The sequence below is a fragment of the Streptomyces sp. NPDC087906 genome (assembly GCF_055584925.1).
On sequence record NZ_JBVJLC010000016.1, the window covers coordinates 1 to 110,083 of the forward strand.

At 70.2% G+C, this 110,083-nt stretch carries 111 protein-coding genes, 1 rRNA gene, 2 pseudogenes and 1 riboswitch (1 of these 115 cut by a window edge); of the genes and pseudogenes, 69 read left to right on the plus strand and 45 right to left on the minus strand.

Annotated features, from left to right (window positions below):
* The 9 genes from rrf to ACZ63I_RS31905 all read left to right on the plus strand — a co-directional run.
* Positions 1-88 (plus strand): 5S ribosomal RNA (gene rrf / locus ACZ63I_RS31865); the annotation flags it as partial.
* Positions 89-162: 74 nt separating this feature from the next.
* On the plus strand, positions 163-807 hold the full coding sequence (locus ACZ63I_RS31870) for an HAD family hydrolase (protein ID WP_469342776.1): 645 nt from the start codon (positions 163-165) through the stop codon (positions 805-807).
* Between the two features lie 43 nt (positions 808-850).
* A complete protein-coding gene (locus ACZ63I_RS31875) occupies positions 851-2,083 on the plus strand; it encodes an MFS transporter (protein ID WP_469342777.1) in 1,233 nt (410 codons plus the stop codon).
* Positions 2,052-3,224, plus strand: a complete 1,173-nt coding sequence (locus tag ACZ63I_RS31880) for an acetoin utilization protein AcuC (protein ID WP_469342778.1) — start codon at positions 2,052-2,054, stop codon at positions 3,222-3,224. Before ACZ63I_RS31875 ends, ACZ63I_RS31880 begins: the two co-directional genes overlap by 32 nt.
* 105 nt (positions 3,225-3,329) lie before the next feature.
* A complete protein-coding gene (locus tag ACZ63I_RS31885; RefSeq protein ID WP_469342779.1) occupies positions 3,330-4,145 on the plus strand; it encodes a phosphatase in 816 nt (271 codons plus the stop codon).
* Positions 4,146-4,273: 128 nt separating this feature from the next.
* Positions 4,274-4,486, plus strand: coding sequence for a helix-turn-helix domain-containing protein (locus tag ACZ63I_RS31890; protein WP_014046653.1), 213 nt, complete (start codon positions 4,274-4,276; stop codon positions 4,484-4,486).
* A 122-nt stretch (positions 4,487-4,608) separates the two neighbouring features.
* Positions 4,609-4,707, plus strand: a complete 99-nt coding sequence (locus ACZ63I_RS31895; RefSeq protein ID WP_003948845.1) for a 30S ribosomal protein bS22 — start codon at positions 4,609-4,611, stop codon at positions 4,705-4,707.
* 126 nt (positions 4,708-4,833) lie between these two features.
* Complete coding sequence (locus ACZ63I_RS31900; protein ID WP_469342930.1) at positions 4,834-5,889, plus strand: NAD-dependent epimerase/dehydratase family protein; 1,056 nt, start codon at positions 4,834-4,836, stop codon at positions 5,887-5,889.
* Position 5,890: 1 nt separating this feature from the next.
* Positions 5,891-6,985 carry a lysophospholipid acyltransferase family protein gene (locus ACZ63I_RS31905; protein WP_469342780.1) on the plus strand — a complete coding sequence of 365 codons (1,095 nt, stop codon included), beginning with the start codon at positions 5,891-5,893 and terminating at the stop codon, positions 6,983-6,985.
* A gap of 73 nt (positions 6,986-7,058) precedes the next feature.
* Here ACZ63I_RS31905 and ACZ63I_RS31910 read toward each other — a convergent pair whose 3' ends face one another.
* From ACZ63I_RS31910 to ACZ63I_RS31920, 3 genes are all read right to left on the minus strand, one after another.
* On the minus strand, positions 7,059-8,294 hold the full coding sequence (locus ACZ63I_RS31910) for a DUF5667 domain-containing protein (protein ID WP_469342781.1): 1,236 nt from the start codon (positions 8,292-8,294) through the stop codon (positions 7,059-7,061).
* Between the two features lie 258 nt (positions 8,295-8,552).
* The gene (locus tag ACZ63I_RS31915; protein ID WP_469342783.1) at positions 8,553-9,347 is read right to left on the minus strand and encodes an ECF subfamily RNA polymerase sigma factor, BldN family; all 795 of its coding nucleotides are present in this window, start codon (positions 9,345-9,347) and stop codon (positions 8,553-8,555) included.
* 284 nt (positions 9,348-9,631) lie between these two features.
* A complete protein-coding gene (locus tag ACZ63I_RS31920) occupies positions 9,632-10,603 on the minus strand; it encodes an HAD family hydrolase (protein ID WP_469342784.1) in 972 nt (323 codons plus the stop codon).
* A gap of 152 nt (positions 10,604-10,755) precedes the next feature.
* Between ACZ63I_RS31920 and ACZ63I_RS31925 the strand changes: the two genes are divergently transcribed.
* The 6 genes from ACZ63I_RS31925 (at position 10,756) to hemB (ending at position 17,307) form a co-directional block, all read left to right on the plus strand.
* Positions 10,756-11,037 (plus strand): glutaredoxin family protein, encoded by a 282-nt coding sequence (locus ACZ63I_RS31925; RefSeq protein WP_469342785.1) that lies wholly within the window; start codon positions 10,756-10,758, stop codon positions 11,035-11,037.
* Between the two features lie 284 nt (positions 11,038-11,321).
* On the plus strand, positions 11,322-12,167 hold the full coding sequence (locus tag ACZ63I_RS31930) for a redox-sensing transcriptional repressor Rex (protein WP_469342787.1): 846 nt from the start codon (positions 11,322-11,324) through the stop codon (positions 12,165-12,167).
* On the plus strand, positions 12,164-13,546 hold the full coding sequence (locus tag ACZ63I_RS31935; protein WP_469342788.1) for a glutamyl-tRNA reductase: 1,383 nt from the start codon (positions 12,164-12,166) through the stop codon (positions 13,544-13,546). The genes ACZ63I_RS31930 and ACZ63I_RS31935 overlap by 4 nt, the downstream gene beginning before the upstream one ends.
* 86 nt (positions 13,547-13,632) lie before the next feature.
* On the plus strand, positions 13,633-14,595 hold the full coding sequence (gene hemC, locus ACZ63I_RS31940) for a hydroxymethylbilane synthase (protein WP_469342931.1): 963 nt from the start codon (positions 13,633-13,635) through the stop codon (positions 14,593-14,595).
* On the plus strand, positions 14,592-16,250 hold the full coding sequence (locus ACZ63I_RS31945) for a bifunctional uroporphyrinogen-III C-methyltransferase/uroporphyrinogen-III synthase (RefSeq protein WP_469342789.1): 1,659 nt from the start codon (positions 14,592-14,594) through the stop codon (positions 16,248-16,250). Before hemC ends, ACZ63I_RS31945 begins: the two co-directional genes overlap by 4 nt.
* 61 nt (positions 16,251-16,311) lie before the next feature.
* On the plus strand, positions 16,312-17,307 hold the full coding sequence (gene hemB, locus ACZ63I_RS31950; RefSeq protein WP_469342791.1) for a porphobilinogen synthase: 996 nt from the start codon (positions 16,312-16,314) through the stop codon (positions 17,305-17,307).
* Between the two features lie 13 nt (positions 17,308-17,320).
* Here the strand turns inward: hemB and ACZ63I_RS31955 are convergent, their stop codons facing one another.
* On the minus strand, positions 17,321-18,202 hold the full coding sequence (locus ACZ63I_RS31955) for an aminoglycoside phosphotransferase family protein (protein WP_469342792.1): 882 nt from the start codon (positions 18,200-18,202) through the stop codon (positions 17,321-17,323).
* A gap of 66 nt (positions 18,203-18,268) precedes the next feature.
* Between ACZ63I_RS31955 and ACZ63I_RS31960 the strand changes: the two genes are divergently transcribed.
* The gene (locus ACZ63I_RS31960; protein ID WP_469342793.1) at positions 18,269-19,624 is read left to right on the plus strand and encodes an FAD-binding protein; all 1,356 of its coding nucleotides are present in this window, start codon (positions 18,269-18,271) and stop codon (positions 19,622-19,624) included.
* A 17-nt stretch (positions 19,625-19,641) separates the two neighbouring features.
* Here ACZ63I_RS31960 and ACZ63I_RS31965 read toward each other — a convergent pair whose 3' ends face one another.
* The gene (locus tag ACZ63I_RS31965) at positions 19,642-20,076 is read right to left on the minus strand and encodes a hypothetical protein (RefSeq protein WP_469342794.1); all 435 of its coding nucleotides are present in this window, start codon (positions 20,074-20,076) and stop codon (positions 19,642-19,644) included.
* A gap of 8 nt (positions 20,077-20,084) precedes the next feature.
* Positions 20,085-21,863, minus strand: a complete 1,779-nt coding sequence (argS, locus tag ACZ63I_RS31970) for an arginine--tRNA ligase (protein WP_469342796.1) — start codon at positions 21,861-21,863, stop codon at positions 20,085-20,087.
* Between the two features lie 159 nt (positions 21,864-22,022).
* Here argS and lysS point away from each other — a divergent pair, with 159 nt between their 5' ends.
* Positions 22,023-23,768: a lysine--tRNA ligase gene (gene lysS / locus ACZ63I_RS31975; protein ID WP_469342797.1), complete on the plus strand. Its 1,746-nt coding sequence runs from the start codon at positions 22,023-22,025 to the stop codon at positions 23,766-23,768.
* Between the two features lie 30 nt (positions 23,769-23,798).
* On the opposite strand, the gene ACZ63I_RS31980 is transcribed toward lysS, so the two are convergent.
* The 3 genes from ACZ63I_RS31980 to ACZ63I_RS31990 all read right to left on the minus strand — a co-directional run bounded on the left by ACZ63I_RS31980 (position 23,799) and on the right by ACZ63I_RS31990 (position 27,278).
* Positions 23,799-25,187 (minus strand): DUF2637 domain-containing protein, encoded by a 1,389-nt coding sequence (locus ACZ63I_RS31980; protein ID WP_469342798.1) that lies wholly within the window; start codon positions 25,185-25,187, stop codon positions 23,799-23,801.
* Positions 25,188-25,349: 162 nt separating this feature from the next.
* A complete protein-coding gene (locus ACZ63I_RS31985; RefSeq protein ID WP_469342799.1) occupies positions 25,350-26,222 on the minus strand; it encodes a DUF3558 domain-containing protein in 873 nt (290 codons plus the stop codon).
* A 123-nt stretch (positions 26,223-26,345) separates the two neighbouring features.
* Positions 26,346-27,278, minus strand: a complete 933-nt coding sequence (locus ACZ63I_RS31990; protein WP_469342800.1) for a DUF3558 domain-containing protein — start codon at positions 27,276-27,278, stop codon at positions 26,346-26,348.
* Positions 27,279-27,467: 189 nt separating this feature from the next.
* Between ACZ63I_RS31990 and ACZ63I_RS31995 the strand changes: the two genes are divergently transcribed.
* The gene (locus ACZ63I_RS31995; RefSeq protein WP_469342801.1) at positions 27,468-28,676 is read left to right on the plus strand and encodes an RtcB family protein; all 1,209 of its coding nucleotides are present in this window, start codon (positions 27,468-27,470) and stop codon (positions 28,674-28,676) included.
* A 19-nt stretch (positions 28,677-28,695) separates the two neighbouring features.
* Here the strand turns inward: ACZ63I_RS31995 and ACZ63I_RS32000 are convergent, their stop codons facing one another.
* Both ACZ63I_RS32000 and ACZ63I_RS32005 read right to left on the minus strand, forming a co-directional pair.
* The gene (locus ACZ63I_RS32000) at positions 28,696-29,469 is read right to left on the minus strand and encodes an SDR family NAD(P)-dependent oxidoreductase (protein ID WP_469342803.1); all 774 of its coding nucleotides are present in this window, start codon (positions 29,467-29,469) and stop codon (positions 28,696-28,698) included.
* 78 nt (positions 29,470-29,547) lie between these two features.
* On the minus strand, positions 29,548-29,898 hold the full coding sequence (locus ACZ63I_RS32005; RefSeq protein WP_469342804.1) for a YnfA family protein: 351 nt from the start codon (positions 29,896-29,898) through the stop codon (positions 29,548-29,550).
* 87 nt (positions 29,899-29,985) lie between these two features.
* On the opposite strand from ACZ63I_RS32005, the gene ACZ63I_RS32010 reads away from it, so the two are divergent.
* Positions 29,986-30,507, plus strand: a complete 522-nt coding sequence (locus tag ACZ63I_RS32010) for a hypothetical protein (RefSeq protein ID WP_469342805.1) — start codon at positions 29,986-29,988, stop codon at positions 30,505-30,507.
* Here ACZ63I_RS32010 and ACZ63I_RS32015 read toward each other — a convergent pair.
* Positions 30,501-31,091 carry a GNAT family N-acetyltransferase gene (locus tag ACZ63I_RS32015; protein ID WP_469342807.1) on the minus strand — a complete coding sequence of 197 codons (591 nt, stop codon included), beginning with the start codon at positions 31,089-31,091 and terminating at the stop codon, positions 30,501-30,503. The genes ACZ63I_RS32010 and ACZ63I_RS32015 overlap by 7 nt on opposite strands.
* A 31-nt stretch (positions 31,092-31,122) precedes the next feature.
* Between ACZ63I_RS32015 and ACZ63I_RS32020 the strand changes: the two genes are divergently transcribed.
* Positions 31,123-31,851 carry a hypothetical protein gene (locus ACZ63I_RS32020; RefSeq protein WP_469342808.1) on the plus strand — a complete coding sequence of 243 codons (729 nt, stop codon included), beginning with the start codon at positions 31,123-31,125 and terminating at the stop codon, positions 31,849-31,851.
* Here the strand turns inward: ACZ63I_RS32020 and ACZ63I_RS32025 are convergent.
* Positions 31,839-32,735, minus strand: a complete 897-nt coding sequence (locus ACZ63I_RS32025; RefSeq protein ID WP_469342809.1) for a DUF6597 domain-containing transcriptional factor — start codon at positions 32,733-32,735, stop codon at positions 31,839-31,841. The genes ACZ63I_RS32020 and ACZ63I_RS32025 overlap by 13 nt on opposite strands.
* Positions 32,736-32,798: 63 nt before the next feature.
* On the opposite strand from ACZ63I_RS32025, the gene ACZ63I_RS32030 reads away from it, so the two are divergent.
* The 3 genes from ACZ63I_RS32030 to ACZ63I_RS32040 all read left to right on the plus strand — a co-directional run bounded on the left by ACZ63I_RS32030 (position 32,799) and on the right by ACZ63I_RS32040 (position 34,295).
* A complete protein-coding gene (locus ACZ63I_RS32030) occupies positions 32,799-33,368 on the plus strand; it encodes a TIGR03086 family metal-binding protein (RefSeq protein WP_469342810.1) in 570 nt (189 codons plus the stop codon).
* Positions 33,369-33,468: 100 nt separating this feature from the next.
* Positions 33,469-33,873 carry a DnaJ family domain-containing protein gene (locus tag ACZ63I_RS32035; RefSeq protein ID WP_469342812.1) on the plus strand — a complete coding sequence of 135 codons (405 nt, stop codon included), beginning with the start codon at positions 33,469-33,471 and terminating at the stop codon, positions 33,871-33,873.
* Positions 33,874-34,022: 149 nt separating this feature from the next.
* Entirely contained in the window at positions 34,023-34,295 is a 273-nt protein-coding gene (locus ACZ63I_RS32040; protein WP_469342813.1) for a GlsB/YeaQ/YmgE family stress response membrane protein, read from the plus strand.
* A 73-nt stretch (positions 34,296-34,368) separates the two neighbouring features.
* Here the strand turns inward: ACZ63I_RS32040 and ACZ63I_RS32045 are convergent, their stop codons facing one another.
* Both ACZ63I_RS32045 and ACZ63I_RS32050 read right to left on the minus strand, forming a co-directional pair.
* Positions 34,369-34,953: a histidine phosphatase family protein gene (locus tag ACZ63I_RS32045; RefSeq protein WP_469342814.1), complete on the minus strand. Its 585-nt coding sequence runs from the start codon at positions 34,951-34,953 to the stop codon at positions 34,369-34,371.
* Positions 34,954-34,994: 41 nt separating this feature from the next.
* Positions 34,995-35,630 carry an NAD(P)-dependent oxidoreductase gene (locus tag ACZ63I_RS32050; protein WP_469342815.1) on the minus strand — a complete coding sequence of 212 codons (636 nt, stop codon included), beginning with the start codon at positions 35,628-35,630 and terminating at the stop codon, positions 34,995-34,997.
* Positions 35,631-35,806: 176 nt separating this feature from the next.
* Here ACZ63I_RS32050 and cbiE point away from each other — a divergent pair, with 176 nt between their 5' ends.
* A complete protein-coding gene (gene cbiE, locus ACZ63I_RS32055; protein ID WP_469342816.1) occupies positions 35,807-37,105 on the plus strand; it encodes a precorrin-6y C5,15-methyltransferase (decarboxylating) subunit CbiE in 1,299 nt (432 codons plus the stop codon).
* Complete coding sequence (gene cobM / locus ACZ63I_RS32060) at positions 37,102-37,854, plus strand: precorrin-4 C(11)-methyltransferase (protein WP_469342817.1); 753 nt, start codon at positions 37,102-37,104, stop codon at positions 37,852-37,854. The genes cbiE and cobM overlap by 4 nt, the downstream gene beginning before the upstream one ends.
* A 55-nt stretch (positions 37,855-37,909) precedes the next feature.
* On the opposite strand, the gene ACZ63I_RS32065 is transcribed toward cobM, so the two are convergent.
* The 4 genes from ACZ63I_RS32065 to ACZ63I_RS32080 form a co-directional block, all read right to left on the minus strand.
* Complete coding sequence (locus ACZ63I_RS32065; protein WP_469342819.1) at positions 37,910-38,785, minus strand: Vgb family protein; 876 nt, start codon at positions 38,783-38,785, stop codon at positions 37,910-37,912.
* A 99-nt stretch (positions 38,786-38,884) separates the two neighbouring features.
* Entirely contained in the window at positions 38,885-39,469 is a 585-nt protein-coding gene (locus ACZ63I_RS32070) for a VOC family protein (protein ID WP_469342820.1), read from the minus strand.
* A gap of 10 nt (positions 39,470-39,479) precedes the next feature.
* Complete coding sequence (locus ACZ63I_RS32075) at positions 39,480-39,839, minus strand: DUF1330 domain-containing protein (RefSeq protein ID WP_469342821.1); 360 nt, start codon at positions 39,837-39,839, stop codon at positions 39,480-39,482.
* 388 nt (positions 39,840-40,227) lie between these two features.
* Entirely contained in the window at positions 40,228-40,479 is a 252-nt protein-coding gene (locus tag ACZ63I_RS32080; RefSeq protein WP_469342823.1) for a hypothetical protein, read from the minus strand.
* A 217-nt stretch (positions 40,480-40,696) separates the two neighbouring features.
* Between ACZ63I_RS32080 and ACZ63I_RS32085 the strand changes: the two genes are divergently transcribed.
* The 5 genes from ACZ63I_RS32085 to ACZ63I_RS32105 all read left to right on the plus strand — a co-directional run bounded on the left by ACZ63I_RS32085 (position 40,697) and on the right by ACZ63I_RS32105 (position 42,702).
* A complete protein-coding gene (locus ACZ63I_RS32085) occupies positions 40,697-41,437 on the plus strand; it encodes a helix-turn-helix domain-containing protein (RefSeq protein ID WP_469342825.1) in 741 nt (246 codons plus the stop codon).
* The gene (locus tag ACZ63I_RS32090; RefSeq protein WP_469342826.1) at positions 41,434-41,655 is read left to right on the plus strand and encodes a DUF397 domain-containing protein; all 222 of its coding nucleotides are present in this window, start codon (positions 41,434-41,436) and stop codon (positions 41,653-41,655) included. The genes ACZ63I_RS32085 and ACZ63I_RS32090 overlap by 4 nt, the downstream gene beginning before the upstream one ends.
* 65 nt (positions 41,656-41,720) lie before the next feature.
* Positions 41,721-41,915: a DUF397 domain-containing protein gene (locus ACZ63I_RS32095; protein WP_469342932.1), complete on the plus strand. Its 195-nt coding sequence runs from the start codon at positions 41,721-41,723 to the stop codon at positions 41,913-41,915.
* Between the two features lie 26 nt (positions 41,916-41,941).
* The gene (locus ACZ63I_RS32100) at positions 41,942-42,400 is read left to right on the plus strand and encodes a DUF397 domain-containing protein (RefSeq protein WP_469342827.1); all 459 of its coding nucleotides are present in this window, start codon (positions 41,942-41,944) and stop codon (positions 42,398-42,400) included.
* Entirely contained in the window at positions 42,325-42,702 is a 378-nt protein-coding gene (locus ACZ63I_RS32105; RefSeq protein ID WP_469342828.1) for a nuclear transport factor 2 family protein, read from the plus strand. The genes ACZ63I_RS32100 and ACZ63I_RS32105 overlap by 76 nt, the downstream gene beginning before the upstream one ends.
* A gap of 79 nt (positions 42,703-42,781) precedes the next feature.
* On the opposite strand, the pseudogene ACZ63I_RS32110 reads toward ACZ63I_RS32105, so the two are convergent.
* Positions 42,782-43,207: pseudogene (locus tag ACZ63I_RS32110) on the minus strand (helix-turn-helix domain-containing protein); the annotation flags it as partial.
* 248 nt (positions 43,208-43,455) lie between these two features.
* Here ACZ63I_RS32110 and ACZ63I_RS32115 point away from each other — a divergent pair.
* Entirely contained in the window at positions 43,456-43,911 is a 456-nt protein-coding gene (locus ACZ63I_RS32115) for a hypothetical protein (protein ID WP_469342830.1), read from the plus strand.
* A gap of 70 nt (positions 43,912-43,981) precedes the next feature.
* The gene (locus ACZ63I_RS32120; protein ID WP_469342832.1) at positions 43,982-44,962 is read left to right on the plus strand and encodes a hypothetical protein; all 981 of its coding nucleotides are present in this window, start codon (positions 43,982-43,984) and stop codon (positions 44,960-44,962) included.
* Positions 44,963-44,970: 8 nt separating this feature from the next.
* Here the strand turns inward: ACZ63I_RS32120 and ACZ63I_RS32125 are convergent, their stop codons facing one another.
* The gene (locus ACZ63I_RS32125; protein ID WP_469342833.1) at positions 44,971-46,089 is read right to left on the minus strand and encodes a cobalt-precorrin-5B (C(1))-methyltransferase; all 1,119 of its coding nucleotides are present in this window, start codon (positions 46,087-46,089) and stop codon (positions 44,971-44,973) included.
* A gap of 53 nt (positions 46,090-46,142) precedes the next feature.
* On the opposite strand from ACZ63I_RS32125, the gene ACZ63I_RS32130 reads away from it, so the two are divergent.
* A complete protein-coding gene (locus tag ACZ63I_RS32130) occupies positions 46,143-46,901 on the plus strand; it encodes a cobalt-precorrin-6A reductase (protein ID WP_469342834.1) in 759 nt (252 codons plus the stop codon).
* A gap of 10 nt (positions 46,902-46,911) precedes the next feature.
* Here the strand turns inward: ACZ63I_RS32130 and ACZ63I_RS32135 are convergent, their stop codons facing one another.
* Genes ACZ63I_RS32135 through cobG form a run of 3 tightly spaced genes read right to left on the minus strand, consistent with a single transcriptional unit; the run spans position 46,912 to position 50,542 of the window.
* Entirely contained in the window at positions 46,912-48,540 is a 1,629-nt protein-coding gene (locus ACZ63I_RS32135) for a precorrin-2 C(20)-methyltransferase (RefSeq protein ID WP_469342835.1), read from the minus strand.
* Complete coding sequence (locus tag ACZ63I_RS32140; protein WP_469342837.1) at positions 48,540-49,190, minus strand: precorrin-8X methylmutase; 651 nt, start codon at positions 49,188-49,190, stop codon at positions 48,540-48,542. The genes ACZ63I_RS32135 and ACZ63I_RS32140 overlap by 1 nt, the downstream gene beginning before the upstream one ends.
* Complete coding sequence (gene cobG, locus ACZ63I_RS32145; protein WP_469342838.1) at positions 49,187-50,542, minus strand: precorrin-3B synthase; 1,356 nt, start codon at positions 50,540-50,542, stop codon at positions 49,187-49,189. Before cobG ends, ACZ63I_RS32140 begins: the two co-directional genes overlap by 4 nt.
* Positions 50,543-50,692: 150 nt before the next feature.
* Positions 50,693-50,765, plus strand: a riboswitch (cobalamin riboswitch).
* Positions 50,766-50,819: 54 nt separating this feature from the next.
* Between cobG and cobN the strand changes: the two genes are divergently transcribed.
* From cobN to ACZ63I_RS32165, 4 genes and pseudogenes are all read left to right on the plus strand, one after another.
* Positions 50,820-54,467 (plus strand): cobaltochelatase subunit CobN, encoded by a 3,648-nt coding sequence (cobN, locus tag ACZ63I_RS32150; RefSeq protein WP_469342839.1) that lies wholly within the window; start codon positions 50,820-50,822, stop codon positions 54,465-54,467.
* A gap of 445 nt (positions 54,468-54,912) precedes the next feature.
* Entirely contained in the window at positions 54,913-56,196 is a 1,284-nt protein-coding gene (locus ACZ63I_RS32155) for an alkaline phosphatase (RefSeq protein ID WP_469342840.1), read from the plus strand.
* A 74-nt stretch (positions 56,197-56,270) separates the two neighbouring features.
* Positions 56,271-56,804, plus strand: a pseudogene (locus tag ACZ63I_RS32160) (flavoprotein); the annotation flags it as partial.
* Positions 56,793-57,212: a GNAT family N-acetyltransferase gene (locus tag ACZ63I_RS32165; protein WP_469342933.1), complete on the plus strand. Its 420-nt coding sequence runs from the start codon at positions 56,793-56,795 to the stop codon at positions 57,210-57,212. The pseudogene ACZ63I_RS32160 and the gene ACZ63I_RS32165, both read left to right, overlap by 12 nt.
* A gap of 20 nt (positions 57,213-57,232) precedes the next feature.
* Here ACZ63I_RS32165 and ACZ63I_RS32170 read toward each other — a convergent pair whose 3' ends face one another.
* The 4 genes from ACZ63I_RS32170 to ACZ63I_RS32185 all read right to left on the minus strand — a co-directional run bounded on the left by ACZ63I_RS32170 (position 57,233) and on the right by ACZ63I_RS32185 (position 63,656).
* Entirely contained in the window at positions 57,233-57,880 is a 648-nt protein-coding gene (locus tag ACZ63I_RS32170; RefSeq protein WP_469342842.1) for a hypothetical protein, read from the minus strand.
* Between the two features lie 49 nt (positions 57,881-57,929).
* Positions 57,930-62,024: an NACHT domain-containing protein gene (locus tag ACZ63I_RS32175; protein WP_469342843.1), complete on the minus strand. Its 4,095-nt coding sequence runs from the start codon at positions 62,022-62,024 to the stop codon at positions 57,930-57,932.
* Positions 62,021-63,091, minus strand: a complete 1,071-nt coding sequence (locus tag ACZ63I_RS32180) for a phosphorylase family protein (protein ID WP_469342844.1) — start codon at positions 63,089-63,091, stop codon at positions 62,021-62,023. Before ACZ63I_RS32180 ends, ACZ63I_RS32175 begins: the two co-directional genes overlap by 4 nt.
* A 361-nt stretch (positions 63,092-63,452) precedes the next feature.
* The gene (locus ACZ63I_RS32185) at positions 63,453-63,656 is read right to left on the minus strand and encodes a hypothetical protein (protein ID WP_469342845.1); all 204 of its coding nucleotides are present in this window, start codon (positions 63,654-63,656) and stop codon (positions 63,453-63,455) included.
* Between ACZ63I_RS32185 and ACZ63I_RS32190 the strand changes: the two genes are divergently transcribed.
* Positions 63,639-64,259 carry a cyclase family protein gene (locus ACZ63I_RS32190; RefSeq protein ID WP_469342846.1) on the plus strand — a complete coding sequence of 207 codons (621 nt, stop codon included), beginning with the start codon at positions 63,639-63,641 and terminating at the stop codon, positions 64,257-64,259. The genes ACZ63I_RS32185 and ACZ63I_RS32190 overlap by 18 nt on opposite strands.
* 45 nt (positions 64,260-64,304) lie before the next feature.
* Here the strand turns inward: ACZ63I_RS32190 and ACZ63I_RS32195 are convergent, their stop codons facing one another.
* The 7 genes from ACZ63I_RS32195 to ACZ63I_RS32225 form a co-directional block, all read right to left on the minus strand.
* The gene (locus tag ACZ63I_RS32195; RefSeq protein WP_469342847.1) at positions 64,305-64,745 is read right to left on the minus strand and encodes an NUDIX hydrolase; all 441 of its coding nucleotides are present in this window, start codon (positions 64,743-64,745) and stop codon (positions 64,305-64,307) included.
* A complete protein-coding gene (gene tmk, locus ACZ63I_RS32200; RefSeq protein WP_469342849.1) occupies positions 64,742-65,395 on the minus strand; it encodes a dTMP kinase in 654 nt (217 codons plus the stop codon). The genes ACZ63I_RS32195 and tmk overlap by 4 nt, the downstream gene beginning before the upstream one ends.
* Positions 65,392-66,966, minus strand: a complete 1,575-nt coding sequence (locus ACZ63I_RS32205; RefSeq protein ID WP_469342850.1) for a B12-binding domain-containing radical SAM protein — start codon at positions 66,964-66,966, stop codon at positions 65,392-65,394. Before ACZ63I_RS32205 ends, tmk begins: the two co-directional genes overlap by 4 nt.
* A gap of 12 nt (positions 66,967-66,978) precedes the next feature.
* Positions 66,979-67,887, minus strand: a complete 909-nt coding sequence (locus ACZ63I_RS32210) for a DNA glycosylase family protein (protein WP_469342852.1) — start codon at positions 67,885-67,887, stop codon at positions 66,979-66,981.
* A 158-nt stretch (positions 67,888-68,045) separates the two neighbouring features.
* Positions 68,046-68,513: an arsenate reductase ArsC gene (locus ACZ63I_RS32215; RefSeq protein WP_469342854.1), complete on the minus strand. Its 468-nt coding sequence runs from the start codon at positions 68,511-68,513 to the stop codon at positions 68,046-68,048.
* Positions 68,506-69,597, minus strand: coding sequence for an ACR3 family arsenite efflux transporter (gene arsB / locus ACZ63I_RS32220; protein ID WP_469342855.1), 1,092 nt, complete (start codon positions 69,595-69,597; stop codon positions 68,506-68,508). The genes ACZ63I_RS32215 and arsB overlap by 8 nt, the downstream gene beginning before the upstream one ends.
* Entirely contained in the window at positions 69,594-69,983 is a 390-nt protein-coding gene (locus ACZ63I_RS32225; RefSeq protein WP_469342857.1) for an ArsR/SmtB family transcription factor, read from the minus strand. The genes arsB and ACZ63I_RS32225 overlap by 4 nt, the downstream gene beginning before the upstream one ends.
* A 73-nt stretch (positions 69,984-70,056) precedes the next feature.
* On the opposite strand from ACZ63I_RS32225, the gene ACZ63I_RS32230 reads away from it, so the two are divergent.
* Positions 70,057-70,536: an ArsI/CadI family heavy metal resistance metalloenzyme gene (locus tag ACZ63I_RS32230; protein ID WP_469342859.1), complete on the plus strand. Its 480-nt coding sequence runs from the start codon at positions 70,057-70,059 to the stop codon at positions 70,534-70,536.
* Here ACZ63I_RS32230 and map read toward each other — a convergent pair.
* A complete protein-coding gene (gene map, locus ACZ63I_RS32235) occupies positions 70,457-71,251 on the minus strand; it encodes a type I methionyl aminopeptidase (RefSeq protein ID WP_469342860.1) in 795 nt (264 codons plus the stop codon). The genes ACZ63I_RS32230 and map overlap by 80 nt on opposite strands.
* A gap of 130 nt (positions 71,252-71,381) precedes the next feature.
* On the opposite strand from map, the gene ACZ63I_RS32240 reads away from it, so the two are divergent.
* Positions 71,382-71,648: a helix-turn-helix transcriptional regulator gene (locus ACZ63I_RS32240; RefSeq protein WP_041986034.1), complete on the plus strand. Its 267-nt coding sequence runs from the start codon at positions 71,382-71,384 to the stop codon at positions 71,646-71,648.
* 89 nt (positions 71,649-71,737) lie between these two features.
* A complete protein-coding gene (locus ACZ63I_RS32245) occupies positions 71,738-72,769 on the plus strand; it encodes a zinc-binding alcohol dehydrogenase family protein (RefSeq protein ID WP_469342863.1) in 1,032 nt (343 codons plus the stop codon).
* A gap of 70 nt (positions 72,770-72,839) precedes the next feature.
* Here the strand turns inward: ACZ63I_RS32245 and ACZ63I_RS32250 are convergent, their stop codons facing one another.
* Positions 72,840-73,685 carry an SCO4651 family lipoprotein gene (locus tag ACZ63I_RS32250; RefSeq protein ID WP_469342864.1) on the minus strand — a complete coding sequence of 282 codons (846 nt, stop codon included), beginning with the start codon at positions 73,683-73,685 and terminating at the stop codon, positions 72,840-72,842.
* A gap of 132 nt (positions 73,686-73,817) precedes the next feature.
* Here ACZ63I_RS32250 and ACZ63I_RS32255 point away from each other — a divergent pair, with 132 nt between their 5' ends.
* On the plus strand, positions 73,818-74,171 hold the full coding sequence (locus tag ACZ63I_RS32255; protein WP_469342934.1) for a phosphotransferase: 354 nt from the start codon (positions 73,818-73,820) through the stop codon (positions 74,169-74,171).
* A 51-nt stretch (positions 74,172-74,222) separates the two neighbouring features.
* Here ACZ63I_RS32255 and ACZ63I_RS32260 read toward each other — a convergent pair whose 3' ends face one another.
* Complete coding sequence (locus ACZ63I_RS32260) at positions 74,223-74,795, minus strand: hypothetical protein (RefSeq protein WP_078863475.1); 573 nt, start codon at positions 74,793-74,795, stop codon at positions 74,223-74,225.
* Between the two features lie 116 nt (positions 74,796-74,911).
* Between ACZ63I_RS32260 and hemL the strand changes: the two genes are divergently transcribed.
* The 7 genes from hemL (at position 74,912) to ccsB (ending at position 82,700) form a co-directional block, all read left to right on the plus strand.
* Entirely contained in the window at positions 74,912-76,237 is a 1,326-nt protein-coding gene (hemL, locus tag ACZ63I_RS32265) for a glutamate-1-semialdehyde 2,1-aminomutase (protein WP_469342865.1), read from the plus strand.
* On the plus strand, positions 76,234-76,926 hold the full coding sequence (locus ACZ63I_RS32270) for a histidine phosphatase family protein (RefSeq protein ID WP_469342866.1): 693 nt from the start codon (positions 76,234-76,236) through the stop codon (positions 76,924-76,926). The genes hemL and ACZ63I_RS32270 overlap by 4 nt, the downstream gene beginning before the upstream one ends.
* Before the next feature lie 127 nt (positions 76,927-77,053).
* On the plus strand, positions 77,054-78,304 hold the full coding sequence (locus tag ACZ63I_RS32275; protein ID WP_469342868.1) for a polysaccharide deacetylase family protein: 1,251 nt from the start codon (positions 77,054-77,056) through the stop codon (positions 78,302-78,304).
* A 120-nt stretch (positions 78,305-78,424) separates the two neighbouring features.
* Positions 78,425-79,048 carry a TlpA family protein disulfide reductase gene (locus tag ACZ63I_RS32280; RefSeq protein ID WP_469342869.1) on the plus strand — a complete coding sequence of 208 codons (624 nt, stop codon included), beginning with the start codon at positions 78,425-78,427 and terminating at the stop codon, positions 79,046-79,048.
* A gap of 46 nt (positions 79,049-79,094) precedes the next feature.
* Complete coding sequence (locus tag ACZ63I_RS32285) at positions 79,095-79,817, plus strand: cytochrome c biogenesis CcdA family protein (RefSeq protein WP_469342935.1); 723 nt, start codon at positions 79,095-79,097, stop codon at positions 79,815-79,817.
* Positions 79,818-79,821: 4 nt separating this feature from the next.
* Positions 79,822-81,609: a cytochrome c biogenesis protein ResB gene (gene resB, locus ACZ63I_RS32290; protein ID WP_469342870.1), complete on the plus strand. Its 1,788-nt coding sequence runs from the start codon at positions 79,822-79,824 to the stop codon at positions 81,607-81,609.
* Positions 81,606-82,700, plus strand: coding sequence for a c-type cytochrome biogenesis protein CcsB (gene ccsB / locus ACZ63I_RS32295; RefSeq protein ID WP_469342871.1), 1,095 nt, complete (start codon positions 81,606-81,608; stop codon positions 82,698-82,700). Before resB ends, ccsB begins: the two co-directional genes overlap by 4 nt.
* Before the next feature lie 108 nt (positions 82,701-82,808).
* On the opposite strand, the gene ACZ63I_RS32300 is transcribed toward ccsB, so the two are convergent.
* The 3 genes from ACZ63I_RS32300 to ACZ63I_RS32310 form a co-directional block, all read right to left on the minus strand.
* On the minus strand, positions 82,809-84,236 hold the full coding sequence (locus ACZ63I_RS32300; RefSeq protein WP_469342872.1) for an alkaline phosphatase family protein: 1,428 nt from the start codon (positions 84,234-84,236) through the stop codon (positions 82,809-82,811).
* Between the two features lie 381 nt (positions 84,237-84,617).
* Complete coding sequence (locus ACZ63I_RS32305) at positions 84,618-85,106, minus strand: nucleoside deaminase (protein WP_469342873.1); 489 nt, start codon at positions 85,104-85,106, stop codon at positions 84,618-84,620.
* On the minus strand, positions 85,103-85,393 hold the full coding sequence (locus tag ACZ63I_RS32310; RefSeq protein WP_469342875.1) for a PLD nuclease N-terminal domain-containing protein: 291 nt from the start codon (positions 85,391-85,393) through the stop codon (positions 85,103-85,105). The genes ACZ63I_RS32305 and ACZ63I_RS32310 overlap by 4 nt, the downstream gene beginning before the upstream one ends.
* Positions 85,394-85,490: 97 nt before the next feature.
* Between ACZ63I_RS32310 and ACZ63I_RS32315 the strand changes: the two genes are divergently transcribed.
* Together ACZ63I_RS32315 and mqnP are read left to right on the plus strand one after the other, a co-directional pair.
* Positions 85,491-86,942 (plus strand): menaquinone biosynthesis decarboxylase, encoded by a 1,452-nt coding sequence (locus ACZ63I_RS32315; RefSeq protein ID WP_469342876.1) that lies wholly within the window; start codon positions 85,491-85,493, stop codon positions 86,940-86,942.
* Positions 86,939-87,841 carry a menaquinone biosynthesis prenyltransferase MqnP gene (mqnP, locus tag ACZ63I_RS32320; protein WP_469342877.1) on the plus strand — a complete coding sequence of 301 codons (903 nt, stop codon included), beginning with the start codon at positions 86,939-86,941 and terminating at the stop codon, positions 87,839-87,841. Before ACZ63I_RS32315 ends, mqnP begins: the two co-directional genes overlap by 4 nt.
* A 25-nt stretch (positions 87,842-87,866) precedes the next feature.
* On the opposite strand, the gene ACZ63I_RS32325 is transcribed toward mqnP, so the two are convergent.
* Positions 87,867-88,412 carry a rhomboid family intramembrane serine protease gene (locus tag ACZ63I_RS32325; protein WP_469342936.1) on the minus strand — a complete coding sequence of 182 codons (546 nt, stop codon included), beginning with the start codon at positions 88,410-88,412 and terminating at the stop codon, positions 87,867-87,869.
* A 316-nt stretch (positions 88,413-88,728) separates the two neighbouring features.
* On the opposite strand from ACZ63I_RS32325, the gene ACZ63I_RS32330 reads away from it, so the two are divergent.
* The 9 genes from ACZ63I_RS32330 (at position 88,729) to ACZ63I_RS32370 (ending at position 97,594) form a co-directional block, all read left to right on the plus strand.
* The gene (locus ACZ63I_RS32330) at positions 88,729-89,370 is read left to right on the plus strand and encodes a UbiX family flavin prenyltransferase (RefSeq protein ID WP_469342937.1); all 642 of its coding nucleotides are present in this window, start codon (positions 88,729-88,731) and stop codon (positions 89,368-89,370) included.
* A 75-nt stretch (positions 89,371-89,445) separates the two neighbouring features.
* Positions 89,446-89,901, plus strand: coding sequence for an Lrp/AsnC family transcriptional regulator (locus tag ACZ63I_RS32335; protein ID WP_041985979.1), 456 nt, complete (start codon positions 89,446-89,448; stop codon positions 89,899-89,901).
* A gap of 111 nt (positions 89,902-90,012) precedes the next feature.
* Positions 90,013-91,191, plus strand: a complete 1,179-nt coding sequence (gene mqnE, locus ACZ63I_RS32340) for an aminofutalosine synthase MqnE (RefSeq protein ID WP_469342878.1) — start codon at positions 90,013-90,015, stop codon at positions 91,189-91,191.
* A gap of 14 nt (positions 91,192-91,205) precedes the next feature.
* Positions 91,206-91,736, plus strand: a complete 531-nt coding sequence (locus ACZ63I_RS32345; RefSeq protein ID WP_469342880.1) for a GNAT family N-acetyltransferase — start codon at positions 91,206-91,208, stop codon at positions 91,734-91,736.
* Positions 91,737-91,789: 53 nt separating this feature from the next.
* Positions 91,790-92,086, plus strand: coding sequence for a DUF4229 domain-containing protein (locus ACZ63I_RS32350; RefSeq protein WP_469342881.1), 297 nt, complete (start codon positions 91,790-91,792; stop codon positions 92,084-92,086).
* Between the two features lie 430 nt (positions 92,087-92,516).
* Positions 92,517-93,911 carry a dicarboxylate/amino acid:cation symporter gene (locus ACZ63I_RS32355; RefSeq protein WP_469342882.1) on the plus strand — a complete coding sequence of 465 codons (1,395 nt, stop codon included), beginning with the start codon at positions 92,517-92,519 and terminating at the stop codon, positions 93,909-93,911.
* Positions 93,912-94,028: 117 nt separating this feature from the next.
* Complete coding sequence (locus ACZ63I_RS32360) at positions 94,029-94,826, plus strand: HAD-IIB family hydrolase (protein WP_469342883.1); 798 nt, start codon at positions 94,029-94,031, stop codon at positions 94,824-94,826.
* A gap of 68 nt (positions 94,827-94,894) precedes the next feature.
* Positions 94,895-95,509 carry a TetR/AcrR family transcriptional regulator gene (locus ACZ63I_RS32365; protein WP_469342884.1) on the plus strand — a complete coding sequence of 205 codons (615 nt, stop codon included), beginning with the start codon at positions 94,895-94,897 and terminating at the stop codon, positions 95,507-95,509.
* Between the two features lie 162 nt (positions 95,510-95,671).
* Complete coding sequence (locus ACZ63I_RS32370; protein ID WP_469342885.1) at positions 95,672-97,594, plus strand: AMP-dependent synthetase/ligase; 1,923 nt, start codon at positions 95,672-95,674, stop codon at positions 97,592-97,594.
* A gap of 110 nt (positions 97,595-97,704) precedes the next feature.
* Here ACZ63I_RS32370 and ACZ63I_RS32375 read toward each other — a convergent pair whose 3' ends face one another.
* Complete coding sequence (locus ACZ63I_RS32375) at positions 97,705-97,908, minus strand: cold-shock protein (RefSeq protein ID WP_017948713.1); 204 nt, start codon at positions 97,906-97,908, stop codon at positions 97,705-97,707.
* Positions 97,909-98,293: 385 nt separating this feature from the next.
* Between ACZ63I_RS32375 and ACZ63I_RS32380 the strand changes: the two genes are divergently transcribed.
* The 5 genes from ACZ63I_RS32380 (at position 98,294) to ACZ63I_RS32400 (ending at position 103,669) form a co-directional block, all read left to right on the plus strand.
* A complete protein-coding gene (locus ACZ63I_RS32380; RefSeq protein WP_469342938.1) occupies positions 98,294-99,106 on the plus strand; it encodes a menaquinone biosynthetic enzyme MqnA/MqnD family protein in 813 nt (270 codons plus the stop codon).
* A 115-nt stretch (positions 99,107-99,221) separates the two neighbouring features.
* Positions 99,222-101,090 (plus strand): serine/threonine-protein kinase, encoded by a 1,869-nt coding sequence (locus ACZ63I_RS32385; RefSeq protein WP_469342887.1) that lies wholly within the window; start codon positions 99,222-99,224, stop codon positions 101,088-101,090.
* 79 nt (positions 101,091-101,169) lie between these two features.
* The gene (gene mqnC, locus ACZ63I_RS32390) at positions 101,170-102,384 is read left to right on the plus strand and encodes a cyclic dehypoxanthinyl futalosine synthase (protein ID WP_041985958.1); all 1,215 of its coding nucleotides are present in this window, start codon (positions 101,170-101,172) and stop codon (positions 102,382-102,384) included.
* A gap of 7 nt (positions 102,385-102,391) precedes the next feature.
* A complete protein-coding gene (locus tag ACZ63I_RS32395; RefSeq protein WP_469342889.1) occupies positions 102,392-102,934 on the plus strand; it encodes an imidazolonepropionase-like domain-containing protein in 543 nt (180 codons plus the stop codon).
* A 42-nt stretch (positions 102,935-102,976) separates the two neighbouring features.
* Entirely contained in the window at positions 102,977-103,669 is a 693-nt protein-coding gene (locus ACZ63I_RS32400; protein WP_469342890.1) for a demethylmenaquinone methyltransferase, read from the plus strand.
* Between the two features lie 13 nt (positions 103,670-103,682).
* Here the strand turns inward: ACZ63I_RS32400 and ACZ63I_RS32405 are convergent, their stop codons facing one another.
* Positions 103,683-104,213 carry a GNAT family N-acetyltransferase gene (locus tag ACZ63I_RS32405; protein WP_469342939.1) on the minus strand — a complete coding sequence of 177 codons (531 nt, stop codon included), beginning with the start codon at positions 104,211-104,213 and terminating at the stop codon, positions 103,683-103,685.
* A gap of 107 nt (positions 104,214-104,320) precedes the next feature.
* On the opposite strand from ACZ63I_RS32405, the gene ACZ63I_RS32410 reads away from it, so the two are divergent.
* Complete coding sequence (locus ACZ63I_RS32410) at positions 104,321-105,604, plus strand: geranylgeranyl reductase family protein (RefSeq protein ID WP_469342891.1); 1,284 nt, start codon at positions 104,321-104,323, stop codon at positions 105,602-105,604.
* Between the two features lie 165 nt (positions 105,605-105,769).
* Here the strand turns inward: ACZ63I_RS32410 and ACZ63I_RS32415 are convergent, their stop codons facing one another.
* Positions 105,770-106,444, minus strand: a complete 675-nt coding sequence (locus tag ACZ63I_RS32415; RefSeq protein WP_469342940.1) for an HAD family hydrolase — start codon at positions 106,442-106,444, stop codon at positions 105,770-105,772.
* Positions 106,445-106,550: 106 nt separating this feature from the next.
* Between ACZ63I_RS32415 and ACZ63I_RS32420 the strand changes: the two genes are divergently transcribed.
* The 3 genes from ACZ63I_RS32420 to ACZ63I_RS32430 all read left to right on the plus strand — a co-directional run.
* Positions 106,551-107,762, plus strand: coding sequence for a helix-turn-helix domain-containing protein (locus tag ACZ63I_RS32420; protein WP_469342892.1), 1,212 nt, complete (start codon positions 106,551-106,553; stop codon positions 107,760-107,762).
* 482 nt (positions 107,763-108,244) lie between these two features.
* Positions 108,245-108,814, plus strand: a complete 570-nt coding sequence (locus ACZ63I_RS32425; RefSeq protein ID WP_469342893.1) for an ATP-binding protein — start codon at positions 108,245-108,247, stop codon at positions 108,812-108,814.
* A 375-nt stretch (positions 108,815-109,189) separates the two neighbouring features.
* Positions 109,190-110,083 carry the 5' portion of a radical SAM protein gene (locus ACZ63I_RS32430; RefSeq protein ID WP_469342894.1) on the plus strand. The gene runs 129 nt beyond the window's last position, so only the first 894 of its 1,023 coding nucleotides appear in the window; the start codon lies at positions 109,190-109,192; the stop codon falls past the right edge of the window.

Sequence of the window (110,083 nt, forward strand, 5' to 3'; positions counted from 1 at the left end):
CGGTTACATTCCGAACCCGGAAGCTAAGCCTCATTGCGCCGATGGTACTGCAGGGGGGACCCTGTGGGAGAGTAGGACGCCGCCGAACAATCTTTAGCAAGTCCAGGGAAGCCCCTGCACCCATCGTGGTGCGGGGGCTTTTCTGCGTTTAGGGTCTGACGTATGCGCTATGAGCTCATCATTTTCGACAACGACGGCGTGCTGGTCGACAGCGAACCCATCTCCAACACCATCCTCGCCGGCTATCTCACCGAGCTGGGACACCCCACCTCCTACGAGGACTCCCTCCGGGACTACATGGGCGCCGCGGTGCATCGTGTCCACGACCTCATCGGCGCCCGTACCGGGCGTTCTCTGCCGGACGACTTCGACGACACCCTGCACTCCCGCGTCTTCGCCGCCTTCGAGCGCGAGTTGACGCCGGTCGACGGGGTCGCCGCCGTCCTGGAGAAGCTCGCCGCCGACGGCGTTCCGTACTGCGTGGCCTCGTCAGGGAGCCATGAGCGGATCAGGGTCGGTCATCGTAAGACCGGGCTCGACCGGTGGTTCGACGACCGGGTCGTCTTCAGCGCGCAGGACGTCGGCAGGGGCAAGCCCGAGCCCGATCTCTTCCTTTATGCCGCCGAGCAGATGGGAGTGGCCCCCGAAGTCTGCGCCGTCGTCGAGGATTCGCCGCTCGGTGTGGCCGCCGCCAGGGCCGCCGGGATGGATGTGTACGCGTTCACCGCCATGACGCCCGCCGAGAAGCTGGCCGGGGCCAACGGTTATTTCGCCGGGATGAACGAACTGCTGGGATTGCTGGCCTGATCCATCTACCCATGGGTAGCGCGGCGTCATACGCTTTCCGGCCATGACAGATGTGCGGTTGCGGCACGGTCGGGCCTCCCTTGCGGTGAGCTTCTTCGCCCAGGGTGTGGCCTTCGCCCTCCTCGTCACCCGTATCCCCGCGATCCAGGACCGGTACGGGATATCCGACGGGCTGCTGCCGGTGTTCCTCGCCGCCGTTCCCGTACTCGCCGGCGTCGGGAGCGTCGTCACCGAGAAGCTGGTCGCCACGGTGCGGCCCAGCGTGGTGCTGCGGTGCGCGCAGCCCGTGGTGCTGCTCGCGCTGCTCGGGGTCGGTGCCGGTGATGCGCTGTGGCAGATCGCCGTCGCCCTCGCGGCCTTCGGGCTCGCGGTGGGGGCGCTCGACGCGTCGATGAACATGCTCGGGGTGAGTCTCCAGCGGGCCTACGGCCGCAGCATCATGCTCGGGTTTCATGCCGCGTACAGCCTCGGCGGGATAGCCGGGGCCTCGCTGGCCTGGGTGGGGGCGCACTGGGATCTGTCGCTGCTCGTGTCGTATCTCCCGGTGGTGGTCGTGCTGCTGCCGCTGACGCTGATCGGCAGTCGGTGGTACGCCGATGCGACGCCCGACGCGATCGAGGCGGCCGGCGGTTCGGCCGCCGGTCCGGCCGACAAGCCCGCGACCGGGGGCGGCAAGCCCGTCGTCTTCAAGCTGCTGCTGCCCCTGTGCCTGGTGATGGCCTTCGCCTACATCGGTGACTCCACCGTCTCGAACTGGAGCGCCAAGTACCTCCAGGACATGCTGCACAGCTCCGAGGAGCTGGCGACCGTTCCGTACAACGCCTACATGGTGACCACCCTGCTGGGCCGGGCCGTCGGGGACTTCGGGGTGCGGCGCTTCGGTGCGGTGGCGGTCGTGCGGTGCGGGACGGTGCTCGCCGGTGCCGGGTTCGGGGTGGTCGCCGTCGCCTCGGGGCCCTGGGTGGGGATTCTCGGGTTCACGATGCTGGGTCTTGGGCTGTGTGTGATCGTGCCGCAGACCTTCGCCGCGGCCGGCCGGCTGTTCCCCGCAGCGAGTGACGCGGCGGTGGCGCGGCTCAATATCTTCAACTATGTGGGCTTTCTGGTCGGGTCGCCGCTGGTCGGTGCCCTCGGTGACGCGTGGAGTTACCGGGGCGCGATGCTCGTGCCGATGGTGATGGTTCTGGTGACCCTCGTGTACGCCCGCTCGTTCGGGACGGACTCGGCCGGATACGGTGGCGGGCATGAGCGGCCGCGCACTGTTGATGTGGGATGACGCAGTTTCGGGATACGACTTCGGGCCCAGCCACCCGATGGATCCGGTACGGCTGGGGCTGACCATGGGGTTGGTCCGGGCGTACGGGCTGGACCGGGCGGTGGATGTGGTGGCGGCGCCGACGGCGGGTGATTCGACGCTGCGGCTCGTGCACCACGCCGAGTACGTCGAGGCCGTACGGCGGCTGTCGCTGGACCCGGGGTCCGCCGACGGGTCGTACGGCCTGGGGACGGCGGACGATCCGGCGTTCGCGGGGATGCATGAGGCGTCGGCGCTGATCGCGGGGCAGTCGGTCGGTGCGGCGGAGGCGGTGTGGCGCGGTGAGGCCGCGCACGCGGTGAACTTCGCGGGCGGCCTGCATCATGCGATGCCGGGAGCGGCCTCGGGTTTCTGCATCTACAACGACGCGGCGCTGGCGGTTGCCCGGCTGCTGGAGCTGGGCGCCGAGCGGGTCGCGTACATCGACGTCGACGTGCATCACGGCGACGGGGTCCAGGCGGCGTTCTGGGAGGACCCGCGGGTGCTGACCGTTTCGCTGCACGAGGGTCCGCGCACGCTCTTCCCCGCGACGGGGTGGTCCGAGGAGACCGGGGCCGGCGCGGGTGAGGGGAGCGCGGTGAATGTGCCGCTGCCCGCCGGTACGGGGGACGAGGGCTGGCTGCGGGCGTTCCACGCGGTGGTGCCCGAGCTGCTGGCCGACTTCCGGCCGCAGGTGCTGGTGACCCAGCACGGCGCCGACACGCACTTCGAGGATCCGCTGGCGCATCTCGCGGTGTCGCTGGACGCGCAGCGTGCGGTGCAGGTCGCCTGCCATGACCTGGCGCACGAGTACGCGGACGAGGGCCGCTGGCTGGCGCTGGGCGGTGGCGGTTACGCGGTGGTCGATGTGGTGCCCCGGTCCTGGACGCATCTGGTGGGGATCGCCGCGCACGCGCCGATCGCCCCGGAGTCGGCCGTGCCGGCTTCGTGGCGGGACGAGGTGTACGCGCGGACGCGGCAGCCGGGTCCGGTGCGGATGACGGACGGGCGTACGGCGCGGTGGCAGCCGTGGGACGCGGGGTACGATCCGGCGGACCGGCTGGATCAGGCCGTGCTGGCGACGCGTAAGGCGGTCTTCCCGCTGCGGGGGCTGCTCGCCTGAGCTGCCCGCCCGTCGGGCCGTGGCGGTGCAGGCACGTTACGCCAACTGTGGGGTGTATACCGGGTTTCGGCCCCTCGCGGGGCCCGGTGCGCAAGCATCGGTGGTGTGTTGAGCACCGGAGCGTTGCGCGCGCATCTGCTGGCGGCCAGGCTGGCCGGTCCTGTGGCGACGTCGCGGGAGGAGAGCCTGCGGAGTTATCGGCTCTTCGCCGCCCGTGATCCGCGGGTGACGCTCGGCCTGGACCCCGAGTGGGCCTGGGGGGAGCGGGACTTGCTCAGTCTCATGGCCGACAAGTGCGGGGTCTCCGCCGATCCCGGTCATGTGTCGGGGCAGGACGTGATCGATCCCGAGCGGACGCTCGGCGCGCTGGAGGCGTTCGCCGCGCGGCTGCGGCAGGCGGTGGCAGGGCGGACTCCTGTGCTGTTCGGGACGGGCCATCCGCATCGGCTGCTGGGTTTCTACGCAGGTCTCGCAGACGCTTTGTCGGCGGCGGGATGTGTTGTTCTCACCCCTTCGCAGGGGCGATGTATCGACATAACGACCCGGTTCGGGCTACGCACGTACCGTCTTGACTACGTTCGGGGCGTCGCGTTGGTGCGTGAACCGGGCGTTCGGCGCGCCGGGAGTGAGCCGGGCGCACACACCCATTCGCCGCTGCCCGTACGGGTCGCGCTCGACGGTCTCGCGGAGGCCGGCTGGCCGCTGCCCGAGTTGGTGGTGGGGGACCACGGCTGGGTCTGCGGGGCAGGTCAGCTCGGCATTGAGGCGATCGGCCTCGCGGACACGGATGATCCGGCGCTGTTCGTCGGTGAGGCGGAGGGCCGGGTGTCCGTGGTGGTGCCACTTGATGACGCGGTGCGCTCCGATTACTACCGCCCGCTTACTCGCTATGTACTCAATCGGGCGTGTCTGTCACAGTAATCAGCCGGAGGTTGCTCCTCTTCCCCACTCGTATCACCCGCCCCTAGTCTGGTGTGTGAGCGCACAGCGACGAAGAGTTACCGGAGGGGAAGCCGGTGGCCGTCGGGTGCGGAAGGTACAGGTGGGTCATGGCTGCTGGCAGCGAGAGGCCTCTCAACGAGGTCAAGTTCCTTACCGTGGCGGAGGTCGCCTCGGTGATGCGAGTGTCGAAGATGACCGTGTACCGGTTGGTGCACAGCGGTCATCTGCCGGCGATCCGGGTGGGCAGGTCTTTCCGGGTTCCGGAGCAAGCGGTTCACGAGTACCTCCGCGAGTCCTTTGTGGGGGTTGAGTCGGCCTGAGCTGAGCCGGCGGCATCCCCTCGGATTACGTCCCTCACTCGCTGACGGGTAGGCTAGGCCGACGTAGGTCGTGTGGGCCCAGACGCCCCGCACCGAGTGAAGAGAAGTGAGCGAGGGTAGTCGTGGGCTCTGTTATCAAGAAGCGGCGTAAGCGGATGGCCAAGAAGAAGCACCGCAAGCTGCTCAAGCGCACCCGCGTTCAGCGTCGCAACAAGAAGTAAGCGGCGGCTGTTCGTTCATTCGCGGCCCTCCCACCAGCACGGTGGGAGGGCCGCGGTGTCATCCCCGGGCAATCGTGAACCGCTACGGTGACGCGTAGACGCGGTTCTAGGGGAAGGCAGTTGATCTTGGGCAAGGTCGTGCTCGTGACCGGAGTGGCCCGACAGTTGGGCGGCCGTTTCGTACGGCGCGTGCAACGCGACCCCGGGGTGGAGCGGGTGATCGCGGTCGACGCGGTTCCTCCCGAGCACCATTTGGGCGGGGCGGAATTCGTCAGAGCCGATATCCGCCAGCCGGCCATAGCGAGAGTTCTCGCCGAACACGGTGTCGACACCGTAGTCCATTTGGATGTGACGGGCACGGCGCTGGGCGGTACGGGCAGCCGCGCGTCGGTGAAGGAAAACAACGTCATCGGCACGATGCAGTTGCTCGGCGCCTGCCAGAAATCGCCGACGGTGCGCCGTCTCGTCGTCAAGTCCAGTACGAGCGTGTACGGTTCGGCGCCGCGCGATCCCGCCGTTTTCACCGAGACGATGCCCGCGAAATCGCTGCCGAGCGGCGGTTTCGCGAAGGACGCCGTCGAGGTCGAGGGGTATGTACGCGGATTCGCGCGCCGCAGGCCCGATGTGGCCGTTTGCGTGCTGCGCTTCGCGAACATCCTGGGCCCCGCGGCCGATTATCCGCTCGCCGAGTATCTGTCGCTGCCCGTGCTGCCGACGGTCTTCGGGTACGACCCGCGGCTCCAGTTCGTGCACGAGGACGACGTGATCGACGTGCTGCTGATCGCGGCGGCCGAGGCCAGGCGCGGGACGCTCAACAGCGGGACCTTCAACGTGGCGGGCGAGGGCACGCTGCTGCTGTCGCAGTGCTCGCGGCGGCTGGGCCGGCCCACCGTGCCCGTGCTGCTGCCCGCGGTGACCTGGGTCGGCTCGGCGCTGCGTACGGCGGGGGTGACGGACTTCTCGCCGGAGCAGATCAGGCTGCTGACCCACGGCAGGGTGGTGAGTACGGACCAGATGCGAGAGACACTGGGATTCGTGCCCACGTATTCGACCGCGCAGACCTTCGCCGATTTCGCGCGGAGCCGTGGCGCGGGGCTGCTGCCGCCGCAGACGGTGGCGCGCGCGGTCGACCGGCTGTCCCATTTCGTCAGCTCCCAACTCGTCGGCAAGGAGGGCATCTGACATGGCGGATGCCAAGGTCATCCCTTTCGGTGACGACCCGCGGTCCAGGCGGGGCGCGGCCGGCCGGCCCAAGCAGGCCAAGGACGCGGCCACGAAGCGTTCACAGGGCCGCACACGCAAACCGGGGGGTCTGGTCCCCGTACCGGAGGAAGAGCCGGTCCAGCGGCCCCCGGCGGACGACCAGCCCGGTGCCGAGCAGGCCGGTGCCGAGCCGGGGCCCGGCCTGGCCGCCGCAGCCGAGCCGGAGCCGCGCGACGACAGGTGGGAGCGGCGGCTGGCCGGCGGGCTGGCGTTCCTGCGGCGCCGGGTCACCGGGGATTACGAGGTCGACGAGTTCGGGTACGACAAGGAGCTGACCGACCAGGTCCTGATGTCGCTGATCCGGCCGCTGTACGAGAAGTACTTCCGCGTCGAGGTGAAGGGCATCGAGAACATCCCGGCGGAGGGCGGGGCGCTGGTGGTGGCCAACCACTCGGGGACGCTGCCGTGGGACGGGCTGATGATGCAGGTCGCCGTCCATGACAACCATCCCGCCGAGCGGCATCTGCGGCTGCTGGCCGCCGATCTGGTCTTCATGCTGCCGGTCGTCAACGAGCTGGCGCGCAAGGCCGGGCACACGCTGGCGTGCGCGGAGGACGCGGAGCGCCTTCTGCGGCGCGGCGAGGTCGTCGGGGTGATGCCGGAGGGCTTCAAGGGCATCGGCAAGCCGTTCAGCGAGCGCTACAAGTTGCAGCGGTTCGGCCGGGGCGGGTTCGTGTCGACGGCGCTGCGCGCGGGGGCGCCGATCGTGCCGTGCTCGATCGTCGGGGCCGAGGAGATCTATCCGATGCTCGGCAACGCGAAGACGGTCGCGCGGCTGCTGGGGATCCCGTACTTCCCGCTGACGCCGACGTTTCCGTGGCTGGGGCCGCTCGGGGTGGTGCCGCTGCCGACGAAGTGGACGATCCAGTTCGGTGAGCCGATCCCGACGGACGGCTATCCGCCGGAGGCGGCCGAGGATCCGATGCTGATGTTCAACCTCACGGACCAGGTGCGGGAGCAGATCCAGCACACGCTGTACAAGCTGCTCGTGCAGCGGCGGTCCGTGTTCTTCTGAGGTTTCCCGCTCACGCAGCGCTGAGGCGCGGCGCTCCCTCTCGGGGGCGCCGCGCCTCAGCCGTGCGGTCGTGCTAGTTCGCGTCTTCGGCGTTCAGGCCGAGGCCCGGCAGCAGATCCGGCAGCAGGGGCGGGATCGTGACGTCCGGCGCGGGGTTGCCGTTGTCCTGCTTGTCGGGCGGGGACGACGGCTCGTCGCTGTCCGACGGGGGGTCGAGCAGGCCGCCCGCACCGCCGTCGAGGAGGCCCTTGTCCGGCGTACTGCCGGAGTGCGAGCGGGATCCCGACGGGGAGGGGGTGCCGCTCTCGTGGTGCGGGCCGCCGCTCTCGCTCTTGTGCGGTGAGGAGGGCGAGGGACTGTCCTTGTGGGCGGAGCCGCCGGTGTCCTGGGGGGAGCCGGGGCTGGTGGAGGTGGACCGGTGGCGCTTCTCCGGGGTGGGCGGCAGCAGGGACTGGAGCGGGGCGACCTCTTCGTCTATGGCGTCGAAGACCGAACTGACCTGGTTTCCGACGTCGGTGAGCTGTACGGGCAGCCGGTCGCGTACGCCGTTCCACGCCTGGCGGTGCGAGGCGGAGAACGACGAGAGCGTGGCGATCGGGCCGAGGGAGCCGTCCCGTTCGTACGCCTGGTGGAGCAGCCGGTGGCCTTGCGTGGCGTCGTACCTCATCCCGCTCAGCGCGCGCCGGATCTCGTTGAGCTGCTCGTGGTCGAGCTGGCCAGCGCGGTCGCGTTCGAGGAGCCTGCGGGCTTCGTTGAGGCGGGTCGAGGCGTGGTCGAGGTAGATCCCGCCACGGGCGGAGTCGTCCTCCGCCATGCCGAGCTTGAAGTCCTCCATGCCGCGTTTGAGCCCGTAGAGCGAATCACCCGGCAGTGCGTTGTTGCTTGCCGCCGCCACACCGCCGAACGCGCCGGCTGCCACGCCGACCGTGAGTCCGCCGGCGGCGAGACTCTTCGACCAGCGGGACCGCGGCCGCAGCTTCCGGAGCGGGGAGGCCCGGTGGGCGCCCCTGCCTGCCGTCCGCTGCTCGGGCACCGTGGGGCCCGACGACACACCTCCGCCGATTGTGCCTTCCCGCAGCATGGTCTCCATGGCTGCCACGAGCTGCGCCCGTTGCACCACTTTGACCTCGGGGTCCAGCGTCGGTCTCGGCAGTTCGCCGAGCCCGCTCGCCAGGGCCAACAGCCGCCCCTGTTCGGCCGGTTCGGCCGAATCGGCGGGCTGTTCGGCCGCCGCGCCCTGGACCGTCTGGTCTTCCAGGGCCTGGGCGAAGGCGTTCGCCCGCCGGTGTGACGAAACGTTCGCGATCACTGGCGGCACCTCCTCTCGTCATGACGATCGACTCCCCTGGGGGTCCGGAAGGTTGCACGCCACGAACGCCTCCACACGATTGAGTGAGTGGCTGCGGGCATGGCGTGACCGCAGGGAGCCTGCATCCCGCACAACGAGCGGCGCGGCACTTGGGTTACGCGCGATGGATGATCGGACCAGTGCGTCATCGAGGCGTCACCGACTGTGAGTTGGGTCTTCGGCCGGACAGGGGTCTTGCGGGGTCGAGGGGGGCTTCGGTCAGCGGGCGTCTTCCGGGAGCAGCCGTGCAAGGGTGCGCACGGCCCGGTACTGCAAGGTCTTGATCGCTCCTTCGTTCTTGCCCATGACCCTGGCCGTTTCGGCGACCGAGAGGCCTTGCAAAAAGCGCAGTGTGACGCACTCCTGCTGCTGGGGGTTGAGCTTGCGTACGGCTTCGAGCAGCGCCGCGTTGGAGAGGGACTCCAGGACGGAGTCCTCCGGGCTGCGCGCCACCTCGTTGGCGTCGAGCATTTCGCCCGTGGTCACTTCCAGTCGGAAGCGGCTCGACTTGAAATGGTCGGCGACCAGATTCCGGGCGATGGTGACCAGCCAGGCGCCGAAGTCGCGCCCTTGCCAGGTGAAGGTGGAGATCCGGCGCAGGGCGCGCAGGAACGTCTCGCTGGTGAGGTCTTCCGCGGTCGCCTTTCCGCCCACGCGGTAATAGATGTAGCGGTAGACGGTGTCGCTGTACTGGTCGTACAGCCGGCCGAACGCGTCGGCCTCACCGGCCTGGGCACGCTCGACGAGGTCCATCATGCGCGCGCTGTCGCTGTCGGCGCTGGGCCGGCGAGCGGTGGTCGATGCGGCGGAGCTGCTTCGGCTTCCCCGTCTGCCGACTGCCGCACCGCCGCTCGCCAGGGCATAACAAGGTCCGATAGGGCCGCTCACGGCAGGGGCCGGTGCGGCGAAGGCGGGGACGGCGTACGCGGTGGGGACGAAGCCGCGCAAGTGGTCGAGGACCGTTGCGCGCAGCGTAGCCAGGCCCGAGGCGTCAACCCCGACGTGTGGGTACACGGGACTCCCAGAGGCAGAGCTTCCATCACGTGCAGTGCGGGACCGTTCACTCGTCGTGGCGACGTGTGGGGTCCGGTATGCGTCTGAGGAGAATAACGCTTCGTACAGGCAGCGCTACACCCAGTTGCTCAAATCACCGATTAGGTCGCTTCTGTGCCGTCTGGATAGCGCTTTAAGTCGCACATCGTGATCGCTAATTGATCAGATTGCGTCAAGATCTGTCCGCAGCCGGACCGGTCCGGGGATGTGCCGCGGCTGCTGTCCGCGGGTGTGGCGGATGCCTGTCAGCGGTAGCGGCGGCGCAGCGCCACGGCGGCGGCCGTACCGCCCGCGAGGGCGCCCACTCCGGCCGCCGCGGGGATGCCGACCTTGGCCGCCTTGCGCCCGGTGCGGTAGTCGCGCAGGCGCCAGTCGAGCTGCCGCGCGTGCTTGCGGAGTTTGGTGTCGGGGTTGATCGCGTACGGGTGGCCGACGAGCGAGAGCATCGGGATGTCGTTGTGCGAGTCGCTGTACGCGGCGCAGCGTTCGAGGTCGAACCCCTCGGCGGCGGCGAGTGCCCGTACGGCCTCGGCCTTGGCCGGGCCGTGCAGCGGCTCGCCGACGAGCTTGCCCGTGTAGACGCCGTCGACGGATTCGGCGACGGTGCCCAGCGCGCCGGTCAGGCCGAGCCTGCGGGCGATGATGGTCGCGGTCTCGACGGGCGCGGCCGTGACGAGCCAGACCTGCTGGCCCGCGTCGAGGTGGGCCTGGGCGAGGGCGCGGGTGCCCGGCCAGATGCGGTCGGCCATGTACTCGTCGTAGATCTCCTCGCCGATCGACATCAGCTCGGAGACGCGGTGGCCCTTGACGATGGACAGGGCGCTGTCGCGCGCGTCCTGCATGTGTTCCGGGTCCTCGACGCCGGCCAGCCTGAACCACGCCTGCTGCCAGGCGAACCTGGCCAGCTCGCGGCGCTGGAAGAACTTCCGCTTGTACAGGCCGCGGCCGAAGTGGAAGATCGCGGCGCCCTGCATGACGGTGTTGTCGAGGTCGAAGAAGGCGGCTGCCCGTTCGTCGCCCATGACGGGGAAGTCGGGCGTGTGATCGGGGCCCTTCCCGGCGCCCGGCGCTCCCGGGCCGTGCTGCTCCAGCAGGTCCGGCAGGACCTGGGAGCCTTGCGAGGACTTGCGTGCTGCCTCGGCTGCGGCTTCGCCTGCCAGCACGCTCCGGGGTGTCGCGGAGCGCCTACGGGGGGTGAGCCATCCCAGTGCGGCCATATCGTGAGCATAACGAGTCTGTCTGTCAGTTCTTCACGTGTCGCGGCGCCGGGGGCGTGAACTCTCCACGACCGGTGTGTTAATCGGGAGATCCTGGGGTGGCTGTGGATGACCGGCCGCTTCTCGCGCCGGTCGGGCGGAGAATGGGATCCATGAGTCCTCTGTTGCGGCGTGGTGTGAAGAAGAAGGATGCGGCCGAGCGCGTGGTGACGCTTATCTCCAAACCGGGCTGCCATCTCTGCGACGACGCGCGAGCGGTCGTCGAGGCCGTGTGCGGGGAGACGGGCGCGGTGTGGGAGGAGAAGGACATCTCGCGGGACGAGGCGCTGCACCGGCAGTACTGGGAGCAGATCCCGGTCGTCCTGGTCGACGGCGAGCAGCACACGTTCTGGCGGGTGGACGCGGATCGGCTCCGTCGCGCACTGGGGGCCTGACCGGAAAGGCGGTTACCATCGTGGGCGCTTTGCTGGTGTTTTCTCAGGTCCCGGGGGCGTATTCGTGAGGAGTGTGTACGGCTTTGCCCCCTTCGTGTGTGCAACGGGCTGACGTGGTCGGCGGTTCCGCCGGCGGCCGATCGGGACGCGTGACCCCGGTCACTTTGCTCGGACAAAGCGGACACCATCTTTGTGCACGCGTTCACAAAGACATAGCCTGCATTCGACGGGGCGGTCCTGGGACATACGGCCGCCTGCAGCCCCGCTCATCCCGCAGGAGCACCGTGGCAACTGGCCGAACTCACCGACCGGCGACCCGTAGCCGAGGAATCCCCGAGGCAACCGTCGCCCGGCTTCCGCTGTATCTGCGAGCGCTCACCGGACTTTCGGAGCGTTCGGTCCCCACGGTCTCGTCCGAGGAACTGGCCGCGGCCGCCGGGGTCAACTCCGCGAAGCTGCGCAAGGACTTCTCGTACCTCGGCTCCTACGGCACCCGCGGTGTGGGCTACGACGTCGAGTATCTCGTGTACCAGATCTCGCGTGAGCTGGGCCTCACCCAGGACTGGCCGGTCGTGATCGTCGGTATCGGTAACCTCGGCGCGGCGCTCGCCAACTACGGCGGGTTCGCCTCGCGCGGATTCCGGGTCGCCGCGCTGATAGACGCCGATCCCGCGATGGCAGGCAAGCCGGTCGCCGGGATGCCCGTCCAGCACTCGGACGAGCTGGAGAAGATCATCAGTGACAACGGTGTCTCGATCGGTGTCATCGCCACCCCCGCGGGAGCGGCGCAGGCCGTCTGCGAACGGCTCGTCGCCGCCGGTGTCACGTCCATCCTCAACTTCGCGCCGACCGTCCTGACCGTTCCGGACGGTGTCGACGTGCGCAAGGTCGATCTCTCCATCGAGCTGCAGATCCTCGCCTTCCACGAGCAGCGCAAGGCCGGCGAGGACGCGGCGGCCGAGGCGGCGGAAGCCGCTGCCGCGCCGCCGCCCCCCGTCGTGGAGCCTGTCGCCGAACCCGCCGCCGAGTCCGTCGCGGAGCCCGCTGCCGACGCCTCGGCCGCGCAGGACGGCACCGCCCCCGGCCGGAAGGGACCCGAAGGGGACGTCCCCGCGGTGATGCCGGCATGAGTCTTCTGGTCGTCGGACTGAGCCACCGCAGCGCGCCGGTGAGCGTGCTGGAGCGCGCGTCGCTCGACTCCGACTCTCAGGTGAAACTGCTGCGGGACTCGCTGGCCGCCGAGCCGGCGACGGAGGCGGCCGTCCTCGCCACCTGCAACCGCATCGAGCTGTACGCCGACGTGGACAAGTTCCACGCGGGCGTCGCCGAGCTGTCGACGCTGCTCGCGCAGCACAGCGCCGTCGGCCTCGACGAACTCACTCCTTATCTTTACGTGCACTACGAGGACCGCGCCGTCCACCATCTGCTGTCGGTGGCGTGCGGACTCGACTCGATGGTCGTCGGCGAGGGCCAGATCCTCGGCCAGATCAAGGACGCGCTCGCCCTCGGCCAGGAGCTGCACACCGCGGGGCGGCTGCTCAACGACCTCTTCCAGCAGGCCCTGCGGGTCGGCAAGCGCGCGCACAGCGAGACCGGTATCGACAGGGCGGGACAGTCGCTCGTCACCTTCGGCCTCGAACAGCTCGCGGCCGGCCCGGCCGGCCGCGCCGGCGGCGTCGACGGATGGGCCAAGGGCAAGAGCGCGCTCGTCATCGGCGCGGGCTCGATGTCCTCGCTCGCCGCCGCCACGCTGGCCAGGGCCGGTGTCGCCGAGATCGTCGTCGCCAACCGCACGGCGGCCCGCGCCGAGCGGCTCGTGGAGATCCTCACCGGCCCCGGCGGTACGGGCGTCGCCGCGCGCGCCGTCGACATGGCGGCCGTCGGCGACGAGCTGAAGCGCGCCGACATCGCCGTGTCCTGTACGGGCTCGACCGGTCTCGTGCTGAGCGTCGTCGCCGTCGAGGCCGCGCTGGCGGGACGCACCGACCGTACCGACCGGCTCGCCCTGCTCGACCTGGCCATGCCGCGCGACATCGACGCCGCCGTGCACCGGCTGGGCGGGGTCCGCTTCGTGGACATCGAGTCCCTCGCCGAGGCCTCGGCCGACGCGCCGATGGCGGCCGACGTCGACCAGGTACGCACCATCGTCTCCGACGAGGTGGCCGCCTTCGGGGCGGCTCAGCGCGCCGCGCACATCACTCCGACCGTGGTCGCGCTGCGCGCGATGGCGGCCGACGTGGTGAGCAGCGAGGTCGCGCGGCTCGAAGGCAGGCTGCCGGGGCTCGACGACAGGCAGCGGGCCGAGATCACCAGGACCGTACGCCGCGTCGTCGACAAACTGCTGCACGCGCCCACCGTGCGCGTGAAGCAGCTCGCCAGCGAACCCGGCGGCGCCGGGTACGCGGACGCCCTGCGGGAACTTTTCGACATCGACCCGCAGACGGTCGCGGCCGTCAGCAGGGCCGACCTGAATGACACCACCGACGGTGTAGGCAGAGGGCAGGTATGACCGAGGCACACAGGCCCCTGAGGCCGGACAAGGCCCTGACGCCGGAGAGCACGCCGGGCAGTACGCCCGAGCACAGGCCGGGCAGCATGCCCGACCGCAGGCCACTGCGGCTGGGTACGCGGCGCAGCAAGCTCGCGACGACCCAGTCCGCACTGGTGGCGCGCGCCGTGACCGAGCTGACCGGCAGGCCGGTCGAGCTGGTCGAGATCACCACGTACGGGGACACGTCCCGTGAGCTGCTGGCGCAGATCGGCGGCACCGGCGTCTTCGCCACCGCGCTGCGCGAGGCGGTGCTGCGCGGCGAGGTCGACTTCGCCGTGCACTCCCTGAAGGACCTGCCGACGGCGCAGCCCGACGAGCTGGTGATCGCGGCCGTACCGCCGCGCGCCGACCCGAGGGACGTACTGGTCGCCAGGGACGGGCTGACGTTCGGGCAACTGCCCGACGGCGCCCGGGTCGGTACGGGTTCGGCGCGCAGGTCCGCGCAGCTCAACGCGTACGCGCGCGGCCACGGCCGCCGGATAGAAACCGTGCCGATCAGGGGGAACATCGACACCCGGATCGGATACGTCCACAGCGGGGAGTTCGACGCCGTCGTACTCGCCGCAGCGGGGCTCCACCGGATAGGCATGACCGGTGAGGTGACCGACTTCCTGTCGGCCGACACCGTCCTGCCCGCCCCCGGTCAAGGGGCTCTCGCAGTAGAGTGCGCCGCGGTCAACGTAGATCTCGCCGCTTTGCTCGCCGGACTCGACGACCCGGGCACCCGGGCCGCCGTGACCGCCGAGCGTTCCCTGCTCGCCGCCCTGGAGGCCGGCTGCAGCGCACCTGTGGGTGCTCTGGCCGACCTGCTGGACGACGGACAGGCTGTCAACGAAATGCGCCTGCGGGGAGTCGTCGGGACAACCGACGGTTCGACGCTGGTGCAGCATTCCACCACCGGTCCTGTACCCACGTCGCATGGCGACGCCGTCGCGCTCGGTCGCGAACTCGCGTCCGAGATGCTCGCCAAGGGTGCGGCCGGTCTTATGGGGGAGCGAGCACTTTGAGCGCCACCGCCACTGACCTTCCGGCCTACTCCACATCAGGGCACGTCACCTTCCTCGGTGCCGGACCCGGAGACCCGGGTCTGCTGACACTCCGCGCCGTCGAGGCGCTCGCGGGGGCGGATGTACTGATTGCCGAGCCGGATGTGCTCGATGTAGTACGCAGCCATGCACGGGCGAGTGTGAGCACGCCTGCTCTGACGGTCGTTGACGATGCGTCAACAGCCGCCGGGATCCCCGCGATCAGGGATGCGGCCAATCTTGTCATGGAGGCCGCGCGGGGCGGCAAGCGGGTCGTCCGTGCCGTCACGGGCGACCCCGGTCTCGACGGCGACGCCGGCGCCGAGATGCTTGCCTGCGCGACCGCCGGGATCCCCTTCGAGGTGGTGCCCGGTATCGCGGCGGCGGTCGGCGTGCCGGCCTACGCCGGGGTGCCGCTGCGTGACGCGCAGGGCACGGACGTGCGCTTCGTGGACGCCAGGACCGCCAGCGAGCGCTGCTGGACCGAGGTCGGCGCGAGCGACGGCACGGCCGTCGTCTCCACGACGCTCGACTCCGTCGGCGCGACCGCCGGTGAACTCGTCGCGGCCGGCCGTAAGCCGGACACCCCGATGACCGTCACCGTCGCCGGTACGACGACCCGGCAGCGCACCTGGACCGCCACGCTCGGCACGATCGCGCAGACGCTCAAGCAGGCCAAGGTGCTGCCGTCCCCGGACGGACACCAGCCCGTCATAGCCGTGGTCGGCGAACGCAGTTCGGCCGCCCAGCGTGACCAGCTCGCCTGGTTCGAGTCCAAGCCGCTGTTCGGCTGGAAGGTGCTCGTGCCGCGCACGAAGGAGCAGGCCGCCTCGCTCTCCGACCAGCTCAGGTCGTACGGCGCCGTGCCGCACGAGGTGCCGACCATCGCCGTCGAACCGCCGCGTACGCCCCAGCAGATGGAGCGCGCGGTCAAGGGCCTGGTGACGGGCCGCTACGAGTGGATCGCGTTCACCTCGGTCAACGCGGTCAAGGCCGTGCGGGAGAAGTTCGAGGAGTACGGGCTCGACGCCCGCGCGTTCGCCGGGATCAAGGTCGCCGCCGTCGGCGACCAGACGGCGGCCTCGCTGGTCGACTTCGGCGTCAAGCCGGACCTGGTGCCCAGCGGCGAGCAGTCGGCCGCGGGGCTCCTGGAGGACTGGCCGCCGTACGACCCGGTCTTCGACCCGATCGACCGGGTGTTCCTGCCGCGCGCCGACATCGCGACCGAGACCCTGGTCGCCGGCCTCATCGAGCTGGGCTGGGAGGTGGACGACGTGACGGCGTACCGCACCGTGCGCGCATCGCCGCCGCCGGCCGAGACCCGTGAGGCGATCAAGGGCGGCGGTTTCGACGCCGTGCTCTTCACGTCGTCCTCGACCGTGCGCAACCTGGTCGGGATCGCGGGCAAGCCGCACAACGTGACGGTGATCGCCTGTATCGGCCCGGCGACGGCGAAGACGGCCGAGGAGCACGGGCTGCGGGTCGACGTCCTCTCACCCGAGCCGTCGGTCCACAAGCTGGCCGAGGCGCTCGCCGCGTTCGGCACGCGGCGGCGCGAGTCGGCGCGGGAGGCGGGCGAGACGGTCACGCGGCCGAGCGAGCGCCGTCCGGGCGGCAGGCGGCGGCGCACCACCTGAGCAGGGCTTTCCACGAGGTCCGCGACAAGCATGACCTCGACGACGCAAGAGGCGATGGACGATGACTGAGTACGGATCCTTCCCCGGCGCGCGCCCGCGCAGGCTCAGGGTCAACGCGACGATGCGGCGGATGGTCGCCGAGACGCGGCTGCATCCGGCAGATCTGATCCTGCCCGCCTTCGTACGGGAGGGGCTGGGCGAGCCCGTCGCCATCTCGGCGATGCCCGGGGTCGTCCAGCACTCGCTGGACTCGCTGCGCAAGGCGGCGGCGGACGCGGTCGCGGCCGGCGTCTCGGGGATCATGCTCTACGGCGTCCCTGACGACGACAAGAAGGACGCGGCCGGCACGGCGGGCACGGACCCGCAGGGCATCCTGCAGGTCGCGCTCCGCGCCGTGCGGGCCGAGGTCGGCGACGATCTCGTCGTCATGTCGGACCTGTGCCTGGACGAGTACACCGACCACGGCCACTGCGGCGTGCTGGACGACCGGGGCCGTGTCGACAACGATGCGACGCTGGTGCGGTACGCCGAGATGGCCCGCGTCCAGGCCGAGGCCGGGGCCCATATGGTGGGCACGAGCGGCATGATGGACGGTCAGGTGCGGGCCGCCCGCGAGGCCCTGGACGGCGCGGGCCACGAGGACGTCGCGATCCTCGCGTACGCGGCGAAGTACTCGTCGGCGTTCTACGGCCCGTTCCGCGAGGCCGTCGCCTCGTCGCTGACCGGCGACCGCAAGACGTACCAGCAGGACCCGGCCAACGCCCGCGAGGCGCTGCGCGAGCTGGCGCTCGACCTCGAAGAGGGCGCCGACATGGTGATGGTCAAGCCGGCCCTGCCGTACCTGGACATCGTGGCGCGGGTCGCCGCCGAGTCGGACGTGCCCGTATCGGCGTACCAGATCTCCGGCGAGTACGCGATGGTCGAGGCCGCCGCGGAGAAGGGCTGGATCAACCGCGACGCGGCGATCATGGAGACCCTCACCGGGATCAAGCGGGCCGGCGCGGGCACGATCCTGACGTACTGGGCGACGGAGGTCGCGCAGAAGCTGGGCCGCTGAGTCAGCTCCTGAGTCAGCTCCTGCGGGCCAGGACGCGGGCGAGGGCGCGGCGGCCCACCGGGCCCCAGCCGGGTTTGCCGCCCGGCAGGCCGAGGTCGCCGTTGCGGCCCATCCGGATGAGGAAGAGGCACTTCGCGGCGGCGAGGCCACGGGCGCGGCGGATCAGCGCGTCGTCCGTGTACGGATACGCGTCGAAGAGGCGCCCGGCGGCCCCTTCGGGGAGCAGCACCCACGCCGCCGCGAGATCGACCGCCGGGTCGCCCGCGCACAGGTCGCCGAAGTCGATCACGCCGGCGAGTGTGCCGTCGCGGACCACGACGTTCGCCGGATGAAGGTCGGCGTGCAGCCATAGCGGCGGCCCGTGCCACTCGGGGGCGGTGACGGCCTGCTGCCAGATGTCGCGGACGCCGGGGAACTCGGGGAAGTCGTCGAGCGACGTCAGGAAGCCGCCGGAGAGTGTGGCGAGCGGAACGCCGCGGTCCGCACTGACCGGCGCGTCGGCGGGTGCCTTCTCGTGGAGCGCGCTGAGGAAGTCCGCCAGTGCGTCGGCGGCTGCGTCTTTCGTGAGGGGGGCGCGGTCGGCGGGTTCGCCGTGGACCCAGGTCGTGACGGTCCAGGTCTTGGGGAAGCGTGCGGACGGTTCACCGATCCGTACGGGGGTGGGGACCGGGAGCGGCAGGCGCGGCGCCAGCGTGGGCAGCCAGCGGTACTCGGTGCGCAGAAGGCCGGGCGCGCGCTCGGTGCGTGGCATGCGTACGGCCAACTCGTCGCCGAGCCGCCACAGTTGGTTGTCCCAGCCGCCGGGCACCTCGCGTATGTCCAGCTCTGCGAGGTCCGGGTGCTGGTCGCGCACCAGGGCGCGGACCAGGTTCTCGTCGATGGTGAAGTCGTCCACGGCCCCAGTGAACCAGTGTCCGATTCGTACAAGACGCGGAACGCCGCACTTCCTAACGTGGCCTGCGTGAACGACTTCTCGGGCCCGGTGTTCGGGCCGGACGACCCCGCGTACGACACCGAGCGCGCGGGACTGAACCTCGCGGCCGAGCACCGGCCCGCCTTCGTGGTGGGCGCGGCCTGCGCGGACGATGCGGTTGCCGCCGTACAGGGGGCGGCGGCAACCGGTCGGGCGGTCGGGGTGCTGGCGACCGGGCACGGTCCTGCGGTGGCGGCGGGGGAGGACGGCGTGCTGATCGCCACGCGCCGGATGGACCAGGTGCGGGTCGACCCGGCGCGCCGCACGGCGGTGATCGCCGCCGGGGCCCGATGGCGGCACGTGCTCGCGGCGACGACCCCGTACGGTCTCGCCCCGCTCAACGGATCGAGCCCGAGCGTCGGCGCCGTCGGCTACACGCTCGGCGGCGGCGCGGGTCTGCTGGGACGGCGGTACGGGTACGCGGCGGACCATGTGCGCAGGCTCGAAGTCGTCACCGCGGAGGGCGAGTTGCGGCAGGTGACCGCCGACAGCGATCCCGAACTGTTCTGGGCGCTGCGCGGCGGCAAGGACAACTTCGGTGTGGTCACGGAGATGGAGATCGACCTGTTCCCCGTCGGCCGGCTGTACGGCGGCGGCCTGTACTTCCCCGGCGAAGCGACCGCCGACGTCCTGCACGCGTACGCGCGGTGGACGCGCACGGTGCCGGAGGAGATGGCGTCCTCCGTACTGCTGCTCCGCTACCCGGACATGGACCTGCCGGGGCAACTGGCTCCGCTGCGGGGCCACTTCGTGACGCACGTACGGATCGCGTACTCGGCGGACACCCCGACCCGCACGGCGGACGGCGAACGCCTGATCCGCCCCCTGCGGGCGCTGGGCCCCCGACTGCTCGACACGGTGCGGGACATGCCGTACGCGGACGTCGGAACGATCCACCACGAACCGGTGGACGCGTCCTACGTCAGCTACGACCGCAACCTCCTGCTCCACCACCCGGACGAGACCGGCATCGACACGCTCCTGTCCCTCACAGGCCCGGCGTCGCAGGCCCCCTTCGTAACGGAACTACGCCACTTCGGCGGTGCGTACACCTGCCCGCCGGCGGTCCCCAACGCGGTGGGCGGCCGCGACGCGGCCTTCTCCCTCTTCACGGGAACGGCAGAAGACCCCGCCGCCCTGGCCGCCCGGCAAACCCTGCACCACCAACTGACCCCGTGGTCGACGGGTGCCGCGAACCTCAACTTCCTGGGCGTGCAGGACACGACCCCCGACGGCGTCCGCACCGCGTACACCGAGGAGGACTTCACCCGCCTGCGCCGGACAAAGGCAACCTGGGACCCGAACAACACCTTCCGCCTGAACCACAACATCCCCCCGGCCTGACGCGCGACCGGACAACCTCACCCCTCCGGACCCGCCACCGTCCGGATGTGGTGCCTGAGTTCGTCGGCGATCCGGTCGACGCCGCCCTCCGCCGGAACCCGCCAGTCGGTCTCGATGCCGCGCTCCACGGCGACTTCCGTGCTGAATCGGATCGGCGCGGGGGAGGGCAGGTACGTGTCACGCAGCCAGTGGACGAACTCCGCCGCCTGGGCGGCCGTGTTGTCCGCGAGCAGGATGCAGTCGCGCCCGTACACGGTCGCCGAGCCGTCGTACTCAGCCCCGTCATCCGTCGCCACCCAGAACGACAGGCGTTCTTCCTCCCGGATCCTGGAGCGGGCCTGCGGGAACGCGCGGTGCAGTGCCTCGCCCAGGTCCGGTAGGTCCAGGTGCCAGGCGTGCGGGTCCGAGGCCGGGGCGTACAGCAGGAACGCTGTCGGGGCGTCCGGGTCCATGTCGTGCGTTACAGGCGCTCGGGGGCGCGGATGCCCAGGAGGGTGAGGCCCTGCTTCAGGGTGCGGGCTGTCAGGTCGCAGAGGAACAGGCGGTTTTCCACCTGGGCCGGGGTTTCTGCCTTCAGGACCGGGCACTGTTCGAAGAACGTCGCGTAGTGCGAGGCCAGTTGGTAGAGGTACGCCGTCAGTTTGTGCGGTTCGTACGCGGTGGCGACCTCGGTGAGGGTGGCCGCGAAGGCGTCCAGGTGGAGGCCCAGGGCGCGTTCTGCCGGGGCCAGGGTCAGTTCCGGGTGGGGGGTGGGGGTGGTGGTGCCCGCCTTGCGGAGGATGGAGCGGTTTCGCGCGTACGCGTACTGGAGGTAGACCGACGTGTCGCCCGTCAGCGAGACCATCTGGTCCAGGTCGAACTTGTAGTCCCGGACGGCCGACGTCGACAGGTCCGCGTACTTGACCGCGCCGATGCCCACGTACTGGCCGTTCTCGACGATCTCCCGCTCGTCCAGGCCCGCCCGCTCGGCCTTCTCGCGGACGACTGCCGTCGCCCGCTCCACGGCCTCGTCCAGCAGGTCCTCCAGCCGGACCGTCTCGCCCTCACGGGTCTTGAACGGCTTGCCGTCCTTGCCGAGGACCGTGCCGAACGCGAGCTGGACCGCCTTGACGTCGTCGTTCAGCCAGCCCGCCCTGCGGGCCGTCTCGAAGACCATCTTGAAGTGCAGCGACTGCCGCACGTCCACCACGTAGAGGAGCGTCGAGGCGCCGATGCCCTGGACCCGGTCCCGGATCGCCGACAGGTCCGTCGCCGCGTAGCCGTACCCGCCGTTGGACTTCTTGACGATCAGCGGGACCTTGTTGCCGTCCGGGCCCTTCACGTCGTCGAAGAAGACGCAGAGCGCGCCCTCGGACCGCACCGCGACACCCGACTCCTCCAGGAGCCGGCACGTCTCGTCCAGCATGTCGTTGTACGCGGACTCGCCGACGATGTCGGGGTCGCTGATCTCCATGTCCAGCTTCTTGAAGACCGAGTAGAAGTAGATCTTCGACTCGTCGACGAACTGCTGCCACAGCGCCCTGGTCTCCGGGTCCCCCGACTGCAGGGCCACCACCCGGTCCCGCGCACGGTCCTTGAACGCCTCGTCCGAGTCGAAGACCGCCCGCGACGCCTTGTAGATGCGGTTCAGCGCGGACATCGCGGCTTCGCCGTCGACCTCGTCGCCCTCGTGGTCCAGCTCGTGCGGATGCTCGATCAGGTACTGGATGAGCATCCCGTACTGGGTGCCCCAGTCGCCGATGTGATGCCGCCGGATCACCTTCTCGCCGGTGAACTCCAGGATCTCGACCATCGCCGCGCCGATCACCGCCGACCGCAGATGCCCGACGTGCATCTCCTTCGCCACATTCGGCTGGGCGTAGTCGATGACGGTCGTGCCGGGGTGCTCCGCGTACGGCACGCCCAGCCGGTCGTCGGCCGCGCGGGCGGCCAGCGTCTCGATGATCGCCCGGTCCGCGACCGTGATGTTGAGGAAGCCCGGCCCTGAGACCTCGACCTCCTTGATCAAGCTGGACGGGGAGGTGTCGGGGGAGGTCAGATCCGTTACGACCTTTGTCGCCAGCTCCCTCGGGTTCCCCTTCAGCTTCTTCGCCAGCGCCAGGATGCCGTTGGCCTGGAAATCCGCCCGGTCGCTGCGTCGCAGCAGGACATCCGCGGAACCGGCCTCCGGCAGGGCAGCCGAGAGGGCGTCCGCGATGCGCTGATCGACGGTCGAGGCGAGGGAGGGGACCGAGGCCATGGGCCGGCTTCCATTCCTGTTGAGGGGCGGGGGAATCGTCGGGAAATCGTCTCCCCAGTATCCCATGGGGCATCAACCCGTTTTCGCTCTGTCGGTGGTACCTGGGAGAATGGCCTTCGCCCGTTGCCGAGGCGGCCGAGGCGTACGAGAAAGAAGGACGTGCCGATCGTGGCTCAGAGCACCGAGACCGACTGGGTCTCCCGTTTCGCGGACGATGTCATCGCCGAGTCGGAGCGACGTGCGCCTGGCAAACCGGTCGTCGTCGCCTCCGGAATCTCCCCCTCGGGCCCGGTCCACCTGGGCAACCTCCGCGAGGTCATGACCCCGCACCTCGTCGCGGACGAGATCCGCAGGCGCGGTCACGAGGTCCGGCATCTGATCTCCTGGGACGACTACGACCGCTACCGCAAGGTCCCGGCCGGCGTCGCGGGGGTCGACGAGTCCTGGGCCGAGCACATCGGCAAGCCGCTGACCTCGGTCCCGGCCCCGGCCGGCTCCCCGTACCCGAACTGGGCCGAGCACTTCAAGGCCGCCCTGACCGAGTCCCTGGCCGAGCTGGGTGTCACGTACGACGGCATCAGCCAGACCGCGCAGTACACCGCCGGGGTCTACCGCGAGCAGGTGCTGCACGCGATGCGCCATCGCGGCGACATCGACGCGATCCTCGACCGGTACCGCACCAAGGACAAGCCCAAGCAGGGCGGTCAGGGCAAGCAGCAGCAGAAGAAGCCCGAGGAGGCCGAGCTGGAGGCCGCTGAAGGCTCCGGCGCCGCCGCCGAGGACGACGGCAGCGGCGGCTCCGCCGGCTACTTCCCGTACAAGCCCTACTGCGGGGACTGCGGCAAGGACCTCACCACCGTCACGTCGTACGACGACGAGACGACGGAGCTGACCTACACCTGCGCGGCCTGCGGCTTCGGCGAGACGGTGCTGCTGAGCGAGTTCAACCGCGGCAAGCTGGTCTGGAAGGTCGACTGGCCGATGCGCTGGGCGTACGAGGGCGTGATCTTCGAGCCGTCCGGTGTCGACCACTCCTCGCCCGGCTCCTCGTTCGTCGTCGGCGGCCAGATCGTCCGGGAGATCTTCGACGGCGTGCAGCCGATCGGCCCGATGTACGCCTTCGTCGGGATCTCCGGTATGGCCAAGATGTCGTCCAGCAAGGGCGGTGTGCCCACCCCGGCCGACGCCCTGAAGATCATGGAGGCGCCGCTGCTGCGCTGGCTGTACGCGCGCCGCAGGCCCAACCAGTCCTTCAAGATCGCCTTCGACCAGGAGATCCAGCGGCTGTACGACGAGTGGGACGCCCTGGAGCGCAAGGTCGCCGACGGGTCCGTCCTCCCGGCCGACGCCGCCGCGTACGCCCGCGCCGCGTCCACGGCCGACGGCGAGCTGCCCCGCACGCCGCACCCGCTGCCCTACCGGACGCTCGCATCCGTCGTGGACGTCACGGCGGGGGCCGAGGAGCAGACGCTGCGCATCCTCAGCGAGCTGGACCCCGCGCACCCGCTGGCCTCGCTGGACGAGGCGCGCCCCCGGCTGGACCGCGCGGAGAACTGGATCACGAGCCAGGTGCCCGCCGAGGCCCGGACGATCGTCAGGTCCGAGCCCGACAAGGAGCTGCTCGGCTCGCTGGACGAGCAGGCGCGCGAGGCGCTGCGGCTGCTGCTGGCGGGTCTGGACAGCCACTGGTCGCTGGACGGTCTGACGACGCTCGTCTACGGCGTACCGAAGACGCTCGCGGGCCTGGAGCCCGATGCCAAGCCGACGGCCGAGCTGAAGACCGCGCAGCGGTCGTTCTTCGCGCTGCTCTACCGGCTGCTGGTCGGCAGGGACACCGGGCCCCGGCTGCCCACGCTGCTGCTGGCGGTGGGCGCCGACCGGGTGCGCAAGCTGCTCGGCGCCTGAGGGTTCTTCATGAGTCCGGGTGCGTCGCGGTTACGCGATGTACTCGGACTCGTCGGCGCCTGCGGCGAACTGCGCCTGGTAGCGGTCGCGGTACGCCTTCAGCGGGCCCCTGAGCGTGCTCTCGCTGAGCGGGCCTCCGCTGCGTCCCTTGAAGCCGTAGAGCTCCAGCAAGTACTTGCCGTACTGGCGGGCGTTGGGGAACTCGCCGTGCTCGCTCACGTACTTGTTGAAGGCGGTGTAGTACGCCTCGTCCTTCGACAGGTCGTCGGGCAAGGCCGGGGTGGGCAGTTCGTCGGCTTCCTGCTGCTCCGGTACGGCAGGCTGCTCGTACTGCTCCTCCGACCGCTGGCCCGGCACCCGCAGCGGGCGGCGGCCGTTGCCCTCGGGGCCCTGCGGCTGAGGGATCATCACCGGGGTCGGTTCCAGGCCCTCGACGTACGTCGGGTTGTACGCGCCCTCGTACGCCCCCTCAGGGACCTGCGGCGCCGCGAACCAGGGGCTGCCCTGGTTCCCCTGGGCCGTCAACTCCTGCTCCTGGGGCCACTCTTGTTCCCGGGACCACTCCTGCTCCTGGGCCCAGTCCTGCTGCGGCTGCTGCGGTTGCGGTTGCTGCGGAAGCTGTTGTTGAGTCTGTTGCTGCGGGAGTTGCTGCTGCTGGACCGGCATCTGCGCCTGCCCCTGCGGCAGTTCCGCCACCGCCGGGGCCGCCGGGGCCGCCGGCAGCAGCATCGGGTCGATGCCGGCCGCCGCGAGGCCCGACGGCGCCGTGTCGGCCAGCGGCACCCCGTACTTCGCCAGCCGCAGCGGCATCAGCGACTCGATGGGCGCCTTGCGGCGCCAGTTGCGGCCGAAGCGCGCCTGGAGGCGGGACTGGTAGATGAGCCGGTCCTGTTCGAGCTTGATGACCTGCTCGTACGACCGCAGCTCCCACAGCTTCATCCGGCGCCACAGCTTGAACGTCGGTATGGGCGACAGCACCCAGCGGGTGAGCCGCACGCCCTCCATGTGCTTGTCGGCCGTGATGTCCGCGATCCTGCCGACCGCGTGGCGCGCGGCCTCGACGGCGACGATGAACAGCAGCGGGATCACGGCGTGCATGCCGACGCCCAGCGGGTCCGGCCAGGCGGCGGCGCCGTTGAAGGCGATCGTGGCCGCCGTCAGGACCCAGGCCGCCTGGCGCAGCAGCGGGAACGGGATCCGGATCCAGGTGAGGAGGAGGTCCAGCGACAGCAGGACGCAGATACCCGCGTCGATGCCTATGGGGAAGAAGTACGAGAAGTTCCCGAAGCCTTTTTCCACGGCGAGTTCGCGCACCGCCGCGTACGAACCCGCGAAACCGATCCCGGCGATGATCACCGCACCGGTGATCACCACGCCGATGAGTATGCGGTGCGTGCGTGTGAGCTGCATCGCGGCCACCCGCGATCCCCTCCTCGTACTCGAATCAGGGCTCGACTGCCCGACATCTCGCGGGCACAGCCTGGCACATGTGTGCGGTCGCCGCTTCGCTGGGCGGTGGGCCCGGCCGTACGGGACGGGCCGGGCCCAGTCGAAAGAACCGGAAAAGAGCCGGTCCGGCGGTTACGCGTCGCCGGTGGACGATTTCGGCTTCGGGGAGGGGGACGAGGAAGGCTTCGCGGGCTTCTCCGACGTCGACTTGCCGGGTTCGGGCGAATGCCCAGACCCCGAACCGGAGCCCGAACCGGAGCCCGAACCGGAGTCGGAGTCAGAGCCCGAACCGGACGCGGGGGCGCTCCCCGAGACCGCGGCGACCGCCTCCTTGGCCGCCTTCGCCGCGTCCTTCGACACGTCCGCCACGCTCGGCGACTTCGCGCCCGCGTACCCCGCGCCGTTGTACGTCAGGGTGACCACGACGTTCTCCGTACGGGCCACGACCGTCGCGTACGAGAAGTCCTCGCCGGTCTTCTTCAGGGTGTACGTGACCGTGGACGCCTGGTCGCCGATACCGGCCGCCGGCGCCGTCTTCACGCCCTTGGCGCCGACGGTCCCCTGCGCGTCCGCGATCTCCTCCGCGTAGAACTTGCCCGCGCGCGACGCACCGCTGCCGACCGTCACGTCGGAGTCGTAGCGCATGAGCGAGACGTCCAGCCAGCGGTACTGCGAGCCCTTGACGCCGTTGTCGTCCAGGCCGTTCCACGAGCAGGCGCCGCGAGTGGCGACATCCGTCGACTTGCCCTGCGTACCGGTCTTGGACTTGGCCTTCGGTACGAGCGAGCCGATCGTCTTCGCGCCGACGGTCTTGCACGCGTCGGGCAGCGTCGTGAACTTGGCGGGGGCGACCGACGGGGCCGGCTGGGAGGAAGAAGAGGTCTTGGTCGATCCGTCCGCGTCGCTCTTGTCGTCCGACCCGGACGAGCAGCCGGCGACGACGAGCATCACCGGAACGGCTGCGCAGGCGAGAATGCGGGGGAGTCGCGAAGCTGATCGGCGCATGGTTCCTTCAGTCATTGGTCGTACGGTCCGATCGGCCACGGTAACCGCCCCGGCACGTCCGCGTGCCGGGGAACCGGACTCCGCCGCTCGCGGGCGGCGGACCCGTGCGGGGGCCACGGACCGCTATTCGTTGAACTGCCCGGCGAGCGTTTTGGCCAGTCCCCGCGCCTTTTCCTGCAGTTCTTTGCTGTCGGGGACCTCGCCGATCCGGCCGGGCTGCTCGGTGTAGCCGATCGTCACGATCACGTTGGATGTGCGGAAGACCACGCTCACCTTGCGGGACTGGACGGTCGAACCGCTGCCGCCCAGGACATCGTTCAGGAACGCCACGTCACCGAGACCGTCCAACTGGCGCGGTTCGAGAGCGTCGCTCTCCTCCGACCCGCCGGGCGGGGTGGACGGGGACGGCGAGTCCGGCGCGGAAGCGGAGGCCGATCCGGAGCCCGGCCCGGGGGCTGATGCGGAGGCCGAGCCTGCGACGGCACCCGGGGCCGACCCCGTCAGCGCCGTGCTGCCGCCCGCCGGGCCACCCGTGCTGCCGCCCGTCGCGCCGCCCGCGGGGGGCGTCGTCGAGGCGCTCGCGCCCGGCGCCGGAGAGGTGGTGGGCGACGGCAGATGGGCCGAGTCCTGCTTCTTCGCGTAGATCTCCTGCGCCTGGTCCGCGTCGCTCACCGTCGGGTCGTACGACACCACGCGCTCGACGTCGACCGAGAGCTGGTACGACTCGTCGGGGGAGTCGGACTTCCAGGAGCAGCCGACCCTGCGGTCCGTGTCGTACGTCACGGCCGGGGTGCCCTGGTACGCCTTCTCCTGCTGGTCCTTGGGCAGCGTCGCGATACCGGGCAGCAGCGTCTTCAGCGTCGAGCGCGGCACGGAGCCGCACGGCTCGCGCAGCGTGCGGTACTTGCCGGGCGCCGCCGCCGAGATGGTCGGGCCGCCCGCCTTGGCGTCGGTGGCGGTGCCGTCGGTCCCGTCGCCGGACGTACAGCCGGCGGCGAGTGCCACGAGCAGCACCGCCGCGCCGGGTACGTACGCCTTTCGCGCCTTTCGCTGCACGGTCCCGGGCTCCCTTGCGTGCGGGGGTTCCGCGCGGGGCTCCGCGCGAAAACGGCTTGCCGTCGTACGACAGCCGATGGACACAATGTCTATCGCACGCGATGCCGTCGACGCTGGTCGGCTGTCCCTTTGCGCAGCCATCGTGCCGGTTTTTGCGTTTCAAGAATTTTCGGGGGAATCGAGGAAATCATGTCGTACGTGGAGCTGCCCGGAGCGAAGGTTCCGATCCGTATGTGGGCCGACCCGGCGTCGGTCGAGGACGTCGCGATGCGGCAGTTGGAGAATGTCGCCACGCTGCCCTGGATCAAGGGCCTGGCCGTGATGCCGGACGTCCACTACGGCAAGGGGGCGACGGTCGGTTCCGTCATCGCCATGCACGGCGCGGTCTGCCCCGCAGCGGTGGGCGTCGACATCGGCTGCGGGATGTCCGCGGTCCGTACGTCACTGACGGCGAACGACCTGCCGGGCGACCTGTCCCGGCTCCGCTCCAAGATCGAGCAGGCCATTCCGGTGGGCCGGGGCATGCACGCGGATCCGGTGGATCCCGGCCGGCTGTACGGGCTGCCGGGGGTGGCGGCGGGCTGGGACGGCTTCTGGGACCGGTTCGACGACGTCGCGGACTCGGTCAAGTTCCGTCAGGAGCGGGCCACGAAGCAGATGGGGACGCTGGGCTCGGGGAACCACTTCTGGGAGCTGTGCGTCGACTCGGGCGACCCCGACGGCGCTGTGTGGATCATGCTGCACTCCGGTTCGCGGAACATCGGCAAGGAGCTGGCCGACCACCACATCGGCACGGCGCAGTCCCTGCCGCACAACCAGGGCCTGGTCGACCGCGATCTCGCCGTGTTCGTCGCCGACACCCCGCAGATGGCGGCGTACCGCAACGACCTGTTCTGGGCGCAGGAGTACGCGAAGCACAACCGCGCGATCATGATGGCGCTCTCCCAGGAAGTGATCCGGCGGGAGTTCCGGAAGGCGAAGGTCACCTTCGACGACGTGATCTCCTGCCACCACAACTACGTCAGCGAGGAGCGCTACGACGGGATGGACCTGCTGGTCACCCGCAAGGGCGCCATCCGCGCCGGCTCGGGCGAGTACGGGATCATCCCGGGCTCGATGGGCACGGGCTCGTACATCGTGAAGGGCCTGGGGAACGCGGCGGCGTTCAACTCGGCCTCGCACGGCGCGGGCCGCCGGATGAGCCGGAACGCGGCGAAGCGGCGCTTCTCGACGCGGGACCTGGAGGACCAGACGCGCGGGGTGGAGTGCCGGAAGGACTCGGGTGTGGTGGACGAGATACCGGCCGCCTACAAGCCGATCGAGCAGGTCATCGAGCAGCAGCGCGACCTGGTCGAGGTCGTCGCGAAGCTCAAGCAGGTCGTGTGCGTGAAGGGCTGAGCCGCGTGCCGGGCGCGCTTCAGAGTTCCCGGTGGACCTTGGAGTTGGACGCCTGGGCGCGCGGCCTGACCACCAGCAGGTCGATGTTGACGTGGCTGGGACGGGTCACCGCCCAGGTGACCGTGTCGGCCACGTCGTCGGACGTGAGGGGCTCGGCCACCCCCGCGTAGACCTTCGCCGCCTTCTCCGTGTCGCCGTGGAAGCGGGTGACGGCGAAGCCCTCGGTCCTGACCATGCCGGGGGCGATCTCGATCACCCGCACCGGGGTGCCGACGATCTCAAGCCGCAGCGTCTCGGCGAGGACGTGCGCGCCGTGCTTGGCCGCTACGTAACCGGCGCCGCCCTCGTACGTCGCGAGGCCGGCGGTGGAGGAGATGACGACGACCGTGCCGTCCCCGCTCGCGGTGAGCGCGGGGAGCAGGGCCTGGGTGACGTTGAGCGTGCCGATGACGTTCGTCTCGTACATCTGGCGCCATTCGGCCGGGCTGCCACTGGCCACCGGATCGGCGCCGAGCGCGCCGCCCGCGTTGTTCACGAGCACGTCCACGGACGGGAAGTCGCCGAGGTCGGCGGCGAACGCGTCGACGGCGGCGCGGTCCGTGACGTCGAGTGCGTACGCGGTGGCCTGCCCGCCGCCGTCGGTGATCTCGGCGGCCAGCGCCTCGATACGGTCCTTGCGGCGCGCGGTGACGACGACGTGGTATCCGGCGGTGGCGAGTTGGCGGGCCGTGGCGGCGCCGATACCGCTGCTCGCTCCGGTGACGACGGCGATGCGGGGACCGGCGGCGGTCATGGCGTGCTCCTCGCGCATGGGGGTGATGTGCTGGCTGCGGCTGTGCCGACCAGGATAAACGGGGAGGGCGGCGGGAGTTCAGTGCCCTCGGGGGGCGAACATGATCAGCCCCATGCCGAGCAGGCAGACCACGGCACCACTGATGTCCCAGCGGTCCGGCCGGTAGCCGTCGGCGACCACGCCCCAGAGGATCGAGCCGGCCACGAAGACCCCGCCGTAGGCGGCGAGGATCCGGCCGAACTGGCCGTCCGGCTGGAGGGTGGCGACAAAGCCGTACGCGCCGAGGGCGATGACCCCGGCGCCGATCCAGACCCAGCCGCGGCCGCCGCTGTTGCCGTCACCGCGCACGCCCTGCCAGACGAGCCAGGCGCCGCCGATCTCGAAGAGGGCGGCGACGACGAACAAGGCGGCGGACCGGAGGACGTACATGGGGACAGCGTGCCATGCGGGTGATCGCGGGCGCGCCGGGCTGACGGATGGTCAGGGTTGCGGTGTGATCATCTGTACCCTCCCGCCATGACTCCAATGCGTAAGTCGCTGCTGGTGGTGGTGTCCGCGATGACCCTGGTGGTGCTGGGCGCCGGGGCGGGGGCTGAGGCCGACTCGGGCGCGGGTACGGGGGCCGGTGGCAGCGCGCCCGGGGTCGGCATCGCGCCCGAGGCCGATGTGGCGCACCACGGGCGGGTGTCGCTGTGGAGCGGCGAGCTGGGGGTCCGGGTCGCCTCCGAGAACCACGGCCCTTCGCCGGTCGCCGACGCGACGGTACGGCTGGACTTCTCGGTGCCGCTGGTGCGCGGCCAGGAGCTGCCCGCGAACTGCCTGTGGGCCGGCGACCGGACCGTCCTGTGCCGCACCGGGCGGCTCCGGGCCGTCGGGCGGGGCGGCGAGACCGACATCGCGCTGCGGACCGTGGGCGATCCGGACGAGGCGGTCGTACAGATCGACACGGTGTGGAACGGCGGAGCCAGCGACCGCAACCCCGACAACAACAGGCACCGGGTGCTCGTACCGGCCACGGGTGACGCGTACGCCTACTGAGCGGAGACAACTGATCCGGGGAGAGTGGTGAGGTCGAGGCGCCAGTTGTTGCAGCGCATCGGGTGGCCCACCGGGTACTCGAAGTCCGCCTCCCCCTGGAGCGTGAAACCCGCCTTGCGGCACACCGCGTTCGACGGGGCGTTGTCGACGGACGGGAACGCGTGCAGGAAGCGGTGCTTGCGGGCCGCGCGGGCCTCGTCCACGACCGCCCGCGTCGCGGCCGGGGCGATGCCCTTGCCGTGGTACGCCGTGAGGACGCCCCAGCCCGACTCGTACACCGCCTCGCCGTTCCAGGTCTGCTCCCAGAAGCCGACCGTGCCGACCGGCCGCTCGCCTTCGCCGTTCTCGCCCTCGCCGTTCTCGGGACCGCCGTCCTCGGGGAGCAGCACGACGCGGAACATCCTGCCCTTGCCCGTACGGTCGGCGCTCAGCTCCACATAGCGCCGGTGGCGCTTCAGCACCTGCTCCGCCGTCTCGGGACCGCCGAGATGCGCCATCAGCTCCGGGGCGTTCATTCCGCGCAGCAGGTCGAGATCCCCCTCGGACCATGGATCAAGCCGTACCCGCGGTGCTTTGATCTCCATGTCACGAAACTCTAGGTGGGGGGTCTGACACATGGGCCGAACCGGCTTCCGCTCCGGCGTCTGGACCGTCGGGGCCGTACCGGACGGTGACGTCGCGGCCCTGCCGCTGCGGTTCAGCGACACCGAGGGCGCGTGGAGCGTGCCGGACGGGTACGCCGACGATCTGCGCTGGTGGCTCGAAGGCGGCGACCGCGCACCGTACTTCACGCCGGGTCCGACGGCAGCCGCCCGCCGGTTCGACGCGTTCGCGCGCAGCGGCGGGCCCACCGCTCCGGCGGTCGCCGCCATGAAGGAGGCGAGCGTCGACCTGCTGCGGGACGCGGGCGGCGGGACGGCGGCGCCGGACGCGCGCTTCGTCGTGTCCGTACCCGGCGGCGATCCCGCCATCGCGCTCTACCACGGTCTCGGCGCCGAGGCCGCCGCCCAACTGCCCGGTTCCTTCGGGGACTTCCTGCTGCGGGCCGACGAGGTACGTGGCGTGCTGCCGCACGCGGAGGCCGTTCTCGCGGTCACGGGACCACGGCGTACCGAAGTGCTCGCCAGGATCGACGCCTGGCTGTCGGCCATGTCGGCCGCGCCCGCCGACTTCGACTCCGCCGAGCTGCTGGCGGGCCCGCTGCGCGTCCTGCGCCACGCGGCGGCGACCGGGGCGGGCGCCCTCGGAGTCACCAGCCATGGCACCAGCGACGGTACGAGCGACGACACGAGCGACGACACGAGCGACGACACCAGCGGCGGTACGAGCGGTCAGCGCGCGTAGGCCGTCGGCGGCACCCCGACCGTCGCCGTGAAGTCCCGTACGAGATGGGCCTGGTCGCTGTAGCCGAGTTCGGCCGCCAGCTCGGCCCAGTCCACCTCGGCGCCGCCCGCACCCCCGGGGCCCTGGCCCGACTCGGCACGCTCCAGCGCCTCATGGATGCGGTAGCGCAGGATGACCCACTTGGGGCCCACCCCCACGTACGTCGCGAACAGCCGTTGCAGCGAGCGCGCCGAGATCCCCTCCGTCTCCGCGAGCGACGCCACCCGGCGGACCGTGCGGTCCGTCCTGATCCGGTCGGCCAGCCGCATCGCCAGCGCGACCTGCGGGTCGGGCTCGGCCGGCTCGGCCGGTTCGGCGGGTTCGCCGGGTTCGCCGAGATCAGCTACGCCCAGGAGGTACGTGTCGAGGGCTGCTACGGCGGCGTCGTCGCCCGCCTCGCCCGCCTCGCCCGCCTCGTCACCCGGCGGCGCCAGGATCGTCGCGATGTCCGTCTCCGTCGTCGGCAACGCCTCCGCCACCGGCAGCCGCTGCCCCGTCCACCGCGACACCGGCCACCGCGGCGCGAACGGCCGGAAACCGCCCGGCCTGAACTGCACCCCGCGCACCAGGCCGCGCCCCTCCAGCTTCTGCGTGAACAGGCCGAGGCCGATGCCCGCGACCTCCCCGAACGGCTCCTGCTCCCCGAAGTGCTGGAACACCACGTTCACCGAGGGGTGCGGTACGAGATGGGAGACGTACGGCCGGCTCAGATCCCAGTCGATCAGCCAGTAGTGCTCCAGATACGGCCGCAGCGCCGCTGCGGGCTCGCGGCGGCGGAACCGTACCTGCGCGAAGAGCTCCTGGGCGTCGACGATGCCCCGGGTGTCACGCCGTGGACCAGCCATGGAACCGATCCTATGTCGCGTTTCTTCAATACGCCGGGCTGTCCGCTCCCTAGGCTCGTGCCCATGACCGAGAAGATCAGCGAGCTGCTGCGCTCGGCGGCCGGCCGTACCGTCCCCGTCGTCCGCCGCATCACCGACGACCAGCTCACGGCGCCCACTCCGTGCGGTGAGTACGACGTCCGCGCGCTCGCCGCGCACCTCCTCCAGATCGTGGTCGCCTTCCGGGCGCTCGCCGCCAAGGAGCCGGCCGATCTCGGCTCAGCGCCGCCGCCGCTGACCGGGGACTGGCGCGAGCGGTTCGCGGCCGAGACGGACCGGCTCGTGCTGGCCTGGGAGGCGCCGGGCGCCGAGGACGGCGTCTCGCAGGGGATGGGGCTGCCGTCGCGCACCATCGGCGCGATGGGGCTCGGCGATCTGATGGTCCACGGGTGGGACCTGGCCCGCGCGACGGGACAGCCGTACGAGCTGGATCCGGCGCTCGTGGACGTACTCTGCGCCGAGTACGCGGCGCTGGCACCGACCGCCCGCACGATGGGGGTCTTCGGGGCAGAAGTGCCGGTGCCGGCCGAAGCGGGGCCGTTCGCCGCGCTGCTCGGCTTGACGGGCCGCGACCCGGACTGGGTGGGCCCGTAGCCGGAGAGCCCGATCCGTCGTCCGTCGGGGGCTCCTTCCGCCGCCGCCCCGGTCCGGGTGATGATGGAGGCGTATCTCGCTACGTAGCGGAGGACCGGGGATGACCGAGCGCAAGCCACCGGGCGTGAGCTTCGAGAGCTGGGCGGACCGGCAGATCAGGGAGGCCGAGGAGCGCGGCGCCTTCGCCGACCTGCCGGGCCTCGGCAAGCCGCTGGCCTCGCCGAACGCCCCGTACGACGAGCTGTGGTGGGTCAAGGACAAGATGCGCCGGGAGAACCTCTCCTACCTCCCGCCCACGCTCATGCTGCGCAAGGAGGCGGAGGACGCGCTCGTCGACGCGCGGGCGGCCCGCTCGGAGCGGCAGGTCAGAGAGATCCTGGCGGAGATCAACGAGAAGATCGCCGCGTGCCTGGCGAAACCGCCGCCGGGTCCGGTGCTGGGCATCAGGCCGTACGACGTCGAAGAGGTCGTACGGGACTGGCGGGAGCGCCACCAAGCCTCGTAGCGCGCTCCGTGCCGCGCTCCGTGCCGCGCTCCGCGACGCTCGCCATAACGCGCCCCCGCCGTGCGCCCCCTGCGTGAAACTAGTTTCAGCGGGCACATGTTCGCATGCACGCCACCGCGCGTTGCGGGTGCGGCGAAGAGGGAGCGGACATGGAGATTTCCGGCATCATCGCGGCCATCATCATCGGCATCATCATCGGTGTTCTGGGACGGCTGGTCGTACCGGGCCGTCAGCACATCGGGGTGATCTGGACGATCATCATCGGTATCGTCGCGGCGCTGATCGGCTCCGCCATCGCGAGCGGTATCGGCGTCGCCGACACGGACGGACCCGACTGGATCGAGTGGATCATCCAGATCGTCCTGGCGGCGGTGGGTGTGGCCGCTCTGGACCGGGCGAAGTCCCCGAGCCGCCGCCGCTGACCAGCGGCAGCGCGCGTCAGTCTTGCTCGGTCCCGTCAGCCATCAGCCATCAGCCGTCAGCCATCAGTGATCATCAGCCATCAGAGGACAGCGAACGGCCGCTGAGCAGGTTCCAGCGGCCGTTCCGTCCGCTCAGCTCCGTCGCGGTCAGCGGCCGTACGTCGATCCGCCAGAACGCCGATGCCGGTGCGCCGACGGCCAGGACGACGGCCGCCCGTACGACGTCCGGCTCGGCCACCACGACGACCCGGCCGCCCGTCGGCGTCAGCTCCCGCAGCCACGCGCCGACGCGCTCGTGCAGCGCCGCAAGCGACTCCCCGCCGTGCGGCGCCGCCGCCGGGTCCGCCAGCCACGCGGCCACCGACTCCGGTTCGGCGGCGGCGACTTCGTCCAGGGTGCTGCCCTGCCACCGGCCCACCGCGCACGGCGCGAGCGCGGGGAGTGGTACGGCCACCAGGCCGAGCGCCTCGGCTGTACGGACGCAGCGCGGCGACGGGGATACGCAGACCTCGGCGCGGCCTGCGGCGAAGGAGCCCGCCACGAACGGGCCGGCAGCCGCGACGGCCGCCGCGTCCAACCCGGCGTCGTCCGTGCTGAAGCGCGCCTCGCGCAGCGCCGTCGTCATGGCGGGGGAGATCAGCGTCAGCCGCGTGGTCATCCGCCGTCCCCCGCCCTCCGCCGCCGACAGTCGCTGTCGAGTCAGTTGCTGACGCCGACCGCGTGGCCGACCGTCTCCGGAACCGTAACGAAGTCCAGCATGGCCCGTGCGACATCCGCGCGGCTGATCGCGGAACCCGCCGGGCCCGCCTCGACGGCGTGCCGGTACGTGCCCTTGCCCGGCGCGTTCGTCAGCCGGGGCGGCCTGACCGACGTCCAGTCGAGTCCGCTGTCCCGCAGGGTCCGCTCCATCGTCTCCAGGTCGGTGTAAAGCTCCCTGAGCGCCGCCCACATGACCGGCATGACGAGCTTGTGCGTGAGCCACTGCTGGCCGGCTCCCGTACGGTTCAGCGGCGCCGCGCTGACCACCACCAGACGGCGTACACCGGTCGCGCGCATCGCCTCGACGGCCGCGCGCGCCGAGGCCGAGGCGGGCTTGAGCGGGTCCTTGCGGCCCGCCTGGCCCATCCCCGACAGCACGGCGTCCGCGCCGTCGACCACGTCCCGCAGGGACGCGGCGTCGAGCGCGTCGGCCCGTACGACCTCCAGGTCCGCGTGCTCGACGCCGAGCCGTGCCGGATCCCGTACGGCGGCCGTCACCTTGTGTCCGTCCGCCAGCGCGTGCGTGACGATCTGCCGCCCGACACCACCGGTCGCTCCGAGGACTGTGAGCTTCATGGCGTTGCCCTTCCCGAAAAGAGGCGGGTGAATGCTTCCCGCGTCCAGCTTCTTCGGCACGCCGCGTTTTCCCGAAGCGCTCGTGGGACCACCTTCGCGCGTCGGGCGGCTGACCGGCCCCACGTTAGAGTTCCCAGGTGAGCCGCCCACCGACTACTACTACCGACGCCGACGCCGTGACCGTCGTAGGGATCGGCGCCGACGGCTGGCGCGGACTGTCCGACCCGGCGCGGGCGGCGCTGCGCGGCGCCGACGTACTGATCGGCGGGCCGCGCCAGCTCGACCTGCTCCCCGGGGAGTGCGCGGGCGAACGGGTCCCGTGGCCCTCGCCGCTGCGGCCCGCGGTCCCCGGCCTGCTCGCCGCCCACGCGGGGCGCGCCGTCTGCGTCCTGGCCAGCGGCGATCCGATGTTCTACGGCATCGGCCGCGCCCTGACCGAGACCGTCGGCGCCGCCGCGCTGCGGATCCTGCCGCATCCGTCGTCCGTGTCGTACGCCTGCGCCCGGCTCGGCTGGCCGGTGGAGGACACCGACGTCGTCACCCTGGTCGGCCGGCCCGCCGACCGGCTCACCGCCGCGCTGCACGACGGGCGCCGGGTCCTGGTGCTGAGCGCGGGCGCCGCGACACCCGCCGAGGTGGCGGAGCTGCTGCGGGAGCGCGGTTACGGGCCGAGCCGGCTGCGGGTGCTCGAACAGCTCGGCGGTACGGACGAGCGGTGCGTCGAGGGAACCGCCGCCAACTGGTCGGCGCCCGAGGGCGATCCGCTGAACGTCGTCGCCGTCGAGTGCCGCCGCGACCCGACAGCGCCGCGGCTCGGCGCCGTGCCGGGGCTGCCGGACTCCGCGTACGAGCATGACGGCCAGCTCACCAAGCGCCATGTGCGCGCCGCGACGCTGGCCGCGCTGGCACCCGCGCCCGGCGAGTCGCTGTGGGACGTGGGCGGCGGGTCGGGTTCGATCGCCGTCGAGTGGATGCGTACGCACCCGTCCTGCCGCGCGGTGTCGGTGGAACGCGACCCGGCGCGCGCGGAGCGCATCGGCCGCAACGCGCGGGCGCTCGGCGTCCCCGACCTGCGGGTCGTCACCGGAGCCGCGCCCGCCGCCCTGGCCGAACTGGTCGAACTGCCGCCGCCGGACGCGGTGTTCGTCGGCGGCGGGCTGACGGCGCCGGGTCTGCTGGAGAGCTGCTGGGACGCGCTGCGGGTCGGCGGGCGGCTGGTCGCGAACACCGTGACGCTGGAGTCCGAGGCACTGCTGGCCGACTGGTACCGGCGCCACGGCGGGGAGTTGACGCGGCTCGCCGTCGCCCACGCCGTGCCGGTGGGCGGGTTCACCGGGTGGCGGCAGGCGATGCCGGTCACCCAGTGGGCCGTCACGAAACCCGCTGCCACGAAACCCGCCGTCACGAAATCCCCCGTCACGAAATCCCCCGTCACGAAACGCACGAGCGACACGGCCGTAGGAGACCAACGATGACGGTGTACTTCATCGGCGCGGGCCCCGGCGCCGCCGATCTGATCACGGTGCGCGGCGCCCGCAGGCTCGCCGCGTGCGAGGTGTGCCTGTACGCGGGCAGCCTCGTACCGCGCGAACTGCTCGCCGAATGCCCGCCGGGCGCCCGGCTCGTGGACACCGCGCGGATGGATCTGGACGGTATTACGGCGGAGTTGGCCCGCGCCCACGAGAACGGCCAGGACGTGGCCCGGCTGCACTCCGGCGACCCGTCGGTCTTCAGCGCCGTCGCCGAGCAGATGCGGCGGCTCGACGCGCTCGGCGTCCCGTACGAAGTCGTCCCCGGCGTACCGGCGTTCGCAGCCGCGGCTGCCGCGCTGAAGCGGGAGCTGACCGTGCCGACCGTCGGCCAGACGGTCATCCTGACCCGCGTCGCCCAGCAGGCCACCCCGATGCCGCCCGGCGAGGACCTGGCGACGCTGGGCCGCAGCGGCGCCCTGCTGGTGCTGCACCTCGCGGCCCGTTACGTCGACCGCGTCGTGGCCGAACTCCTCCCGCACTACGGTCCCGACTGCCCGGCGGCGGTGGTGGCGATGGCCAGCCGCCCGGACGAACTGATCCTGCGCGGCACGCTCGCCGACATCGCCGACCAGGTGAAGGCGGCGGGCGTGGTCCGCACGGCGGTGATCCTGGTCGGCCGCACGCTGGCGGCGACGCAGTTCCGCGACAGCCACCTGTACTCGACGGAACGCGACCGGAACCCGGCGGAGTAGCGCGGGCGTACGGGCTTACTCGGCTTCGGGCGTGCGGGCGTGCGGGCGTGCGGGGCTACGGGGCCAGCCGGGCGACCGCGCCCGATTCGAGGGCCGCCCAGAGCGCGCCGTCGGGGCCCACGGTGATGCCGTGCGGCTCGGACCCGGGGGTCGGGAGGTCGTACGGCGTGATCGTGCCCGTCCCGGTGATGTGCCCGATCCGGTTGGCTCCCCACTCCGTGAACCAGCAGTCCCCGGCGCCCGCCGCCACGATCGCGTGGGGCTTGGCCGTACGGTCGGGGAGGGGGAACTCCGTGATCTCGCCGGTCACCGAGATCCTGCCGATCTGACCCGCCGCGATCTCGACGAACCACAGGGCCGTGCCGTCGCTGGTGATGCCCACGGGCGCGGCGCCGGGGGTGGGGAGCGGGTGCATGGCGACGTCGCCGCCGACCGTGATGCGGCCGATGGCGTTCGCCTGGTTCAGGGTGAACCACAGCGCCCCGTCCGGGCCCGCGGTGATGGCCGAAGGAAAGGCCCCGGCGACGGGCAGCGCCAACTCGGTGATCTCCCCGCCGACGGTGATACGGCCGATCCGGTCGGTGCTCATCTCCGTGAACCACAGCGCACCGTCCGGACCTGCGGTGATACCGAAGGGTCCGCTGCCGGGCGTCGGTACGGGGAACGACTCCGCCTCGCCGCCGGTGGTGATGCGGCCGATCCGGTGGTCCCGGGACCGGGTGAACCACAGCGCGCCGTCGGGTCCGGGGGCGATGACCGTGGGGCCGCAGGCCGGTGAGTCCAGGGGGTGTTCCGTCAGCTTGCCGTCGAGGGTGAGACGCGCGATACGGCCGCTGTGCACCAGGGTGAGCCACAGCGCGCCGTCGGGCCCGGCCGTGATGCCGTAAGGCCCGGCGTCCTTGTCCGCCACGGAGATCTCGGACTGCTGCACGGCGACTCCTCGCAGACGCGGGTCATGGGTTGACCCACGCACCCTGTCTGCCGGGGGACGGCATGTGCAATCGCTTTTCTCGGCTCGTGGCTCAGGTGGTCAGGTGGGAAGTTCCGCGCCCGACTGCTCGCGCACCATGTAGTCCGCGTACCAGTCCGGCCAGTTCGCGTCCTCCTCGCCCGTCCGCTTCTCGTGCTCGCCGTGGGCCGCCGCCGCGCGGCGAAGCGAGGCGGCCAGGTCCGGGGTGGAGGTGAATGTCGTTCCGGCGGAGTCGACACGGCCCGGCAGCCGGCTGGTGACTTCCTGGAGCAGCCAGGTGTTGCCGTCCGGGTCGGCGAAGATCGCCAGGGACGAGTAGCTGTTGTGCCCGGGATCGGGGCCCGCCTCCGGTCCGTTCTCGCCGAGGTGGAAGATCTCACCCACGTCGGCACCCGCGGCCAGCAGGTCGTCGCGCGTCGCCGCGACGTCCGAGACGATCAAGTACAGCCGCTGGGCCGACCCGGGCGCGCCTGTCGTGAGGCCCTCACCGAACTGGACCGAGCACCACGAGCCGGGCGGCGTCAACTGGACGACCCACGGGGGAGTTTCGTCCAGCCGCCAGCCGATCTTCTGGTAGAACTCCCGCGCCCGGTCGACGTCCGAGACGGGCAGAGTGACCACTTCCAGCTTCATGTCGGCATGCATCACAGCCTCCTCAGGCAGCGTCCGCCGCCGCGATGGCGGCGCGAACCTGCTGGGCGAACCCGGCGACGGTGAAATCCGGGGCGACGCCCTCGATGAAGACCAAGTCACTGATGGCGCTGTTGATCCGCAGATGCCGGATCGCCCCGTATTCCGGCGAGTCGTACCACTCGCGGGCCGCGTCCATGCTCGGGAACTCCATCAGCACGGCAGAGTCCGGCCACGCGCCTTCGACCACCTCCACAGGCCCTTGAGCCAGCCACCGCCCGCCGAACGGCTTTGCGGTGGCCTCCACTTGATCCAGATACGAGAGCCCCTCCTCGGTGGGAACACCGCCGGGGATACGCAGATGATTGATCAGGTACGCCGTCATGGGACTCCGTCCCTTGCGCGCATAGTGGTGATTTCGCACGTTCCGTCCCAGCGTACTGCGGAACCGCGCCTTCTTCAGAGCGGCCCGCGCGCTCGGCGGCGTCCGCGCTCAAGAACCCGATGTGCGAGGCGAAGCCGGACAAGCTCCGAAACGCATCCGCGAAGAGATGGCCACGTGACCTGAGCGGGGGATTCGGGTGGCTTGGTTCGAAAGGCTTTGAGGGGGGATTACTCGAATCCCGTTGTGGTCGCGCGGAGTTCGGCGAGGAAGGCTTCGCGGTCGTGGTGGGCGGCCAGGAAAAGGCGGATCGTGGAGCGGCGGGTGGGTTTTCTTTTCGGCGTGCGCCGGCGCATCCGAAAGTTTGATCGGATGCGCCGCCCCAGCCGTCTCACGCACCCGGGCCGGTGTCCTCGGGGGTCTTGCTGTCGGGGCACTTCGGGTGGCCGCATTCGCAGGGGGGCCAGTCCAGGGCCGACTTGCGCAGGATCTCCCCTCCCTCGCCCTCGACCCAGGCCCCGGGCGCCTTGCTGACGATGAGGACGCCGTCCTGGCCGAACTCCTCCGTCATCTCCGCCAGCATCCTGCGGGCCTCGCTCGGGCCGCGAACAATGCTGGATTCAGGGGTCTTTGATTCCGCCATGAGTCGGGTACCTTTCACCGGGTCACGTGCTCTTCACGCTTTTCTCTCTCCACCATCGGCCCAACCGCGTACCGTGAGAAGCGTTTTGAGTCCCGAGCCCATCCATGGGAGCTTTGGAGGCAGTCAAATGGCCCGCCCTTCGCGCGAATTAACCCCCGACCTGTCAGCCCGACACTTGTTCGGTGCGAAGATGCGGGTCTTCAGGGAGCGGCACGGAATGACGCTGGAGTCGTTGGCGTCCGTCGTGCACATGAGTAAGAGCCATCTGTCGCGCATCGAGATCGCCGACTATGTGCCACCACCGGGTCTTGCGGCCCAGTTGGACGCCTGTTTCGGGACGGACGGGATCTTCCAGGAGCTGTACGCGCTGGCGCGCAAGGAGATTCATCCGGACAGGTATCGGCGGCGGATGGAGCTTGAGGCCCGCGCTCAGATCATCGAGGAGTTCTCGGGGCACACCGTTCCTGGGCTGGTGCAGACGGAGCCGTATGCGCGGCAACTCTTCCGTGAGACGCATCCGAAGGCCACTCGGGACAAGATCGAGCAGTTGGTGTCCGCACGGATGGGCCGTCAGGAGTTGTTGAAGGTCCATCCCGCCCCCGATCTGTTCATGATCCTTGACGAGGCCGTGATCCGGCGGCCCGTCGGGGGTCCGGCAGCGATGCGTGAGCAGCTCGGTCTTCTGGTGGATCTCTCGGACGGTCCTAACACCACCGTGCAGATCCTCCCGTTTTCCCATGGCGCGCATGCGCTTATGGGGGGTTCCTTGACGCTGCTGACGTTGGACGACAAGCACGTGGTGGCGTACGAGGAGAGCATTGCGACCGGCTCACTGCTCGAAGACCCGGAAAGCGTCAGGACCCGGCGCCGGGCCTACCATCAGATGAGGGCCTACGCCCTGCCGCCCCGCGACTCGGCGGCACTCATCCGATCGGCCATGGAGGCACTACCCACATGAGCACCACCCTGGACCTCTCTCTTGCGGAGTGGGTCAAGTCCACCTACAGCAACGGTGACGGCGGCAACTGTGTGGAGTGGGCGCCGAAGATCGCCGCATCCGGCGTCGTACCCGTACGGGACAGCAAGCGCCCCGCAGGCCCAGTCCTCTTCGTCGACGCTGACGGTTGGGCCGCGTTCGTCCACGCTCTGACCGATGACGGTTTTCCCATAGCTTGAGCCACAACAACGGACGGCCGGAACCTGCCTGGTGCGGGCTCCGGCCGTCCGTTTTCATGGATGGCATGTGGATTAAGTCGAGCTACAGCAACGGCGGTGGTGGCGACTGCGTGGAGTGGGCGCCGAAGATCGCCGCTGTGTCTGGTGTCGTACCCGTACGGGACAGCAAGGTCCCGGCTGGTCCGGTTCTTCGTGTCCGGGCAGAGGGTTGGGCTGCGTTCGTCCACGCTCTGAACGACGTTGGCTTTCCTGCGGCTTGAGCCGCGCACAACGACGGGCGGGCGGTATGTGGATCAAGTCCAGTTATAGCAACGGCGGTGGCGGCAACTGCGTCGAGTGGGCCCCGACCTCCGCCGCCGCCACCGGCCTCGTACCCGTACGCGACAGCAAGCGACCCGAAGGACCCGCGCTTCTCCCCGCGACAGCGAGCTGGGCCGTGTTCAGCACGTGGATCAAGTCCAGTTACAGCAACGGCAACGGTGGCGACTGCGTCGAGTGGTCGCCCGCTTCCGTCGCCGCCACCGGCCTCGTACCCGTACGCGACAGCAAGCGCCCCGGCGGGCCCGTTCTTCTCCTCACGACCGCTAGCTGGTCCGCGTTCGTTCACCGTGGTCGGGAGACGGCTCACGGGACGAGCGCGGTCCGCGAGGCGACTGGTATTACTGGTGCATGCAGGAAGAAACCGCGCGGTCAGCGATCGACACGTTCATCTCCGCGTTCAACGCCTCGGACGACAGCTACGTGACTGCGCTGCTCTCCCAGGCCATAACCTCGGACGTGGTCTTCTGGGGACCGTTGGGCCGCAGTGAGGGGATCGAGGCGGTCGAGCGGTTCGTGCTGGACATCCGGCGCCACCCCGCGGGGACCGGCACGATGGTGCGCTGTTCGGCGGTGGACATGCCGGACGAGTGGGCCCGGTACCAGTGGGTCTTCACGACGCCGGATGGAGGCCCCCGCCTGGCGGGAACGGACGTCGTCCATCTGCGGCGGAGCCTCATCGACCAGGTCATCGTCTTCGCGGGGGAGATCGAGCCGTCCGCCTCCTGAGTCATTCCCCTCTGGCGCCGTCCTTCTCCTGAACCGGCCCCGTTCGGGGCTCCGGGTCTGCCCAGCCGAGATCATCTTCACAACGCTTCGGGCGTCCGCCCCAACGGATGCCCTTCTCGCTGCGGATGCGGGCGCGTTCCTTGCGTTCGGCGGCCAGGACGTGCTCGATCCGGTCCGGCGTCGCCTCGCGGACGGGGTCGGTGGTGGCCGTCCGGACGACGAAGTCCTCGTCGTCATCGCTGAGCAGGCGGGGACGGCCTCCCGCCCACCGAGGGTTCAGGCAGGCCAGGCCGATCTCGTTGAACCGGTGGATCACATCGCGCACGGTGTCCTCGTCGGCCGCCACCAGCCGGGCGATCACCGGCACCCGATTCCCGCCGGCCGAGGCCAGCGGCATCATCGCGCGCCGACAGCGCACCGAGTCGGTGCTGCCTCGGCGCACGATCTGCTGCACCTGCTGCCCCTCCTGGCCGGTCAGTCTGGGCACACGGACAGGCTCGGCCACCGCGCCTCCAGCGGTCGGATCGGACGTCACCGCGTCTCCAACCGCCACGACGACCAACCCGGCGAACCTATGCGGTCACAGCACTGGCTGGTCCGTGTTTGTTCATGGGGTGAACGTCTTGGCCCGGCCTTGAACATTCCGCTGCCCCACGTATGGCCACGGCCTGTTGGGATGACATCAACTCCCCTTGGAACGGGGGAAGTTGCCATTCCGCATGCTGACCACATGTGAAGGATGTAGCTGACACCATGCGCATCAACAGAACGGCCGCAGTCGCCGTAGCGGCGATCGGACTTGTCGGAACGGGGCTGGCCATGGCGCCCGTCGCGTCCGCCGCACCGGGCAAACCCGCCTCAGCAGTCAAGCCCGCCGTCGTGCCGCCTGGCCACGACTGCACCGCCGGCTTCGTCTGCCTCTACTACAACTCCTCGGCGTACGGCTGGGGGGCCGTCTTCGCCACCGCCGCGCCTATCTCGGACTACCAGGACTGGCACTTCTACGCAGGCAAGAACGGCAGCGCCGGTGCGGGCCTGAGCGTGAAGAACCACGCCGCTTCCGTGGACAGTTGGGGCAACTCGACGTTCCGCATCTACTACAACAGCGGCTACAACTGCTCGGTGGCCTGCCAGGACATCCCCGCGCAGGGCAGCGGGGATCTGAACTCCTCGCTCAAGAACAACAACGCGTCCGGCAAGTTCCTGTGATGCGCGGGCCGGGGAGGGCTGTCGCTCTCCCCGGCTCCGTTCCACCGTTCACCTCAAGGAACTGGGACTCATGACCGTGCGCCGTCCGGCCGCCCTGCTTGCCCTCGGGTGTGCCGTCCTTCTGCTGCCGGGCTGTTCCTCCTCGTCCGACTCCTCGTCCGCTCCCTCGCCCGCGACCTCGCCTGCAGCTTCCCCCTCGCGAGCCGTCCCGGTGCTGACCGACGCCAACCACCGGGCCATGCCGCTGGATTCGTACCTGCTCAATCCGCGGCAGACCAAGACGATCAGCCAAGCCTCCGCGACCCTGGTCTCCCGGTGCATGCGACGGCTGCGCTTCGATTACGCCCCGCCGGTGCAGAGCGGCGACACGACCGGCATCGGCGCCGACGCGCCCACCACCCGCATGGACGGCTACTTCGGCTTCCAGACCATGGCTCACGCGAAGACCTTCGGCTATCACGCGGAAGGCGCGCCTTCGCAGGCCGGAGCGCAGGCCGGAGCGCAGGCCGGAGGCCGGCCCCCTTCGCTGTCCGCCGGTGAGAACACCGCGCTGACCGGTACGGCCGACCCGAACCGCAAGAACGGCCCCGGTGGGATGACCCTCAACGGCCGCACCGTCCCCGACCACGGCTGCGTCGGTGAGGCGAACCGGATTCTGACCGGCAGCGTCACGGGCAGCGCCGGCAACCCGGACTTTGTCGTGTCGCTCAAGTTCGACACGCTGGCCAAGGGGCAGCAGGACCCGCGGACACGCGCGGTGTTCGCCTCCTGGGCGGACTGCATGCAGCGCAAGGGCCACCCGTACGCCGACCCGCTCGCGGCCTCGGGCGACACCCGCTGGTCCGCAGGACCTGCGCCGACCGCCGAGGAACTGCGGGTGGCGGTGGCGGACCAGGAATGCCGTCGCGACGCGAACGTCGTCGGGGTGTGGTTCACGGTCGATTTCGGCTATCAGCAGGCGGCCGTGCAGCAGCACAGCGCGCGGCTGGACACCGTACGCCGGGCGATGACGGACCACCTGGCGGCGGCGAAGAAGGCGCTCGCTCCGTAGGCAGTCGTCTACGCGAGGTCGCTGCGGCCGACCACCGCGCCCGCCCGGTCGATGCAGATCACGTCGACCGTCACCGGCGCCCCGCGCAGGACCCGTAGCGCTTCGTCGCGGGCCTTCGCCGCGACCGCGTCGCCCAGCGGGACCCCGGCGGACTGGCAGAGGCGCAGCGCCGCCAGGCCGGTGTTGGCTTCCGCCACCTGCTCGGCCAGTTCGGCCGACGCGCCTCCCGCCGTCGCCAGCTCCGCCAGGAAGGGCTTGTCGACCTGGGAGCGGGCCGAGTGCAGGTCCAAATGGCCCGCCGCCAGCTTGGACAGCTTGGCGAAGCCGCCGCAGATCGTCAGCCGGTCGACCGGATGGCGGCGGATGTACTTGAGGACCGCGCCCGCGAAGTCGCCCATGTCGAGCAGCGCCAGCTCCGGCAGGTCGTAGGCCGTGCGGACGGTCTTCTCCGACGTGGAGCCCGTACAGCCCGCGACGTGCGTCAGACCCGCCGCGCGTGCCACGTCCACGCCCCGGCGGATCGAGTCGATCCAGGCCGAGCAGGAGTACGGGACGACGACGCCCGTGGTGCCGAGGATGGACAGGCCGCCGAGGATGCCGAGCCTCGGGTTCCAGGTGGAGCGGGCGATCTCCTCGCCGTCGTCCACGGAGACGGTGACCTCCACGTCGCCCGTACCGCCGTGCCGCGCCGCCACCTGCGCGAGGTGTTCGCGGATCAGCCGGCGCGGTACGGGGTTGATGGCCGGTTCGCCGACGTCCAGCGGCAGGCCGGGCAGGGTGACCGTCCCGACGCCGGGGCCCGCGCGGAAGACGACGCCCGCGCCGGGGCGCAGCTCCCGTACCGTCGCGCGGATCAGCGCGCCGTGGGTGACGTCCGGATCGTCGCCCGCGTCCTTGATCACTCCGGCCGAGGCGGCGTCGGCTGTGCGCTCCTCCGTCGCGAGGGCGAAGGACGGGGTGTGGCCCTTGGGCAGGGTGATGCTGACCGGGTCGGGGAAATCGCCGGTCAGGAGGGCGGTGTAGGCGGCGGTCGCCGCCGCCGTCGCGCAGGCGCCGGTGGTCCAGCCGGCCCGCAGACCGGTGTGTTCGAGTTGGGCGGCGCGCCCACCCCTGGCAGGCTCAGACATGGCACGACCCGTGACGGTGGCGGGCGAAGCGGGAACACGTGAAGGGATTGCCAGTGCTCCATGTGTTGATCCTCGGCGGTACGACCGAGGCGCGCGCCCTCGCCGGGCTGCTGCACGGGCGTCCTGAGCTGCGCGTCACGACGTCGCTCGCCGGGCGGGTCGCCCGGCCAGTACCGCCGCCGGGCGAGGTGCGGATCGGCGGGTTCGGCGGGGTGACAGGGCTGGCCGACTGGCTGCGTGAGCACCGTGTGGACGCGCTCATCGACGCCACCCATCCTTTCGCCGAGATCATCAGCTTCAACGCGGCACGTGCCGCCACCGCCGACCATGTTCCCCTGCTGGCCCTGCGGCGGCCGTCCTGGGTCCCCGCCGAGGGCGACGACTGGCACCCGGTCGGCTCATTGGAGGAGGCCGCGGACGCGCTGCCCGCCCTCGGGGCGCGGCGGGTGTTTCTCACGACCGGCCGAACGGGGCTCGCCGCTTTCGCCGACCTGGACGACGTGTGGTTCCTCGTACGGTCCGTCGACCCGCCCGAGCCGCCGCACCCGGCCCGGATGGAGCCGCTGCTGGACCGGGGGCCCTTCACGCTCGACGGGGAGCGGAAGCTGCTGCGGAAGCACAAGGTCGACGCCGTGGTGACGAAGGACAGCGGCGGCGCGGCCACGGCGCCGAAGCTCGCCGCCGCCCGGGAGGCCGGGCTGCCGGTCGTCGTCGTACGGCGGCCCGCGATGCCGGCGGGGGTGGCGGTGGTGTCGACGGCGGACGAGGCGGCGGCGTGGCTGGAGCAGTTGTCGGTGCGGCTGGGGGAGTGACGGACGGGATCTACCGCTCCGGGTAGCGGCGCGGGGTCCACACGACCTGGTCGCCCTCGCCTCCGTTGCCGTCGCCGCGTCGTACCGTCACCGTCTGGGACGAGCCCACCAGCAGGATCGTCCGCATGTCGACCTGTGCCGGGTCCAGGTCGGCGAGCCGGACGATCCGTACCCGCTCCTCGGGACCGCCGACATCGCGCGCCAGCACCACCGGGGTGTCGGGGGCGCGGTGTTCGAGCAGCAGCTCGCGTGCCTTGCCGACCTGCCAGGTGCGGCTGCGGGAGCCGGGGTTGTAGAGGGCGAGGACGAGATCGGCCGCCGCTGCCGCGTGCAGCCGTTCCGCGATGACCTCCCACGGCTTGAGCCGGTCGGAGAGCGAGATGACCGCGTAGTCGTGGCCCAGCGGCGCACCCACGCGGGAGGCGGCGGCGTTGGCCGCCGTCAGGCCCGGCAGGATCCGTACGGGCACGTCGCGGTACGGGTCGGTGGACGCGACCTCCAGGACGGCGGTGGCCATGGCGAAGACGCCCGGGTCGCCGGAGGAGACGACCGCCACGCGCCGGCCGCGCTTGGCGAGGTCCAGGGCGAACTCGGCGCGCTCCGACTCGACCTTGTTGTCGGACGGGTGGCGCCGCTGGCCTGCCCGTACCGGCACGCGGTCGAGGTACGTCGTGTAGCCGACGAGATCCTCGGCGGCGGCCAGCTCGCCGCGCGCCTCGGGGGTCAGCCACATGGGGCCTGCGGGGCCGGTGCCGATGACGACGACCTCGCCGCGCTCGGGGGTCTGGGCGGGCGGTGCCGGCTTCGGTACGGCGCCGACGCGGCTGGGCAGGACGGCGACGGCGAAGTACGGGACGGAGTCCGGGTCGGCGTCGGCGAGGGGCAGGGTGCGTTCGCCGCTCATCGTGGCGCGCTCGACGTACTGGGCGTCGGGGAGCCGGCCCGCGCGCTCGATCGCGCGGCGGACGGCGGGGAAGGTGCGGCCGAGCTTCATCACCACCGCAGAGTCGGCGGACGCGAGGCGGGCCGTCAGCTCCTCCTCGGGGAGGGTGCCGGGCAGGACCGTCAGTACCTCCTCGCCCTCGACCAGCGGCGTACCGAGCCGGGCGGCGGCGGCGCTGACGGAGGTGACGCCGGGGACGACCTCGGTGGGATAGCGGGTGGCGAGCCGCTTGTGCATGTGCATGTACGAGCCGTAGAACAGCGGGTCGCCCTCGGCGATCACGGCGACCGTGCGGCCCGCGTCCAGATGCGCGGCGAGCCGGGCGGCGGACTCGGCGTAGAAGTCCTCCATGGCGCCCTGGTAGCCGCCGGGGTGGTCGGTGGTCCCGGTGGTGACCGGGTAGACGAGCCGCTCCTCGATGTGGTCGGGGCGCAGGTGCTCGGCGGCGATGGAGCGGGCGATGGAGCGGCCGTGCTGGGCGCAGTGGTACGCGACGACGTGGGCCTCGGCGATGACCTGGACGGCGCGGACGGTCATGAGGGAGGGGTCGCCGGGGCCGAGGCCGACGCCGTAGAGCTTGCCGGTGGGTGCGGTGTCGCCGCTGGTCCCGCCGGTGCGTGCGGTGTTCCCAGCAGTGGTCGCTTCGTTGGTCGCTTCGTTGGTCGCTTCGGTGTTCTCTGCGCTGTGCTGGGTCACTACTCTTCCTCGCTCGCGATCGCGTTGATGGCCGCCGCCGCTATCGCGCTGCCGCCGCGCCTGCCCCGTACGACGAGGTGCTCCAGACCCGAGGGGTGCGCGGCGAGCGCGTCCTTCGACTCGGCGGCGCCGATGAAGCCGACCGGGACGCCGATGACGGCCGCCGGGCGGGGTGCGCCGTCCTCGATCATCTCCAACAGCCGGAAGAGCGAGGTCGGCGCGTTGCCGACGGCGATGACCGCGCCGCCCATCCGCTCCCGCCACAGCTCCATGGCCGCCGCGCTGCGGGTCGTACCCAGTTCGGCGGCGAGGGCGGGGACGGCGGGGTCGGCGAGGGTGCAGACGACGTCGTTGCCTGCGGGCAGCCGCTTGCGGGTGACGCCGCTGGCGACCATCGAGACGTCGCACAGGATCGGCGCGCCGGCCCGCAGCGCCTCGCGGGCGCGGGCCACCACGCCGGTGGTGTAGCCGAGGTCGGCGACCAGGTCGACCATGCCGCAGGCGTGGATCATCCGGACGGCGACCTGCGCGACGTCGGCGGGCAGCCCGGTGAGGTCCGCCTCGGCGCGGATCGTGGCGAACGAGCGGCGGTAGATCGCCGCGCCGTCCTTCTCGTAGTCGAACGCTGTGGACACAGGGGTCTCGCTCATCTCGTCTGTCGCCATGGTTGGTAGGTGCCTTCGCCCGTCGCGACGAGGTCGACCCAGCCTTCACCGGTCGGATGCCCGCAGCGCCGGGCGCAGCCCGACCAGTGGACGGGCGGGTCGTCCGGGTGTTGCCGGGGGGTCGCGTCGGACCGTACGTCGGACAGCGCCTTCGCACACCCGGGCCGCCCGGTGCACGCGCTGACGCCGTACCAGGGGGAGTCGGCGTCGGTGATCAGGCCCGCCGAGTGGAGGCGGGCCAACAGGTCGCGCGCGGCGCCGGGATCGAGCCCGGGGATCACGACGCCCCGCCAGGGGGTGACGCGCAGCTCACCGGGCGCGGCGTGGGCGGCGTACAGCAGCCGCCACTGCGCGACGGTGAGGCGGCCGAGCGGCGCGTGGACGGAGACGGCGACGGTGCCGTCGCGGGGGGAGTGGATCAGCCCGGGGGGCGGCTGCCGCTGCCCGGGGGGCTGCTGCTGCCCGGGGGCGTGGGGGTACGGGATGACGCCTCGGCCCGCCGGGGTCCCCCCGGCCGCCAGCAGGCCCGCCGCCCGCAGCGTCCCTTCCACCGCCGCGTCCAGGTCGTGGCCCGCCGGCAACTCCCGTACGCGCCAGGCGCCCGAGCCGCCCGCCGCTGCCACCGTGAGGAACGTCTCCGCCGTCAGCAGCGCCGCCTTCGGGGCGTTCGCGGCGGAGACCGCCAGGCCGTCGGTGCTGTTCGCGGCGGAGACTGCCAGGCCGTCTGTCCTGTTCGCGGCGGAGACCGCCAGGCCGCCTGTCCTGTTCGTGCCGGTACGTACCAGAGCCGAGCCGTCGGGCCGTGCGAGCAACGTCACATCGGCGGCCAGCTCCGCGACGTCGCCCCGGCCGTCGTCCAGGGCGAACAGGAAGCGGCCGGACAGGGCGGTCGCCGCCGGGCTCGCGCAGAGGAGGGTGTCCAGCTCGCGGGCCCACAACTGGACGTCCGTGTAAGGGACTTCGTCCAGGCCGGCCAGCGGGGACGCGACGATGTTGCGGACCCGTTCGTGCTCCTCCGACGGCAGCAGGCCCGCCTCGTACAGCAGTCGTGCCAGCTCGCCGCCGCAGCTCTCGCCCAGGCCGCGGAGCTGGACGTTGCCACGGGACGTGAGGTCGAGACGGCCGTCGCCGAGGCGCTCGGCGGCCGACGCCAGGACCTCTGCCTGACGGAACGTCAGGAGTCCGGCGGGCAGCCGCAGTCGCGCGAGCCGGCCGTCGTCGGCCGTATGCAGCCGCAGCGCGCCGGGGCACGCGTCGCCGCGCGCGCGTACGGCGGGACCGCGCTCCCGGGCGGGAGCTTCGTCCCGGTTCACGGGTGTTGGCGAGGTCGGCGGCATGGCGGCGAGCATACCCACGTGCGCCCCTCGCACCCCCGGTCGGACGGCGGGCTCCCGCAGGCGCTCTCCCCGCCCGTGACCTGCACCACCTACTATGCAGAGCGGCGGGCCGCCCGATCCGGGCCCGCCATCGCCAGGACGGCGACCAGGGAGGAAGCCCGGTGCGAAGCCGGCGCGGTCCCGCCACTGTGAGCCCGGCGAAAGCCGGGCGAGCCAGGAACTCCCGCCGTCCGACCTACCGCCCGGGGCGCGGACCCCGAGGAAGGCCAGCCGGCTCATGATCCTGCTCCTGTCCACGTCCGACACCGACCTGCTCAGCGCGCGCGCCGCCAACGCGGCCGAGAGCCCGGTCCCGTACCGCTTCGCGAACCCCGCGCGGCTGCCGCTCGACGAGCTGCCCGCGCTGCTCGACGGCGCCGACCTCGTGGTCGTACGGCTCCTCGGCGGACTGCGCGCCTGGCAGGACGGCATCGACCTGCTGCTCGCGCGCGACCTGCCTGTGGTGGTCCTCACAGGCGAGCAGGCGCCCGACGCGCAGTTGATGGAGGCGTCGACCGTCCCGATCGGGATCGCGGCCGAGGCGCACGCGTACCTCGCGCACGGCGGCCCTGCCAACCTGGACCAGCTCGCGCGGTTCCTGTCCGACACGGTGCTGCTGACGGGGCACGGCTTCGAGCCGCCCGCCCCGGCGCCCACCTGGGGCGAGTTGGAGCGGCCGGTGTCCGCGTCCGCGTCCGCGTCTGCGGGCGGGCCGCTGATCGCCGTGCTCTACTACCGCGCCCACCACATGAGCGGCAACACCGCCTTCGTCGACACCCTCTGCTCGGCGATCGAGGACGCGGGCGGCCGGGCCCTCCCGCTGTACGTCGCGTCGCTGCGCGCCCCCGAACCCGAACTGCTGGCCGCGCTGGGCGCGGCCGACGCGCTCGTCACGACCGTGCTCGCCGCCGGGGGTACGAAGCCCGCGCAGGCGTCGGCAGGCGAGGACGACGAGTCGTGGGACGCGGGCGCGCTCGCCGCGCTCGGGGTGCCGATCCTCCAGGCGCTGTGCCTGACCGGGTCGCGTGCCGCGTGGGAGGAGAGCGACGAGGGCCTGTCGCCGCTGGACGCGGCCGGGCAGGTGGCCGTACCGGAGTTCGACGGGCGGCTGATCACCGTACCGTTCTCCTTCAAGGAGATCGACGAGGACGGGCTGCCCGCGTACGTCGCCGACCCGGAGCGGGCCGCGCGCGTGGCCGGGATCGCCGTACGGCACGCGCGGCTGCGCCATATCCCCAACCCCGACAAGCGGTTGGCGCTCGTCCTCTCCGCTTACCCGACCAAGCACTCGCGGATCGGCAACGCCGTCGGGCTCGACACCCCGGCGAGCGCGGTCGCGCTGCTGCGCCGACTGGCCGCCGAGGGCTACGACTTCGGCGCCGAGCCCGTACCCGGCCTGGAGTCCGGCGACGGCGACGAGCTGATCTACGCGCTCATCGAGGCCGGCGGGCACGACCAGGAATGGCTCACCGAGGAGCAGTTGGCCCGCAACCCGGTGCGGATACCGGCCGCCGACTACCGGCGCTGGTACGGGCAACTGCCCGCCGTGCTGCGGGAGTCGGTCGAGCGGCACTGGGGACCGCCGCCGGGCGAGATGTTCCTGGACCGCAGCCGGACCGCGAACGGCGGTGACCCGGACGGCGACATCGTGCTGGCCGCGCTGCGCCGGGGCAACCTGCTGATCCTCATCCAGCCGCCGCGCGGCTTCGGCGAGAACCCCATCGCGATCTACCACGACCCCGATCTGCCGCCCTCGCACCACTACTTGGCCGCCTACCGCTGGATCCAGGCGTCCCAGGAGGACGGCGGCTTCGGCGCCGACGCGATGATCCACCTCGGCAAGCACGGCAACCTGGAATGGCTGCCCGGCAAGAACGCCGGCCTGTCCGCCGCCTGCGCGCCCGACGCGGCCCTCGGCGATCTGCCGCTGATCTACCCGTTCCTGGTCAACGACCCGGGCGAGGGCACCCAGGCCAAGCGCCGCGTGCACGCGACGCTCGTGGACCACCTCGTACCGCCGATGGCCCGCGCCGAGTCGTACGGCGACATCGCGCGCCTGGAGCAACTGCTCGACGAGCACGCGTCGATCGCGTCGATGGACCCGGCGAAGCTGCCCGCGATCCGCGCCCAGATCTGGACCCTGATCCAGGCCGCCAAGCTCGACCACGACCTGGGGGTGGCGGACCGCCCGGAGGACGAGGGCTTCGACGAGTTCATCCTCCATCTCGACGGCTGGCTCTGCGAGATCAAGGACGCGCAGATCCGCGACGGGCTGCACGTCCTCGGCGGCGCCCCGGCCGGCGACGCGCGCGTCAGCCTCGTCCTGGCCATCCTGCGCGCCCGGCAGATCTGGGGCGGTACGGCCTCGCTGCCCGGACTGCGCGAGGCGCTCGGCCTGGACGAGTCGGCGGCGACCCGCACCACGGCCGACGAGGCGGAGGAGCGGGCGCGTGCGCTCGTACAGGCGATGGAGGACGCGGACTGGGACCCGGCCGCCGTCGCGGGCGTAACGGCCGGGCACGGCAAGGCCGTTGCGGACATCCTGGAGTTCGCGGCCCGCGAGGTCGTGCCGCGGCTCGCCGCGACGACGGACGAGATCGACCACGCCGTCCTCGCGCTGAACGGCGGCTTCGTACCGTCGGGGCCGTCCGGATCGCCGCTGCGCGGCCTGGTCAACGTCCTGCCGACGGGCCGCAACTTCTACTCCGTCGACCCCAAGGCCGTACCGTCCAGGCTCGCCTGGGAGACCGGCCAGGCGCTCGCCGAGTCGCTCCTGGAGCGCTACCGCACCGACAACGGCGACTGGCCGACCTCGGTGGGGCTCTCCCTGTGGGGCACGAGCGCGATGCGCACCTCGGGCGACGACATCGCCGAGGCACTGGCGCTGCTCGGGGTGCGGCCCGTCTGGGACGACGCGTCGCGGCGGGTGACCGGCCTGGAGGCGGTGCCGGCCGCCGAGTTGGGCCGCCCCCGCATCGACGTCACGCTGCGCATCAGCGGCTTCTTCCGCGACGCGTTCCCGCACGCCATCGGGCTGCTGGACGACGCCGTACGGCTCGCCGCCTCGCTCGACGAGCCCGCGGAAGCCAACTACATCCGCGCGCACGCCCAGGCGGACCTGGCGGAGCACGGCGACGAACGCCGCGCCACGACCCGTATCTTCGGCTCCCGGCCCGGCACGTACGGCGCGGGCATCCTGCAACTCATCGACAGCCGCGACTGGCGCACCGACGCCGACCTCGCCGAGGTCTACACGGCGTGGGGCGGGTACGCGTACGGCCGCGAACTCGACGGGCGCCCGGCGCGCGGCGAGATGGAGACGGCGTACAAGCGCATCGCCGTAGCGGCGAAGAACACCGACACCCGCGAGCACGACATCGCGGACTCCGACGACTACTTCCAGTACCACGGCGGCATGGTCGCGACCGTGCGCGCGCTCAAGGGCACGGCGCCCGAGGCGTACATCGGCGACTCGACCCGGCCCGAGACGGTCCGCACCCGCACCCTGGTCGAGGAGACCTCGCGGGTCTTCCGCGCCCGGGTGGTCAACCCCCGCTGGATCGCGGCGATGCGGCGGCACGGCTACAAGGGCGCCTTCGAACTGGCGGCGACCGTCGACTACCTCTTCGGGTACGACGCGACGACGGGCGTCGTGGCCGACTGGATGTACGACAAGCTCACGGAGACGTACGTACTGGACCCGGAGAACCGGCAGTTCCTCCAGGAGGCCAACCCCTGGGCGCTGCACGGCATCGCGGAGCGGCTGCTGGAGGCGGAGTCGCGCGGGATGTGGGCGAAGCCGGACCCGGCGGTGCTGGACGCGCTGCGGGCGGCGTTCCTGGAGACGGAGGGGGAGTTGGAGGGGTCTGCGGAGGGGACCGAGTAGGGGACGGCGGCGGGGCCTCGGCGTAGAGGTCTTCGCCGGGTTCCACGGCGGGCTCTACGGCGGGACCGCGTTGGGCCCCTCGGCGGGACCCGCGTAGAGGTCCCCGCCGGGCTCTTCGCCGGGCTCGCCGAACCCCTCCCCGGGCGGGAACGCCTCGCCGGGCTCCACGGCGGACGAGAACGTCCCCGGGCGAGAACGTCCCCGGGCGAGAACGTCCCCGGGCGGGAACGCCTCGACCGCGCCCCCCCCGGGCGAGAACTCACACCCGCACCCTCGCCGCGCCCCCACGCCCCACGCCGTCAGCTACCGGCCACTCCACGTTCACCCGCGTTCTCCGGGCAGTACCCCATGCCCGCCTATGGTCCCGGCGATGCCTTGGTGATGCGCGGGCGATGCCTGCGCAAAGCCGGGTAAAGACTCTCTAGGAGCGGTTGTGGACAAGAACGTGCGAAACACACGAATGTGGAGTGCGTCCGTGGCGGCGGCCGCGACAGCGGTCGTGGCGACCATGGTGATCAGCCCGACGCTCGGGGCCTCCGCGAGCGCCCCGCAGGTCGCGGCGAAGGCCAAGGCGCCGCAGGCGAAGAACGTCATCTTCATCAACGGTGACGGCATGGGCGCCGCGGCGCGCGAGGCGGCCCGGCTGAACCTGACCGGTCTGTACGGTCAGTTGAACATGGACAAGCTGACCAACTCCGGCCAGCTCACCACGACTCCGGACGACCCGAAGGCCGTCATCACGGACTCGGCCGCAGCCGCCACCGCCTGGGCGACGGGCGAGAAGACGTACAACGGCGCCATCAGCGTCGACGTCGACGGCAACCGTCTCGCCACGCTCGGCCAGCAGGCCAAGTCGGCGGGCAAGGCGACGGGCCTCGTCACCACGGCGCAGGTCACCGACGCCTCGCCCGCGGCCTTCTTCGCCAACAGCGCGGACCGCAGCAAGCAGGACGACATAGCGCGCCAGTACCTCGACGTCAGCAAGCCCGACGTGATCCTGGGCGGCGGCGAGGACTGGTGGCTGCCGAAGGGCACCCCCGGCGCGTTCAAGGACAAGCCCGCCGAGGACCCGGCCGAGGGCAGCGTCGGCACCCAGGGCAACCTCATCAACAAGGCCAAGAAGGCCGGTTACTCGTACGTCTCCAGCGCCAAGCAGCTCGAAAAGGCCAAGAACGGCAAGATCCTGGGCCTGTTCAGCAACGAGGAGATGTTCCAGCAGCGCCCCGAGGGCCAGGGCGACATCTACAACCCGGTGGTCGACCTGCCGACCATGACGAGCAAGGCCCTGGGCAGCCTGGAGAAGAACAAGAAGGGCTTCTTCCTCATGGTCGAGGAGGAGGGCACCGACGAGTTCGCGCACTCCAACAACGGCGCCAAGGTCCTTCAGTCGATGCAGCAGTTGGAGAAGACGGTCGCGGTCGCGCGCGCGTACGTGGCGACGCACCCCGACACCCTGCTCGTCGTCACCGCCGACCACGAGACGGGCGGCCTGGCGGTCGAGGAGACCGACACCGCCGACGAGTCGGGCGACGCGATCTCGGCCGAGGACGGTCCGTTCTCGATCCGCGGCAGCGAGAAGAAGTTCTACATCGACTGGACGACGTCGGGCCACACGAGCGTGGACGTGACGGTTACGGCGAGCGGCCCGCTCTCGGACCGCTTCTCGGGCAAGCACCCGAACACGTACGTGCACGACGTGCTGTCCGAGGTCCTGGCGCCGCGGCGCTGACGACGCAAGACAGGCATGCCGGCCCCGGGAAACGCGCGAGCGGTCCCGGGGCCGACCGGTCTAGGCTGGCCGCAATGACCGCGAACACATCCGAGGCCGGCCCCGGGACGAGACCCTTCCTGTACGTAGTCGTGTGCGCGTCCGGGATGGCCGGCGGCGTCGGCGAACTCATCACCGAGGCCCAGCGGCAGGGCTGGGACGTGGGTGTGGTGGCGACCCCGCAGGCCCTGGGCTTCATCGACGTGCAGGCGATCGAGGCGCGGACGGGCTACCCGATCCGCTCGGCCTGGCGCCGCCCCGGCGACCCGCGCCCCCTGCCGGACCCGGACGCGATCGCGGTCGCCCCCGCCACGTTCAACACGGTCAACAAGTGGGCCGCGGGCATCTCCGACACCCTGGCGCTCGGCATCCTCTGCGAGGCCCACGGCCTGCGCGTGCCCACCGCGGCCCTCCCTTGCGTGAACGCGGCCCAGGCCGCCCACCCGGCGTACCGCCAGAGCCTCGCGCGGCTGCGGGAGATGAACGTCCGGATCGGGACGTACGAACCGCACGTGATGACGCCGGGTGTCTTCAACTGGACAGAGGCGCTGGACCTGTTGGCCCCGAAGGCGCCGGACACCGACACGTACGCGTACACCTGGCGGGGCGAGTTCGAGAACAAGGCCCTCAACGAACTCCACGCAGAGGGCTTCGGCCACGAGGTCACGTCCACCGACTGGCGCGCCCAACTGACCCGCCACAGCCTCGGCTGGGTCTGCGCCCGCCGGAACGACACCCTGGTCGGCTTCGTCAACGTCGCCTGGGACGGCGGCACTCACGCCTTCATCCTGGACACGGTCGTCGCCGCGACCGCCCGCTCCCAGGGCATCGGCGCGGCCCTGATCAAGACAGCGGCCGACGGAGCCCGCGTGGCGGGCTGCGACTGGCTGCACGTCGACTTCGAGAACCACCTGCGCCCGTTCTACTTCGAAGCCTGCGGCTTCCGCCCGACCGAAGCGGGCCTCATCGCCCTGTGACAGTCAGTCTGTGCCGAGTGTCAGGCAGGTGAGGACGCTTCCCACAGCTTTTCCGTCAGACGCATGAGAAAGTCGTACGTCTCCCCGCGACGGTACTTGATCACACGTGATTCCCGGCCGTGCCGGTCGGCCGAGTACGGAGTCAGATAGACGACCCGTTCAGTAGCGATGATCCTGCCGATGTGGGGAACGCTGTAACCGCGCACTTCGAGGTATTCGGGGCGTGACAGCGGTGCGAGATAGTCATAGGTGGCGGCGATTTGACGGCGTAGCAGCCCGGTGCCGAAGGCTGCGTCGAAGACCTGGATCTCCTGTTCGCGATCAGTTATCCAATCCTGCTCGCCCGCAGCGATGTTCAGCTCCGGCAACAGGATGCGGCAGCGGCAGCGGCCCGACTGGCTCCGGAGGAGAAGCTCCTCGAAGGAGTCACGCTGCAGCTCCGCACCGCGGGACGTCAGAATGGAGACCTCGCGTGCCCGGCCGAGTTCTCGCTTGATGTCAGGAGCAGCCTCACGACTGTTGGCGAAGATTTCTTCGATGTCCAGGTGAAAAAGGTGAGAAGCCAGCCGCCGCACGAATTGTCGCGCCGTCTTCGAAACTGCCCATGCCAATACGACGAAAAGAAGGCTGGCGAGCAACGACGTACCAATGTCTCGAAGAAGATCCATTCCCACCCCCCAGCGGGCTCGACAGAGCACGCTCAGCGTCTCACATCACTCAGTTGGCCGGGGCTGTAAGCAGGGCTCTGACTGTCTTCAGAGCCCGTTCTTCGGGGCGAAGAGCTTCGAGCGCGGCAAGCAGGGCGCGCTGGGCCGGCGCGCCGCCCTCTCCGTACACGTATCCGACGATGGCCAGCAGGTGATCACGGGGAACGTTGTGATCCGCGATGGGCAGCACTCGGTCGGATCCCATGAACCGCCGCATCTCGCGCACGACGTCATCGCGGAAGTCGTGCCTCCCGATGTCCTGAAAACCTTCCAAGGCGGCGACCATCTGGGCGTAGCCGTCCATCGACTGGGAGGAGCGCCTGACACCGGCCAGGATGGCGGTCACCTCGTCGAGGTCCGCAGGGGTCCATGTCGCGGCAAGGAGGTTGGTCCGTGCAGAGATCAACGCGGCTCGGAGGTTCAGTCGGCCCGGGAAGTCGGCAGTGAGGGCTTTCAGATGCTCGACTGCCGCTGGTGTGCCGCGGTGGCTCAGCGTCACAGGAAGCGCCTCGCGCCACGCCAGCGCCTCCATCTCGGGGGTAACGGAGTGCACCCCCAGAGGACGGGCGTACTCGTCCTGCGGGAAGAGCGCGCTCACCCACCGGTAGAGCGTGCTCAGCGCGGCTTCGTCGGCGTTGTTCTCAAGGTGTTCGCGGGTGGACCGGCTTGCATAGCGCAGCGCGAGAGCCCGGCTGAAGCCGTCGGATGTATCGATCAGGTGCTTGAGCCGCGACCATGCGTCGAATCCCTCGACCCGCAGCAGAGCGTGTGCGGCGCGTACGGGAAGCTTGAGATCGTCGGCTTGGCTGTCTGCCTGGACGCGTGTGAGGGCGAACTCGGTGACCGACTGGGCGAGGGCGCTTTCGACGGTGAGAAGGCGGGCCAAGAGGCCGGACCAGGAGCGAACCAGTGCCGCCGGTCCCTCGCTGCTGCCTTTGAACGCCTCTTCGGGGACCGATAATCCGTCAACTATGCGCTCCGTGCGAAATCCTGGCAGTAGAGCGACAGTCTCCGCCGCCAGGACATCTTCCATCAACGTGGCGATCATTGGATGCCAGTTGGAGTCAAGACGTTCGAGAATTAACGGTTGCTTGCCCTGAGTGAGGTCTTTCTCGATTGCTTTTCTGATTGCGCGGTTGAGCTCCAGGGGCGCCTTCACGGCAGCGTTCTGCAGTAAGGTAGTCCATGTTGTGTCGGGGATGTTCCACGCGTCGGCGATTGCTCCTGCCCAGGAACTCCAGTGCCCCGGCTTGAGTTCGCTCAACCTTCCCTCGCGATTGAGTAGCGCCAACGATTGAACACCGGCCCAGTCCTGCCCGTCGGAGTGATCTTTTTTGTGCCGCAGGAACTCCAGTGCACAGCCGGGCAAAGCGGCAATTTCCTCCGCATTAAATACGGAGCAACCCGGCCAGTCGATGAGGTTGTCGTCCAAACGCCATGACCCTTTTCCGGTGCTTGGATCAATCTGTAGATTGTGCAGAAGAATCCCGAACTCGTCAATGTTGTGCTGACGTGCCTCGTGTAAACGAATTCGCTGCTGCACGACAAATTGCGCGCTTTCGGGCTGCAGCTTCTTGACCGTGGAATGGTAATTCATGCGCCACGACTTCGCCAGATAGCCGTCGATCTCGATTGGTTCGTAGAACCATTTCAGATATGTCCAGGCGGGACTATCCTTGCTTCGATAGGCGAGTTCGAAGTGTTCTTCACTCGACTGGTCGAAAAGGATCTCGGCGAGATGCGCGTAGGCGTCAGCCAACTCGACTTGGTCAGATGCCTCGTGTAGGACCCAGTCGAAGTCGCCCGCGTCGAGTAGCGTGCTCCGATCGCCGCCCGTCCTTGCAGATGTCACGGACCATGAACTCTGAGGCTCCCAGTCGCGAATCATGACCCACGAGAAGTAGCGCATGGGCTGACCCGCCTCGATGCCGCAGCGGAGCAGGGCGGTGGCGAGCTTGCGGCGTAGATCCCTTACTGAAGTCGGCTCCTGCCCTTCGGGGGTGGTCTGGTCCAGGGCATAAGGGAACCCGACCTTGTGGTGGTCCAGAAGGCGCTTCGTCACTATCCGTCCGAGGTCGGGCAGCAGCGCCTCTGCACCGGGGATGCTCAGAGCCCGGTCAACCACCCTCGCGACGACCTGGTCTTCACGACTGTCGCTTCCCCACGTCCCCTTTGCCATGGTGTGCACGAGCCATGACACGACCCGGTGCACATCTTCTTCGGGACATGCGGACGGCATACCGGCGATGAAGTGCTCGTAGGCTCCGTATCGATTACCGCTTGGCACCTCGCCCAATGCATCGAGCATGGTGGTCGTATCGAGGGAGTGGGGCCAGAGGAGGGTCAGCAGAGTACCCCGGAGGCTGAGCAGCGGGTCGGTGCCCTTTGTCGCCCCGAGCGTTGCCAGTACGTCCTTCAACGCAGGCAGTGCTGACACCTTGTCGCATGCGACAGCAGCTCTGGCGGCCTGCGCCCGGTTGTCGGCCGGCCACCGCGGGTCGGCCGCCACCTTCAGCAGCAGGGGAGCAAGGGCCGGTGACGGGCACTGCTCCGCCAGATGGAGTGCCACCCGCGCCCTGGCCCAGGTCGGCCAGTCGTCAAAGTCAGATGGGTCCAGGGTGAGCGCCGGTACGAGTTGGTCGGCCAGACCGGGATGTCCGAGTACCCAACGGGTTTGATGCCAGCGGGCGTCGCCGAGTTCAACATCGGCGGCTCGTTCCAGCAGACGATCGACGATCAGCTCCCTGACGCTGTCGGAGCGAACGACACCGCTGTGCATGGTCAGGCTCTCCGGATCGGCCGAGGCCAGCCACCGGGTGCGGTCGGGTGCGAACGCTACGAGCCAGGCCGCCGTTTCCCGCATTGACACGGGGATGCTGGTGGTCTCCTCATCCGGGGCGCCGACCAGGAACAGTTCGCGGAGTGCGGAGTCCGGGACGGACCGGGAGATGAGGTGCTGAGCGGCGAGGAAGGCCGCGAGCGATGAGTGGCGGAAGGCGAACCTGTGGTTGCCACTCGCTGTGAACAGACCTGTGGACATGACCTCCTTGACGACCTTCGGAGTCACGTCGAAGGATTGGAAGCCAAGGACTTGTTCGCTTCCCCCGGAGACAGTGGAGACGTCCAGGTCGGTGGTCCGTGGCCGCTCATGCAGCAAGCTGCCCTGCCACAGGGTGCGCCTTCCCGAAAGCACCAGGCGTGCGGCGATGCGACCCGCGACCTCCACGCGCTGTTGCCAGTTGGTGGTAGGTGCCGCCACAGGGAAGCGGTCGGGGTCGTACTCGTCCGCCAGCAGCCGAACGCCGTCCTCGAAGAGTTCTTCGGCGCCGCCTCTCAGCCGGCCGCTCGACTGGTACTCACGCACGATGAGTTCCAGAGTGAGAGGCACACTGGCGAGAGCCCCGGCACGCAAAGCGACGACTTCGGACAGCAGTTGCTCTCCGGGCAGACCGGCGCTGTCGACCAGCATCTCCGCGTCCGCCCGCGATAACGGAGCGAGATCCACGAGCGAGCAGCTACCGAAGGCTTCGTGAAGGACGGGGGTAAGGGCTGGCGGGTAGTCGCCCGTGCGACAGGCGATCAGCAGCCGCAGGCCGCGCACGTCCTTGTTTCGCAGAGAATATTTCAGATAGGACGGCAGATCACGACACATCCCACTCTCGTCGGCTTGGTCGATCACGACGGTCAGAATTCCGTGCTGCATCGGACGCGGGCTGGCAGCCGTCCTCGGAAGCGCCGCGAGATGGCTTCCCAGAACCTTGTCGGAGATTGCAGGAACCAGATCCGGACCGTTGATCCACACGTAACGGTCTACCCCGTCGGGAATGTCAGGGTCGTCCCACGCCGGCAGCCCCTGCACAAGCGACGTAAACACCGTCGTCTTTCCGGCCCCCGGTTCGCCCAGCAGTACAGTCGCTCCGTCACGGGCCACATCACCGGCGGCGACGAGGGCGCCTGGCACAGCTTTGGACCTGTCCCGTGCGAAGATATGATCGCTTCCCAGGAAACCGTCGTCATCCAGCGGGAACAGGTCCCCGTCAGGGGAGCTGTCAGCGCGGACGCGGCACCAGCGTGGGGCCTTTGCGGTGAAGATGTCTCGCCTCATGGCAACAACCTGGCCAGCGCGTCCAGGGCTTGGTCGTCGGGACGGGCCGACTTGAGTGCGTCATACAGGGCAGCACGTGCGGCAGGGGGCTCCCGGAAGGCGTTCATCCGGCGGACGATTTCCCGTACATGATCACGGGGCATACGCGATTCGGCCGCGCTGAAGGCGTGCGGGAGGCCGAGGATGAGGCCCATCTCGAAGAGAATCTCGTGCCGAAAGTCCGCTCGTGCCATATCGCTGAACGCCATCAGCCCATCAACCCACTCGGTGTCGGAAGCCGATTTGGTGGCCTCTGCTGCTTCAGGAAGAAGCTCGCAAACGAGAGCGGCCATCACCGCGGCAGCGTGCGCCGACGCACGGTACTGGGAGCCCGATGCGTCCGTATCGGCTTTGCCCCCGTCGGCATGATCGCTGATACCGCGAAGAGTGATGATCTGGAGACTCCGGGAAAAGTCGGCGGCGCTAGCGACACCGGCTGACTCCATCTCGATGGCTACGGCGTCCCCGTAGTGAAACTTGATCTGGTCGCGCAGCGGGGTGTCCGAGGAGTTCAGGACCACCTCACCAGCGATGATGGGCTGAAAGAGAACCTGGGGATCTGTGGCGCGCCAGGTGGTTCGAACCGCGTCGGGAACCCATCTCTGCCAGGCTTTCGAATGCACAGCCGTGCCTGCGGCCTGCTCCAACTCATGGGACACAGCGCCTGGCACCGGACGGGCAGTGAACCCGGCAGGCGTCTCCTTGCCCGGATGGAGATGGTAGATCTTCGTTGCCACCACTACGTCACCGAGTGCGGCCTCCGGTTTCAATCCGCCCGCGACACCGACAAACAGCAGAGCCTTGGGGCGCAGCCACTCGCGAGCGCGTTCTGTGGCGATGGCGGAGGTAAGGTTTCCCGCCCCGATCCTGGCAACAGCGATTGTTCCGGCTGCTCCGGGGAGTGTGCCCTTGACGAAGCGGGTCCCCTCGTGATGAACGAGCTGTGACTGGTCGCGCAGCAGCGCGGACACGGCTTCAAACTCGACCAACAGCGCAGTCAAGATCACTACGTCTGCTTGCGGCTCCATATGCGCTGCCTTTGGCTCCGGTGAAACTAGGGGTGTCTTGGTGATGTCGGGAGGACTGACGCTACCGACGAACCGGGGATCGCGTCGGCGATTGTGGTGGCAGACCAATGTCGCAGGCGGCGCCGACGAGGTAGGCCAGGGCATGCCCGTGGATGTGACCGGGGTGACCGGAACCCGCCGGTCCGCCTCAACTCCCCCTGGGGCAAGGGGATAGCGTCACTCTGAGTAGAGCCGCCTGCGGCAGCGGACAGTCAAGAAAGGCGCCGACCTATGGTGGAACCGATCGACCCGACGCGCCCCACCGCGCTCGACCTGCTGGACAACTGCGGCCGTTGGGGAGCCGAGGACGAACTCGGCACGCTTACCTGATCACCGACGACGTACGCGCGGCGGCCGCCGCCGAGGTGCGGACCGGGCGGTGGGCCTCGCTGGCGCTGCCGATCATCCCCCAGCCGATGCTCAGCACCCCGTTCTCGCCCACGACGGTGGAGACTTCACCCGTACAGCACGGGATGCGCACACCGGGGTGGGTGTCGCGGCCGACGTGATGCTGGTCGCGAACCACCACGGGAAGTCCACGCACATCGACGCGCTCGCGCACTGGTCGAGCGACGACGAGGTCTATCCAGGACGGCCGAGGGCCGAGGTCGTGACGGCCGGAGGTGTCACGGCAGCGTCGACCACGGCCTTCGCCGCCGGCATTGTCACGCGCGGTGTACTGCTCGATCTGGCTGCCGACGAGCCCCTTCCGTCCGGACACCCGGTGTCGTCCGGCGACTTCGAGGCGGCCGAGAAGCGCCAGGGCGTCGACGTACGGCCGGGCGACGCGCTGGTGGTCAGGTTCGGCTGGCCGGCCCACTCCCTGATCGCGGACCGGCCGACCCCGGAAATCAGCATCGACGCGGTGCGCTGGATGCACAGCCGAGGCGTCTCGATCTTCGCCGGCGACCGGGGCGACGCGTACCCGGCACTCGACCCGACAGGCTCGTCCCCGCTGCACGGCGTCGCACTGGGCCGGCTGGCGATGACCCTCATCGACATGGCCGAACTGGAGGACCTGGCGGCGCTGTGCGCGGAACTCAACCGCTACAGCTTCATGCTCACGGTCGCCCCGCCCCGCATCCACGGCATGACGGGAGCCCCGGTCAACCCGATAGCCACGTTTTGACAAAGCGAGCGGCCCGGCCGGGCCCGCCGACCCGGCGACCGGCGGTCACCAGCCGTGCTCAGCGATGGTGCCCGCCCCCTTCAGATATCCGAGGAGCCCCTCTTTGGGGTATTCGATGATGTCGTCGGGAAGTTCGTGGACGCTGAACCACTGGAGTCCCAGGCATTTCGCGGGTTCCCTGTTGACGGGATCCCCGGTCCAGTCCGTGGCCTCGAAGAAGAAGCCGATCCGCTCCACCGTCTCGCTCTGCTTGTGGTGGACGACCTGCACCAGCCGCAGCCGCGCGGGGTCGACCTCGACGCCGGTCTCCTCCAGAAGCTCCCGCGCGGCTCCGGCGCTCATGGGTTCGCCGTGGTCGAGCTTGCCCGACGGCATGTGCCAGCGCCCGTAGCCGTACGGTCCTCCGCGCTGCGAGAAGAGGAGCTTGTCGCCGTCGCGTAGAAGGACGTGCGTGTCGATCACGGGCTGCGCGGGGTGCGGATTCATGGTTCCTGGGGGGTGCTTGGTGGCGTTGGGGCGACAGACGTTACCGAGGAACGAGGCACCGCGTCGGCGATTGCGGCCGCTACCTCCGTCGGTGTCGCGTCGCCGGTGTCCACGACCAGCACCCTCACGTTCGCCGCCATGAGGGTCCGGGCGGCCTCGTCGTACAGGCCGACCTCGCGGGCCGGCACGGTCGGGTCGAGATGGAAGCGGTTACGTGGTCCGCGTACGGCTATCCGTCGGGAGATGAGCGCGGGGGACGCGGTGAGGATGACGGCCAGGTCCGGCATGAGGACGTGTGCGTTCAGGTCGAGCAGGAACCGCAGCGGCACGCCGTCGAGTTGCTGCATGACGAGCGTCGAGGCGAGGTAGCGGTCGCAGACCACGGTGTCGCCGGCGTTCAGCCGGGGCTCGACGTCGTGCTCAAGGTGCTCGTACCGGTCGGCGGCCACGAGGCAGGCCAGGGCGTGCCCGTGGATGTGGCTGAAGTGCTCCCTGATGAAGACGCCGACGTCGCCGGTGGTCGGTTCCACGGTTTGGTGGACAGCGTGGCCCCGACCGGTCAACTCCCCGTTCAGAGCTTGGACGGTGGTGGTTTTCCCGACGCCGCTCGGCCCGTCGAGGGTGACGAACTGCCCCCGTCCCGGCGTCATGCCGCGGCCTCCCCGGGGGCCTGGTTGCGTTCGTGCTGCTCGCGGGTGAGCGCGGCCAGCGTGGCGCGCACCTCGCTCAGGGACACGTCGCCGAACTGTATGCCGACGGAGAAGTTGAACTCGTCGCGCTGGCGCATCGCCTCGTCGGCGCCGTCCGCGGTCAGGTCGACGTCCGCGTACGCGAGGAGCTTGTCCGGGGCGTGGCCGGCGGCGGTGAGCGTCTTCCAAACGGGTGTGCCGGGGTAGGGGCGGAACTCGAACACGCTGGCCCGTACGTCGCCGGGGCTGCTGTCGGCGATGTTCCAGAGGTTGTGTATGTGGCGCACGGTCGCCCGGATGTCCTCGTGGGTCTCGCCGGGGAAACCGAGGATGAAATAGCCCTTCACGCCGATGCCGTGTCCGACGAGGCGGCGGACGACACGTTCGGTCATCTCGGCGTCGATCCGCTTGTCCATCGCGCCGAGGATGCGGTCGCTGCCCGATTCGATTCCGAGGGCGACCTCCCGCAGGCCGTTGCGGACCAGCAGGTCCAGTTCCGTGCTGCCGAGCCGGTCCAGCACGTTGATGCGTCCGGTGGCGTCCCACACGTACCGTTCGCCGATGCCGTGCCGGGTGAAGGCCGCCATCTGCGTGGTGATGACGCGCGAGGCGCCGAGGAACAGGTCGTCGACGAACCGGAACGCGGTGACGCCGTACTCGCCGTGCAGCGCGTCGAGTTCACCGATGATGTCCTCGGGGTCACGGACCCGGATCCTGACGTCGGGATTGGCGCTGACGGCAGCGCCGCAGAAGGTGCAGTTGTAGGGGCATCCTCTGGATCCGACGATGTTGGCTTCCACGTGCCCGGTGCGGGCGGCCTGCGTCAGCAGGGCGGTACCGCGGCTCACGGCGAGGCGCCGATCCGCCCGGCTGGGTGCGGCCCGGTAAGGGTCTTGCGGGAGGAACGCGCGGTTGACGTAGGGGAGGGCGTCGATGTCGGGACCGAGCATCCGTGCGCTCGTCCTGGGGTCGGCGACGCCCGCCGCCGGGGCGTCGAGCAGGCGGTCGTGCCAGAGGACTCCGGGCAGTTCACGCCTGCGCTGCTCGTCCTCCAGGAGGGCGGCGACGCGCAGCTCACCCTCGCCGAGGACGAGCGCTCTCAAGTTGCTCATGCGCGGATCGGCGAGCACGCGATCCGGCATTGCCTTGGCGTGGTGGCCGCCGACCATGAGGGCGATGTCCGGGGCGAGGCCGGCCGCGATGCGGGCGGACATCTCGTAGGTGGGTGCGAGCAGGTTCATCGCCGCCCACCGGGGGTGTGCTCCGTTGATGAGGTCCGCTGTCTCTGCGATACCGAGACCATGTGCTTCGGCGTCCACGACCCCTACGTTGAAGCCGCCGACCTCTTTGGCGTACGTCGCGATGTACGCCATGCCGAGCACGGGGAGCGTGTAGTCGTTGGCCCGGGGCCGTTCGTCGTAGTCGCGCAGTGGGGCGTTCACGAACAGGGCGTCGAGGGTGCGGGTCGGATCGGCGCCCGCGATCAGCGGTAACGGTGGAGTGGACGGCCGTAACGGTGGCGTGGACGGCATGGGTCCTCCAGATCAGCGGAGATGGGAGCCCCAGGTGAGCGTGGAGAGGGTCAAGGTGTGCAGGGCGGCTCGATGTTGACCGGCCATGGCGGTCCACATCGGCCCGAACGCCTTGTCCTTCTTGCCGGGCCAGGGGTGAGCGGGGGCGATGTGCGCGGCCCAGGTGCGTACGGCGAGATCGTCGTGCGGGTAGACACTGAAGTCGCCGGTGAAGTCCGCGGCTGCGGCTGCCGCGGTCCATGGGCCGATACGCGGAACACTTGTCAGGGCGGAGACCAGATCGCGGGAGCCCATGCGCTGCCAGTGGGCGTGGTGCTGCTCGTAGTGGGCGGCGGCGGCCCGGAGGGCGCTGCGGTGGAACTTGGCCCCGACTTCCGTGAACTGTTCGTCGTCGAGCGCCAGCACCTGAGCGGCGCTGGGGGCGACGGACAGGCCACCCGCTTCGACGGCCCGGTCATCCGATCCAACGGTGCTGCCGAACGTGCGGCACCATGCCCGGTACAGCTTGCGGGCCTGCCCGGCGCGGACGACTTGCCGCAGGATCGCGGTGGTGATGGCGTCCCACAGCCAGGGGTTGGCCAGACGCCGGGAGGGGCCGAGAGCGTCGAGCCCCGCCTTGAGTTCAGCGGGGACGCTGTCGGGCAGGCAGGCGGGGTCGGTGGTGACGAACGCCGGCTTGACGTCCTCGGAGCCCTGCGCACAGGTCAGATGCGCACCGTCCTGGTTCCACGACACGATCCAGACACCCGAGGCCGTGCGCACGGCCCGCGCACAGACACCGGTTGCCGTTTCGGCACCGGTCCCGGCGTCGGCACCGGTCCGCACTTCGGCACCGGTCCCCGCTTCGGCACCGGTCCGCACTTCGGCACCGGTCCCCGCTTCGATCCAGGCGGGGTGATCAGTCGTCAGAACGGCGGGCATGGGCGCTCCTCGGGGTTTCCGGTTGGTGCGCTGTAGCCTCTCGCGTTTGAGCGGGCGGAGGGGGCCGCATCGTCCCGATCAGTCTGATGGGCGATCGGCTGGGCGCGGAGGCGCCGACCTAGGACTTATTTGCGGTATATGCCCCTGACCGGACAAAGTTACGCGCGTCGATCGGCGGTGCCGATCGACGTATCCGCACTCTCGCCCAGGAGTTCGGCGAGGAGAGTGTGGATGCGGCGCTCGATCTCGTTCCGTACCGGTCGTACCGCTTCGACGTCCTGGCCTGCGGGGTCGTCGAGTTGCCAGTCGAGGTACCGCTTGCCGGGGAAGACCGGGCAGGTGTCGCCGCAGCCCATGGTGATGACGACGTCGGACGCCTGCACGGCCGCCGTCGTCAGGACTTTCGGTGTCTCGGCGGACAGGTCGATGCCGACCTCCGCCATGGCCTGTACGACTGCCGGGTTGACGGTGCCGGCGGGTGCGGTGCCGGCGGAGCGGACGTCGATTCGGGCCCCGGCGAGGTGGGTGAGGAAGGCCGCGGCCATTTGTGAGCGGCCCGCGTTGTGGACGCACACGAACAGTACGGACGGCTTGGTCCCGGACGCGGGCGGATGCGGGTCAGGCATGGGCGGGACCGGTGCCTTCCGGGAAGAAGCGGCGGGCGGCCAGGGCCACGTGGACCAGGCCGATGAGTACGGGAACCTCGACGAGCGGGCCGACGACTCCGGCGAGGGCCTGGCCCGAGGCGGCGCCGAAGGTGGCGATCGCGACCGCGATGGCGAGTTCGAAGTTGTTGCCCGCCGCGGTGAACGCCAGGGTCGTCGCCTTCGGGTAGCCCAGTCCGACCGCGCGGCCGGTGGCCATGGAACCGGCCCACATCACGGCGAAGTACACCAGCAGCGGCAGGGCGATCCGTACGACGTCCAGGGGCCGGGAGGTGACGGCGTCGCCCTGGAGGGCGAAGAGGACGACGACGGTGAACAGCAGCCCGTACAGGGCGAAGGGCCCGATGCGCGGGACGAGCTTCGTCTCGTACCAGCCGCGGCCCTTGGCCTTCTCGCCCAGGCGGCGGGTGAGGAATCCGGCGAGCAGCGGGATGCCGAGGAAGACGAGGACGGAGCGGGCGATCTCCCACACCGACACGTTCAGGGCGGTCTGTTCCAGACCGAGCCGGCCGGGGAGCACGGTCAGGTAGAACCAGCCCAGCGCGGCGAACGCGACGACCTGGAACACCGAGTTCAGCGCGACGAGCACGGCGGCGGCCTCGCGGTCGCCGCAGGCGAGGTCGTTCCAGATGACGACCATGGCGATGCAGCGGGCGAGGCCGACGATGATCAGGCCGGTGCGGTACGCGGGCAGGTCCGGCAGGAAGGCCCAGGCGAGGGCGAACATCAGGGCCGGGCCGACGAGCCAGTTCAGGACGAGGGAGGGGACGAGCAGGCGGCGGTCGCGGGTGACGGTGTCCAGGCGGTCGTAGCGGACCTTCGCGAGGACCGGGTACATCATGACGAGCAGGCCGACCGCGATCGGCAGTGAGACCCCGGTGACGGTGACCTTCGCGAGTGCGTTCCCCAGGCCGGGGACGAGGCGGCCCAGACCCAGGCCGGTGGCCATCGCGAGCAGGATCCAGACGGTGAGGAACCGGTCGAGGAACGGAAGTTGACGACCGGCCGTGGTCGTTGCCGGCGACGCCGTAGCGGTATCGCTCACCGCGCGGTCTCGGCCAGTGGCTGCCCGGCGGGGCGGCTGAGGAGCGCGGCGAGGCGGTCCGTCGTCTGCGGCAGCAGCCGGTAGTACACCCACGTCCCGCGCCGCTCGGAGTCGATGAGCCCGGCCTGCTTCAGCAGCTTGAGGTGGTGGGAGACGGTCGGCTGGGAGACGTCGAAGGCGGGGGTCAGGTCACAGACGCAGACCTCACCGCCCGCGCGGGAGGCGATCATCGAGAGCAGTCGCAGCCGCACCGGGTCCCCGAGCGCCTTGAACACCTTCGCCAGATCGGCGGCCTGCTCCTCGTCCAGCGGCGCGGTGAGGAGGGTGGGGCAGCAGCCGTCACCGCCGTCGTCCTGGCCGAGGATCACCAGCTCTTGTTTCGACATGCTTCTATATTGACGGATGTCGATACGGGGCGCAAGCTTGCATCGACATTCATCGATGCAGGAGGCCGCAGCCATGTCCCGTGTCCAACTCGCCCTCAACGTCGGCGACCTCGAAGCGTCGGTCGCCTTCTACTCCAAGCTGTTCGGCGTCGAACCCGCCAAGCGCAGGCCCGGCTACGCGAACTTCGCGATTACCGCCCCGCCGCTCAAACTCGTCCTCATCGAGGGCGAACCGGGTCAGGAGACCCGGCTGGACCACCTCGGCGTCGAGGTCGCGACGACCGAGCAGGTCACCGCCGCCACCACTCGGCTCAAGGACGCCGGGCTCGCGACGTTCGAGGAGGACGACACGTCCTGCTGCTACGCCGTCCAGGACAAGGTGTGGGTGCACGGCCCCGGCGGCGAGCCGTGGGAGGTGTACGTCGTCAAGGCGGACGCCGACCGGATGGGCTCCGCCCCCGACGAAGCCCTGGTCAGTGGCCGGGCGTCGACGACTTCTTCCGGGCTTCCCGGCTCTTGCTGCTCTGCTCGTTCTTCTGAGGGCGTCGGGTGAGGACCAGCGGGCCGGACTCCGTGACCGCGACGGTGTGTTCGGAGTGGGCGGTGCGGGAGCCGTCGGCCGAGCGGATCGTCCAGCCGTCCGGGTCGAAGACGATCTTGTTGGTACCGGCGGCGAACCAGGGTTCGATCGCGATCGTCAGACCCGGGCGCAGCTTCCAACCCCGGCCGGGGCGGCCGTCGTTGGGGATGTGCAGGTCTTCGTGCATCGTGCGGCCGATGCCGTGGCCGCCGAACTCCAGGTTGACCGGGTAGCCGTACTCGGCGGCGACGCCGCCGATGGCCGCCGAGATGTCGCCGAGCCTGTTGTCCGGCACGGCGACCTTGATCGCGGCCTCCAGGGCGACCTCGGTGGCCTCGATCAGCCGCAGGTCCTCCTCGGCCGGGGTGCCGACGACGACGGAGTGGGCCGAGTCGGCGGCCCAGCCGTCGACGGTCACCGCCATGTCCATCGTCAGCAGATCGCCGTCGCGCAGTTTGTAGCTGTGCGGCAGCCCGTGCAGCACGGCGTCGTTCACCGACAGGCACACCACGTTGCGGAACGGGCCCTTGCCGAACGAGGGCGCGTAGTCCCAGTAGCACGATTCCGCGCCGCGCTCCTTGATCCGGCGGCGCGCGTGGTGCTCCAGGTCCATCAGGTTGACCCCGACCGCCGCCAGGTCGCCCAGCTCGGCCAGCACCTCGCCGACGAACCGGCCAGTGACGTGCATACGCTCGATGTCTTGCGGAGATTTGTGCACGATCACTGCGATCCTCGATTCCCCAGGGCGGCCGACAGGTATATTTATACCAGAGGGTGCGATGGTTGCCGCCGTACACCCACGCCTCTAGCATGTGGGCATGGTTCGCCATCCGCTCGCTCCCGAACAGATCGAGGCGGGCCGACGCCTCGGGGCCGCGCTGCGGACCGCCCGAGCCGGACGCAGCCCCGCCGAAGTGGCCCTGGCGGCGGAGATCTCGCCCGAGACCCTGCGCAAGATCGAGACCGGCCGGCTGCCGACGCCCGCGTTCGGCACCGTCGTCCGGCTCAGCGAGGTCCTCGGCGTACCGCTCTCCGACCTCGCCGCGATCTGGCGCACGGACCCGGCCCTCAGTCAGGCGTCCTAGTCGCCCTGGGCGTATCGGCTGTCCTTGGCCCCTCCCGGCGCGGGCCTGACCCGGTTGCCCCTGCCGCCCGCCCGCCGCACGCTGGAACCATGACCACCGCCGGTTCCGTCCCGGAAACACCCCACAGTTGGGCCGTCGACAGGCCAGGGCCCATGGACACCGGGCCGCTGGTACGGGTCCGGCGCCGCCCGGCCGCGCCGGGCCCGGGGGAGTTGCTGCTGCGGGTGGAGGCATGCGGCGTCTGCCGTACGGATCTGCATCTCGCCGAGGGCGATCTCGCGCCCCGGCACCCGTCGACCGTCCCAGGGCACGAGATCGTCGGGCGCGTGATCGCCGTGGGTGACGGCGTGACCGCGTTCGGTCTCGGTGACCGCGCCGGCGGTGCCTGGCTGCGCGGCACCTGCGGGACATGCCGCTACTGCCGGGCGGGGAAGGAGAACCTCTGCCCCCGGTCCGTGTACACCGGCTGGGACGCGGACGGCGGCTTCGCCGACCTGGCGCTGGTTCCGGCCGCCTTCGCCTACCCACTCCCCGAGGACCAGGACGCCGCCTCGCTCGCGCCCCTGCTGTGCGCGGGGATCATCGGCTACCGCGCGCTGCGCCGCAGCGCACTGCCCGAGGGCGGGCGGCTCGGCATCTACGGCTTCGGCGCCTCCGCCCATCTGGCGGCGCAGGTGGCGCTGGCCGAGGGCGCGACCGTCCACGTACTGACCAGGTCGGCGCGGGCACGGGAACTGGCGCTCAGCCTGGGCGCCGCCTCGGCCGGCGACGCGTACGACCGGCCGCCCGAACCCCTGGACTCCGCCGTCCTGTTCGCCCCCGTGGGCGACCTGGTGCCGGTGGCCCTGGAGGCGCTGGACCGCTCCGGCGCGCTGGCGATCGCCGGCATCCACCTCTCCGACATCCCCTCGCTGAACTACCAGCGCCATCTCTTCCAGGAACGGGACCTGCGCAGCGTCACCTCCAACACCCGCCAGGACGGCCGGGAGTTCCTGGCCCTCGCCGCGCGGATCGGTATCCAGGTCACCGTGAGCCCGTACCCGCTGAGCCGCGCCGACCAGGCGCTGACCGACCTGGCGGCGGACCGCGTCAACGGCGCCGCCGTACTCGTACCGGACTGACCCGCGGGGCCGCGGCACCGAACCAGCCGGTGTCCCGCCGCGTTCCTCACCGGCCGAGCGATTGCCCGGGCTACTGGTCGAGTGACGCGTCGCGCTGCTTCCTGACCTGCTCGGTGAGATCGCCGGTGTCGGCGGCGGGCGGGGCCGTGACCGGCTTCGTGGCACCGAACTTCAGGAAGTCCATGGTGATGTTCGTCCCTCCGCCGCGCTGCTCGAAGCGGACGGGCAGGTCCTTCCCGTCGACCCAGACATCGAGACTCATCTTTCCGCCGCTCCCCACCATGGCGGTGACGGCGGCCTTCTTCTCCTGGGCGGTGAGACGGGAGGAGTTGATCTGCTCGGCGCCGACGCTGCCCCGGTAATGCGTGGTCCTCTTGCCGCGGATCGTGTCGTCGCCGACCTTCTTCACGTTCTTCGAGGCGCCGATGTAGCGCAGGCTCGCCGTCGGGTCGGCGTTGGCCAGCATGCTCTTCGCGCCCGACTCGCCTGCGATGGCGGAGAGTTCGATCCGCATCCAGTGCTTGCCCTTGAGCGGGCCGCTGGGCTGCGGGTCCACCTCGTAGAAATACGCCCCGTCGACCATCTTCATGGTCAGTGTCGGGTCGTCCTGGAGCGACTGCATCTGCGCGTTGGCGGTGTCCATCTGGACGTCGAGCGCTGCGCCGTCGCCCCAGGAGTAAGTCCCGTTCATCGAGACGGGCTTGCCACCGTTGGCGGTGATCGTGGTCGTCGTCCGCACCTCGGCCGAGCCGAGTTTCGACGCGTTGTCGGAGGCGCGGGTCAGCGCCGACATGATCGTGTCGGCCTGATCGACAGCGCGGACCGTCTTCTTCGCGGCTTCCGCGCCACACGCCGTGGTCGCGGCCAGCGCGACGACGGCGATGCCCGCCCATGCCGCCGTCCGGATCTGCTTCATGAGTCCCCACCCCTGAACTGTGAAGGCCCTGTGTCCTCCACGCGGAGGCAGACTCTAGCCGGGCCGCGGACACCCGCTCGCCCCGGGCACGGTCCCGCGCGAACCTAGGATCGTGCGGTGGACGCCAACGACATGCCGACCGCCGAGGTCTCGGTCTCCCCGGAGCTGGTACGCCGGCTGCCCGTCCCCGCGCCGGTACGTACCGGGCAGCCGGGCCGGGGCTATCCCTGGGCCTGGAGCGTGGTGCCGTTCCTCCCCGGCGACATCGCGGCCCGCACACCGCCGGCCGATCCAAGAGAGGCCGCGCGGGTCCTCGCCGGATTCCTCTCAGCGCTGCACCAACCGGCCCCACTTGATGCCCCCGCCAACGCGCCCCATTCCGCCGCGCATACGCCCAAGCCGACGACCCCACCTGGACACGCGCCCGAGGCTGGGCGCTGGCACTGGCCCTGGTCTTCCTTACCCACTCGGCGGACAACCCCCTGATGGCCGACATCGGCCGCCACACCCTGACCGAGGTCCTGACAGAGGCGTAGGTCAGGGCCAGACCAGGCAGTACGGCTGGTGGCCCGCCTCGTGGAGGCGGTGGCTGAAGTCCTGCCATTCGTGGAGCATCTGGTAGACGTTGAACGCGTCGCGCGGGCCGCCGCGGTCCGGGACCGTGGACCAGATGAAGGCTGCCGCGCCGACCGACTCCTCGCCTATGTCGCGCAGCGGGTCGACCACCGTCATCGGGAGTTTGACCACCGCGTAGTCCGGGTGCAGGACGACCAGTTCCAGCGGGGGGACCTTGTGCAGGGGCATGCCCTGGATGCCGGTCAGGACCATCGCCGCTATCGTCTCGGGCTTGACCTTGCTGAACATGCCGCCCATGCCCAGCTCGTCGCCGCCCAGCTCCTCGGGGCGCATCGAGATCGGGACGCGCGCCGCCGTGGCTCCGTCGGGGGCGCCGAAGTACTTGTAGGTCACCCCCACGCGGCCCCCGCTCCTGCTCGTCGGAGGGGGCGGCTCGTCACGTGCTTCCCGCTCGTGGCGCCGGTGTTTCCCACGCCGGGCAGGCTCGGGACCCAGGCCGTCGGTCCCCTCGCCCAGTCCGCCACCGCGATGCATATCTCCACCCGACCACTCGCAGCCCCGGCCGCGCAACCCGATCATCGTGACAGTGACCTCCCCAACGAACGTGCGGTGAAACACCTGTCCGCAAGAACATCCGCGCCTCTGACACCATGGATTGCGTGAGCTTCCCCTATGACGCCCCAGTTTCGCAGACCCTCTTCGACCGCGCCGCCCTTGTGACACCCGGCGGCGTGAACTCTCCTGTCCGCGCCTTCCGGGCCGTGGGCGGTACGCCCCGTTTCATGGTGTCCGGTACCGGTCCATATCTGATCGATGCGGACGGCCGCGAATATGTCGACCTCGTATGTTCTTGGGGGCCGATGATTCTCGGTCATTCCCGGCCAGAGGTTGTCGAAGCGGTCCAGGCCGCCGTGGCGCGCGGCACGTCCTTCGGTACGCCCGGGGAGGGCGAGGTCGCGCTCGCCGAGGAGATGGTGGCCCGAATCGGACCCCTCGAACAGGTGCGGCTGGTCTCCTCGGGCACCGAGGCGACCATGTCCGCGATCCGGCTCGCGCGGGGTTTCACCGGCCGCGCGAAGATCGTGAAGTTCGCCGGCTGCTACCACGGACATGTGGACGCGCTGCTCGCCTCGGCCGGATCAGGGGTGGCGACCTTCGGGCTGCCGGACACACCGGGGGTCACCGGAGCGCAGGCCGGCGACACCATCGTCCTGCCGTACAACGACCTCGGGGCCGTACAAAGGGCCTTCGCGGCGAACGCCGGCGAGATCGCCTGCGTGATCACGGAGGCATCGCCGGGGAACATGGGCGTCGTGCCGCCGCGCCCCGGCTTCAACGCCGGGCTCAAGGAGCTGTGCGCCGCCGACGGCGCGCTGTACATCTCCGACGAGGTGATGACCGGGTTCCGTACGTCGAAGGCCGGCTGGTACGGGATCGACGGCGTCGAGCCCGACCTGATGACCTTCGGCAAGGTCATGGGCGGCGGCTTCCCCGCCGCCGCTTTCGGCGGGCGCGCCGAGATCATGGGGCGGCTGGCCCCGGTCGGCCCCGTCTACCAGGCGGGCACGCTGTCGGGCAATCCCGTCGCCACCGCGGCCGGCCTCGCGCAGCTCCGGCTCCTCGACGACGCGGCGTACGCGAAGCTCGACGCCGTCTCGCTGGAGATCCAGGACCTGCTGACGGCCGCTCTGGACAAGGAGGGCGTGGCGCACAGCGTGCAGTCGGCGAGCAACATGTTCTCCGTGTTCTTCACACCGGACGACGTCCACGACTTCGAGGGCGCCAAGAAGCAGGAGTCGTTCCGCTTCACCCCCTTCTTCCACTCGATGCTCGCCGACGGCGTCTATCTGCCGCCGTCGTCCTTCGAGTCCTGGTTCGTCTCGACCGCCCACGACGAGCGCGCCGTCGAGCGGATCGCCGCCGCGTTGCCGGCCGCCGCGCGCGCCGCAGCCCAAGCCACGGAGAATGCCGAATGACCAGCCCTGACAGCACGGAAGAGTTCACCGTCGTCCATCTCATGCGCCACGGTGAGGTCCATAACCCCGACGGCGTCCTCTACGGCCGCCGCACCGGGTTCCACCTCTCGGAGCTGGGCCGGCAGATGGCCGACCGGGTCGCCGAGCATCTGGCGGGGCGTGACATCACTCACGTCGTCGCCTCCCCGCTGGAGCGGGCCCAGGAGACGGCCGCGCCCCTCGTCAAGAGCCACGGGCTGACGCTGGAGACGGACGAGCGGCTGATCGAGGCCATGAACATCTTCGAGGGCAAGACCTTCGGGGTCGGCGACGGCGCCCTGCGCAAGCCCGCGAACTGGAAGTACCTCACCAACCCGCTCCGGCCGTCCTGGGGCGAGCCGTACGTCGACCAGGTCGTCCGGATGATGGGCGCGCTGACCAGCGCGCGGGACGCGGCGCGCGGGCACGAGGCGGTGTGCGTCAGCCACCAGCTCCCGATCTGGATCGTGCGCAGCTTCCTGGAGCGCCGCAGGCTCTGGCACGACCCGCGCAAGCGGCAGTGCACCCTCGCCTCGCTGACGAGCGTCACGTACCAGGGGAACAGGATCGTGTCCGTGGGCTACTCCGAGCCCGCGCGCGACCTCGTACCCGCTCATCTGCTGGCCGGAGCCAAGCCCGTGAAGGGTGCGGGTAAGGCTTACGGAGCGTAGTGATGTTAGTCATACAAGAGTAAAGATATGACAATTACAAGAACCTCCGCGTTTGCTACGACATCTCACGTGTTGCCGCTTGTAAAAGAGAGGGGCCAACGCATGTACCAACGCGGATGGGGACAATATGCGCGACATCAGCAGGAGGGGTCTGCTCGGAGCCGGAATCGGCGCCGCAGCCGCGATCGGAATCGCGGGCTGCGGCACCGGCCGGACCGAATCACATAACAAACCGACAGGCAACAGCAGCGTCGCACCCGGTGGGCACGGAAAAGCGGCGGGACCTCCGCACAAGGACGTCAAACTCATCGGCGACGGTTCCACGGCCGACACCGGGAAACAGCCCAACCAGCCTGCGGCGCCCATTCCGCTGGAACCGGGTCAGACCCCGCCGCAGTTCGTCATCTTCTCCTGGGACGGGGCGGGCGAAGTCGGCAACGGACTCTTCCCGCGCTTCCTGCAACTCGCCAAGGAACACAACGCGGGGATGACCTTCTTCCTCTCCGGGCTGTATCTGCTGCCGGAATCCAAGAAGGACATGTACCGGCCGCCGAACAACCCGACCGGCGCCTCGGACATCGGCTACCTCACCGACGAGCACATCAGGTCCACCCTCACCAACGTCCGCCAGGCCTGGCTCGACGGACACGAGATCGGCACCCACTTCAACGGCCACTTCTGCGCCGGCTCGGGCTCCGTGAACAACTGGACCCCGGCCCAGTGGCGCGACGAGATCGACCAGGCCGTGTCGTTCGTCACCCAGTGGCGTACCAACTGCGCCCTGCCCGACGCCGACCCGCTCCCCTTCGACTACGCGAAGGAACTCGTCGGCAGCCGCACCCCCTGCCTGCTCGGCCAGGAGCGGCTGCTGCCGGCGGCCGCCGAACTCGGCTGGCGCTACGACGCGAGTTCCCCCGGCGGAAACCAGGTCTGGCCCGACAAGAAACAGGGCATCTGGGATTTCCCGCTCCAGGGCATCCCCTTCCCCGGGCACAGCTTCGAAGTCCTCTCCATGGACTACAACATCCTCGCCAACCAGTCGAAGAATTCGACCCGCGGCATGACCGCCAACTACCCGGCCTGGCGCCAGCAGGCGACCCAGTCGTATCTCTCCGGTTTCCGGCGGGCGTACGAAACGAACCGGGCGCCGTTCTTCATCGGCAACCACTTCGAGGAGTGGAACGGCGGAATCTATATGGATGCCGTCGAAGACGCGATGAAGGAGATCGCAGGTACCCAAGACGTGCGAATGGTGTCGTTCCGGCAGTTCACCGACTGGCTCGACGTCCAGGACCCCGCCGTACTCGCCAAGTTGCGCACCCTTGAGGTCGGACAGAACCCGGCCGGCGGCTGGAACACTTTCCTCAAAGCCGTCTGACAGCCTTCGCACAGCCGCCCGGCCCGGGATTCACAGCCGCCCGGCTCGGGATTCACGGGCGCTGCCGGCACGGAGGGGGGTGCGCAAGATCCCCCGAAACGCCCATGCGAAACTTTTCACATGAACTTTGGCAGCGCCCCCCGACGCCGCTCCAGCCGTCGACTCCGCGCCGTCGCCCTGCCGGTCGTCGGCGTGGCGGCGGCGCTGGTGCTGACGGCGTGCAGCGGCGGCGGCAAGTCCGGCGGCGGCGGCAACACCAACTTCGTGTCGAGCAGCGGCGGCATAGACACCGTCGCGAAGGCCGACCGCGGCTCGGCCGTGAAGATGTCGGGCGAGACGCTCACCGGCAAGCAGCTCGACGTCGCCGACCTCAAGGGCAAGGTCGTCGTGCTGAACGTCTGGGGCTCGTGGTGCTCGCCCTGCCGCGAAGAGGCGCCCTATCTGGTGCGCGGCGCCCAGGACCTCGGGCCCAAGGGCGTGGCGTTCGTCGGGATCAACACCCGCGACGAGTCGAAGGGCCCGGCGATCGCGTTCGAGAAGGACAGCGGTCTGACCTACCCGAGCTTCTACGACCCGGCGGGCAAGCTCATCCTCAACAGCTTCCCCAAGGGCACACTCAACCCGCAGGGCATCCCCTCCACCATCGTGCTCGACCGGCAGGGGAAGATCGCGGCCCGGTCGCTGGGCGGGGTCAACACCGACTCGCTGCACAAGATGATCGACCCGCTGATCGCGGAGAAGTGATCCCGTGCTGGCTCTCGCCGAGGCATCCCTGCAGAACGGCACGATCATGGACGGCGCGCTCATCGCGGCGCTGCCGATCGCGCTGCTGGGCGGCCTCGTCTCGTTCTTCTCGCCCTGCGTGCTGCCGCTCGTGCCCGGCTACCTCTCGTACGTGACCGGCGTCGCCGGTACGGATCTGGCGGACGCCCGACGCGGCCGGATGGTCGCCGGCGCCGCGCTGTTCGTCATCGGCTTCACCGCGGTCTTCGTCTCCGGCGGCGCGCTCTTCGGCTTCTTCGGGGAGCGGCTCCAGGAGAACCGGGACGTGATCTCCAAGGTCCTCGGTGTCCTGCTGGTCGCCATGGGCGCGTTCTTCATGGGCATGATGCCCTGGCTCACCCAGCGCGAATTCCGCTTCCACAAGCGGCCGGTGACAGGTCTGGTGGGCGCACCGCTGCTCGGCGCGCTCTTCGGCGTCGGCTGGACGCCCTGCCTTGGCCCGACCCTCTCGTCCGTCAGCTTCCTGGCGATGAATCAGGCGAGCGCGGGCCGGGGCGCGATACTGACCGTCGCGTACTGCCTCGGTCTCGGCGTGCCCTTCCTGCTCGCCGCAGTCGCGTTCCGCAAGGCACTCGGGGCGTTCGGCTGGGTCAAGCGGCACTACGCGTGGGTGATGCGGATCGGCGGCGCGATGATGATCGTGACGGGTCTGCTGCTGCTGACCGGCGCGTGGGACAGCATCGTGCAGCAGACGCAGTCCTGGTCCAACGGCTTCACGGTGGGGATCTAGTTCCATGAGCAAGACAGAGCCCGACAGCACAGCGCGGGCCGACAGCACAGCGCGGGCCGACGACACAGAGCGGGCCGACGACACAGAGCGGCCAGCAGGTGAGGTCAGGGCCGAGGTCCAGGACGCCACAGAACTCGGCGCCGCAGGGTCCCAGCTCTCCACCGCCCCCCGCGAGGAATCCCTCATCGGCGGCCCGGTGCTGGGGGTGGTCGGCTGGGCGCGCTGGTTCTGGCGGCAGCTCACCTCCATGCGGATCGCGCTGCTCCTGCTGTTCCTGCTCTCCCTCGGCGCCATCCCCGGCTCGCTGATCCCGCAGAGCGGCAGCGACCAGCTCAAGGTCGAGACGTTCCAGAAGCAGCATCCGACGGTCTCGCCGATCTACGAGAAGCTCCAGCTCTTCCACGTCTACAGCTCGGTGTGGTTCTCCGCGATCTACATCCTGCTGTTCATTTCCCTCATCGGCTGCATCGTCCCGCGCACCTGGCAGTTCGTCGGCCAGCTCCGCGGCCGGCCGCCCGCCGCGCCCAAGCGGCTGACCCGGCTGCCCGCCTACACCACCTGGCGCACCACGGCCGAGCCCGAAGAGGCGCGCACGGCGGCGCTCGCGCTGCTCAAGAAGCACCGCTTCCGCGCCGACGCGGCGGGGGACGCCGTCACGGCCGAGAAGGGCTATCTGCGCGAGGCCGGGAACCTCATCTTCCACGTCGCGCTGATCGTGATGCTGGTCTCCTTCGCCGGCGGCCAGCTCTTCAAGTCCGAGGGCGGCAAGCTGATCGTCGAGGGCGGCGCCTTCTCCAACACCCTCACCCAGTTCGACGACTTCAAGTCGGGCGCGCTCTTCGACACCGACAACCTCGCCCCGTTCAGCTTCACCCTCGACAAGTTCGTCGGCACCTGGGAGCGGCAAGGACCCGAGATCGGCACGGCCAGGACCTTCGAGGCGAAGGTCCGCTACACGGCGGGTCCCGGGGACCAGGAACGCACCAAGCTCATCAAGGTCAACAAGCCGCTCGTGGTCGACGGTTCGAAGGTCTACCTGATCTCGCACGGCTACGCGCCGACCGTTACCGTCAAGGACGGCAGGGGCAAGGTCGTCTTCTCCGGTGCGACGCCGCTGCTGCCCTTCGACACCAACCTCTCGTCCAGCGGCGCCATCAAGGTGATGGACGGCTACCGGGACAAGAACGGCAAGAAGGACCAGCTCGGCTTCGCCGCCCTCTTCGTGCCCACCTACGGCGGCAAGGCGTCCGGGCAGATGTTCTCGCAATTCCCCGACCTCGACTTCCCGGCGCTCAACATCGGCGCGTACCACGGGGATCTGGGCGTCAACGCCGGTGTGCCGCAGAACGTGTACCAGCTCGACACCAGCAAGATGAAGCCCTTCAAGGACGCCAAGGGCAAGATCCTGAAGAAGACGCTGCTGCCGGGCGAGACCCTGACGCTCCCCGACGGCGCCGGCTCCATCACCATGGACAAGACCATCAAGCAGTGGGCGAGCTTCCAGATCACCCACCAGCCCGGCGCCGGCTGGGCCCTCGGCGGCGCCATCGCGGCCATCCTGGGGCTGGCCGGCTCCCTCTTCATCCAGCGCCGCCGCATCTGGGTCCGGGCCACCCGGGGCGCCGACGGCATCACCGTCATCGAGATGGCGGGGCTCGGCCGCAGTGAGTCCGCCAAGCTCCCCGAGGAGCTGGGCGATCTGGCCCTCGCCCTCAACGCCCAGGCGCCCACGGCGCCCGAACCCGCCGAGACTGCCGAAACCGTCGAAACTGTCGAAGGGGCTGAGAAGTGAATCTCGCCGCCGCGGTAACCAACGAGAGCCTGGCGCACACCAGCAATGTGCTGATCTATTCATCCATGGCCGTCTATATGTTCGCCTTCTTCGCGCACATCGCGGAGTGGCTGTTCGGCAGCAGGAGCAAGATCGCCCGCACCGCCGCAGCGCTGACCGGTGACGCGAAGGAGTCGACGGCGGCCGGCTCCGTCAAGGTGCAGGTGGCCCGGAAGGGCGCGGGCACCGCCGTACTGGACCGGCCGAAGGTCGTCGTCAGGACCGCGTCCGGCACCCGTGACGTCCCCGACGGACCCGGCGCGGCGGGCGGTGACGAGCAGGGCGACATGTACGGCCGGATCGCCATCTCCCTCACCATCCTCGCCTTCGTCATCGAGGCCGGGGGAGTCCTCACCCGCGCGCTGTCCGTACAGCGGGCGCCGTGGGGCAACATGTACGAGTTCAACCTGACCTTCTCCACGGTCGCCGTCGGCGTGTACCTCGTCTTCCTCGCGCTGAAGAAGAACATCCGCTGGCTCGGACTGCCCCTGGTCACCACGGTCCTCCTCGACCTCGGCCTCGCTGTCACCGTCCTGTACACCGCGAGTGACCAGTTGGTTCCCGCCCTGCACTCGTACTGGCTGTGGATCCACGTCTCCACCGCGATCTTCTGCGGCGCCGTGTTCTACGTCGGCGGGGTCGCCACGCTGCTCTACCTCTTCCGGGAGCGCTACGAGTCCAAGCTGGCGGCGGGCCGCCGGCCGGGCGCCTTCGCCACCTCCGTCATGGAGCGGCTGCCCGCATCGGCCACGCTCGACAAGTTCGCCTACCGCGTCAACGCCGCCGTCTTCCCGCTCTGGACGTTCACGATCATCGCGGGCGCGATCTGGGCGGGCGACGCGTGGGGCCGGTACTGGGGCTGGGACCCGAAGGAGACCTGGTCGTTCATCACCTGGGTCGCGTACGCGGGCTACCTGCACGCCCGCGCCACCGCGGGCTGGAAGGGCCGCAAGGCCGCCTACCTGGCGCTGATCGCCTTCGGCTGCTGGCTGTTCAACTACTACGGCGTGAACATCTTCGTCACCGGCAAGCACTCGTACGCGGGCGTCTGAGCGGTCTGCTCGCCCCGTACCGCCCGTACGCCTGCCGCGTACCGCCCGTACCGCCCGTACCGCCCGTACCGCCTGCCCCGTCCGTACGGGGCAGGCGGTACGCGTATGTCAGCGGCGCGGCCGCACGCCCGGCTCCTGCTTCGGTACGGTCTGGCCGCCGCCCGGCAGCGTCGGCTTCGGCAGCGTCGCTACCTCTTCCTTCGCCTCCGCCAACTGCTCCGCCGTGTCCGTCGGCAGCTCCGGCGGCCGGTGCGCCGCCGACCCGAAGCCGAAGGCGGACGTCAGGTCGCCGAAGGTGCGGCGGCGCCACTCGGTGATGTTCGGCTCCTCGACCCCGGTGAACCGCTCAAGGAATTGCAGGACCGACGTGTGGTCGAACGCCTCACCGGCGGCCCATCCGCCCACCGTCCACGGCGAGATGACCAGGCACGGCACCCGGAATCCGCCGCCGATGGGCAGCCCCTGGACGAACTCGTCCACCGTCCCGGCCTGCGGCGTCGGCGGCACGACATGGTCGAAGAGGCCGTCGTTCTCGTCGTAGTTGAGGATGAAGGCCGTCTTGCGCCACACCGCGGGGTTGGACGCGATGGCCTCGATCTTCGACGCCACGAAGTCCGCACCCGCGGCAGGCAGGTAGTCGGGGTGCTCCGACTGCGCAGCCGTCGGCAGGATCCAGGACACGGCGGGCAGCCGGTCGTTGCGCGCGTCGTCCTCGAAGGTCCCCTCGGGCTGCGCGACCATCGCCCGGTCGTACAGCGGATCGCCCGGCTTGGCGTCCTGGAACCGCTGGAACTCCGACAGCATGTTCGTGCCGTAGTTGTCGGTCTGCTGGTACACCTTCCAGTCGATCCCCGCCGCCTGGAGGCGCTCGGCGTACGTCGTCCAGCCGTACGGCCTGGGCGCGGAGTTGGAGATGACAGGGCCGCCCTTGGTGCCCGACGGGTCGATGCTCCCGGTCATCCAGTAGAGCCGGTTCGGCCACGTCGGGCCCATCACCGAGCAGAAGTAGTTGTCGCAGATCGTGAACGCCTCGGCCAGCGCGAACTGGAACGGGATGTCGTCGCGCGTGTAGTAGCCCATCACGTACGGGCCGTTGACGCCGTCCGCCTTGCGGTGCGCGGGCAGCCACTGGTCCATCGCGCCGTCGTGCCACGCCTGGTGCTGCACGGCCCACGCGTGACTGGTGGACGGGATGGCCTGGGCGCTCGTGGTGTGCGTGTCCAGGTGGAACGGCAGGGTGTAGCCCTGCGGGTTGACCGTGTCCGGCTGGTGGAACACGGACCTGCCGGTGGAGAGTTCGCGCGCGTGGGGGTCGGCGAAGCCGCGCACTCCCTTGAGCGTGCCGAAGTAGTGGTCGAACGAGCGGTTCTCCTGCATCAGCAGCACGACATGCTCGATGTCGTGGATCGAGCCGCCGCGCGCGGGGCCCGCGGCCACCGCCTTCTGGATGCTGGGGGGAAGCAGACTCAGACCGGCGGCGCCACCGAGCACACCGGCCGTCGAACCGAGCAGTCTGCGACGGGTCATTTCGGGCATGGGTATTCCCACTTCCCTTGAGACGCATGGGGGTTTGGTCGACCGCAGTCGACTCTCGCGGGGCGCGGGTCCCGAGGAAGAGGGGGATTGCGTGAACGGCACTTCAAGTCATCGCAAAGGCGCCAATTGATCGCAAAGTGTGCCAGTGGTGCGGTCGTGGGTGCCCCGGGGCTCGCCGTAGCCGCCCGTACGGTACGTGCCGCCTGGTCCGGGCAGGTGCCGCGGGACCCGCTGACCGTACGTCAGATCGCTTCCGGAGCACGGCGGACGGCGGCCGTGGCGAGCGCGTCGGCGGACCGCGCCGTACGGGCCCGGTCACCGCCGGTCGCCCGGCGTTCACCTGGAGTGCGGCAAACGGTCGGAACGGGCCGGGTGCGGCGGTCAGTCGCGGCCGATGTCCTCGTACCAGAGTTCGGGGCGGTCCTCGATGAACGAACGCATCATCGACGCGCACTCCGCGTCGTCCACGAGCACAATCTCCACGCCCTGCCCGGCGAGCCAGTCGTGCCCGCCGTGGAACGTCCGCGCCTCGCCGATCACGACCCGCGAGATGCCGAACTGCCGCACCAGACCGCTGCAGTACCAGCACGGCGAGAGCGTCGTCACCATCGTCGTGCCCCGGTAGGAGCGCTGCCTGCCGGCGGCGCGGAAGGCGGCCGTCTCGGCATGCAGCGAGGGGTCGCCGTCCTGGACCCTGCGGTTGCGGCCCCGGCCCAGCAGCGCCCCGTCGGGCCCGTACAGCGCCGCGCCGATGGGGATGCCGCCCTCGGCGAGACCGGCGCGCGCCTCGGCGACGGCGGTCACCAGCCACTCCCGCGCCCGTACTCCGTCCGACGCCCCGCCGGTTGCGGACGCCCCGTCGGACGTCACGACTTCGGCGGGGTGTCTTCGTCGCGGTCCTTGAGGGACCGCAGGAACTCCGGGTTGTCGTCCGGCGCGACCCAGCCGCCCCGCCCCGCCCGCCCGCCGCGCGCCGCCCGCCTGTCCCGCCCCACGACCAGCCAGGCGATCGACCCGACCAGCGGGAACAGCAGCACGAGAATCGCCCAGACGGGCTTGGGCAGATGGCGGACCTCCTTCTCGTCACTGGTGAGGCAGTCGATGAAGGCGTAGATGCTGAGGCCCAGCGGCACCAGAATCATCAGCACCCGAAGCATGGCGGGTCCCCTCTGCGCGTGGTCCGCGCGTGGCGGTCGGGACCGGATCGCGGCCCCGTGACGGGACCAGCGTAGCGAGTGACCGATACTTGACCTCATGGCTTATGACGATCTTCGCTCGCTGCTCAGGGCGCTGGAGCGCGAAGGCGACCTCAAGCGCGTGAAGGCCGAGGTCGACCCGTATCTGGAGATCGGGGAGATCACCGACCGCGTCAACAAGGCCGGCGGGCCCGCGCTGCTCTTCGAGAACGTCAAGGGCTCGTCGATGCCGCTGGCCATGAACGTGTACGGGACGGACCGCCGCCTCCTCAAGGCGCTCGGCCTGACGTCGTACGCGGACATCAGCGACAAGATCGGCGGGCTGCTCAAACCCGAGCTGCCGCACGGCTTCGTCGGGGTGCGCGAGGCGTTCGGCAAGCTCGGCACGATGGCGCACGTACCACCCAAGAAGGTGAAGGAGGCGCCCGTCCAGGACGTCGTCCTGACAGGTGACGACGTGGACCTGGACCAGTTGCCCGCGCTGTTCACCTGGCCCGAGGACGGCGGCTCGTTCTTCAACCTCGGCCTGACGCACACCAAGGACCCCGAGACGGGCATCCGCAACCTCGGGCTCTACCGCCTCCAGCGCCACGACCGGCGCACCATCGGCATGCACTGGCAGATCCACAAGGACAGCCGCAACCACTACCAGGTCGCCGCCAGGCGCGGTGAGCGGCTGCCGGTCGCCATCGCCTTCGGCTGCCCGCCGTCCGTGACGTACGCGGCGACGGCGCCGCTCCCCGGCGACATCGACGAATACCTCTTCGCCGGGTTCGTGCAGGGCAAGCGGATCGAGATGGTCGACTGCAAGACCGTGCCGCTCCAGGTGCCGGCGCAGGCCGAGGTCGTCGTCGAGGGCTGGCTGGAGCCCGGCAAGACGCTGCCGGAGGGCCCGTTCGGCGACCACACCGGCTTCTACACGCCGCAGGAGGAGTTCCCCGCCCTCACCGTCGACTGTGTGACCATGCGCAAGCGGCCGCTGCTCCAGTCGATCGTGGTCGGCAGGCCGCCCACCGAGGACGGGCCGCTGGGCCGGGCGACGGAGCGGTTCTTCCTGCCGCTGCTGAAGATCATCGTGCCGGACATCGTGGACTACCACCTGCCGGAGTCGGGCGGTTTCCACAACTGCGCGATCGTCTCGATCGACAAGAAGTACCCGAAGCACGCGCAGAAGGTGATGCACGCCGTCTGGGGTGCCCACATGATGTCGCTGACCAAGCTGATCGTGATCGTGGACGCCGACTGCGACGTGCACGATCTGCACGAAGTGGCCTGGCGGGCGCTGGGCAACACCGACTACGCCCGCGACCTCACCGTCGTGGAGGGCCCGGTCGACCATCTCGACCATGCCTCCTACCAGCAGTTCTGGGGCGGCAAGGCGGGGATCGACGCGACGAGGAAGCTCCCCGAGGAGGGGTACACGCGGGACGGCGGCTGGCCGCATATGGTCGAGTCCGATCCCCGGACGGCGGCGACGGTCGACCGCCGTTGGAAGGAGTACGGCCTGTGACCAGCGCTGCGGCGCCCATGCGGCAACCGAGCCACACCAAGGCGTTCCTGCGGCTGGTGATGATCGAGCACTCGGTCTTCGCCCTGCCGTTCGCCTACATCGCGGCACTGACCGCGATGTTCCAGCTCGACGGCAACATCCACTGGGTCCGGCTGCTCCTCGTCACGGTGGCGATGGTCGGCCTGCGCACGTTCGCGATGGCCTGCAACCGGATCATCGACCGGGAGATCGACGCCCGTAACCCCCGTACCGCGGGCCGGGAGATCGTCACCGGCGCGGTGTCCGTACGGTCCGCGTGGACCGGGGCCGGGGTCGCCGTCGTCGTGTTCCTCGGCGCCGCCGCGCTGCTCAACCCGCTGTGCCTGGCGCTCGCGCCGGTCGCCGTCGTCCCGATGGTGGTCTATCCGTACGGCAAGCGGTTCACCAACTTCCCGCACGCCATCCTGGGTGTCGCGCAGGCCATGGGGCCGGTCGGCGCCTGGATCGCGGTGACCGGCGAGTGGTCCTGGGACGCGGTGATCCTCGGTCTCGCGGTCGGGATCTGGATCGGCGGCTTCGACCTGATCTTCGGCTGCCAGGACGTGCAGGCGGACCGCGCGCACGGCGTGAAGTCCGTACCGGCGCGGTTCGGCATCCCGGCGGCGCTGTACGGGGCGCGCGCCGCGCACGCCGTCACGACCGTGCTGCTGGTCTGGTACGGCCTGGCGACGCACGCCGGGGCGTTCTTCTGGGTCGGTCTCGTCGTGGTCGCCGGGGCGTTCCTCTACGAGCACACGATCGTGAAGCCGCACGACCTGTCCCGGCTCAACAGGGCGTTCTTCTCGGTCAACGGCTTCGTCGGGATAAGCCTGTTCTTCTTCGCGCTGCTCGACCTGCTGGTGCGCGGCCTGACGGTGTGAGCCGGGACCCTGGTGAGCGGGGGTCTCACGGCGTGAACAGGGCAGCCTGCGGGCGGCGTTCCTTGCGGAACAGGAACGCCGCGAGCACGCCGCCCACCAGCCCGAACAGATGGCCCTGCCAGCTTATTGACGGGTCACCGGGCAGGACGCCCCACAGCACCGAGCCGTAGACCACCAGCACCAGCAGGCCGATCACGATGTCGAGCGCGCTGCGGTCGACGAAGCCGCGTATCAGCAGGAAGCCCAGCAGGCCGAAGATCACCCCGGAAGCGCCGACCGTGTTGGTGTGGTCGGCGGCGGTGAGCCAGACCCCGAGGCCGCCGACCACCATGATCGTGAGGACGACGGCGGCGAACCTGCGCAGCCCGCCGAGGGCCGCGAGGAAGCCGAGGACCAGCAGCGGGACGGTGTTCGAAGCGAGATGCTCGAAGCCGTGGTGCAGGAAGGCCATCGGGATCACGTCGCGCAGCTCACCGGGGCTCCGGGGGCTCAGCCCGAACGTGTCGAGGGAGCCGCCCGTCGCGGAGTCCACGATCTCCAGCACCCAGAGCAGCGCGACCCAGGCGGCCATCACGGCGCCCGCGGCCTTCACCCGGCCGGCCCTGCCCGGCCTGCGCGGTGCGGTGGTGTCGAGGTTCGGATACGGCATCGCAGCCCCCTGCGGTCCTGAGCGGGCCGGGACACATCCCCGGCCCTGCCGTCTCTGCAACGCGCGGCGCACCGTCCGCGGTTCCTGAGCCCGCTTCCCGGCCTTGGCGGGTTCTCGCCATCGGCGGCCGGATAGGCTCGGCCGGGTGAAGCCCGGACAGCCCGCAGACCCGCACGGCCGGCAGGACCAGCACGCCCGGCACGGCCAGGACGGCCCCCGGCGGCCCTGGGTCGTCGGCGTGTCCGGCGCTTCGGGCACCCCGTACGCCGCCGCCGTGCTGCGCGGCCTGCTGGACGCGGGGGAGAGCGTCGACCTCGTGGTCAGCAGGGCGTCCCGGCTGACGCTGCTGGACGAGACGGGCATCGCCTTCCGCGACGCGCACTGGCGCGAGGACCTGGCGGCCTGGCTGGCGCGCGGCGCCGACGGCAAGCCCGGCACGTTCGCGCCCGACCTGTCCGGTGTCCGCCACTGGAGCGCGGGCGATCTGGCGGCGGGCCCGTCCTCCGGGTCGTACCCGGCCAAGGGCATGCTGATCGTGCCCGCTTCCACCGCGTCCGTCGCGGGGGTGGCGCTCGGCCTGTCGAAGGACCTGTTGCAGCGCGCGGCGAGCGTGACGCTGAAGGAGCGCAGGCGGCTGGTGGTCGCCGTCAGGGAGACCCCGCTCGGCGGGCAGACGCTGAAGCAGCTCGTCGCGCTGGACGAGGCGGGCGCCGTGGTGCTGCCGGCGTCCCCCGGTTTCTACGCGGGGGCGACGCACATCCAGGACCTGGTGGACTTCGTCGCCGGCCGGGTGCTGGACGCCGCGGGCGTGCCGCACGGGCTCTATCGCAGGTGGACCGGGGACCTCGGCGGATCTCACGGCGGATCTCGCGGAGACTGAGGCGCGGCCCGATTCCGTCCTTCGTTTCTGAGTGTAATCTTGCGCGATCGCTGAATAATGGAAGGCTTCAGGTATATGGACGCCGTGGACAGGCAGCTCATCCAGGCCCTCAGAGAGAACGGCAGAGCCTCGTACGCGGAGCTGGGCCGGCTCGTCGGCCTCTCCGGGCCCAGCGTCACCGACCGCATCAACCGCCTGGAGACCGCGGGCGTCATCACCGGCTACCGCGCCACGGTCGACTCGGCCTCCCTCGGGCTCGGCGTCACCGCGCTGATCGGGATCTCCCTCTCCGACGCGGCCGACCACGAGGACGTGGCGCGCCGGATGCGCGATCTCGGCGAGATCGAGGACTGCTGGTTCATCGCGGGCGACGACTCGTACATGCTCAAGGTGCGCGCCGACAACGTGGACGGTCTGGAGAAGACCATCGGCCGGCTCAGCAAGACCAAGGGCGTCTCCAGGACCCGCACCACCATCGTTCTCTCCACGAAGTGGGAGAACAGGGTCGGCGAGCTGCCCGAAGAGGTGTGAGCCGCCGCGCGGCGGCGCGGGCGGCCCCGGCACGGAGGGCCGCTGCGGTCGTGTCGGTGCGGGGGCGTAGGCTCGACAGGCCCGATTGGTAGACGTATGGGAGGCGGCCGGATGACTGCATCGATCCAGGATGTGGGCTTCAAGCGCGAGCTGGAGGAGAAGGTCCACGCCGGGGAGCGGCTGTCCCGTGAGGACGGCGTCGCCCTGTACGAGACCGACGACCTGGCCTGGCTCGGCGGCCTCGCCCACGAGGTGCGGACCCGTAAGAACGGTGACGTGGTGCACTTCAACGTCAACCGCCACCTGAACATGACGAACGTGTGCACCGCGTCCTGCGCGTACTGCTCGTTCCAGCGCAAGCCGGGCGAGAAGGACGCGTACACGATGCGCATCGAGGAGGCCGTCCGGCTCGCCAAGGCGATGCAGGGCGAGAACCTGACCGAGCTGCACATCGTCAACGGCCTGCACCCCACGCTGCCGTGGCGGTACTACCCGCGCTCGCTCAAGGCCCTCAAGGAAGCGCTCCCCGAGGTCTCGCTCAAGGCGTTCACCGCCACTGAGATCCACCACTTCGAGACCATCTCGGGGCTGACGGCGAGCGAGATCCTGGACGAGCTGATCGAGGCTGGGCTCGAATCGCTGACCGGCGGCGGCGCCGAGATCTTCGACTGGGAGGTCAGGCAGCACATCGTCGACCACAACACCCACTGGGAAGACTGGTCGCGTATCCACCGCCTCGCCCACGAGAAGGGTCTCAAGACCCCGGCGACGATGCTGTACGGGCACATCGAGGAGCCCCGGCACCGGGTGGACCACGTCCTGCGGCTGCGCGAGATGCAGGACGAGACGAACGGCTTCCAGGTCTTCATCCCGCTGCGCTACCAGCACGACTTCGTGGACATGAAGGACGGCAAGGTCCGCAACAAGCTCCAGGTGCGGACGACGATGGCGACCGGCGCCGAGGCGCTGAAGACCTTCGCCGTCTCCCGGCTGCTCTTCGACAACATCCCGCACGTCAAGGTGTTCTGGCCGATGCACGGCGTGCAGACGGCGCAGCTCGCCCTCCAGCACGGCGCGGACGACATGGACGGCTCGGTCGTCGAGTACAAGATCACGCATGACGCGGACAACTTCGGCACGCCCAACAAGCTGGGCCGCGAGGATCTGCTGGAGCTGATCAGGGACGCCGGCTTCCGCCCGGTCGAGCGCAACACCCGCTACGAGACCGTGCGCGAGTTCCCGGGCCCCGACCCGGACCGGCGCGAGTCGCCGCAGCCCATGCGGGTGTGAGGACCGGTACGGCAGTGGCGCTCACCTTCCGCCTCGACCCCGGGGTCGACGCCCAGCTCAGGGACGGCCTGCTGGCCCTGTGGACCGACGTGTCGAACGCCGACGGGGCCGTCGGCTTCGTCCCGCCGGTCACCACCGAGGACGTCCGGCCCGAGCTGGTCAGGCACTTCGTGGCGATGGCGGAGGGCCGCGCCCGCCTCCTCGTCGGGTTCGACGAGGAGGGCGGCGTCGCAGCCGCCGTCTTCCTCACGTACAACACCCACCGCCTGATGCGGCATTGGATATGGCTCTACACCGTGATGGTGCACCCCGACCATCAGGGCAAGGGGTACGGCCGCGAGCTGATGGCGGCCGCCGCCGACGCGGCGAGCGGGTTCGACGGCATCGAGGCGATCCGGCTCACCTGCCGCGGCGGCACCGGCGTCGACCGCTTCTACGCGTCCTGCGGCTACAAGGAAATGGGCCGGGTGCCCGGCGCGATCCGGGTCGCCCCAGGTGACGACAGGGACGACATCACGATGCTGCTCCCCCTGAATCCGGGCTGAACCGGCCGTGCTTCACTGTTCAGGAGGAACCGGAGAATGAGAGAAGGCCCGTCGTGTCCCTAGCGAAGCCGAACGCCACCGTCCGCTACACCGGCATGCGCATCGCCATCTTCATGGGCTGCCTGGTCCTCTCGGCCGCGCTGGTCCACGTCGGCGTGCTGCCCAAGGGCCTCGGGGACTCCAACGTCATCTGGGTGCTGCTGCTCGCGCTCGTCCTCTCCGCCCCGCTGAGCTTCGTCCTGCTGCGCAAGCAGCGCGACGAGATGTCCGTCCAGCTCTCGGGCCGGGTGGAGAGCGTGAAGGCCAAGCTGGAGGCCAACAGGACGCAGGAGGACGGCGTCGCCGAGTAAGCGCCGCGTAAGCTTCCTCACATCGACGCAGCACCCCGGCTCAGGGGCCGTTCCCCCGTGAGCCGGGGTGTTGTCTTGTGTCCAGGGGGAGTTGGGCGGTCAAGGGGTCCGTTCCCGCCCCCGCCCAGGCCCGCCGGACCGCCGCAGCCTCAAAGTAACGCTTTGAGCAGCTCAAAGCGCCGGTGTTAACGTCCTCGACATGAAGACAGCAGTGCGCCTCCGCCACGACATGAGCGTCCCGCTCGTGGCGCGCCTGCATGTCGATCTCTGCCGCTGCATGTCCGCGGTCTGTTGCCGCGCCGTCTGACCCGGCATCAGCAGCGGCGCCTTCCCGAACAGCTCAGCCACGCTCAGCAGCGCGCGGGCGCCGCACCCCCGTCCCCCTCGACGAACCGCGTCCCGCCCTGCCGGGACGCGCCACGACTGGAGTGTGTCCGTGCCCGCGAATTCCGCGCCCACCGGATCCCCGGCGCCGGCCGAATCCCCGGCCCCCGCCGGAACCACCGGATCCACCGGGTCCACCGGCTTCCGCATACCGAAGGTCCCGTTCTGGGTCCAGATCGTCGCCGGCCTCGTGCTCGGTGTGCTGCTCGGCTGGCTCGCCCGCAGCCAGCACATCCACTGGCTCTACACCACGCTGGACGAGATCGGCAGCCTCTTCGTACAGCTCCTGAAGCTGGCCGTGGGACCGCTGGTCTTCTTCGCGATCCTGATCTCGATCACCAACCTCCGCAAGGTCAACAACGCGGCCAGGCTGGCCACCCGCACCCTGCTCTGGTTCATGATCACGTCACTGATCGCCGTCGCCATCGGCCTCGCGATCGGTCTGATCACCAACCCGGGCTCGGGCACGGGCCTCACCCCGAAGGACGGCAAGCTCCCGCAGCACACGGGTTCCTGGATCGACTTCCTCACCGGCATCGTGCCGACCGACGTCGTCACCCCGTTCACCGAGCTGAACGTCCTGCAGATCGTCTTCATGGCGGCCGTCGCCGGTATCGCCGCGCTCAAGCTCGGTGAGCGGGCCAAGCCGATCCTCACCATCAGCGAGGCCGTGCTCGAACTGCTACAGAAGGCCCTGTGGTGGGTCATCCGGCTCGCCCCGCTCGGCACCATCGGGCTGATCGGCTTCGCCATCGCCGACTACGGCTGGGACCTGATCAGCCAGTACGCGACCTTCACCGCCGACGTCTACGTCGGCTGCGCGCTGGTGCTCTTCGGCGTCTACCCGCTGCTGCTCGCCACCGTCGCCAAGGTCAACCCGATCCAGTTCTACAAGGGCGCCTGGCCCGCGATCCAGCTCGCCTTCGTCTCCCGCTCGTCCGTCGGCACGATGCCGGTCACCCAGAAGGTCACCGAGCGCCTCGGCGTGCCGAAGGAGTACACCTCCTTCGCCGTGCCGTTCGGCGCGACGACGAAGATGGACGGCTGCGCCGCGATCTACCCGGCGCTCGCCGCGATCTTCATCGCGCAGATCTTCGACGTGCACCTCGGCGTCCAGGACTACCTGCTGATCGCGTTCGTCTCGGTCGTCGGCTCGGCGGCGACGGCCGGTCTCACCGGCGCGACCGTCATGCTGACGCTGACCCTCTCCACGCTGGGCCTCCCGCTGGAGGGCGTGGGCCTGCTGCTGGCGATCGACCCGATCCTGGACATGATGCGGACAGCGACGAACGTCGCCGGCCAGATCGTGGCCCCGCTGATCGTGGCCGCGCGGGAGAACATCCTCGACCGCGCGGCATACGACTCGGCGACGTCCCTGAACCCGGACGAGAACCCCGAGGAGAACGCGGCCGAGGACCGGCGCGTCCCCGTCGCCGCCTGACCGTACGCCCCCGCGCGGGGGCGCCGGCGCCGCACGTGCCCCCCGAGCCCATGCCCGGGGGGCACGATATCGTGGGGCCCCGCATCGGACGGATGCACGGAACACATGAGGTGAATCGTGGGACTTGCTCCGCGCGTCGTCGCTTTCGACCTGGACGACACTCTCGCTCTTTCGAAGACGAAGATCACGCCCCGGATAGCAAAGTGCCTCGAAGCGCTTCTTTCGGAAAAAGAAGTCTGCGTCATTTCCGGTGGCCGGTACGAGCAGTTCAAGAACCAGGTCCTGGACGAGCTGCCGCTCACGCCCGAGCTGGCCGGCCGGCTGCATCTCATGCCCACCTGCGGCACGCGCTACCTCCGCTGGGAATCGGGCGGCTGGCAGGACATCTACGCCGAGAACCTCAAGCCGGAGCAGACGGAACTCGCCGTCACCGTACTGACCGAGGGTGCCCGCTCGCTGGGCCTGTGGGAGTCGGAGACCTGGGGAGACGTGATCGAGGACCGCGGCAGCCAGGTCACCTTCTCGGCCCTCGGCCAGCAGGCGCCGCCGGAGGCGAAGGCCGCCTGGGATCCGGACGGTACCCGCAAGGAGAGCCTGCGCGCGTACGCGGCCGCCCGGCTCCCTGAGCTGGAGGTGCGCAGCGGGGGCAGTACGTCGATCGATGTGACACGAAAAGGCATCGACAAGTCGTACGGAATGCGGAAGCTGATGGAACATCTCGGCCTGGAAATCCAGGACGTGCTCTTCATCGGCGACCGGCTCGACGCGGGCGGAAACGACTTCCCGGTGCGCGCGATGGGTGTGTCCTGCATTTCGGTGACCGGCTGGGAAGAGACAGCGGACTGTATCGACTGGCTTCTCGGCGCGAATCCGGAATTGCCTGAACCGGCCGTAATGGCGCCCCTGCACGCTTAGTCGGGGGCGTCATGGCTGCGGGGGACGGTCGGAGCAAGCGGTTGCCGCGGGCGGTGCGGGAGCGGCAGATGATGGACGCCGCCGTGGTGACGTTCGGGCGGCTCGGCTACCGGGCCGCTTCGATGGACGGCATAGCCGAGCTGGCGGGGGTCTCGAAGCCGCTGGTGTACCTGTATCTCCACTCCAAGGAAGACCTGTTCATCGCGTGCATCCGGCGTGAGGCGCGGGCGCTGCTCGACGCGGTGGAGGCGGCCGTCGAGCCGGGCTGGGCGGCCGACCGGCAGCTCTGGGCGGGGCTCACCGCGTTCTTCGGCTACACCGCCGAGCACCCCGAGGGCTGGGCCGTCCTGCACCGCCAGGCCCGCACCAACGGGGAGCCGTTCGCGGCCGAGGCCGGCAGGACCCGGGACGAACTGGCCGCCTACGTCGCGGGATTGCTCGGCGAAGCGGCCCGCGACCCGCACGGCCCCGACGACTTCGGCGAGCGGGACATCGCCGGGCTCGCCCAAGCGCTCGTAGGCGCGGCCGAATCGCTCGCCGCCTGGGCCAACGAGACCCCGGAGGTGACGGCGAAGGAAGCGGCGTCGACGCTGATGAACTTCGCCTGGGCGGGGCTCGGCAGGCTGCTGGCCGGCGAACGCTGGTCGCCGTCGCAGCAGCCGGCCGCCGGCAGTGGAGGGTGACCGCAGCCAAGACCCGCGTGCCCCCGCTGCGGTGACGGGCGCCGGGATGTGGTGATCTCGAACGTCTTTGGGCCTGGTGGCCATGGGGAGTTGACCCGGGGCGGGCTGTTCCGGTCCCATGGCCCGGTCGTCCCACCTCACCCCCCACACGAGGAGCCGCCCGTGTCCTTCGCCGCGTCCGCCGACGCCCTGTCCGTACCCCAGGCCGGGCCCCAGAAGCTGCGGGACGAGGACGGGGAGGTGCGGGAGGTGTCCGTACCGGCGCTCGTCCCGCTCTCGCCGGGCGGTTCGCTCGCCGACATCCCCTTCGACAACGCCGAGGCCGCCCCCGACCAGCCCGTCCTCAGCAGGAAGGGCCCCGACGGCAAATGGCGTGACGTCACGTCGGCCGCGTTCGCCGACGAGGTGCGCGCCGTCGCCAAGGGGCTGATCGCCGAAGGGCTCCAGCCGGGCGACCGGCTCGCGATCATGGCGCGTACGACGTACGAGTGGACGCTCCTCGACTTCGCCGCGCTCGCCGCCGGGCTGGTCACCGTACCCATCTACCCCACCGCTTCCGCCTTCCAGGCCCGCTGGATCCTCCAGGACTCCGGAGCCGCCGCCTGCGTCGTCGAGGACAGCCAGCAGGCCTGGCTGATCCGCCAGGAGGGCCAGCAGATAGCCCGGCTCACGCACTGGTGGCAGCTCGACACCGGCGCCGTCGACACGCTGCGCGAGGCCGGCGCGCATGTGCCGGACGAGGCCGTCACCGAACGCCGCGCCGCGCTGACTCCCGCGTCCGTCGCGACCCTCAGCTACACGTCGGGGACCACGGGCCGCCCCAAGGGCTGCGCCCTGACCCACGGCAACTTCTTCGCCGAGATCGACAACGCCATCGAGCTGCTCCACCCCGTCTTCAAGACGGTCAGCAAGGAGCCCGCGTCGATCCTGCTGTTCCTGCCGCTCTCGCACGTCTTCGGGCGGATGGTCTCGATCGGCTGCCTGCGGGCCCGGGTACGGCTCGGCCACGCGCCGTCCATCAAGTCCGACGATCTGCTCGCCGACCTGGCCGGCTTCCGGCCGACCTTCCTGCTGGCCATCCCGTACGTGCTGGAGAAGGTCTACAACACCGCCCGCGCCACGGCGGAACGCATCGGCCGCGCCTCGTCCTTCGACCGCGCCGCGCGCATCGCCCGGCGCTACGGCGAGGACCTGGAGGCGGCGGAGAACGGCACGGGCCCCGGCCCCTCGACCGCCCTGCGCGCGGCCCGCACGCTGTACGACCCGCTGGTGTACCGGCGGATCCGCGCCGCGCTCGGCGGCAAGGTGAAGTACGCGATCTGCGGCGGCTCCCCGCTCGGCCGCCGCCTCGCCTCGTTCTACGCGGGCGTCGGCATCGAGATCTTCGAGGGCTACGGTCTGACGGAGACCACGGCCGCCGCGACCGTCACCCCGCCGCGCAGCCCCCGGATGGGCACCGTCGGCTGGCCGCTGCCGGGCACGGCGGTACGGATCGCCGACGACGGCGAGGTCCTGCTGAGCGGCGGCAACGTGTTCGCCGGCTACTGGGACGCCGAGCTGGGCGAGGCGGTGCCGGCGACGGAGCGGGACGAGACGGGACGGTCGTGGTTCGCGACGGGCGACCTGGGCGCGCTGGACCCCGACGGGTATCTGACGATCACCGGCCGCAAGAAGGACGTGATCATCACGCTCGGCGGCAAGACCGTGGCGCCGGCCCCGCTGGAGGACTGGCTGCGCGCGCATCCGCTGATCAGCCAGTGCCTGGTGGTGGGCGACAACCGGCCCTTCGTGACGGCGCTGGTCACGCTGGAGCCCGAAGGGCTCGCCCACTGGGGCCAGATGACGCGCAAGCCGAACATCTCACGCGAGGTGCTGGCCGACGACGACGAACTGCGCGGCATCCTCCAGCGCGCGGTCGTGGAGGCCAACCGGCTGGTGTCGCGGGCGGAGTCGATCCGCCGCTTCCGCATCCTGACCGTCGACTTCACCGAGGAGAGCGGGCATCTGACGCCGTCGCTCAAACTCAGGCGGGCCCAGATCGAGACGGACTTCGCTTCGGACATCAAGGCCCTGTACGAGCCGTGACCGCGCCGTTGGCGCACAGGCAGGGGCCCCGCTTCCCCACCCGAGTGGAGGAAACAGGGCCCCTTGGGTACTGCTGCTCAGTGATCTGCGATCGCCGCCGACCCGGGCAACTAGGCCGGGGTGACGTTCTCCGCCTGGGGGCCCTTCGGGCCCTGTGTGACGTCGAAGTTCACGACCTGGTTCTCCTCAAGGGAGCGGAAGCCGGTCGCGTTGATCGCGGAGTAGTGGACGAAGACATCCGGGCCGCCGCCGTCCTGGGCGATGAAGCCGAAGCCCTTTTCAGCGTTGAACCACTTGACGGTTCCGGTAGCCATAAGCCCTCCTTGGGCCAAAGGGTTGCCCTGCTCCAGAACCTGCAAAGAAGTCTGAATACTACAAAAGCCTGCGGTTACATGCTCCGCAGGCTCTGTACTGCAAGGGAAACCAAACTGCAACTTGCGAGCGAGCCTAGCACGCACTCCACGCACAGCGGTAGAGGGAAAGATCACGTCTCCGCGAGGTGTCACCGGAGGTTTGACGCGCTCCTGACGTGCTGACGAACCGCCCCCCGGGGCTGCCCGCGCCCGGTCGCGGGTTTAGCCTCACGATGTGGACAGTCCAGTAGAAAACGCAGCAGGAGAAGCGGCGTCACAAGCAGCGCCGGAAGCCGCCGGGACCGCCGGAGCCGACCACAGTCGAAACCGGCCGCGTGTCGGTCATATCCAGTTCCTGAACTGCATGCCCATCTATTGGGGGCTTGCCAGGACCGGAACCCTTCTTGATCTGGAGCTGACGAAGGACACCCCGGAGAAGCTCAACGACCAGCTCGTACGCGGCGACCTCGATATCTCGCCGATCAGCCTTGTGGAATTCCTCCGCAATGCGGACGACCTCGTCGCTTTCCCCGATGTGGCCGTCGGCTGCGACGGCCCCGTGATGTCCTGCGTGATCGTCTCGCAGGTGCCGCTCGACCAGCTCGACGGCTCCCGGGTCGCGCTCGGCTCCACGTCCCGTACGGCCGTACGCCTCGCCCAACTGCTGCTCGCCGAGCAGCACCACGTGACCCCCGACTACTACCGGTGCCCGCCGGACCTGGGCCTGATGATGCAGGAGGCCGAGGCCGCCGTACTGATCGGCGACGCGGCGCTGCGGGCCTCCCTGCACGACGCCCCGCGGCTCGGCCTGCAGGTCCACGACCTCGGGCAGATGTGGAAGGACTGGACGGGACTGCCGTTCGTCTTCGCCGTGTGGGCCGCGCGCAAGGACTTCCTGGCCCGCGAGCCCCGGGTCACCCGGCAGGTGCACGAGGCGTTCCTCAACTCGCGTGACGTCTCCCTGCGGGAGGTCGACCAGGTGGCCAAGCAGGCGGCGCGCTGGGAGGCGTTCGACGCGGAGCTGCTGGAGCGGTACTTCCGGACGCTGGACTTCCGCTTCGGCGCCGAGCAGCTCGCCGGCGTACGGGAGTTCGCCCGCAGGACGGGAGCGACGACGGGTTACCCGTCCGACGTGCACATCGAACTGCTCGGAAGCTGAGCGGGACACCGGCCGGACTCCGCACAGACCCTGAATGAACCCCTCCGTGTCACGACGAGCCCGTTAGGCTGCTTCGTGCACGCAGGATCGCGGTGACACCGGGGGGTCGGGGGCCATGCAGCCGTTGGATGCGGGCGAGCCACGGACCATCGGTCCCTACCGGCTGCTCGGCAGGCTCGGGGCCGGCGGGATGGGACGCGTCTATCTGGCGCGCTCCGAGGGGGGCCGCACGGTCGCGGTGAAGGTCGTCCATCCGCACTTCGCGATGGACGAGGAGTTCCGCGCCCGCTTCCGGCGCGAGGTGGATTCCGCGCGCCGGGTCGGTACGGGCCCCGGCGGTCACCGCTGGTCGGCGCCGGTGCTCGACGCCGACCCGGAGGCCGCCGTGCCGTGGGTGGCCACCGGCTATGTCGCCGGGCCCTCGCTGACCCAGGCGGTGCAGGGGCACGGGCCGCTGCCCGCGCAGACCGTACGGGCCCTCGGCGCCGGGCTGGCCGAGGCGCTCGCCGGCGTCCACGCGCTCGGTCTCGTGCACCGGGACGTCAAACCCTCGAACGTGCTGCTCGCCCTCGACGGACCCCGGCTGATCGACTTCGGCATCGCGCGCGCCACCGACGGCACCGCCTCGCTCACCTCGACCGGCGTCTCCGTCGGCTCGCCCGGCTACATGTCGCCCGAGCAGATACTCGGCAAGGGGGTCACCGGCGCGGCCGACGTGTTCTCGCTCGGTGCCGTGCTCGCGTACGGGGCGACGGGCGCGAGCCCGTTCCCCGGCGACTCGTCGGCCGCGCTGCTCTACCGGGTGGTCCACGAGGAGCCGGATCTGAGCGCCCTGACCGGCGAGGGCCTCGCCGGTCTGCGGGAGACCGTCGCACGCTGCCTCGCCAAGGACCCGGCGGCCCGCCCCGCGCCCCAGGAGGTCGCCGCGCTGCTCGCCCCGCAGGGCGCGGCGGGCGCCGTGGCGGCCGGCTGGCTGCCGGGGCCGCTGGTCGAAGAAGTCAGCCGCGCGGTCGTCCAACTGCTGGACCTGGAGCCGTCGGCGCCCGCGCCGACCGGGCTCGTACCGTTCACCAACGACTCGCTCCAGGGCCCTGGCCAGGGGACGGGCAACGGCTCGGGCAACGGAACGGGCAACGGCTCGGGGGGTTTCGGTACGGCGCCGCCGCTCGGGGTGTTCGGTGACCCGGTGGAGCCGGTGCCGGACCCGCGGCGGCCCGACCGGGCGGTGTCGTTCTCCTTCGAAGCCGGGGCAGGGGCCGGCACCCGTACCAACGGCCAGGGCCCGCACGGCGCGACGCCCGCCCCCGCCGCCGCCCGCCCCCGGCGCAGGGTCAGTTGCACGGTGGCGCTCGCCGTCGCGGGCGCCTTGGCCGCTGTCATGGTCGGCGGCGGCTTCCTGGCCGGGATCATGCCGGGCCAGGGCGACGACAGGGACACCACGGCGGACCACGGCAGCGTCGGCGGCGGACAGAAGACGTCCGAACCGGCGGCCACCGGGGGGCCGTCGGCCCCGGGCGGCCCGGCGCCCTCGCCGGGCGACTCCGGCCCGGCAGGCTCGGCCGGCCCCTCGACCTCGCCCGATCCGGCCGAGACCCCCGCGCCCACCGGCGGGTCCGAACTGCCCAAGACGTTCGTCGGCACGTGGTCGGGCCCCACCGTCGAGAGCGGCGGCCTGCCGCACGGCGACTACCTCGTCAAGTTCAGCAAGGGCGCGGTGGGCACGGATGTGGCCCGTACGACCAGCAGCTTCTCCCTGCTCGGCACGACGGTGCACTGCTACGGCATCGGCAAGCTCGTCTCCGCGACGGACACGCTGCTGCGCGTCGACGAGCGCCCCGACCCCGACCGCCCCGGCGACGCCGACCTGTGCACCAGCTCGGCCGCCGCCCCGCTCACCTTCACCCTCACCCGCGCGGGCAGCCTGCGCTACGAGTCGAAGGAAGAGGCGGCCGGCAACCCGAGCGGCACGTTGACCAGGCAGTGAGCCCCGTGCCCCGGCGGCAGGGGCACCCTGGCGTACGCTGGATCGGACCTCGCACCCCCCTTGGGAAGGACCCGCGCCAGTGACCGAGAAGGCCGCCCTCACGCCCGTGGAAGTCACTGGAGTCCTCGACCGCGCCGCCGCAGGCGGGCGCATCACGCCCGAGGAAGCGCTCGACCTCTACCGCTCGGCGCCGCTGCACGCGCTGGGCTCGGCCGCCGACGCCGTGCGCCGCCGCCGCTACGCCGGTACGGAGCACATCGCGACGTACATCATCGAGCGCAACATCAACTACACCAACCTGTGCGTGACGGCGTGCAAGTTCTGCGCGTTCTACGCGGCGCCCAAGGACACCGAGAAGGGCTGGACCCGCGACCTCGACGACATCCTGCGCCGCTGCGCGGAAACCGTCGAACTCGGCGGCACGCAGATCATGTTCCAGGGCGGCCACCACCCGGACTTCGGTGTCGAGTACTACGAGGAGCACTTCTCCGCGATCAAGAAGGCGTTCCCGCAGCTCGTCATCCACTCCCTCGGCGCCTCCGAGATCGAGCACATGGCCCGGATCTCGGGTGTCTCCGCCGAAGAGGCGATCAGCCGGATCCACGCGGCGGGGCTCGACTCCTTCGCGGGCGCCGGCGCCGAGCTGCTGCCCGCCCGGCCGCGCACGGCCATCGCGCCGCTCAAGGAGTCCGGCGAGCGCTGGCTGGAGATCATGGAGACCGCGCACGGCCTCGGTGTCGAGTCGACGTCCACGATGCTGATGGGCACGGGCGAGACCAACGCCGAGCGGATCGAGCACCTGCGGATGATCCGCGACGTGCAGGACCGGACGGGCGGCTTCCGCGCGTTCATCCCGTACACCTACCAGCCCGAGAACAACCACCTGAAGGGCCAGACGCAGGCCACGCTCTTCGAGTACCTGCGGATGATCGCCATCGCCCGGATCTTCCTCGACAACGTGGCCCATATCCAGGGCTCCTGGCTGACCACGGGCAAGGAGGTCGGCCAGCTCTCCCTGCACTACGGCGCCGACGACCTCGGCTCGATCATGCTGGAGGAGAACGTCGTCTCGTCGGCGGGCGCCAAGCACCGCTCCAACCGCCTGGAGATCATCGACCTGATCCGCAAGGCGGGCCGGGTGCCGGCGCAGCGCGCCACGACGTACGAGCACATCGTCGTGCACGACGACCCGGCGAACGACCCGGTCGACGCGCGGGTGGTCTCGCACATCTCGTCCACGGCGATCGAGGGCGGTACGGCGCACCCCGAGCTGAAGCTGCTCAGCGCCAACTGAGCCGCGCGTGCTGACGATCCATCACCCGTGGGGCGGGCTGCGTGCCGAAGGGGACGGGCCTGTCACCCCGGGACGGGCGGTCGTCATCGACGGCGGACGCGTCGCGGCGCTCGGGCCGTACGAAGAACTGCTCGCCCGGTACGGGGAGCGGGCCCGGGTCCGGGAGTGGCAGGGCGTGCTGGGCCCCGGGCGGTACGAGCCCGACGGTGCGGCCCTGCTGGAGGCGGCCTACTGGCCCGACCCGCGCGAGGCGGCCGACCTCGGCGCCGAGCCGCTGACCGGCGCCGCGCTCGGCGCGCTGGAGATGACGGACGCCCGCTGGGGCGCGAGCGCGCGCCGTGGCGTGCAGCGGCTGCTGGCGCGCGGGGTGACGGCGCTCGCGGGCCCGTTCGCCCGCGCCTCGGTCCGCACGGCGGTGGAGCGCTCAGGCCTGCGCGCCTCGGCGGAGCCGCTGGCCGTCGGCGCTGACGCCGACTTCGCGGTCTTCGCCGACGACGACGGCTGTCTGGTCACGGCGCTCGGCGGACGCCTGGTGTTCCGCCGCGCGTAGGGCGCGCCGTACGCGCGGGGCCGAGGCTGCTTGAATGAGCGGGTGACCCGAGCATCCCTGGACAAGCAGCCGCACGAAGTCGCCTCGATGTTCGACGACGTGGCGGCCAAGTACGACCTCACCAACGACGTGCTCTCGCTCGGCCAGGCCCGGCTGTGGCGCAAGGAGGTCGCGAAGGCGGTCGACGCGCGCCCCGCCGAGAAGGTCCTCGACCTGGCAGCGGGCACCGCCACCTCCTCGCAGCCCTTCGCGGCGACCGGCGCCTACGTGGTGCCGTGCGACTTCTCGCAGGGCATGCTGCGGGAGGGCAAGAACCGCCACCCCTGGATGCCGTTCACGGCCGGGGACGCGACGAAGCTGCCCTTCGCCGACGAGGTCTTCGACGCGGTGACGATCTCCTTCGGACTGCGCAACGTCCAGGACACGGATCGCGCGCTGAGCGAGCTGTTCCGGGTGACGAAGCCCGGCGGCCGTGTCGTCATCTGCGAGTTCTCCCATCCGACCTGGGCGCCGTTCAGGACGGTCTACGAGGAGTACCTGATGCGCGCGCTGCCGCCGACGGCGCGCGCCGTGTCCTCCAACCCCGACGCGTACGTCTACCTCGCCGAGTCGATCCGCGACTGGCCGGACCAGCCGGCGCTGGCGGCGAAGCTCCAGCGGGCCGGCTGGTCGAAGGTGGCGTGGCGGAATCTGACGGGCGGTGTGGTGGCGCTGCACAGGGGCGTACGCGCCTGATCCGGCCGGTGCCTCACAGCTTCAGCCGGAAGCACAGCGCCAGCACCTCCTCGGTCTCGCCGCCCTGCCGCCGCCTGCTGAACGGGTACGTCTCGGCCGGTGTCATCCCCAGCCGCCGGGTCACCGCTATGGAGCGCTCGTTGCGGGAGTTGACCATCGCGACGACCTCGCCGACCCCGGCGGCCCGCACCCGGTCCAGGGTCTGCCGGGCGGCGGCCGTGACGTAGCCGTGGCCCCAGGCGGCCCTGGCCAGCCGCCAGCCGATCTCGATCTCGCCGACCGGGCCCTCGGTCTCGTGCGGCCATGGCTGGGCGCCGGTGAAGCCGATGACCTCGCCGTCGTCGTCCAGGACGCTCCAGAGGCAGAAGCCGCGCTCCGCGTCGTGCCGCCGCTGGCGCGCGGTCAGCTCCTCGTACACCGACAACTCGGCGGGGGCGCCGCCGTGGAACTCCATCACGTCGGGGTCGGCGAAGATCCGGTGCCAGACGAGCGCGTCCTCCTCGGTGGGGACGCGCAGCCGTACGGCGGGCACCGGCCGGGTCATGTCGTTCACGATGGCGGCCCTTCAACTGTTGGATCAGTACGCACCCATAGACTGCACACGTCCAGTGCCGTCCGGTACGCCATTTCCAGTCTTCGGGAGAACCCGCTGTGACCGAGCCCCTCTCCGAGAACACCGCAGATGTGATCGTCGTCGGTGCGGGCCCGGCCGGCTCGACCACCGCGTACTACCTCGCCAAGGCCGGACTCGACGTCCTGCTGCTGGAGAAGACGGCGTTCCCGCGCGAGAAGGTCTGCGGCGACGGACTCACCCCGCGCGCCACGAAGCAGTTGGTGTCCATGGGCATCGACATCTCCGAAGAGGCCGGCTGGCTGCGCAACAAGGGCCTGCGGATCATCGGCGGCGGTGTGCGGCTCCAGCTCGACTGGCCGGACCTCGCCACGTACCCGGACTACGGACTCGTCCGCAAGCGCGACGACTTCGACGAGCAGTTGGCCCGCCAGGCGCAGAAGGCCGGCGCCCGGCTGTACGAGCGGTGCAACGTGGGCGCCCCGATCCTCGACGAGCGCACGGGCCACATCACCGGCGTCAACGCGAAGCTCGGTGAGGAGAAGACCCCGGCCACCTTCCACGCGCCGCTCGTGGTCGCCGCCGACGGCAACTCGACCCGGCTGTCGCTCGCGATGGGCCTGCACCGCCGCGAGGACCGCCCGATGGGCGTCGCCGTCCGCACGTACTTCACCTCGCCGCGCCACGACGACGACTACCTGGAGTCCTGGCTGGAGCTGTGGGACCGGCGCGGCGCCCAGGACCGGCTGCTGCCCGGCTACGGCTGGATCTTCGGCATGGGCGACGGCACGTCCAACGTGGGCCTCGGCATCCTCGACTCCTCCGCCGCCTTCCGCGAGCTGGACTGGCGCGAGGTGCTGAAGGCGTGGTGCGCCTCGATGCCGGCGGACTGGGGCTACGTCCCGGAGAACATGACGATGCCGATCCGCGGCGCCGCCCTCCCGATGGCCTTCAACCGCCAGCCGCACTACACGAAGGGCCTGCTGCTGGTCGGCGACGCGGGCGGCCTGATCAACCCGTTCAACGGCGAGGGCATCGCCTACGCGATGGAGTCGGGCCAGATCGCCGCCGACGTGATGGTCCAGGCGGCCTCGCGCCAGACGGCAGCCCAGCGCGAACTGGCCCTCCAGCGCTACCCGAAGGTCCTCAAGGACACCTACGGCGGCTACTACACCCTGGGCCGCGCCTTCGTGAAGCTCATCGGCAACCCCAAGATCATGAAGATCGCGGCCCAACGCGGCCTGACCCACCCGATGCTGATGCGCTTCACCCTGAAGATGCTGGCGAACCTGACGGACCCGACGGGCGGCGACGCGATGGACCGCATCATCAACGGCCTGACAAAGGTGGCCCCGAAAGCCTGACCCGCTGTTCCGCCGTACGCGGAAAGGCCCCCGTCGGGACGCCGTGCTCGCCGTCCAGTGATCTGCGAGTGTGGGAGCTTCCGCCCGGCCGGTCGTCGAAAACTTCCGCCCGCTGCCCGCCCCCCCACGACTCTTGGGGGTGGGCGGCTCCAGCCGCGTGCCGCGCTACATGAGGCCCGTGACGAGTTTGACGAGGAGGCTGACATCGGTCAGGTCGTCGAGGACGACGTCGGCTCCAGCGGCACGCAGATCGGCTGCGGAGCTTCGGCCTGTTGCGACGGCGATAACCCGAACGCCGTTCCCCCGCCCGCCTTCGACGTCCGCCGAGGTGTCGCCGATCAGTACCGCATCTGTCGCCGTGGCGGAGGAACGGGCGAGAGCGAGGCCGACGAGAGCGGGCCGGAGATCCGCGTCCTCCCCGTACGCGCCGGCATCCCAATCGATATGTGTGTCGAGACCGAAGACGCCCAGCTTGATCTCCGCCACTGGGCGGACGTTGCCCGTCACCACGGTCTGCCGGACGTGCGCCGCTGCGAGGGCGTCAAGGGCAGATGCCGCCCCGGGCAGCGCGGACCCGCGCTCTCTCAACTTCGCGGCGTGTCGCATGTGCTGCTCGGTGAGAGCTTGCGCGAACCGCTCGAAGTCGCTCCGGTCCGTGGAGATGCCGTGCATCGTCGCGGTCTCGCGGAAGATTACGGCCTCGGTGATGCCGTCGATCTTCGCTTGGTCCCGCATGGGCTGACCGGTCACCTGCTCGAAGGCCGCAGCGGACAGTTCGCGCCCGACGCCGCGTGACTCGACAAGTGTGTGGTCGATATCCCACAAAACCAAGTGAGGCATACGTGACGCCCCTCCCCAAATTTTGATCACAATCATTGCCCAGATAGTTGCGGAAGTCCCCCCGTACCGGAGAAGTCCGCCCTACGCTGACGTAACGGGAGGGCGGATGGCGCAAACACCGAAGCTTCCTATCGGGGCACGGATCAGGCACTACCGGAAGAAGAACGGTAACCGACCGCTGGCAGCCGTCGCCGGGCTGTGCTCGATCTCCGAGCGGTACCTCTCGATGATCGAGAACGGGAAACGCACCCCGTCGCCCAAACTGCTCGTGCAGATCGCTGCCGAGCTCGACGTGCCGGTGGCAGCGCTCCTGTCCGACGATCCGGCTGCGAAGACCCCGCTGTCCCTGACGACTGCGCCGGAAGTCGCCAGGGCCCTCATGGGATACGGCTCCACCCCTTCGGCCCCCGCCATCGGACCGGCCGAACTGCGGGAGCGAGTTGAAGGAGCATGGCGGGCCTGGCAGACCAGCGCGGAGCGGTTCACCGAGATCGAGCTCCTGCTGCCGGAGCTCATCGCGGACATGGAGCACTCTGTGCGGGCGCACCGCACGTCGAGCGACGCGACAGCTCGACGTGACGTGCTTCGCGCGGCGTCCGACCTCTACGGCCTCTTGCGTTCCTATTGCCGTCGGTCTGGCCGTCTCGACCTCTCCCTCATGGTCGCGGACCGTGCCCGCCGAGCCGCAGAGGACGCGGACGACCCGATCCGGCTCGCGGCCGCGCACTGGAACCTGGGGCACTGTCTCCTGTCTCAGCCGGGCGGCACCCAGGAAGCGGACGAGGTGGCGCGCCTCGCCGTCGACGAACTCCGGGCCGTCCCAGAGAGCACTGACAGAGCGGCGATGCAAGGAGCGTTGGAACTCGTCCGCGTCGTCGCCGACGCGCAGAGCAAGAAGTGGTGGGACGCCCGCGAGCGCCTGCACAAGAAGGCGACCCCGCTCGGCGAGACGGCCGGGGACTCCAACACCATGTGGACCGTCTTCGGCCCGACCAACATTCACCTGCATGCCCTGAGCATCGAAATGCTTGCGGGACACAGCGCCGAAGGGCTGCGTCTGGCCGACGGGGTTGACATCTCCCGCCTCCCCAGCCGGGAACGGCAGTTCACCTTCACCCTCGACCTGGCCCGCTGCTACGACCTCCGCAGGGACGACGCGGCTGTTCTCGTTCACCTCCTGGACCTGGAGAAGCTGAGCGGCGAGGACATGGCCCGCAGCTCTCTCGCGGTCGACTTGGTGACCGGCCTGCTCCACCGGGTGCGTCCCACCTACCGGCGTCAGGTGTCCAGCCTCGCCGACCGCCTCGGCATCACCTGAACAACCCGAACCGAGGGTTCCCCCGAACTCTCAGTTCGGGTCGTCGGCCCGGAAACGCCATAGTTTCCTCCTCGTCGCAGTCGCCGACGAGATGAGACCCAAGTGATGACAGTGCCGCCGCCCATCCTCCTGCGCCCCAAGAGGGACGCGTTGGCCTCACCGTGGTGGGTCGTGCCTCTCGACGGCACGGGGTTGCTCTGTTCGCCCAGCCGTTTGCGTGGGGTCGTCGGCGCTTCGCGTCTGGGGCCTCGAAGGGACCGTCCACCGCAGCGGGTTGCGGCGACTCATGCCGGAGTACCTGCCTCGTGTGTACGCCCCCGCCGACCGGCACCTCCTGCGGCGGGTCGAGGACGGTTCGCGGCGGTTGACGTGTGCGCTTCGCCGGCCGAGCAGCGCGAGGACGCTCGCCGACGGGGAGGCGTGCCAACCGTTGAGGAATGTAACCACGAACCGCGGTCCCACCCGCACAAGGAAGGAAGAACATGACCGAGCGATCCCATCCACCGGCCATGGATCCTGTGATTCGCTCGGGTGCCCAGTCAGTAGCGGGCGACTCTGGGTCGGTGCAGGTGGGTCAGCCGCCCAGCGAACATGGCCCGCGCGGCGAAGGCGGCCCGCTCATGATCACGGAGCAACTGACTGAAGGCAGCCGGCCGCTCATCGTGAAGCGCTGGCCGAGCAGCAGCCGGTCAGTGGCAAGAGCCCGGCATCTGTTACTCCGGCACCTGGACGCATGGCACCTCACCGACCTTGAGGCCGAGCTGGTCCTCTCCGAGCTGATCACCAACGCGGTGGTGCATGCGCGTGTCCCCGGGCGGCTGATCGAGACACGGTTCGAGCGCCTGCCGGACGGGGTGCGGATCGAGGTGCACGACGCCGACGACACCAAGCCGCAGCTCCGGACGGCGGATGACAGCGAATCCGGGCGCGGCCTCATCCTGGTGGACGCGCTCACCGCCGGCCGGTGGGGAGTCAGCGCCCGGATGGGGGTGGGCAAGGCCGTGTGGGCTGTCTGTATGGCTGACAGCGACAAGCCGGATAGCGGGCACTAAGACTCCCGACCGGCGGTGTTTCCGGCCGCTTTCCCCGTGTGTGTCTCCACCAGCGGAGCCGTGACGCCTGCGACGTGCCGGTTCTATGGCTCGGGCCGGTCCACAGGCAGATACAGGGCGACGCCCCGTTCTGCTGCTGCCAACCATGCATCCGGCGCTTTGAAGCGCTGGTGAATGAGTACAAAAGATGTCGGATCCAGATCGAGTGATGGCCATCTACTCCGCCCAGGTCGTGCCGACACCACGTCGTCGGCCGGAGCGTGGGCTCCAACAACCAGCTTGGCTCTGATCCCTGGGCCCGTTCGTAATGAGGAAGGACCAACCGGCCTGTCCTGATTCCATCGCGCGCCATCATCCGCACCTTTCGGAGGCAACGTGCACCAGACCGCGAGTCCAGTCGCGCCTAGGGTCGACTGGACTGCCCTGCAGAACTTCGCACTGCTGCGCGGACAGTTACGGGTATCGCTGACCCCTCGCTGCAACATCAAGTGCTGGTTCTGCCACAACGAGGGCGACGTACCCCCGCCCTTCACCCACCTGAACCGAGACGCCCAACCGCGGGCACGGGAACTCGCCGCAGACAACTATCTGAGCATCATCGGCGGCATGGTGGACGCCGGCCTGCGGCGTGTGTACTTCACCGGCGGTGAGCCGCTGGCATCTCCCCTCGCGCAGCCCGTGCTGACACGGCTTCCACAGGCCGGGCCCGACGCCTCGTACACGCTCATCACGAACGGCACGCTCGTGCGGGCCAATCAGGATTGGCTCGCGCGGACCCGGCTCGACAAGGTCAAGATCAGCCTGCACTACTTCTCGGACGAGTCGCTCCGGACGATCGCGCATACCCGGATCGGAATCAAGGCGGTCCTCGACGGCATCGAGGCGGCGCGGGAGTTGTTCGACAGGGTGGAGCTGAACGCGCTGCTCCAGCGGGAGAACGCACACGAGGTTCGCCAGATCCTCCATTTCGCCCTCGCCCGTCGGATGCCGGTGCAGTTCATCGAACTGGTCGACACCGACTTCAACGACGGCCGGCAGAGTTCCGCTGTTCCGGCGCAGAGCATCGTCGACTACCTGCGGTCGATCGCTCAGGACGAGCAGATCGAGATCGTCGGCGTCGGCCAGGGGCGGCGGGTCTTCCGGGTCGACGGCGTCGAGATCGACGTCATCCAGAAGGGTCTGGGGCGCCATCACGTCGGGCAGTGCGGTCCGTGTCCCAAGCGGAGCCAGTGCGTTGAAGGGTTCTGGGCGCTGCGCCTGGATCACGCC

Bases quoted from the DNA above. Each gene is read 5' to 3' on its own strand.
- ACZ63I_RS32035 (WP_469342812.1), top strand. From the start codon at position 33,469: ATGACCGAGCGCAAGCCACCGGGCGTGAGCTTCGAGAGCTGGGCGGAC.
- ACZ63I_RS32420 (WP_469342892.1), top strand. From the start codon at position 106,551: ATGGCGCAAACACCGAAGCTTCCTATCGGGGCACGGATCAGGCACTAC.
- hemB (WP_469342791.1), top strand. From the start codon at position 16,312: ATGACTGAGTACGGATCCTTCCCCGGCGCGCGCCCGCGCAGGCTCAGG.
- map (WP_469342860.1), bottom strand. From the start codon at position 71,251: ATGCACGTCACTGGCCGGTTCGTCGGCGAGGTGCTGGCCGAGCTGGGC.
- ACZ63I_RS32425 (WP_469342893.1), top strand. From the start codon at position 108,245: ATGACCGAGCGATCCCATCCACCGGCCATGGATCCTGTGATTCGCTCG.
- ACZ63I_RS32105 (WP_469342828.1), top strand. From the start codon at position 42,325: ATGCAGGAAGAAACCGCGCGGTCAGCGATCGACACGTTCATCTCCGCG.
- ACZ63I_RS32300 (WP_469342872.1), bottom strand. From the start codon at position 84,236: ATGCCCGAAATGACCCGTCGCAGACTGCTCGGTTCGACGGCCGGTGTG.
- ACZ63I_RS32405 (WP_469342939.1), bottom strand. From the start codon at position 104,213: ATGACCCGGCCGGTGCCCGCCGTACGGCTGCGCGTCCCCACCGAGGAG.
- ACZ63I_RS32375 (WP_017948713.1), bottom strand. From the start codon at position 97,908: ATGGCTACCGGAACCGTCAAGTGGTTCAACGCTGAAAAGGGCTTCGGC.
- ACZ63I_RS31890 (WP_014046653.1), top strand. From the start codon at position 4,274: ATGGCTGCTGGCAGCGAGAGGCCTCTCAACGAGGTCAAGTTCCTTACC.
- ACZ63I_RS31880 (WP_469342778.1), top strand. From the start codon at position 2,052: ATGAGCGGCCGCGCACTGTTGATGTGGGATGACGCAGTTTCGGGATAC.
- ACZ63I_RS32385 (WP_469342887.1), top strand. From the start codon at position 99,222: ATGCAGCCGTTGGATGCGGGCGAGCCACGGACCATCGGTCCCTACCGG.
- ACZ63I_RS31905 (WP_469342780.1), top strand. From the start codon at position 5,891: ATGGCGGATGCCAAGGTCATCCCTTTCGGTGACGACCCGCGGTCCAGG.
- ACZ63I_RS32255 (WP_469342934.1), top strand. From the start codon at position 73,818: ATGCCGACCGCCGAGGTCTCGGTCTCCCCGGAGCTGGTACGCCGGCTG.
- ACZ63I_RS32215 (WP_469342854.1), bottom strand. From the start codon at position 68,513: ATGCCTGACCCGCATCCGCCCGCGTCCGGGACCAAGCCGTCCGTACTG.
- ACZ63I_RS32175 (WP_469342843.1), bottom strand. From the start codon at position 62,024: ATGAGGCGAGACATCTTCACCGCAAAGGCCCCACGCTGGTGCCGCGTC.
- ACZ63I_RS32335 (WP_041985979.1), top strand. From the start codon at position 89,446: ATGGACGCCGTGGACAGGCAGCTCATCCAGGCCCTCAGAGAGAACGGC.
- ACZ63I_RS32325 (WP_469342936.1), bottom strand. From the start codon at position 88,412: ATGGCCGCCTGGGTCGCGCTGCTCTGGGTGCTGGAGATCGTGGACTCC.
- ACZ63I_RS32280 (WP_469342869.1), top strand. From the start codon at position 78,425: ATGAACTTTGGCAGCGCCCCCCGACGCCGCTCCAGCCGTCGACTCCGC.
- cobM (WP_469342817.1), top strand. From the start codon at position 37,102: ATGACGGTGTACTTCATCGGCGCGGGCCCCGGCGCCGCCGATCTGATC.
- ACZ63I_RS32045 (WP_469342814.1), bottom strand. From the start codon at position 34,953: ATGACCACGCGGCTGACGCTGATCTCCCCCGCCATGACGACGGCGCTG.
- ACZ63I_RS32245 (WP_469342863.1), top strand. From the start codon at position 71,738: ATGACCACCGCCGGTTCCGTCCCGGAAACACCCCACAGTTGGGCCGTC.
- ACZ63I_RS31995 (WP_469342801.1), top strand. From the start codon at position 27,468: ATGTCGTACGTGGAGCTGCCCGGAGCGAAGGTTCCGATCCGTATGTGG.
- ACZ63I_RS32020 (WP_469342808.1), top strand. From the start codon at position 31,123: ATGGGCCGAACCGGCTTCCGCTCCGGCGTCTGGACCGTCGGGGCCGTA.
- ACZ63I_RS32005 (WP_469342804.1), bottom strand. From the start codon at position 29,898: ATGTACGTCCTCCGGTCCGCCGCCTTGTTCGTCGTCGCCGCCCTCTTC.
- ACZ63I_RS32170 (WP_469342842.1), bottom strand. From the start codon at position 57,880: ATGGATCTTCTTCGAGACATTGGTACGTCGTTGCTCGCCAGCCTTCTT.
- ACZ63I_RS32365 (WP_469342884.1), top strand. From the start codon at position 94,895: ATGATGGACGCCGCCGTGGTGACGTTCGGGCGGCTCGGCTACCGGGCC.
- ACZ63I_RS32415 (WP_469342940.1), bottom strand. From the start codon at position 106,444: ATGCCTCACTTGGTTTTGTGGGATATCGACCACACACTTGTCGAGTCA.
- ACZ63I_RS32270 (WP_469342866.1), top strand. From the start codon at position 76,234: ATGACCAGCCCTGACAGCACGGAAGAGTTCACCGTCGTCCATCTCATG.
- ACZ63I_RS32225 (WP_469342857.1), bottom strand. From the start codon at position 69,983: ATGTCGAAACAAGAGCTGGTGATCCTCGGCCAGGACGACGGCGGTGAC.
- ACZ63I_RS32100 (WP_469342827.1), top strand. From the start codon at position 41,942: ATGTGGATCAAGTCCAGTTATAGCAACGGCGGTGGCGGCAACTGCGTC.
- hemC (WP_469342931.1), top strand. From the start codon at position 13,633: ATGCCCGACCGCAGGCCACTGCGGCTGGGTACGCGGCGCAGCAAGCTC.
- ACZ63I_RS32015 (WP_469342807.1), bottom strand. From the start codon at position 31,091: ATGGAGATCAAAGCACCGCGGGTACGGCTTGATCCATGGTCCGAGGGG.
- ACZ63I_RS32075 (WP_469342821.1), bottom strand. From the start codon at position 39,839: ATGACGGCGTACCTGATCAATCATCTGCGTATCCCCGGCGGTGTTCCC.
- ACZ63I_RS32040 (WP_469342813.1), top strand. From the start codon at position 34,023: ATGGAGATTTCCGGCATCATCGCGGCCATCATCATCGGCATCATCATC.
- ACZ63I_RS32310 (WP_469342875.1), bottom strand. From the start codon at position 85,393: ATGCTTCGGGTGCTGATGATTCTGGTGCCGCTGGGCCTCAGCATCTAC.
- ACZ63I_RS32115 (WP_469342830.1), top strand. From the start codon at position 43,456: ATGCGCATCAACAGAACGGCCGCAGTCGCCGTAGCGGCGATCGGACTT.
- tmk (WP_469342849.1), bottom strand. From the start codon at position 65,395: ATGACGCCGGGACGGGGGCAGTTCGTCACCCTCGACGGGCCGAGCGGC.
- ACZ63I_RS32095 (WP_469342932.1), top strand. From the start codon at position 41,721: ATGTGGATTAAGTCGAGCTACAGCAACGGCGGTGGTGGCGACTGCGTG.
- ACZ63I_RS32080 (WP_469342823.1), bottom strand. From the start codon at position 40,479: ATGGCGGAATCAAAGACCCCTGAATCCAGCATTGTTCGCGGCCCGAGC.
- ACZ63I_RS32195 (WP_469342847.1), bottom strand. From the start codon at position 64,745: ATGAATCCGCACCCCGCGCAGCCCGTGATCGACACGCACGTCCTTCTA.
- mqnE (WP_469342878.1), top strand. From the start codon at position 90,013: ATGACTGCATCGATCCAGGATGTGGGCTTCAAGCGCGAGCTGGAGGAG.
- ACZ63I_RS31935 (WP_469342788.1), top strand. From the start codon at position 12,164: ATGAGTCTTCTGGTCGTCGGACTGAGCCACCGCAGCGCGCCGGTGAGC.
- ACZ63I_RS32025 (WP_469342809.1), bottom strand. From the start codon at position 32,735: ATGGCTGGTCCACGGCGTGACACCCGGGGCATCGTCGACGCCCAGGAG.
- ACZ63I_RS32000 (WP_469342803.1), bottom strand. From the start codon at position 29,469: ATGACCGCCGCCGGTCCCCGCATCGCCGTCGTCACCGGAGCGAGCAGC.
- ACZ63I_RS31920 (WP_469342784.1), bottom strand. From the start codon at position 10,603: ATGGCCGCACTGGGATGGCTCACCCCCCGTAGGCGCTCCGCGACACCC.
- ACZ63I_RS32010 (WP_469342805.1), top strand. From the start codon at position 29,986: ATGACTCCAATGCGTAAGTCGCTGCTGGTGGTGGTGTCCGCGATGACC.
- ACZ63I_RS31870 (WP_469342776.1), top strand. From the start codon at position 163: ATGCGCTATGAGCTCATCATTTTCGACAACGACGGCGTGCTGGTCGAC.
- ACZ63I_RS32085 (WP_469342825.1), top strand. From the start codon at position 40,697: ATGACGCTGGAGTCGTTGGCGTCCGTCGTGCACATGAGTAAGAGCCAT.
- ACZ63I_RS32090 (WP_469342826.1), top strand. From the start codon at position 41,434: ATGAGCACCACCCTGGACCTCTCTCTTGCGGAGTGGGTCAAGTCCACC.
- resB (WP_469342870.1), top strand. From the start codon at position 79,822: ATGAGCAAGACAGAGCCCGACAGCACAGCGCGGGCCGACAGCACAGCG.
- ACZ63I_RS32190 (WP_469342846.1), top strand. From the start codon at position 63,639: ATGCTGGTCGCGAACCACCACGGGAAGTCCACGCACATCGACGCGCTC.
- ACZ63I_RS32250 (WP_469342864.1), bottom strand. From the start codon at position 73,685: ATGAAGCAGATCCGGACGGCGGCATGGGCGGGCATCGCCGTCGTCGCG.
- ACZ63I_RS32275 (WP_469342868.1), top strand. From the start codon at position 77,054: ATGCGCGACATCAGCAGGAGGGGTCTGCTCGGAGCCGGAATCGGCGCC.
- ACZ63I_RS32210 (WP_469342852.1), bottom strand. From the start codon at position 67,887: ATGCCCGCCGTTCTGACGACTGATCACCCCGCCTGGATCGAAGCGGGG.
- argS (WP_469342796.1), bottom strand. From the start codon at position 21,863: ATGGCCTCGGTCCCCTCCCTCGCCTCGACCGTCGATCAGCGCATCGCG.
- ACZ63I_RS31875 (WP_469342777.1), top strand. From the start codon at position 851: ATGACAGATGTGCGGTTGCGGCACGGTCGGGCCTCCCTTGCGGTGAGC.
- cobN (WP_469342839.1), top strand. From the start codon at position 50,820: ATGATCCTGCTCCTGTCCACGTCCGACACCGACCTGCTCAGCGCGCGC.
- ACZ63I_RS32030 (WP_469342810.1), top strand. From the start codon at position 32,799: ATGACCGAGAAGATCAGCGAGCTGCTGCGCTCGGCGGCCGGCCGTACC.
- ACZ63I_RS31985 (WP_469342799.1), bottom strand. From the start codon at position 26,222: ATGCGCCGATCAGCTTCGCGACTCCCCCGCATTCTCGCCTGCGCAGCC.
- ACZ63I_RS31925 (WP_469342785.1), top strand. From the start codon at position 10,756: ATGAGTCCTCTGTTGCGGCGTGGTGTGAAGAAGAAGGATGCGGCCGAG.
- ACZ63I_RS32240 (WP_041986034.1), top strand. From the start codon at position 71,382: ATGGTTCGCCATCCGCTCGCTCCCGAACAGATCGAGGCGGGCCGACGC.
- hemL (WP_469342865.1), top strand. From the start codon at position 74,912: ATGGATTGCGTGAGCTTCCCCTATGACGCCCCAGTTTCGCAGACCCTC.
- cobG (WP_469342838.1), bottom strand. From the start codon at position 50,542: ATGCCGCCGACCTCGCCAACACCCGTGAACCGGGACGAAGCTCCCGCC.
- ACZ63I_RS32180 (WP_469342844.1), bottom strand. From the start codon at position 63,091: ATGGAGCCGCAAGCAGACGTAGTGATCTTGACTGCGCTGTTGGTCGAG.
- ACZ63I_RS32315 (WP_469342876.1), top strand. From the start codon at position 85,491: ATGGCTTATGACGATCTTCGCTCGCTGCTCAGGGCGCTGGAGCGCGAA.
- ACZ63I_RS32285 (WP_469342935.1), top strand. From the start codon at position 79,095: ATGGACGGCGCGCTCATCGCGGCGCTGCCGATCGCGCTGCTGGGCGGC.
- ACZ63I_RS31965 (WP_469342794.1), bottom strand. From the start codon at position 20,076: ATGGACCCGGACGCCCCGACAGCGTTCCTGCTGTACGCCCCGGCCTCG.
- ACZ63I_RS32205 (WP_469342850.1), bottom strand. From the start codon at position 66,966: ATGCCGTCCACGCCACCGTTACGGCCGTCCACTCCACCGTTACCGCTG.
- ACZ63I_RS32120 (WP_469342832.1), top strand. From the start codon at position 43,982: ATGACCGTGCGCCGTCCGGCCGCCCTGCTTGCCCTCGGGTGTGCCGTC.
- ACZ63I_RS32050 (WP_469342815.1), bottom strand. From the start codon at position 35,630: ATGAAGCTCACAGTCCTCGGAGCGACCGGTGGTGTCGGGCGGCAGATC.
- ACZ63I_RS32260 (WP_078863475.1), bottom strand. From the start codon at position 74,795: ATGCATCGCGGTGGCGGACTGGGCGAGGGGACCGACGGCCTGGGTCCC.
- ACZ63I_RS32140 (WP_469342837.1), bottom strand. From the start codon at position 49,190: ATGAGCGAGACCCCTGTGTCCACAGCGTTCGACTACGAGAAGGACGGC.
- ACZ63I_RS32125 (WP_469342833.1), bottom strand. From the start codon at position 46,089: ATGTCTGAGCCTGCCAGGGGTGGGCGCGCCGCCCAACTCGAACACACC.
- ACZ63I_RS32070 (WP_469342820.1), bottom strand. From the start codon at position 39,469: ATGCATGCCGACATGAAGCTGGAAGTGGTCACTCTGCCCGTCTCGGAC.
- ACZ63I_RS32230 (WP_469342859.1), top strand. From the start codon at position 70,057: ATGTCCCGTGTCCAACTCGCCCTCAACGTCGGCGACCTCGAAGCGTCG.